The sequence below is a fragment of the Gemmatimonadota bacterium genome, assembly GCA_016719105.1.
Classification (GTDB): domain Bacteria; phylum Gemmatimonadota; class Gemmatimonadetes; order Gemmatimonadales; family Gemmatimonadaceae; genus SCN-70-22.
Map to the genome: position 1 here is coordinate 115,343 of JADKAQ010000003.1, position 115,343 is coordinate 230,685.

The 115,343-nt window shown below is 69.7% G+C and carries 106 protein-coding genes, 1 tRNA gene, 1 pseudogene and 1 riboswitch (2 of these 109 running past the window's edge); of the genes and pseudogenes, 101 read left to right on the plus strand and 7 right to left on the minus strand.

Annotation, left to right across the window (positions count from 1 at the left end):
• The 8 genes from rsxC to IPN47_07265 form a co-directional block, all read left to right on the plus strand.
• A protein-coding gene (gene rsxC / locus IPN47_07230; protein MBK9407834.1) for an electron transport complex subunit RsxC crosses the window boundary here: on the plus strand, positions 1-147 show its final stretch. 1,182 nt of this gene lie to the left of the window's left edge; 147 of the gene's 1,329 nt are visible here — the last part of the coding sequence; its start codon lies beyond the left edge, outside the window; its stop codon occupies positions 145-147.
• 64 nt (positions 148-211) lie between these two features.
• On the plus strand, positions 212-1,150 hold the full coding sequence (locus IPN47_07235) for an RnfABCDGE type electron transport complex subunit D (protein ID MBK9407835.1): 939 nt from the start codon (positions 212-214) through the stop codon (positions 1,148-1,150).
• Entirely contained in the window at positions 1,113-1,808 is a 696-nt protein-coding gene (locus IPN47_07240) for an FMN-binding protein (GenBank protein ID MBK9407836.1), read from the plus strand. The genes IPN47_07235 and IPN47_07240 overlap by 38 nt, the downstream gene beginning before the upstream one ends.
• 71 nt (positions 1,809-1,879) lie before the next feature.
• Positions 1,880-2,488 carry an electron transport complex subunit E gene (locus tag IPN47_07245; GenBank protein MBK9407837.1) on the plus strand — a complete coding sequence of 203 codons (609 nt, stop codon included), beginning with the start codon at positions 1,880-1,882 and terminating at the stop codon, positions 2,486-2,488.
• Entirely contained in the window at positions 2,488-3,069 is a 582-nt protein-coding gene (locus tag IPN47_07250; GenBank protein MBK9407838.1) for an electron transport complex subunit RsxA, read from the plus strand. Before IPN47_07245 ends, IPN47_07250 begins: the two co-directional genes overlap by 1 nt.
• On the plus strand, positions 3,066-3,218 hold the full coding sequence (locus IPN47_07255) for a hypothetical protein (GenBank protein MBK9407839.1): 153 nt from the start codon (positions 3,066-3,068) through the stop codon (positions 3,216-3,218). The genes IPN47_07250 and IPN47_07255 overlap by 4 nt, the downstream gene beginning before the upstream one ends.
• Positions 3,215-4,207 (plus strand): FAD:protein FMN transferase, encoded by a 993-nt coding sequence (locus IPN47_07260; protein ID MBK9407840.1) that lies wholly within the window; start codon positions 3,215-3,217, stop codon positions 4,205-4,207. The genes IPN47_07255 and IPN47_07260 overlap by 4 nt, the downstream gene beginning before the upstream one ends.
• Positions 4,208-4,282: 75 nt before the next feature.
• Positions 4,283-4,624, plus strand: a complete 342-nt coding sequence (locus tag IPN47_07265) for a hypothetical protein (protein ID MBK9407841.1) — start codon at positions 4,283-4,285, stop codon at positions 4,622-4,624.
• A 236-nt stretch (positions 4,625-4,860) separates the two neighbouring features.
• Here the strand turns inward: IPN47_07265 and IPN47_07270 are convergent, their stop codons facing one another.
• Positions 4,861-5,445 carry a hypothetical protein gene (locus IPN47_07270; protein MBK9407842.1) on the minus strand — a complete coding sequence of 195 codons (585 nt, stop codon included), beginning with the start codon at positions 5,443-5,445 and terminating at the stop codon, positions 4,861-4,863.
• Positions 5,446-5,535: 90 nt separating this feature from the next.
• The gene (locus tag IPN47_07275; GenBank protein MBK9407843.1) at positions 5,536-6,051 is read right to left on the minus strand and encodes a type 1 glutamine amidotransferase; all 516 of its coding nucleotides are present in this window, start codon (positions 6,049-6,051) and stop codon (positions 5,536-5,538) included.
• Between the two features lie 402 nt (positions 6,052-6,453).
• On the opposite strand from IPN47_07275, the gene IPN47_07280 reads away from it, so the two are divergent.
• Positions 6,454-6,849, plus strand: coding sequence for a hypothetical protein (locus IPN47_07280; protein ID MBK9407844.1), 396 nt, complete (start codon positions 6,454-6,456; stop codon positions 6,847-6,849).
• Positions 6,850-6,933: 84 nt separating this feature from the next.
• Here the strand turns inward: IPN47_07280 and IPN47_07285 are convergent, their stop codons facing one another.
• Together IPN47_07285 and IPN47_07290 are read right to left on the minus strand one after the other, a co-directional pair.
• Complete coding sequence (locus IPN47_07285; GenBank protein ID MBK9407845.1) at positions 6,934-9,831, minus strand: PD40 domain-containing protein; 2,898 nt, start codon at positions 9,829-9,831, stop codon at positions 6,934-6,936.
• A gap of 454 nt (positions 9,832-10,285) precedes the next feature.
• A complete protein-coding gene (locus IPN47_07290) occupies positions 10,286-10,450 on the minus strand; it encodes a hypothetical protein (GenBank protein ID MBK9407846.1) in 165 nt (54 codons plus the stop codon).
• Between the two features lie 184 nt (positions 10,451-10,634).
• Here IPN47_07290 and tilS point away from each other — a divergent pair, with 184 nt between their 5' ends.
• The 47 genes from tilS to recG all read left to right on the plus strand — a co-directional run bounded on the left by tilS (position 10,635) and on the right by recG (position 65,875).
• The gene (gene tilS / locus IPN47_07295; GenBank protein MBK9407847.1) at positions 10,635-12,008 is read left to right on the plus strand and encodes a tRNA lysidine(34) synthetase TilS; all 1,374 of its coding nucleotides are present in this window, start codon (positions 10,635-10,637) and stop codon (positions 12,006-12,008) included.
• Positions 11,905-12,540, plus strand: a complete 636-nt coding sequence (hpt, locus tag IPN47_07300) for a hypoxanthine phosphoribosyltransferase (protein ID MBK9407848.1) — start codon at positions 11,905-11,907, stop codon at positions 12,538-12,540. The genes tilS and hpt overlap by 104 nt, the downstream gene beginning before the upstream one ends.
• A gap of 15 nt (positions 12,541-12,555) precedes the next feature.
• Complete coding sequence (ftsH, locus tag IPN47_07305) at positions 12,556-14,535, plus strand: ATP-dependent zinc metalloprotease FtsH (protein MBK9407849.1); 1,980 nt, start codon at positions 12,556-12,558, stop codon at positions 14,533-14,535.
• 20 nt (positions 14,536-14,555) lie between these two features.
• The gene (locus IPN47_07310; protein ID MBK9407850.1) at positions 14,556-16,520 is read left to right on the plus strand and encodes a DUF2723 domain-containing protein; all 1,965 of its coding nucleotides are present in this window, start codon (positions 14,556-14,558) and stop codon (positions 16,518-16,520) included.
• Positions 16,521-16,531: 11 nt separating this feature from the next.
• The gene (locus IPN47_07315; GenBank protein ID MBK9407851.1) at positions 16,532-17,236 is read left to right on the plus strand and encodes a YggS family pyridoxal phosphate-dependent enzyme; all 705 of its coding nucleotides are present in this window, start codon (positions 16,532-16,534) and stop codon (positions 17,234-17,236) included.
• Positions 17,212-17,772, plus strand: a complete 561-nt coding sequence (locus IPN47_07320; protein ID MBK9407852.1) for a DivIVA domain-containing protein — start codon at positions 17,212-17,214, stop codon at positions 17,770-17,772. The genes IPN47_07315 and IPN47_07320 overlap by 25 nt, the downstream gene beginning before the upstream one ends.
• Positions 17,773-17,807: 35 nt before the next feature.
• Positions 17,808-18,629, plus strand: a complete 822-nt coding sequence (locus tag IPN47_07325) for a purine-nucleoside phosphorylase (protein ID MBK9407853.1) — start codon at positions 17,808-17,810, stop codon at positions 18,627-18,629.
• On the plus strand, positions 18,626-21,889 hold the full coding sequence (locus IPN47_07330; protein MBK9407854.1) for an isoleucine--tRNA ligase: 3,264 nt from the start codon (positions 18,626-18,628) through the stop codon (positions 21,887-21,889). The genes IPN47_07325 and IPN47_07330 overlap by 4 nt, the downstream gene beginning before the upstream one ends.
• A 2-nt stretch (positions 21,890-21,891) precedes the next feature.
• Positions 21,892-22,329, plus strand: a complete 438-nt coding sequence (locus IPN47_07335; GenBank protein ID MBK9407855.1) for a TraR/DksA C4-type zinc finger protein — start codon at positions 21,892-21,894, stop codon at positions 22,327-22,329.
• Positions 22,313-22,873 carry a signal peptidase II gene (gene lspA, locus IPN47_07340; protein MBK9407856.1) on the plus strand — a complete coding sequence of 187 codons (561 nt, stop codon included), beginning with the start codon at positions 22,313-22,315 and terminating at the stop codon, positions 22,871-22,873. The genes IPN47_07335 and lspA overlap by 17 nt, the downstream gene beginning before the upstream one ends.
• A complete protein-coding gene (locus IPN47_07345; protein ID MBK9407857.1) occupies positions 22,870-23,877 on the plus strand; it encodes an RluA family pseudouridine synthase in 1,008 nt (335 codons plus the stop codon). Before lspA ends, IPN47_07345 begins: the two co-directional genes overlap by 4 nt.
• Entirely contained in the window at positions 23,874-24,290 is a 417-nt protein-coding gene (locus IPN47_07350; GenBank protein MBK9407858.1) for a purine-binding chemotaxis protein CheW, read from the plus strand. Before IPN47_07345 ends, IPN47_07350 begins: the two co-directional genes overlap by 4 nt.
• 54 nt (positions 24,291-24,344) lie before the next feature.
• Positions 24,345-24,707 carry a response regulator gene (locus tag IPN47_07355; protein MBK9407859.1) on the plus strand — a complete coding sequence of 121 codons (363 nt, stop codon included), beginning with the start codon at positions 24,345-24,347 and terminating at the stop codon, positions 24,705-24,707.
• Positions 24,708-24,738: 31 nt separating this feature from the next.
• Positions 24,739-26,703: a chemotaxis protein CheA gene (locus IPN47_07360; protein ID MBK9407860.1), complete on the plus strand. Its 1,965-nt coding sequence runs from the start codon at positions 24,739-24,741 to the stop codon at positions 26,701-26,703.
• Between the two features lie 29 nt (positions 26,704-26,732).
• The gene (locus IPN47_07365) at positions 26,733-27,353 is read left to right on the plus strand and encodes a chemotaxis protein CheC (protein MBK9407861.1); all 621 of its coding nucleotides are present in this window, start codon (positions 26,733-26,735) and stop codon (positions 27,351-27,353) included.
• A 10-nt stretch (positions 27,354-27,363) separates the two neighbouring features.
• Positions 27,364-30,084 (plus strand): tetratricopeptide repeat protein, encoded by a 2,721-nt coding sequence (locus tag IPN47_07370; GenBank protein ID MBK9407862.1) that lies wholly within the window; start codon positions 27,364-27,366, stop codon positions 30,082-30,084.
• Positions 30,074-31,216: a DUF4388 domain-containing protein gene (locus IPN47_07375; protein MBK9407863.1), complete on the plus strand. Its 1,143-nt coding sequence runs from the start codon at positions 30,074-30,076 to the stop codon at positions 31,214-31,216. Before IPN47_07370 ends, IPN47_07375 begins: the two co-directional genes overlap by 11 nt.
• Positions 31,209-32,228, plus strand: a complete 1,020-nt coding sequence (locus tag IPN47_07380) for a roadblock/LC7 domain-containing protein (GenBank protein MBK9407864.1) — start codon at positions 31,209-31,211, stop codon at positions 32,226-32,228. The genes IPN47_07375 and IPN47_07380 overlap by 8 nt, the downstream gene beginning before the upstream one ends.
• Entirely contained in the window at positions 32,225-32,575 is a 351-nt protein-coding gene (locus IPN47_07385) for a roadblock/LC7 domain-containing protein (GenBank protein ID MBK9407865.1), read from the plus strand. The genes IPN47_07380 and IPN47_07385 overlap by 4 nt, the downstream gene beginning before the upstream one ends.
• A gap of 28 nt (positions 32,576-32,603) precedes the next feature.
• The gene (locus tag IPN47_07390; GenBank protein ID MBK9407866.1) at positions 32,604-33,233 is read left to right on the plus strand and encodes a GTPase domain-containing protein; all 630 of its coding nucleotides are present in this window, start codon (positions 32,604-32,606) and stop codon (positions 33,231-33,233) included.
• A 3-nt stretch (positions 33,234-33,236) separates the two neighbouring features.
• Positions 33,237-35,057, plus strand: a complete 1,821-nt coding sequence (locus tag IPN47_07395) for an ATP-binding protein (GenBank protein ID MBK9407867.1) — start codon at positions 33,237-33,239, stop codon at positions 35,055-35,057.
• A complete protein-coding gene (locus IPN47_07400; GenBank protein MBK9407868.1) occupies positions 35,057-36,673 on the plus strand; it encodes a tetratricopeptide repeat protein in 1,617 nt (538 codons plus the stop codon). Before IPN47_07395 ends, IPN47_07400 begins: the two co-directional genes overlap by 1 nt.
• Positions 36,674-36,676: 3 nt before the next feature.
• Positions 36,677-37,183 (plus strand): chemotaxis protein CheD, encoded by a 507-nt coding sequence (locus tag IPN47_07405; GenBank protein ID MBK9407869.1) that lies wholly within the window; start codon positions 36,677-36,679, stop codon positions 37,181-37,183.
• Entirely contained in the window at positions 37,173-38,318 is a 1,146-nt protein-coding gene (gene cheB / locus IPN47_07410) for a chemotaxis-specific protein-glutamate methyltransferase CheB (protein MBK9407870.1), read from the plus strand. Before IPN47_07405 ends, cheB begins: the two co-directional genes overlap by 11 nt.
• A gap of 33 nt (positions 38,319-38,351) precedes the next feature.
• Positions 38,352-38,894, plus strand: coding sequence for a chemotaxis protein CheW (locus tag IPN47_07415; GenBank protein ID MBK9407871.1), 543 nt, complete (start codon positions 38,352-38,354; stop codon positions 38,892-38,894).
• On the plus strand, positions 38,891-39,418 hold the full coding sequence (locus IPN47_07420; protein MBK9407872.1) for a chemotaxis protein CheW: 528 nt from the start codon (positions 38,891-38,893) through the stop codon (positions 39,416-39,418). Before IPN47_07415 ends, IPN47_07420 begins: the two co-directional genes overlap by 4 nt.
• Positions 39,411-40,328: a tetratricopeptide repeat protein gene (locus tag IPN47_07425; GenBank protein ID MBK9407873.1), complete on the plus strand. Its 918-nt coding sequence runs from the start codon at positions 39,411-39,413 to the stop codon at positions 40,326-40,328. Before IPN47_07420 ends, IPN47_07425 begins: the two co-directional genes overlap by 8 nt.
• A 23-nt stretch (positions 40,329-40,351) precedes the next feature.
• A complete protein-coding gene (locus IPN47_07430) occupies positions 40,352-41,302 on the plus strand; it encodes a hypothetical protein (GenBank protein ID MBK9407874.1) in 951 nt (316 codons plus the stop codon).
• A 249-nt stretch (positions 41,303-41,551) separates the two neighbouring features.
• Positions 41,552-41,625 (plus strand) — tRNA-Val (locus IPN47_07435).
• A 46-nt stretch (positions 41,626-41,671) separates the two neighbouring features.
• The gene (locus tag IPN47_07440; GenBank protein MBK9407875.1) at positions 41,672-43,411 is read left to right on the plus strand and encodes a hypothetical protein; all 1,740 of its coding nucleotides are present in this window, start codon (positions 41,672-41,674) and stop codon (positions 43,409-43,411) included.
• Between the two features lie 180 nt (positions 43,412-43,591).
• Positions 43,592-44,542, plus strand: a complete 951-nt coding sequence (rsmH, locus tag IPN47_07445; GenBank protein MBK9407876.1) for a 16S rRNA (cytosine(1402)-N(4))-methyltransferase RsmH — start codon at positions 43,592-43,594, stop codon at positions 44,540-44,542.
• Positions 44,524-44,832: a hypothetical protein gene (locus IPN47_07450; protein ID MBK9407877.1), complete on the plus strand. Its 309-nt coding sequence runs from the start codon at positions 44,524-44,526 to the stop codon at positions 44,830-44,832. The genes rsmH and IPN47_07450 overlap by 19 nt, the downstream gene beginning before the upstream one ends.
• A gap of 3 nt (positions 44,833-44,835) precedes the next feature.
• The gene (locus IPN47_07455; GenBank protein ID MBK9407878.1) at positions 44,836-46,884 is read left to right on the plus strand and encodes a hypothetical protein; all 2,049 of its coding nucleotides are present in this window, start codon (positions 44,836-44,838) and stop codon (positions 46,882-46,884) included.
• Positions 46,881-48,362 (plus strand): UDP-N-acetylmuramoyl-L-alanyl-D-glutamate--2,6-diaminopimelate ligase, encoded by a 1,482-nt coding sequence (locus IPN47_07460; GenBank protein MBK9407879.1) that lies wholly within the window; start codon positions 46,881-46,883, stop codon positions 48,360-48,362. Before IPN47_07455 ends, IPN47_07460 begins: the two co-directional genes overlap by 4 nt.
• Positions 48,359-49,747 carry a UDP-N-acetylmuramoyl-tripeptide--D-alanyl-D-alanine ligase gene (murF, locus tag IPN47_07465; GenBank protein MBK9407880.1) on the plus strand — a complete coding sequence of 463 codons (1,389 nt, stop codon included), beginning with the start codon at positions 48,359-48,361 and terminating at the stop codon, positions 49,745-49,747. Before IPN47_07460 ends, murF begins: the two co-directional genes overlap by 4 nt.
• A gap of 42 nt (positions 49,748-49,789) precedes the next feature.
• Positions 49,790-50,932: a phospho-N-acetylmuramoyl-pentapeptide-transferase gene (locus IPN47_07470; protein ID MBK9407881.1), complete on the plus strand. Its 1,143-nt coding sequence runs from the start codon at positions 49,790-49,792 to the stop codon at positions 50,930-50,932.
• Positions 50,929-52,308: a UDP-N-acetylmuramoyl-L-alanine--D-glutamate ligase gene (murD, locus tag IPN47_07475; protein ID MBK9407882.1), complete on the plus strand. Its 1,380-nt coding sequence runs from the start codon at positions 50,929-50,931 to the stop codon at positions 52,306-52,308. Before IPN47_07470 ends, murD begins: the two co-directional genes overlap by 4 nt.
• Positions 52,309-52,325: 17 nt before the next feature.
• A complete protein-coding gene (locus tag IPN47_07480; GenBank protein ID MBK9407883.1) occupies positions 52,326-53,465 on the plus strand; it encodes a cell division protein FtsW in 1,140 nt (379 codons plus the stop codon).
• 4 nt (positions 53,466-53,469) lie between these two features.
• Positions 53,470-54,618: a UDP-N-acetylglucosamine--N-acetylmuramyl-(pentapeptide) pyrophosphoryl-undecaprenol N-acetylglucosamine transferase gene (locus tag IPN47_07485; GenBank protein MBK9407884.1), complete on the plus strand. Its 1,149-nt coding sequence runs from the start codon at positions 53,470-53,472 to the stop codon at positions 54,616-54,618.
• Positions 54,619-54,652: 34 nt separating this feature from the next.
• A complete protein-coding gene (murC, locus tag IPN47_07490; protein ID MBK9407885.1) occupies positions 54,653-56,038 on the plus strand; it encodes a UDP-N-acetylmuramate--L-alanine ligase in 1,386 nt (461 codons plus the stop codon).
• Positions 56,035-56,769 (plus strand): FtsQ-type POTRA domain-containing protein, encoded by a 735-nt coding sequence (locus IPN47_07495; protein ID MBK9407886.1) that lies wholly within the window; start codon positions 56,035-56,037, stop codon positions 56,767-56,769. Before murC ends, IPN47_07495 begins: the two co-directional genes overlap by 4 nt.
• Positions 56,766-58,025 (plus strand): cell division protein FtsA, encoded by a 1,260-nt coding sequence (gene ftsA / locus IPN47_07500; GenBank protein ID MBK9407887.1) that lies wholly within the window; start codon positions 56,766-56,768, stop codon positions 58,023-58,025. The genes IPN47_07495 and ftsA overlap by 4 nt, the downstream gene beginning before the upstream one ends.
• Positions 58,026-58,358: 333 nt before the next feature.
• Entirely contained in the window at positions 58,359-59,636 is a 1,278-nt protein-coding gene (gene ftsZ / locus IPN47_07505; GenBank protein ID MBK9407888.1) for a cell division protein FtsZ, read from the plus strand.
• Positions 59,633-60,877, plus strand: a complete 1,245-nt coding sequence (locus IPN47_07510; GenBank protein MBK9407889.1) for a M23 family metallopeptidase — start codon at positions 59,633-59,635, stop codon at positions 60,875-60,877. Before ftsZ ends, IPN47_07510 begins: the two co-directional genes overlap by 4 nt.
• Positions 60,878-60,932: 55 nt before the next feature.
• Positions 60,933-62,732, plus strand: a complete 1,800-nt coding sequence (locus IPN47_07515; protein ID MBK9407890.1) for a hypothetical protein — start codon at positions 60,933-60,935, stop codon at positions 62,730-62,732.
• A 62-nt stretch (positions 62,733-62,794) separates the two neighbouring features.
• Positions 62,795-63,727 carry a signal recognition particle-docking protein FtsY gene (gene ftsY, locus IPN47_07520; protein ID MBK9407891.1) on the plus strand — a complete coding sequence of 311 codons (933 nt, stop codon included), beginning with the start codon at positions 62,795-62,797 and terminating at the stop codon, positions 63,725-63,727.
• 45 nt (positions 63,728-63,772) lie between these two features.
• Complete coding sequence (recG, locus tag IPN47_07525) at positions 63,773-65,875, plus strand: ATP-dependent DNA helicase RecG (protein ID MBK9407892.1); 2,103 nt, start codon at positions 63,773-63,775, stop codon at positions 65,873-65,875.
• A 98-nt stretch (positions 65,876-65,973) separates the two neighbouring features.
• Here the strand turns inward: recG and IPN47_07530 are convergent, their stop codons facing one another.
• Positions 65,974-66,567 carry a hypothetical protein gene (locus IPN47_07530; GenBank protein ID MBK9407893.1) on the minus strand — a complete coding sequence of 198 codons (594 nt, stop codon included), beginning with the start codon at positions 66,565-66,567 and terminating at the stop codon, positions 65,974-65,976.
• A gap of 20 nt (positions 66,568-66,587) precedes the next feature.
• Positions 66,588-68,081, minus strand: a complete 1,494-nt coding sequence (locus IPN47_07535) for a HAMP domain-containing histidine kinase (protein ID MBK9407894.1) — start codon at positions 68,079-68,081, stop codon at positions 66,588-66,590.
• 143 nt (positions 68,082-68,224) lie between these two features.
• On the opposite strand from IPN47_07535, the gene asnS reads away from it, so the two are divergent.
• Positions 68,225-69,520: an asparagine--tRNA ligase gene (asnS, locus tag IPN47_07540; GenBank protein ID MBK9407895.1), complete on the plus strand. Its 1,296-nt coding sequence runs from the start codon at positions 68,225-68,227 to the stop codon at positions 69,518-69,520.
• A 10-nt stretch (positions 69,521-69,530) separates the two neighbouring features.
• Positions 69,531-70,073 carry a DUF1572 family protein gene (locus IPN47_07545; protein MBK9407896.1) on the plus strand — a complete coding sequence of 181 codons (543 nt, stop codon included), beginning with the start codon at positions 69,531-69,533 and terminating at the stop codon, positions 70,071-70,073.
• Positions 70,074-70,097: 24 nt separating this feature from the next.
• On the opposite strand, the gene mazG is transcribed toward IPN47_07545, so the two are convergent.
• Positions 70,098-70,895: a nucleoside triphosphate pyrophosphohydrolase gene (gene mazG, locus IPN47_07550; GenBank protein MBK9407897.1), complete on the minus strand. Its 798-nt coding sequence runs from the start codon at positions 70,893-70,895 to the stop codon at positions 70,098-70,100.
• Positions 70,896-70,942: 47 nt separating this feature from the next.
• Here mazG and alr point away from each other — a divergent pair, with 47 nt between their 5' ends.
• The 43 genes and pseudogenes from alr to clpB all read left to right on the plus strand — a co-directional run.
• Positions 70,943-72,025 (plus strand): alanine racemase, encoded by a 1,083-nt coding sequence (gene alr / locus IPN47_07555; GenBank protein ID MBK9407898.1) that lies wholly within the window; start codon positions 70,943-70,945, stop codon positions 72,023-72,025.
• 11 nt (positions 72,026-72,036) lie between these two features.
• On the plus strand, positions 72,037-73,209 hold the full coding sequence (locus IPN47_07560) for a phosphopentomutase (GenBank protein ID MBK9407899.1): 1,173 nt from the start codon (positions 72,037-72,039) through the stop codon (positions 73,207-73,209).
• A 56-nt stretch (positions 73,210-73,265) separates the two neighbouring features.
• Positions 73,266-73,625 (plus strand): cytidine deaminase, encoded by a 360-nt coding sequence (gene cdd, locus IPN47_07565; GenBank protein ID MBK9407900.1) that lies wholly within the window; start codon positions 73,266-73,268, stop codon positions 73,623-73,625.
• Positions 73,622-73,909 carry a EutN/CcmL family microcompartment protein gene (locus tag IPN47_07570; GenBank protein ID MBK9407901.1) on the plus strand — a complete coding sequence of 96 codons (288 nt, stop codon included), beginning with the start codon at positions 73,622-73,624 and terminating at the stop codon, positions 73,907-73,909. Before cdd ends, IPN47_07570 begins: the two co-directional genes overlap by 4 nt.
• Positions 73,884-75,197: a hypothetical protein gene (locus tag IPN47_07575; protein ID MBK9407902.1), complete on the plus strand. Its 1,314-nt coding sequence runs from the start codon at positions 73,884-73,886 to the stop codon at positions 75,195-75,197. The genes IPN47_07570 and IPN47_07575 overlap by 26 nt, the downstream gene beginning before the upstream one ends.
• Positions 75,197-76,342: a hypothetical protein gene (locus IPN47_07580; protein MBK9407903.1), complete on the plus strand. Its 1,146-nt coding sequence runs from the start codon at positions 75,197-75,199 to the stop codon at positions 76,340-76,342. The genes IPN47_07575 and IPN47_07580 overlap by 1 nt, the downstream gene beginning before the upstream one ends.
• Positions 76,343-76,348: 6 nt before the next feature.
• Entirely contained in the window at positions 76,349-77,530 is a 1,182-nt protein-coding gene (locus IPN47_07585; GenBank protein ID MBK9407904.1) for a hybrid sensor histidine kinase/response regulator, read from the plus strand.
• A complete protein-coding gene (locus tag IPN47_07590; protein MBK9407905.1) occupies positions 77,527-78,768 on the plus strand; it encodes a MiaB/RimO family radical SAM methylthiotransferase in 1,242 nt (413 codons plus the stop codon). Before IPN47_07585 ends, IPN47_07590 begins: the two co-directional genes overlap by 4 nt.
• Positions 78,765-80,105: a tRNA (N6-isopentenyl adenosine(37)-C2)-methylthiotransferase MiaB gene (miaB, locus tag IPN47_07595; protein MBK9407906.1), complete on the plus strand. Its 1,341-nt coding sequence runs from the start codon at positions 78,765-78,767 to the stop codon at positions 80,103-80,105. Before IPN47_07590 ends, miaB begins: the two co-directional genes overlap by 4 nt.
• Before the next feature lie 175 nt (positions 80,106-80,280).
• Positions 80,281-80,577 carry a late competence development ComFB family protein gene (locus IPN47_07600; protein ID MBK9407907.1) on the plus strand — a complete coding sequence of 99 codons (297 nt, stop codon included), beginning with the start codon at positions 80,281-80,283 and terminating at the stop codon, positions 80,575-80,577.
• A gap of 20 nt (positions 80,578-80,597) precedes the next feature.
• Complete coding sequence (locus IPN47_07605; protein MBK9407908.1) at positions 80,598-82,817, plus strand: DNA internalization-related competence protein ComEC/Rec2; 2,220 nt, start codon at positions 80,598-80,600, stop codon at positions 82,815-82,817.
• Positions 82,818-83,263: 446 nt separating this feature from the next.
• On the plus strand, positions 83,264-84,289 hold the full coding sequence (gene fbp, locus IPN47_07610) for a class 1 fructose-bisphosphatase (GenBank protein MBK9407909.1): 1,026 nt from the start codon (positions 83,264-83,266) through the stop codon (positions 84,287-84,289).
• A 92-nt stretch (positions 84,290-84,381) separates the two neighbouring features.
• A pseudogene (locus IPN47_07615) lies at positions 84,382-86,033 on the plus strand (methylmalonyl-CoA mutase).
• Positions 86,034-86,118: 85 nt separating this feature from the next.
• Complete coding sequence (locus tag IPN47_07620) at positions 86,119-86,529, plus strand: zinc ribbon domain-containing protein (protein MBK9407910.1); 411 nt, start codon at positions 86,119-86,121, stop codon at positions 86,527-86,529.
• Positions 86,526-88,169 carry an arginine--tRNA ligase gene (locus IPN47_07625; GenBank protein MBK9407911.1) on the plus strand — a complete coding sequence of 548 codons (1,644 nt, stop codon included), beginning with the start codon at positions 86,526-86,528 and terminating at the stop codon, positions 88,167-88,169. The genes IPN47_07620 and IPN47_07625 overlap by 4 nt, the downstream gene beginning before the upstream one ends.
• 163 nt (positions 88,170-88,332) lie before the next feature.
• Positions 88,333-89,250, plus strand: a complete 918-nt coding sequence (locus IPN47_07630; GenBank protein MBK9407912.1) for a sugar kinase — start codon at positions 88,333-88,335, stop codon at positions 89,248-89,250.
• 26 nt (positions 89,251-89,276) lie between these two features.
• Positions 89,277-90,299, plus strand: coding sequence for a phosphoribosylformylglycinamidine cyclo-ligase (locus IPN47_07635; GenBank protein ID MBK9407913.1), 1,023 nt, complete (start codon positions 89,277-89,279; stop codon positions 90,297-90,299).
• Between the two features lie 97 nt (positions 90,300-90,396).
• A complete protein-coding gene (locus IPN47_07640) occupies positions 90,397-91,395 on the plus strand; it encodes a hypothetical protein (GenBank protein MBK9407914.1) in 999 nt (332 codons plus the stop codon).
• 2 nt (positions 91,396-91,397) lie between these two features.
• Complete coding sequence (ribD, locus tag IPN47_07645; protein MBK9407915.1) at positions 91,398-92,564, plus strand: bifunctional diaminohydroxyphosphoribosylaminopyrimidine deaminase/5-amino-6-(5-phosphoribosylamino)uracil reductase RibD; 1,167 nt, start codon at positions 91,398-91,400, stop codon at positions 92,562-92,564.
• The gene (locus IPN47_07650) at positions 92,564-93,172 is read left to right on the plus strand and encodes a riboflavin synthase (GenBank protein MBK9407916.1); all 609 of its coding nucleotides are present in this window, start codon (positions 92,564-92,566) and stop codon (positions 93,170-93,172) included. The genes ribD and IPN47_07650 overlap by 1 nt, the downstream gene beginning before the upstream one ends.
• Positions 93,173-93,271: 99 nt before the next feature.
• A complete protein-coding gene (locus tag IPN47_07655; GenBank protein ID MBK9407917.1) occupies positions 93,272-94,480 on the plus strand; it encodes a bifunctional 3,4-dihydroxy-2-butanone-4-phosphate synthase/GTP cyclohydrolase II in 1,209 nt (402 codons plus the stop codon).
• An 8-nt stretch (positions 94,481-94,488) separates the two neighbouring features.
• Positions 94,489-94,968, plus strand: coding sequence for a 6,7-dimethyl-8-ribityllumazine synthase (locus IPN47_07660; protein MBK9407918.1), 480 nt, complete (start codon positions 94,489-94,491; stop codon positions 94,966-94,968).
• The gene (gene nusB, locus IPN47_07665; GenBank protein ID MBK9407919.1) at positions 94,949-95,398 is read left to right on the plus strand and encodes a transcription antitermination factor NusB; all 450 of its coding nucleotides are present in this window, start codon (positions 94,949-94,951) and stop codon (positions 95,396-95,398) included. The genes IPN47_07660 and nusB overlap by 20 nt, the downstream gene beginning before the upstream one ends.
• Complete coding sequence (locus IPN47_07670) at positions 95,399-96,508, plus strand: glycosyltransferase family 4 protein (GenBank protein MBK9407920.1); 1,110 nt, start codon at positions 95,399-95,401, stop codon at positions 96,506-96,508.
• 5 nt (positions 96,509-96,513) lie between these two features.
• On the plus strand, positions 96,514-96,825 hold the full coding sequence (locus tag IPN47_07675; GenBank protein MBK9407921.1) for an HPF/RaiA family ribosome-associated protein: 312 nt from the start codon (positions 96,514-96,516) through the stop codon (positions 96,823-96,825).
• Positions 96,822-97,796, plus strand: coding sequence for an HPr(Ser) kinase/phosphatase (gene hprK, locus IPN47_07680; protein ID MBK9407922.1), 975 nt, complete (start codon positions 96,822-96,824; stop codon positions 97,794-97,796). The genes IPN47_07675 and hprK overlap by 4 nt, the downstream gene beginning before the upstream one ends.
• On the plus strand, positions 97,789-98,229 hold the full coding sequence (locus IPN47_07685; protein ID MBK9407923.1) for a hypothetical protein: 441 nt from the start codon (positions 97,789-97,791) through the stop codon (positions 98,227-98,229). The genes hprK and IPN47_07685 overlap by 8 nt, the downstream gene beginning before the upstream one ends.
• Positions 98,219-98,710 carry a PTS sugar transporter subunit IIB gene (locus IPN47_07690; GenBank protein MBK9407924.1) on the plus strand — a complete coding sequence of 164 codons (492 nt, stop codon included), beginning with the start codon at positions 98,219-98,221 and terminating at the stop codon, positions 98,708-98,710. The genes IPN47_07685 and IPN47_07690 overlap by 11 nt, the downstream gene beginning before the upstream one ends.
• Positions 98,707-99,393, plus strand: a complete 687-nt coding sequence (locus tag IPN47_07695; GenBank protein MBK9407925.1) for a PTS sugar transporter subunit IIC — start codon at positions 98,707-98,709, stop codon at positions 99,391-99,393. The genes IPN47_07690 and IPN47_07695 overlap by 4 nt, the downstream gene beginning before the upstream one ends.
• Positions 99,390-100,154, plus strand: a complete 765-nt coding sequence (locus tag IPN47_07700; protein ID MBK9407926.1) for a PTS system mannose/fructose/sorbose family transporter subunit IID — start codon at positions 99,390-99,392, stop codon at positions 100,152-100,154. Before IPN47_07695 ends, IPN47_07700 begins: the two co-directional genes overlap by 4 nt.
• Entirely contained in the window at positions 100,154-100,420 is a 267-nt protein-coding gene (locus IPN47_07705; GenBank protein MBK9407927.1) for an HPr family phosphocarrier protein, read from the plus strand. The genes IPN47_07700 and IPN47_07705 overlap by 1 nt, the downstream gene beginning before the upstream one ends.
• Positions 100,421-100,424: 4 nt before the next feature.
• The gene (ptsP, locus tag IPN47_07710; protein MBK9407928.1) at positions 100,425-102,191 is read left to right on the plus strand and encodes a phosphoenolpyruvate--protein phosphotransferase; all 1,767 of its coding nucleotides are present in this window, start codon (positions 100,425-100,427) and stop codon (positions 102,189-102,191) included.
• A gap of 178 nt (positions 102,192-102,369) precedes the next feature.
• On the plus strand, positions 102,370-103,542 hold the full coding sequence (locus IPN47_07715; GenBank protein ID MBK9407929.1) for a methionine adenosyltransferase: 1,173 nt from the start codon (positions 102,370-102,372) through the stop codon (positions 103,540-103,542).
• 22 nt (positions 103,543-103,564) lie between these two features.
• Positions 103,565-104,101, plus strand: coding sequence for a bifunctional nuclease family protein (locus tag IPN47_07720; protein MBK9407930.1), 537 nt, complete (start codon positions 103,565-103,567; stop codon positions 104,099-104,101).
• Between the two features lie 16 nt (positions 104,102-104,117).
• Positions 104,118-105,494, plus strand: coding sequence for a hypothetical protein (locus IPN47_07725; GenBank protein MBK9407931.1), 1,377 nt, complete (start codon positions 104,118-104,120; stop codon positions 105,492-105,494).
• Positions 105,479-105,667, plus strand: a riboswitch (cobalamin riboswitch). Its footprint overlaps the gene before it by 16 nt.
• Positions 105,668-105,755: 88 nt before the next feature.
• On the plus strand, positions 105,756-106,721 hold the full coding sequence (locus tag IPN47_07730) for an ABC transporter substrate-binding protein (GenBank protein MBK9407932.1): 966 nt from the start codon (positions 105,756-105,758) through the stop codon (positions 106,719-106,721).
• The gene (locus IPN47_07735) at positions 106,721-107,698 is read left to right on the plus strand and encodes an iron ABC transporter permease (GenBank protein MBK9407933.1); all 978 of its coding nucleotides are present in this window, start codon (positions 106,721-106,723) and stop codon (positions 107,696-107,698) included. Before IPN47_07730 ends, IPN47_07735 begins: the two co-directional genes overlap by 1 nt.
• Positions 107,695-108,489 carry an ABC transporter ATP-binding protein gene (locus IPN47_07740; GenBank protein ID MBK9407934.1) on the plus strand — a complete coding sequence of 265 codons (795 nt, stop codon included), beginning with the start codon at positions 107,695-107,697 and terminating at the stop codon, positions 108,487-108,489. Before IPN47_07735 ends, IPN47_07740 begins: the two co-directional genes overlap by 4 nt.
• A 15-nt stretch (positions 108,490-108,504) precedes the next feature.
• Positions 108,505-110,559, plus strand: coding sequence for a TonB-dependent receptor (locus tag IPN47_07745; protein MBK9407935.1), 2,055 nt, complete (start codon positions 108,505-108,507; stop codon positions 110,557-110,559).
• 61 nt (positions 110,560-110,620) lie between these two features.
• Complete coding sequence (gene recO / locus IPN47_07750; protein MBK9407936.1) at positions 110,621-111,394, plus strand: DNA repair protein RecO; 774 nt, start codon at positions 110,621-110,623, stop codon at positions 111,392-111,394.
• Positions 111,391-113,232 carry a selenocysteine-specific translation elongation factor gene (gene selB / locus IPN47_07755; protein MBK9407937.1) on the plus strand — a complete coding sequence of 614 codons (1,842 nt, stop codon included), beginning with the start codon at positions 111,391-111,393 and terminating at the stop codon, positions 113,230-113,232. Before recO ends, selB begins: the two co-directional genes overlap by 4 nt.
• 438 nt (positions 113,233-113,670) lie before the next feature.
• Entirely contained in the window at positions 113,671-113,814 is a 144-nt protein-coding gene (locus IPN47_07760; GenBank protein ID MBK9407938.1) for a hypothetical protein, read from the plus strand.
• A gap of 288 nt (positions 113,815-114,102) precedes the next feature.
• On the plus strand, positions 114,103-115,343 hold the start of the coding sequence (clpB, locus tag IPN47_07765; protein MBK9407939.1) for an ATP-dependent chaperone ClpB. It continues 1,348 nt past the right edge of the window; the window shows 1,241 of its 2,589 coding nt (coding positions 1-1,241); it begins with the start codon at positions 114,103-114,105; its stop codon lies beyond the right edge, outside the window.

The window sequence follows — 115,343 nt, forward strand, 5'->3', positions numbered from 1 at the left end:
CGCTACGATGAGATGGAACCGATGCACCTGGCGGATTGCATGATCTGCGGCTCCTGTTCGTACGTGTGCCCCTCCAACATCCCGCTCGCGCAGCTCTTCTCGTTCAGCAAGCTGGCGCTGCGGCGGCGCAAGGCGGCGGCCTCATGACGCGCGATCGCCTGGTTATCACCGCGTCACCGCACCTCAAGGGAAGGACAGCACCCCCCGCATCATGTGGAACGTGGTGGGGAGCCTGGTCCCGGTCGTCCTCGCCGCCGCCTGGTACTTCGGCGTCAGCGCGCTCCTCGTGATCGCGGCCGCTGTCGCCGGCTGTGTGGCGGCAGAGCGCGCCTTCGGCAAGGCCTCGACCCTGCGTGATGGATCGGCGGCCATCACCGGACTCCTGCTCGGCCTCTGCCTTCCCGCCGGCATGCCGATGTGGATGGCGGCCCTTGGAGGGTTTGTCGGGATCGCCCTGGGGAAGAGCATCTTTGGCGGGTTGGGGCAGAATGTCTTCAACCCGGCGCTCATCGGTCGCGCCTTCCTGCAGGCGGCGTTCCCGGTCCCCATCACCACGTGGCCGGCGGTGGGTGGCAGCTTCTGGACGCTGCGCGGCGATACCTTCGCCCTCCCGTTCATGCGGGCCAATGCGCCCGACGCGCTGACCGCGGCGACCCCGCTGGGCCTCTGGAAGTTCGAGGGGAAGGGGACCGCCTTCATCGACTTGCTCATCGGCAACACCGGGGGCTCGTTAGGGGAGACGGCGGCGATCGTCATCGCCCTCGGGGGCGCCTATCTCGCCTGGCGCGGCTACCTCAACTGGCGCGTGCCGGCGGCGATCCTGGTGAGCGTCGCGCTCTTCGCGACCGTCCTGCACGGCGTGAACCCGCGCTATCCGACCGCGATCTTCATGCTGTTCAGCGGTGGGCTCATGCTCGGTGCCGTGTACATGGCGACCGACATGGTGACGTCGCCCGTGACCAACCAGGGGCGCTGGATCTTCGGGGCCGGCATCGGGGTCCTCGTTGTCGTCATTCGCGTGTGGGGCGGACTGCCTGAGGGCGTGATGTACGCGATCCTCCTGATGAACGCGTTCGTCCCCTTCATCAACAAGGCGACGCAGCCACGGGTCTTTGGAACCAAGCCGCGACTCGCGGGAGGCGCCACATGACGCACTCGCATGGTGCCGCGCCCACGACCGAGCTGCCGATGCCGGGACGCCTTCGTGGCGACTCCTGGCAACGTTAGGCGGTTCGGGAGCGCTCGCGGGGCTGCTGCTCGTGCTGGCGTGGCAGTGGACGACTCCCTCCATCACCGCCCACCGGGCGCAGGTGGAGCAGGCCGCCGTCGCCGAGGTGCTCAAGGTGCCCGCGCGCATGGACACGCTCTACGTCGTCGATGGCAAGCTCACGCGAACGCCGGTGGGGGACCCGGCCAAGCTTGAGCGCCTGGTGGAAGGATTCGATGCACAGGGGAAGCGCTCGGGCGTCGCGGGCCGCGCCGGGGAGCCCGGCTTTGCCGATGTGGTCTCCGTGATGATCGGCTTCGATCCGGCCGACGGCTCGCTGTTGGGCATGAAGATCCTCGGGCAGAAGGAGACGCCGGGGCTTGGCGACAAGATCGAGAAGGACTCGGCCTTCGTTGGGCAGTTCACCGGCGCCAAGGCCCCGCTCACCGGGGTCAAGGCACGGAGCGGCGACAACAAGTCGCAGGTCGTGACCATTACCGGGGCGACGATCTCGTCGCGCACGGTGATCCGCATCATCAACAACGCCGTCGCGCGCTGGCAGCCGATGCTTGCCGCGTACGACCGGGAGGCCAAACCGTGAGCGCCGTCAGCGTGGACGTTCGGGACGAGCAGGCGCCACCGGCGCCCGCAGCGCCGGCCGAGCCGCCGCCCATGGAAGACCTCGTGCGCGGCATCTGGGAGGAGAATCCGGTCCTGGTGCAGATGCTGGGGCTCTGTCCCACGCTGGCAGTGACCAACTCGGTGGCCAACTCGCTGGCGATGGGCGTGGCGACACTGGCCGTGCTGGTGGCGTCGTCGTTCCTGGTGGCGTCGCTCAAGCGGTTCATCCCGAACGAGGTGCGCATCGCGTCATACGTCCTCATCATCGCCACGTTCGTGACGCTGGCCGACATGACGCTCGAGGCGACGGTGCCTAACGTGCACAAGGCGCTGGGGGCGTTCATTGCACTGATCGTGGTCAACTGCATCATCCTCGGGCGTGCCGAGGCGTTTGCGGCGAAGACCGGACCGCTGCGTGCGGTGCTGGACGCCATCGGGATGGGGATCGGGTTCGCGATCGTCCTCCTCGCGATGGGATCCGTCCGTGAGTTGCTCGGGAGCGGGACCCTCCTCGGCTTTCGCGTGCTGGGCGCCGGCTTCGAGCCGTGGGTCATCATGGTCCTTCCACCCGGCGGGTTCCTCACGCTCGGGATCTTCATGCTGGCGATTGCCTGGCAGAAGGAGCGTCGTGAGCGCCGCGCGGTCGCGGGGAGGGCCTGATGGCTGGCGATCTGGCGTGGATCCTCATCTCGGCGATGTTGGTGAACAACTTCACCCTCACGCTCTTCCTCGGGCTGTGCTCGTTCTTCGGCGTCACCAGCCAGATCGGGACGGCGTTGCGGCTGGGGCTGGCCAATCTCTTCGTCCTCGTGCTCACGGCGATCTCGGCGTGGTTCCTCAACCGCTTCATCCTCGACGCGGCGCCGTTCCTGCGCATCATCTCCTTCATCATCGTCATAGCCTCGACGGTGCAGGTGGTGGAGATGGCGATCAAGAAGGCGAGCCCCGTGCTGTTCCGCGCGCTGGGGATCTACCTCCCGCTGATCACGACGAACTGCGCCATCCTGGCGCTGGCCATCTTCCAGACCAACCGGGGGTACGGCTTCTGGCAAGGACTCGCCTTCGCGGTCGGCGCCGGGCTGGGACTCACGCTCGCGCTGACGCTCATGGCCTCCATCCGGGTGCGCGTCGATCGCTCCAGCGTTCCATCGGTGGCCCGCGGGTTGGGCATCGTCCTCATCATCGCCAGCAGCCTCTCGCTCGCCTTCATGGGCTTCGCGGGACTGGGGAGTTCCTCATGAGCGTGTTCGTGAGCATGGGCGCCGTCGCGGTGCTCTTCATCATCTTCGGACTGTTTGTCGCCAAGCGGGAATGCGACCACGGCGGCGGCTGCGCCGGATGTGGCGCCGCCTGCCATCGTCGTCCCGCGTCGCGGGAGGAGATCGTATGAGCGCACACGGACCATCCCGCGCCACCGGGCGACGCGAGTTCCTCGCTCTCGGCGTTGGTGCCTTCGTCGTCGCCAGCGTCCCCTTCGCGCGGCGGCGTGGCCCGGCGGTCACGCGGCGTACGCTCCCGGTGATGGGGACCATCGCCGACCTGGCGGTGGTGCATCGCGACGTGCGGCATGCCGAAGGGGCCATCGACGCCGCCTTCGCCGAGCTGCGGCACGTGGAGGCGACCATGTCGCGCTTCCTCCCGGTGTCGGAGGTGGGGACGGTCAACCGGCTCGCCGCTGGCGTTCCCGTGACCGTCAGCGCCCCCACGCGAGACGTCATCGCGGCCGCGCTGGCGTGGGCGCATGCCAGCCACGGCGCCTTCGACCCGGCCATCGGCCGCGTGGTCGAGCTGTGGGACGTGACGCATCGTCAGAGCCCCCCAGAAGGCGGACGCGTGACGCGGTTTGCAGGGCGGCAGCTCCATCGACATGTGCAGCTGGCGACGGAGAAGGGGGCGCCGGCTGTCTATCTGGCCGACCCGGACATTCACCTCGACCTCGGCGGCATCGCCAAGGGCTATGCGGTCGATCGCGCGGTCGATGCCTTGCGCGCCTGGGGGATCACCGATGCGATGGTCAACGTGGGCGGCGACCTGTACGCGTTAGGCTCGGCCCCGGGCGGTGATCCATGGCGCGTCGGGATCCAGGACCCGGCCGATGCCAGCGCGATCATCGGGATGCTCGACGTGCGCGATCGCGCGGTCGCCACGTCAGGCGACTACGAGCAGTTCTTTCGGTACCGCGGCGTGCGGTACCACCACCTGATGGATCCGGCGACCGCCGCCCCGCGGCAGTCCCCGGCGCACAGCGTCACCATCGAGGCGGCCTCCTGCATGGACGCGGATGCAGCGGCCACGGCGGTGTTCGGCATGAGCGACGCGCAGGCGAGGAGCGTGCTGCAGGCACGCGCCCGCGACGCGCGCGTCGTGCGGTGGGCGTAGACGGTCGATAGGTACCGCCAGCCCCACATCGGAGGGCAGGGCGGGATCCCCGGCGAGATAGTCGCGGAGGACGCTATGAAGCAGCAGCAGATGTTCTGTCAGGGGTGCGACCGGCACGTGCATGTGTTGGTCACCGACATCGTCGAGGATGACGCGCAGGCCAACGTGCCCGATCCCGAGGTCGTCTGCCTCGAGATCGGCGATTGGTGCACGGGCAGCATGTGCCCGTTGGGCGCTGCGGCGCCAAGCGCCATGGTCACGCGGCTGATTCACTCTGGCCTGCCGCTCGAGAACCTGCGCACGGTGCGCGGCCACTGCGACGCGTGTGGCCTGGACAACGACCTTGCACTGTACGGCAAGGACATGGCCGCCTGCCTCGTCTGCGGTACCTCCCAGCCGCGACCGGTCGGCGCCTGACGGGCGTGCGCCTCTCGAACCGGCGCTCGTGAACGCGGCGCGGGAGATACCGGTGATGTAGGCGCTGGTGCCGGCGCCGCACGCGACGCTACTGCCGATGCCGCGCCTCGAGCGTCGCACACGCGCATGGGAGCCAACGCGAGGCAACGCTCTCCAGCGGTAGTCAGGGCGACTCCCCTGCGCACGTGGACGGGACGGGCACGCGAAGGGCGCGGGGAGGCGCGACGTCGCGCGGACTAGCGGGGAAGGTACTGCGCAGGAATCTCGTTCCCGGGGCGCTCGGCGTCCCAGAAGATCGACACCACCCACCAGCGGTTGCCGTCCTTGAGCAGCTGGATCGAGTTGATCCCGCGGGCAAACGGCTTCTCGGACAGGTCGGCGGTGCGGCGCGATTCGTACGTCGAGAAGACGTGCATGATGTTGCCGTACGCCTCCGTCTTGCGGCTGATCTCGCGCTCGAAGAACCCTGAGGCCTCGAGCGACGCGCCAGCGGCGCTGCTGTAGTCGTCGGCGCTCCAGACCGCCGCCGACGCGCCGCCGTTAGGCATGGGGCGCGTCGGGATGAGCCGCGCGTTGGGGAGCATGATCGAGCGGAAGCGGTTCCAGTCCCGCTTGGCCCCCGCCGGCCCCGAGATCACGTCGTACAGCGCCTTGAGGATTGCATCGGGCGTCGCCACATCGGCCGGGTTGGCCGCGGGGCGCGGGATGGTGTCGATCGACGGGCGGCGCGGCGCGGCGACCTGCGCTCGGCCTTCGCAGGGCGACGTGAGCGTTGTCGCGAGCAACACGGCGCCAGCGACCAGGAGGCGGGAAGACGTCATCGCAGTGGGACCAGGGGTGGAAGGCGTGTCGCGCGCGCGGGAGGTACCGGCACGCCGCGGGGGCGCGTGGCCCCCGCGTGCGCCGAAAAGCTAGGCCTGCTCCAGCCACTGCACCATCGCGCGCCCGAAGGCAGGGAGGTCTCGCGGTACCCGGCTGCTGATGAGGTGGCCGTCGATCACCACGGGCTCGTCGACCCAGGTGGCCCCCGCGTTCACGACGTCGTCGCGAATCCCGACGGTGCTCGTCAGGCGACGACCGCGCACGATCCCCGCCGAGATGAGGATCCACGGACCGTGGCAGATCGTCGCCACCATTCCGCCGGCGGCATCGACGTCGCGCACCAGCTGCAACACCGCCGGGTCACGCCGCAGCTTGTCCGGGGCCCATCCCCCCGGGGCGATGATCCCCGCCACCTCCTGGGCGCGCCACTCGCGGGCCGAACCGTCGACCGAACACGGGTAGCCGTGCTTCCCTCGGTACGACGGCTCACCCATCCCCACCAGCGGGACGGTGAAGCCCGCCTCCTCGAGCCGCAGCTTGGGATACCACACCTCGAGATCCTCGTACTCCGGCCCCACCAGCATCAGGACGGTTCGGGGTCGCATGTTCGCCTCCGGAATGCGGGTGACGCCCAATGAGCTGCGTCCATGATCTGCAGACAGGTGCACCGTTCCGCAATCGGACCTCTCCCTCGCATCGTCGACGACGCGCCCACTCCCTCGATGCACCGGCGCGCCTCCTGTTGCGCGCGCTCGGCAAGCCCGTGCACACCACGCGCACACCAGCGGGCGTGCGGTCATTCTGACCGATTTTCGCTGAGAGAACGACGCGAAAGTCGTCCGCGTAAGCGAAGCTAGGATAACGAGTTACATCGGTATGCCTCTCGCAAGTCGTTCGCCGGGTCCTTCGCGCATCACACTGGATGTGTCGGCACCAATCCCGCGAACCAGCCCCGGCAAGAGGCTCGCAAGTGTGAGCCAGGTCACACTTCTTCTTGCCGTACTGCCATGCAGGGTCGCCACCTCCGCCGTCTCGCCGCGCTCGTCGTCGTCGCCTTCAGTAGCGGTGCCTGCCGCTTCGAGCCCGAAGGGGCGGCGCCACTCGAGATCCCGTCGGTCTACCGCCAATGGTGGGCGGAGATCGAGAAGTGCGCGCAGAAGAAGGCCAGCATCGACCGCGTGCGCTTCTGGGTCATCAAGGGCGAGAAGTTCCCCTGTCCCAACGGTCCCTGCGCCGGTCACTGGCGCTCCCCGCACGACGTGTACATCGCCGAGACGTGGATCTACAACGCCTCGCTCGTGAAGCACGAGATGCTGCACGACGTGCTTGGCACCGGTGATCATCCCGTCGCCGTCTTCGGCGAGGGGGCGTGCAACGTGGTGTGGGCGACGAAGGAGTCGTAGCCCCAGCATTCAGCACTCACCGCGGGCCCGCACCGGGGGGCCATCCATCGGGACCGCCGCGCGTTCCGGCACCGTCGGCACGCCTCAGGGGCGATACGTGACGCTCAGGTACGGACGGATCTTCTCCTTGTAGGGTTCGTCCATCGAGTAGCCGATCCCGGCGCGGATGTGTGTCCCCGGGAGACGCGCGAAGCCGATCCCCGGGACGTCGAACTCGCGTTCCGCCCCCAGAATCCGCTGATAGCGCGTCAGCTTGTCGCCAGCCGCAACCCAGATCGCGTACGGCTCCACGGAATAGAGTCGCGTCGAGAGGCGCCCGATGCCGAGCTTGCGCCCGGAGGCGTAGCCCACCGGGACGGATGGAATCGACACGCGCTGCGTGAGGTACGCGCGGTCAAAGAAGGGGAGCACGCCGCCGCCGACGGCAAACTGCTCGAAGGCGCGCCCGAACTCACCCGGCCCGGCGGTGGTGGTGGTGCCGACACTGGCCTCGGCGCGCAACGAACGATTGGGTCCGCCGAGCGTGAGTGCCCCCGTCGTGAAGCCACGCGACCAACTGTCGCCCCCCGTTCCCCCCTGCGCGAGCTGCGCGTACACCTGCGGCGAGACGGTCAGGCCATGCCAGGTCCACGTGAGTCTTCCGCGCAGGTCGGCGAATCCCATGACGCGCCCGGCGCCATCGAGCTGGTTCCCGTTCACCTGCCCGACACTTCCGCCGGCACGCAGCGCGTAGCCCCAGGCGCCGCCATTGCGGTTGACCCGCGCGGCGAGCCCTAACCCGGTGAAGCGGGAGTCGATGTCGAGCGAGGCGAAGCTCCCCGCCGCCTGCTCCGACGGGGCGTGTTCCGTGTACCACGCGCTCGTTTCCACTTCGATGGGTGACAGGCGCAGGGTGGTGGCCAGCGAGCCGCCGCGCCATGCGCCGCGCTGGCCGTAGCCTCCCTGCGCGACGACGCTCAGGCGCCCGACCGGGTCCATGTTGGCGAGCATCAGCGAGGCCATGTCGCCATCGGGGCCGAGGCTTATCCCGGGGAGGATGCGCCAGGCGCGTGGCCCGGTGCCGTAGTCGCTGGGGCCGCGAACGGGCTGCGGGGCGAAGGTCGCGCCACGTCCCGGTGGCGTTGGGGGAGCGGCCGGCGCGAGGCGTGGCTCGAGCGCGACCATCCGGTCGCCTAACGACGACACCGCCCGGGCGATCGACAGCCGCCGCACGTCGTATCCCTTTGCGTGCAGCGCCAGGTACCAGACCTGTCCGTCGGGCCCCACATCGGGCGCCGCCACCGCGCCGGTCACTCGGGTGAGGGGGCGGGGCGCCGCCGTTTCCGGATCGAGCAGTTCGAGGTTCGGGACCCCACCGCGCTCGCTCACCACGACGAGCTTGCCGTCTCGCGTCCACGCCGGGGCGTACCGACTGGCACCGTCGCCGGGATCGACCGGCGATGCGGCCCCCGTCGCCGGGTTCACGACGAAGGTCCACCATCGGCCATCGCGCTGGACGCTGGCGGCGATGCGCGAGCCGTCGGGCGACCAGCGCGGACGGTGCCAGACGACGAACGGCGACCCCGCGGTGATGGTGGTCAGTCGTCCGCTCGCGAGGTCGACGCGCACCAGGTCACAGACGCCGCCGCGGCAGCGGACCGCTGCCGCGCTCTTGCCGTCGGGGGCGGGATCGGCGCTGCGGATCCCCGCGCCCCGCGTGACGCGACGCACCCCGCCGCGGCGCGTGTTCCAGATGAAGAGGTCCGGGCGGAAGGCGCCGTCGCCTAACGGTTCGTCGCGGCTCACCAGGAGGCGCTCGCCATCGGAGAACCAACGCGGCTGGTCGTGGCCGCGCCCGGCCACGGCGAACAGTGTCTTGCGCGCGCGCCTCGGTGCGGGGAAGGAGTCGAAGGGTGCCACGTCCTGCGGGTCGCGCTGGAGCATGCGCTGTCGCGCCCGCACCACCGCGGAGTCGAGCGGCTCGTCCTTCGCCCCCCACACCACCACGCGCGAGGGCGTGTTCGGGCTGCGTAGCACGACCGCCACCTGCGCGCCGTCGCGCGACACCGCCGGTTCACCGGTGGCCCACGCCAGCTTCTGCACGAGGTCTCCCTCGACCACGCCCGGAGATTGCAGCTGCCGGCGAGCGTCGAGTGATTTTTCCATCACCTCCGTGTAGAACGCGCCGTACAGGTCGTCCGGCCCCGCACCATACACGCCGCGGAATGCCTCGGCAAAGCTCCGGCGCTGCCGCGCGCTCATCCGGCGCCACAGGTGGTTGAGGCTCTCCTCGCCCTTGCGCGCCACGAGCCATTCCAGGAAGGCGCTCCCCACGAGGTAGCGCATCGATCCCCCCAGGTATGGCGCGGCGTTGTTCAGCTGCCCGTACGTCGGGAGCCGCCCCTCCAGCGCCCACGCGCGCAACACCGCGGCGCGCCCCGCTGAGTTGGGGCGACCGTTGGCGGTGAGCTTGCCTTCGATGTACGTCGCGTAGCCCTCGATGACCCACGCCGGTGACTTGCGCGCGACCGGGCCGATGCGCGTCGGGAGCAACCGCCAGACGAAGCGCTCGTTAGGGTTGCGCGGTGGAAAGGTGAGGTGCGCGATGTGGCCGTACTCGTGCACCGCGAGGATCTCGCCCCACCCGCGATGCTGTCCGAACGATGGCCCGGGCGTTGGCGGCGTCGGCCAGAGGAAGATCACCGGCCCCTCGAGCAGCGGGACCGCGAAGCCGTTCGAGACGTTGGACGGATCCTCGACCATCACCGTGACCCGCGCCGTGGGGGCGTTGCCCACCATCGTGTTCACCGACGACGACACCGACTCCATGCGCTCGGCGACGGGGACCACCCACGTCCGCATCTCGGCGGGAAAGTGGAACCGGAAGTGCGCCGTCTCGATCGTCTCCCACTTGAGCGCCGGACGCGTGAGGTACTGGGCGGCAGCCGGCGTCGCCGGCGCGAGGACGAGCAGGGAAGCGAGCACCGCGACGGCGGTGCGCATCGATCGTGGGTGCATCGGTCGAGTGGCGTGCAGTGAGGCAAAGGGCGGGACCGCGACCCCCGAACATACATCCCTCGCTACCGACCTCGGCTCGGCATGGCACACACCGGAAGTGTGAGCGTTGCCCCTTCCGGTGTGCAGGGATGCGGCGGACGGCGGCTGGCGCCGAGGGCCAGCGCTAAGCGCTCGGCGCCGTCCGCGATCTCCCACGGCTTCGCCGGCGACGCACCGGCGACGCCGGTGACGCAGTCGGCCGTCACCTGCCGCTGCCGGAGGTCGTACGGCGTGGCGGTGTCACGGCCACGAAACGCCGTGGCGTCGCCGTCAGCTGCGCCTCGTCCTGCGCCGGGGCGCGGCGAAATCGCCCCCTGGAAACGAAAGATGGGACGAAAGCGGCGCGCTCTCGTCCCACACTCGACTTGTCACGGACGCCGGGCGCCCGTCGAACTGGTCCTTACCCCTGCTTGCCCTTCGCGGCGTCCTGGATCCAGGTCAACGGAATCAGGAAGAGCGGGGTCAGGAAATGCCCGAGGAGGATGTTGACCCAGGTAAGCGCGAGGTAGAAGGCGCCAAGCCCGAGGCCAGCCCACAGCGTGCCAAACGGTGATGAGTGCTCCACGGTACGTCCTCGGTCTGTAAGGTCGAAGTCGACGAAAAAAGTAGTCGGGCGTGTCGGAGCGCACCAGTCCACCTGTGCCGGCTTTCGGGGGGCGACTTCACGCATCGCTCCCCCGGACGGGCGACGGACAGCGCGCCGCGCCGGCGATACATTGACCACCGTTCACCGGACGTGTCGCTCGCCCGTGTCTCCCCGTCTCCCCCGAGGCCACACGCTGTCCGCCACTGAGCGCATTCGCTCGTCGGTCGGTTCCCTCCTGTCGGGCGACGACCGGCTGGTCCTCGCCGTTTCGGGCGGCGTCGATTCCATGGTGCTGTTGCACGCCGTGGGGGAGTGGCTCGCGGGCTCGGTGCCCGCGGCGTCGCTGCGCGAGCGCGTGACGGTGGCGACCTTCGACCACGGGACCGGAGCGCATGCCACCTCGGCCGTGGCGCACGTTAGGCGATCGGCCGAGGCGCACGGGCTGGCCGTCGTGGCTGGACGTGCCGACGCGCCGCTGCAAGGAGAAGCGGCGTGGCGCGACGCCCGCTGGCGCTTTCTGCGCCGCCTGGCGCGCGAGCGTGGGGCAACCGTCGTGACGGCCCATACACGAGACGACCACCTCGAGACGATCGTGATGCGTACCCTCAGGGGGAGTGGGGCCCGCGGCCTCAGCGCCCTCCTCGCCCCCTCACCGGTGCGGCGTCCGCTGCTCGAGTGCTCGCGAAGCGACGTGCTGGGCTTTGCTCAGGAAGTGGGGCTCACGTGGGTCGACGATCCCAGCAACGGCGAGCGCGCCTACCTCCGCAATCGCGTGCGGCTCGATCTCCTCCCCGCGATGCGGGAGGCGAACCCCGGCTTCGATGAGGCGATGCTCGCACTGGCTCGGCGGGCGGCCGCCCTGCGCACCGCCTGCGCTGCCGCCGTCGCCCCGCTCGTCGAGGAGGTGGGGCCGGGACGCGTGGTGGCCCGCGGCATCACCGACGCCTCGTGGGAGCCCGGCGCGCGCGCGCTCCTCTGGCAGTCGCTCGCCGAGATGGGGGGGATCGTCCTCGATTGGCGCGGAACGACGCGCCTCGCGCGCTTCAGCGCCGACGGGCGCACGGGAACGCGAATTCCGTTGTCCGGCGGGTATGAAGCGGTGCATCGTCACGACGTCATCGAGTTGCGACGTCGCCCGGTTCGCGCGGGGGCGAGCGCCGCGCTCGATGTCGCCGCGGAAACCGTCTTTGGCGACTGGCGCTTTCGGCCGCTCGCCATGACTAGCTTGCAGGAGCGCGACGAGCGCGGAGTGCCCGATCGGCACGATGCGTGGAGCGCGTGGCTCCCCGCCGACGGCTCATTGGAAGTGCGCGCGTGGAGAGCGGGGGATCGCATGACCTCGTCAGGCAGCCAGCCGAGGCGGGTGAAGCGATTCTTCGCCGACCGGCGGGTGGCCGCCGCCGATCGCGAGGGGTGGCCTGTTATCGTAGCAGATGGCGAGATTGTCTGGATTCCCGGAGTGCGCCGCGGCCTCGCGGCAACCGTTCGGTCCGGTCGACCGAGAGTCTGCATCATCTGTGAACGCCTCCGTAGTTGATCCGCGACTCGAAGGGCGCTCCGTCAAGCGCATTGCCTTTCCCGCCGACCTCATCGCCGCGCGTGTGGCGGAGCTCGGACGCGACATCACAGCGGCGTATCCCGATGGCGACCTTCTCGTCCTTGGGTTATTGAAAGGGAGCTTCATCTTCCTGAGCGACCTGGTGCGCTGTATTCACCGCCCGCTCAAGGTCGATTTCCTCGTCGCCTCGTCGTACGGGAACGAGACCGTTTCGAGCGGATTCGTTCGTTTGGTGTATGATCCGGAAACAGAGCTCGAGGGCAAGCACATTCTGTTAGTAGAAGACATCGTTGATTCCGGACGAACCCTGAGTCGGGTGATGGCTCTCCTGCAGGAGCGGCACCCGCGCTCGCTGGAAGTCTGCGCCTTGCTCGACAAGCACATTGCCACGCACCTGACGTATCCGCCGAAGTTCTCGGGCTTCGATGCCCCCCACGAGTTCCTCGTGGGATATGGCCTCGATCACGCCGAGAGCTTCCGGCATTTGCCGTACATTGCGAGTTTGCAGTAACCCGGGACCGCTGACATGCCGCCGATTCCTCCCAAGAAGCAGTTCAATTGGGGCCGCTTTTCGAAGGGGCTCTCGTTCTGGATCCTCGTGATCCTGATCCCCGTCGCGGTGATCCAGTTCTCAGGCCAGAAGGGTGAGCCCGCGACGCAGATCAACTACTCGGACTATCGCTCCGAGTTGGATCGCGGAAACATCGCCAAGGCCACGATTCGCGCGGGCCAGACGGTCACGGGCGAGTTCACGCAGCGCATCATGGTCCAGGGGCGCGAGGTGAAGAAGTTCACCGTCAAGCTCCCGATGACCGACAACCCCGAGGAAGTCTCGGCGCTGCGCGAAAAGAAGGTGGTCATCGATGCGCAGGAAGCGCGGCCGTCGGTGGGGACCTTCCTGCTGAATTTCCTTCCGTACTTCGTGCTCATCGGGATCTGGATCTTCCTCTTCCGGCAGATTCAGGCCGGCGGCGCGAAGGCCTTCTCGTTCGGCAAGTCGAAGGCGAAGCTCCTCACCGGCGACACGCCGAAGGTGACCTTCGCCGACGTGTCGGGGTGCGACGAAGCCAAGGTCGAGCTGCAAGAAATCATCGAGTTCCTGAAGGATCCGCAGAAGTTCACCAAGCTCGGGGGACGTCTCCCGAAGGGTGCGCTCCTCATCGGGCCGCCGGGAACCGGCAAGACGCTGCTCGCCAAGGCGGTCGCTGGCGAGGCCGGGCGTCCGTTCTTCTCCATGTCGGGCTCTGACTTCGTCGAGATGTTCGTCGGCGTTGGCGCCTCGCGCGTGCGTGACCTGTTCGAGCAGGGCAAGGCGCACGCTCCGTGCATCATCTTCATCGACGAAATCGACGCCGTGGGTCGCCATCGCGGCGCCGGGCTCGGTGGCGGGCACGACGAGCGCGAGCAGACGCTCAACCAGCTCCTCGTCGAGATGGATGGTTTCGAGTCCAACGACGGCGTGATCCTCATCGCGGCGACCAACCGCCCCGACGTCCTCGACCCGGCGCTGCTGCGTCCCGGCCGCTTCGACCGCCAGATCGTGGTCGACGCCCCGGACCTGCGCGGGCGCGAGGGGATCCTGCGCGTGCACCTGCGCAACAAGCCGATTGCCGACGACGTCGACGTCAACAAGCTGGCGCGCGGCACGCCGGGAATGGCGGGGGCCGATCTCGCCAACCTCGTGAACGAAGGCGCACTGCTCGCGGCACGTCGCGGGCACGACAAGATCTACATGACCGACCTCGAAGAGGCGAAGGACAAGGTCATGCTCGGTGCCGAGCGCAAGTCGCTCGTCATGAAGGAAGAGGAGCGGCGCCTGACGGCGTATCACGAGGCAGGACACGCCGTCTGCGCCGTGATGGTCAAGGGGAACGATCCGTTGCACAAGGTGACGATCGTTCCGCGTGGGCGTGCGTTGGGCGTGGCCTTCACGCTCCCCGAGGATGACCGCGTGTCGGTGACGCGCGAGCAGCTCGAGGCGCGCCTGGTGATGGCGTACGGCGGTCGTGCGGCCGAGGAGATCGTCTTCGGGCGTGACCGCGTCACGACGGGGGCAGCGAGCGACATTCAGCAGGCGACGGCGATCGCTCGGCGCTACGTCACCCAGTGGGGACTCTCCGACGCCATCGGCCCCATTCTCGTGGGCGATAACGAGCAGGAAGTCTTCCTCGGGCAGCAGCTCATGAGCCGCCGCGAGGTCTCCGAGAAGACCGCGCAGCTCGTCGATTCCGAGGTGAAGAAGGTCATCGACGACGCGTTCAGCCGCGCCACGCAGACGCTCACGGAGCACCGCGCGCTGCTCGACGCCGTCGCCGCCATGCTGCTCGAGCGCGAGACGCTCACGCGCGAGGACTTCGAGTTCCTTGTGCGTGGCGAGAAGCTCCCGCCGCGTGCGCCGCTGCCGCCGTCGTCGTTGCCGCCGGTCCAGGTCGCGCCGATTCCTATGGCGCAGCCCAAGCCGTCCGCTCCGCCGCTGCTGGGCGGACCTGAGGTCAGCCCGGCATAACGACGCGCCCGCGCGTTCCGATGCCGGCCCTGGGCGCCGCCGCGATCAGCGGGGGCGCCCTTCTCGTTGTCTACGTCGTCACGCTCGCCCCGTCGGTCACGCTGTGGGACAGCGGCGAATTCCTCGCCGCCATCCACGCCCTCGGGGTCCCGCACCCACCCGGCACTCCACTGTTTGTCTACGCGTCCAACGCGTGGGCGCAGGCCTTCGGGTGGCTTCCGTTCGCCGTCGCCGTCAACCTGGCGTCGGCCGTCGCCACCGCCACGTCGGCAGGCTGTTTCGCCTGGTTGTTCACGCGCTGGACGGGGCGCGCCCTCGTGGGCGTGGCCGGGGCGCTCGTGGGCGGTGGCATGGCGGCCGTGTGGCAGAGCGCGACGGAGACCGAGGTCTACGCCTTGGCCACGCTCGCGGTGGCGCTCGCCCTCGTGGCGGCCGACGTCGCCGGGACCCGATGGAGCGTGCGACATCGTGTCCTCATCGCCTTCCTCTTCGGCCTCGCGGTGCCGTTGCACATCAGCGTCCTCGTCGCCGGCCCCGCCGTGATCTTGCTGGCGTCGAGCGATCGCAGCGGCGCCATGTCTGTCCGCGCCGCCCTGGCCCCCGCGGCGGCCTGGTGCGTCGCCGTCGGGATGGGGACCGTATCGGCGCTCCCGCTGCTGGCGGGCGGCATGTTGGCCCTGGTCGCCAGCGTTGCGCCTGACGGACAGGACGGGACGCGCTCGCGGCGCGCCGCTTGGCTGTCGCTCCTAGTCACGATGCTGGGCGCCAGCTTCGTGCTGGTGATGCTCGTGCGGGCGCGCCATGACCCGGCCGTGAACGCCGGCTTTCCCACGACCTGGACGTCGCTCGTGGACATCGTGGCCCGGCGTCAGTACGACGTCCCGCCGCTCTGGCCTCGTCGCGCTCCGCTCTGGTTGCAGCTGGGGAACGTCGTGCAGTACGCCGACTGGCAGGTGGCGCTCGGGCTGAGCGACGCGCCGGGGCCCTCACCATGGCGCACCCCGATCACCCTCGTGTTCGCAGCGTTGGGCATCGCGGGCAGCGTCTGGCACTCCCGTGTCGATCGGCGGAGCTGGAAGGCGATGGGGCTGCTGTTGCTCTGCGCGACCCTGGGGGTCGTGACCGTGCTGAACCTGCGGGCCGGGCCGTCGTTCGGATGGGGGGTGCTCCCGGTGGATGCGCTTCGCGAGGCGCGCGAGCGCGACTACTTCTTCGCGTTGGCCTTTCTCGTGGCTGGGCTCTGGTGCGGCTGCGGAGTCGTGGCGCTCCGGGATCGCCTTCCTCGGGGGATGCGCGAGCTCGCGATGCTGCTGGCGGTCGCCCCGATCGCGCTCAACTGGAGGGGGGTCGACCGACGGCGCGCACCGGATGCCACGCTGGCGGGCGACTTCGCGCACGCGCTGCTCCGGCCACTCCCCGCCAGGGCGGTGCTGGTCGTGGCGGGTGACAACGACTCGTTCCCGCTGTGGTACGCGCAGGAGGTGGAGGCGCTGCGAACCGACGTGACGGTGGTGACGATTCCGTTGCTTGGGGCTGGCTGGTACCGCGCCGAACTCGCGCGCCGGCACGCGCTCCTCCCGGCCGACGTGGTGGAACCATGGCAAGGGCTCTCGGCGACCTTGGCGGCGATCGGGGCTGCGGCCCGGCGTGACGGGCGTCCGCTCATGGTCGCGGTGTCCGTCGAACCAGACGACCGGGGCGCCGTGGCGCCCGGAGAGGGGTGGCGACTCGAGGGAATGGCGTACTCCCGGCTCGGCGGAGGCGCGGCGAGTGCGGGGCCTCTCGTGGATTCGGTGTCGGTTGCTCGAGCGGCGTCGTCGCGCGCCGGCGCGCTCGCCGGCGATGGTCATCTCCCCTCCGCGCGCGACCCTGCGGGGCGCTACGTTCAGCGGCTGTTGCAGTGCCCTGCGGTGGCGCTGCGGTACGTTCGCGCAGGGGATTCGGGGGCGCGGCGTTTACTTGAATCGGCCTGTAACTTCCGATAGTTTATCGTGTTATGCCTTTTCAAGGGCTGGCGGATCGACTCCGTGAGGTTCAGGGGCGCATCGCGGCCGCGGCGGCACGTGGTGGACACGGTCAGCGGGTGGAAATCATCGCCGTGACCAAGACGCACGGTGCCGACGCGGTGGTGGCGGCGTGGGCGTGCGGGCTTCGGTCGGTTGGTGAGAACAAGGTGCAGGAAGCGCTCGGCAAGATGGATCAGGTCTCGGTCCCGGTGGATTGGCATCTCATCGGGCACTTGCAGCGCAACAAGGCGAAGCACACCACGCGCTTCGCGCTCGTGCACTCGATGGACAGTGCGCGTCTCGCCGACGCGCTGCACGACGTGGCGGTCAGGGCCGGCGCGCACCTCCGGGTGCTGGTGCAGATGAACGTGTCGGGCGAGGAGAGCAAGGGTGGCTTCGCATTCTCCGAGCTGGCGTCGGAGGCGGTGCGGCTGCGCGCGCTGGACGGATTGGAGGTCGCGGGGGTGATGACGATGGCCCCGTTCGATGCGGACGAGGCCGTATTGCGCGCCACGTTCGCAGGAGCGCGAGCCGCGCGTGATGTCCTGCGCGACGCCGGTCACCCTGCGCATGAGCTGTCGATGGGGATGTCGAACGACTTTGAGGTTGCGGTCGAAGAAGGCGCGACGATGGTCCGCCTCGGCACGATCCTGTTTGGAGAGCGCACGCCATGGCCGACGAATCATTCCACCTGACTCCGCTCGATATCCGGCGCTACGACTTCGGCAGCGCGCTGCGCGGCTACGATCGCGCGCGTGTCGACCAGTTTCGCGAGCAGGCGGCCAACGAAGTCGAGCGGCTGGTGAAGCAGTGCCAGGCCCTGGAAGGGAAGGCGCAGGGCTTTCACGAGCAGCTGCGGGCCTTTCGCGAGCGTGACAAGGCGATCAACGAGGCGCTGATCTCGGCCCAGCAGCTGCGAGCCGAAGTGCGCGAACAGGCCGAGCGCGAAGCGCAGCTCATCCTGCGCGAGGCACGCGCCGAGGCCGAACGGATCGTGGCGGGGGCGGCCAACGATGCGCGGCAGGTGCAGGGGGAACTCGAGGCGCTGGTGCGCCAGCGTCGCAGTTACCTCTCGCAGCTTCGCACGATGGTGGAGCGGCAGCTGTCGGACATCGAAGCGGCCGAGGCGAGTGCGGCGTCGATGACCCCGGTGCGCCGCGAGGCGGCGCCAGCGGCACCGGCAGCGGCGATGGAGCAGCCCGAGTGGCTCGACTCCGTGGTGAAAGAGTAACCGACGAGCAGACGAGCACACGAGTGACGACAGATATCGGGCATTCCTGGGACGCGATTGAAGCGGCGGCGGCCGCAGTGCGCGCGCGGTTCACCCGCACGCCGGACGTGGCGATCGTGTTAGGCACGGGGTTGGGGGGGCTGGCCAAGGCCATCGAGGTGGAGCAGTCCATCGAGTACGGTGACATCCCCGGCTTTCCGCTGTCGACGGTCGAGTCGCACGCCGGACGGTTGCTGTGCGGGACGCTGGCCGGCCAGTCGGTCATCGCGATGCAGGGTCGCTTTCACCGGTATGAGGGCTATTCGCTCCAGCAGGTGACGTTCCCGGTGCGCGTCCTGCGGGCGTTAGGCGCGCGCACGCTCGTCGTGTCCAACGCGTGTGGCGGGATGCACCCCCTGTGGGAGGCGGGCGACCTGATGCTCATCGCCGACCACATCAACCTGCTCGGTGACAACCCGCTGCTCGGGCGCAACGACGATCGCCTGGGGCCGCGCTTCCCCGACATGTCGCAGCCGTACGATCCGGCGCTGCGGGAGTTGGCGCGCGCCGAGGCACGGCGCCAGGGCATCACCCTGCGGGAGGGGGTGTACGTCGCCGTGACTGGTCCCAACCTCGAGACGCGCGCCGAGTACCGGATGCTGCGGGCGATGGGGGCAGACGTGGTGGGGATGTCGACGGTACCCGAGGTGATCGTCGCCGTGCACGGCGGGATGCGCGTGCTCGGCGTCTCCATCATCACCGACTTGTGCCTGCCGGACGCGTTGGAGCCTGCATCACTGGACACGATCATCGGCGTGGCGGCGCGAGCCGAGCCGCACCTGACGTCGCTCATCACCGGCGTGCTGGAGCGGATGTGAGCGACGGCCGTTACCAACTGTTGCCGGCCGACCGCCCGGCGGACGAGCTGGAGCAGGAACTCCTGGCGACGTGGCGCCACGAACGGCTGTTCGAGCGAACGCTTCTCGAGCGGGCCGGCAGTCCGGCGTTTGTCTTCTACGATGGCCCCCCGACGGCGAACGGTCGTCCGGGGATCCATCACGTCTTCGCGCGCACGGTGAAGGACCTCTTTTGCCGCCATCGCACGATGACCGGGCACCTCGTGGACCGCAAGGCCGGGTGGGACACGCACGGCCTCCCGGTCGAGATCGAGGTGGAGAAGGCGTTGGGGCTGACGGGGAAGCCGGACATCGAGGCGTACGGCGTCGAGGCCTTCAACGCCAAGTGCCGCGAGAGCGTCTGGACCTACCGCAAGGATTGGGAGCGGCTCGTCGAGCGCGTGGCGAACTGGATGGATTACGACGATCCATACGTCACGTACACGAACAACTACATCGAGAGCGAGTGGTGGGCGCTCAAGACGATGTACGAGAAGGGGCTGCTCTATCGCGGACACAAGATCCTGCCGTATTGCTCGCGGTGCGGGACGGCGCTCTCGTCGCATGAGGTGGCGCAGGGATACGAGGATGTCGAGGACCCGTCGCTGTTCATCGCGCTCGATCTCGTGGACGATGGGAAGACGGGAAGACGGGAAGACGAGGGGCGCCGCCGGCTCATCGTCTGGACGACGACGCCGTGGACGCTGGTGTCCAACGTGGCGTTGGCGGTACATCCCGATCTCGAGTACGTCGAGCTGCGCAAGAAGACCGGCGCCGACTGGACGATCATCCTGGCGGCGGCGCGGGCGATGGCGGTGCTCGGCGACGACTACACCGATCGCTGGGACGTCGTACAGCGCCTCACGGGACGCGACCTCGAGGGGAAGCGCTACCGGCGTCCGCTCGATTGGGTCCCGTACGGCGAGGGGACTGGGCGTCACGAGGTGATCGTGACCGCCGACTTCGTCTCGGCCGAGGACGGCAGCGGGATCGTGCACATGGCGCCGGCCTTCGGCGCCGACGACTACGCCATGGGGCAGAAGCACGGCCTCGTGATGCTGCAGCCGGTGAATGCGCGCGGCCGCTTTGGCGATGAGCTTCCCGTCGTTGGGGGGATGTGGGTCAAGGACGCCGACGCCCGCATCGTCGAGGTGCTCAAGGAACAGGACACGCTGTGGAAGGTGGGGAAGCTGCTCCACGCGTATCCGCATTGCTGGCGCTGCAAGACGCCGTTGCTGTACTACGCCCGCGAGTCGTGGTTCATCCGCACGACGGCGTTCAAGGACGACATGCTGGCCCGCAACGCAGCGATGGACTGGCATCCGCGCGAGGTGGGCGAAGGGCGATTTGGCGAGTGGCTCAAGAACAACATCGACTGGGCCGTCTCGCGTGATCGCTATTGGGGGACGCCGCTCCCCGTCTGGGTGAACGACGAGGATCCCGACGAGATCGAGGTGGTGGGGTCGTACGCCGAGCTCGCCGAGAAGAGCGGGACGACGCTCGGCACCGACTTCGATCCGCACAAGCCGTTCATCGACGCGTACACGTGGCCCGCCAAGTCGGGGACGGGGACGATGCGTCGCGTGCCGGCGGTGATCGACGCCTGGTTCGATTCGGGATCGATGCCGTTCGCGCAGTGGCACTACCCGTTCGAGAATCAGGAGCGCACGGCGCAGCAGTATCCGGCCGACTTCATCGCCGAGGGACTCGACCAGACGCGCGGGTGGTTCTACTCGCTGCTGGCGATCGCCACGGGGTTGGGCGACGCGCTGCCTAACAACGCGCGCACTGGGCGACCGGAGGCCGCAGGCGCAGGAAGCGCGGCGCTGGCCGCGCCGTATCGCGCGGTGGTCGTCAACGACCTCGTGCTCGACAAGAACGGCGTCAAGATGTCCAAGACGCGCGGCAACGTGGTCAATCCGTGGGAGGTGATCGCCTCGCATGGTGCCGATGCGGTGCGCCTCTTCCTCATCGCGTCGAGCCAGCTCGGCACGCCGAAGCAGTTCGATGTCGACGCCGTCCGCGACACGGCTGCGCGCTTCCTGGTCACGCTCAAGAACGTGTACAGCGGGATCTTCGCGCTGTATGCCAACTTCGGTTGGGCGCCGTCCGCGCAGGACCCGGCGGTGGCCGATCGTCCGGTGCTCGATCGCTGGATCCTCTCCCGCCTGGCGGCGGTGGAGGAGGCGGTGCAGGGGGCGATGCAGGGCTTCGATTCCACGACCGCGGCCCGCGCCCTGATGACCTTTGTCGTTGACGATCTCTCCAACTGGTACGTGCGCCAGTCGCGGAGCCGCTTCTACGACGTCGACGGCGCCGACAACCGGGCCGCCTTTGCGACGCTGCATGAGTGCCTCGTGGTCACGACGCGCTTGCTGGCGCCGATCGCGCCGTTCGTCACGGATTGGATGCATCGCGAGCTCACGGGAACTTCCGTGCACCTCGCCCGTTACGTGCGGGAGTCGGGAGCGGCGACGCGTCGCGACCTGGGGCTCGAGCGCGGGATGGTCGAGGTGCGGGAGCTGGCGACGCTGGGGCGTGCGGCGCGCGAAGAGGCGGGGGTCAACGTCCGCAAGCCGCTGTCGCGGGTCGTGTGCGTGGTGCCGCGCGAGGCGGTGGGCGACGTGGAACCGCTCCTGGCGCTCCTGCAGTCGGAGTTGAACGTGAAGGCGGTGGCCCTCGCCACCTCGGCCGACGACCTGGTGACGCTGGAGGCCAAGCCGAACTTCAGGTCGTTAGGCAAGAAGTTCGGCAAGGCGACGCCACTGGCGGCCAAGGCGGTGCAGTCGTTGGCCAGCGAGCACCTGCGGGCGTTCGAACATGGCGAGCCGCTGGCGCTCACCGTGGAAGGCGAGACCCATACGCTCGATGGCGAGGATCTCACGATCCTGCGGCGGGCGTCGGGGGCGCTGGTGGTAAAGGAGGCCCTGGGACGCTTCGCGGCGATCGATCCCGCGCTGACCCCGGCCCTGAAGCGGGAGGGGCTGTCGCGCGAGGTGGTGAGTCGCGTCCAGCGGCTACGCAAGGAGACCGGCCTGGCCGTCTCCGATCGCATCCGGCTCTGGATCTGGGGGGCCGGCGAGATCGAGGAGGCGGTTGCGGAGTACAAGGACTGGATCGCGGGCGAGGTGCTTGCCCGGGACGTCACGGTCGGACGTGACGAGGTGGTGGCCGAACAAGCGACGCACGCCGTGGAGATCGACGGACTCTCCGTGCACGTCGCCCTGACCAGGGACGAATAACGATGGCATCGACCAGTGGCGCGAGTGGTGCGGCGGCTCCCAAGAAGCCGAAGCCGATGAGCAAGAAGCACCTGCAGCACTTCGAGAAGCGCCTGCTCGACGAGCGCAAGCGTGTCCTCAAGGAGCTGGGGAAGTACGACGAGGTGTTCAACGCCACGGACCAGTCGTCCGACGGCGACCTCTCGTCCTACTCGTTCCACATGGCCGATCAGGGGACCGATGCCATGGAGCGCGAGAAGGCGTTCCTCTTCGCGAGCCAGGAAGGGCGGTTCCTCTGGCACATCGACCAGGCGCTGCGTCGCCTGTACAAGTCGCCCGAGACCTTCGGCAAGTGCCACCAGTGCGGCGACGAGATTGCTTTCGAGCGACTCGACGCCCTTCCGCACGCTCGCTACTGCATCAAGTGCAAGCAGCGGGAAGAAGATGCCAAGAAGTCTTAGGAACGCGCTGACGTACTGGCCGATCGTGGTGGTGCTGGTCGTCGCCGACCGCATCACCAAGTCGGTCGCCGAGGCGGTGCTGTGGCCGCGCGGCGTCCCGCGCGCCGTCTTCGGCGACGCCGAGTGGTTCCGCTGGACGCTGGTCTACAACCCGGGGGCCGCCTTCGGGTTGCACCTGGGGCCGTACTCGCGCTGGATCTTCCTCGCGCTCACCGTCGGCGCGCTGGGAATCCTCTATCACCTGTATCGCACCACCGAGGATGGCAACCGGTGGCGCGTGATGGCGGTGGGGCTGGTGACGGCCGGGGCAATCGGCAACCTGATCGACCGCATCATCTCGCCGAACGGGGTGGTGGACTTCATCGACGTGGGCGTGGGCGACATGCGCTGGCCCACGTTCAACGTCGCCGACATGGCGGTCTCTGTGGGGGCGATCCTGCTGGCGACCGTGTTGTGGCGGGAGGACGAGCAGACGGCACGCGTGACCGACGAGCGGGAGACGGCCGCGCGTACGGTGTCGGGCAGTTCCCGCGTGCGCACGTGAGCGCGCTCGCCCAGGGGACCCGGTTTTCCTTTGTTTGCGAGGCGAACAGCGATGTTCGCCTCGATTCGTTGGTAGCCACGCACGGCGGACTGTCGCGCACGCAGGCGGCGACGCTCATCGCCAACGGGCACGTCACGCTGGGCGGGCGTCGCGAGAAGGCGTCCTACAAGCCGGTTGCCGGCGAATCGGTCGAGGTGTTCGTCCCGCCGCCGGCCCCGCGCGAGATCCTTGGCGAGGCCATTCCGCTCGTGGTCGTGTACGAGGACGACGACCTCGTGGTGATCGACAAGCCGGCCGGGATGGTGGTCCATCCGGCCCCGGGCAACTGGACGGGAACGCTGGTGAACGCCCTCGTGGGGCGCGGCGGCGAGCTGTCGGAGGCGGGGGGCGACGAGCGCCCCGGGCTCGTGCATCGTCTGGACAAGGACACCTCCGGCCTGCTGCTCGTCGCCAAGCACGATCGCGTGCATCGCCTGCTCTCGTCGGCGATCGCCGAGCGACGGGTGGTGCGCCGCTACGCCGCGCTGATCTGGGGACACCTCGACGCCGACGAGCGCACGGTCGACAAGCCACTCGCGCGCGATCCGCGCGATCGCCAGCGCATGGCGGTCGTCGAGGGAGGGAAGGCGGCGCGCACGACCTTTCGCCGGCTGGCGCGCTTCGACGCGGGGGACCTCTTGCGCGCCCACCTGCACACGGGGCGCACGCACCAGATTCGCGTGCACCTCGCCTCGATCGGCCACCCCGTCATGGGCGACGACACGTACGGTGGCGGCGGCGGGCGAGCGCTCATCGGGCTCGCGCCCAAGCGCCACTTCCTGCATGCCGCGTGGCTGCGCTTCGTGCACCCGATGACTCGCAAGGCGATGGACCTGCGGGCGCCGCTCCCCGCCGACCTGCGAGGATCGCTGGCGACCGTGGCCGACGACCCGACGCTGCGCGACGAGCGCGATCCGCTGGAGCGCTACGACTTCTACGTCGAGCCGCCGGAGGTCGGGGCGTGAGCCAGTCGTACGTGATCGTCGAAGGGGCGGGCGCGCTCTTCGCCGTGCCGCAGGCGCAGGTGCGCGAGATCGTCCCGGCGCGCCAGATCACTCGGCTTCCCGGGGCCCCGGCGTCGGTACGAGGGCTGCTCAACGTGCGCGGCACGCTGGTGACGGTGGTCGACCTGGCGACACGATTCGGGCGTGGCAAATCGGTGGGCGACGATCCGTCGGTGGTGATCGCCGTCACCGAATCACGCACTCTTGGGCTGCTCGTCGACGACGTGCTGGACGTGCAGGCGTACTCGGCCGCGGACTTCGTGGCGGCCACCGTGGAGCCCGCTGACAAGTCGCTCGTGGGAATGGGACATTTTGGCGACCGAATCGTCCTTGCCGTGGACCTGCAGGAGCTCGCGCGGCAGACGCTCGCCTAGGGGTGGCGCGTGCCGCGCAGGCGGCTGCGAACGCCTCTCCGGGGAGACACGAGCGTGAGCCACACGGTACTGATCTGCGACGACGCGATCTTCATGCGCACCATGCTGAGCGACATCCTGCAGCAGGCGGGATTCGACGTGGTGGGCGAGGCGGAAACGGGGGCTCAGGCGGTCGATCGCTACCGCGAGTTGCGCCCCGACCTGGTCACGATGGACATCGTGATGCCCGACATGGGCGGGATCGACGCGGTGCGTGAGATCACCCGCAACGATCCGGGGGCCAAGGTCCTGATGTGCAGCGCGATGGGGCAGCAGGCGCTGGTCGTCGAGGCCATTCAGGCTGGGGCGAAGGACTTCGTGGTGAAGCCCTTCCAGCCGTCGCGCGTGCTGGAGGCGGTGCAGCGCGTCCTCGGCTGACGTCGCGCGTCAGCACCTCGGGAGCGCGCGCATGGACTCCGCCCGGTATCGCGAGCTCTTCCTCACCGAGGCGCGCGACCATCTCGTCGTCATCAATCAGGCGCTGATTGCGCTGGAGCACGCCCCCGCGGAGGCCGCGACGGGGGCGGGGCGCGACTCGGTGGACGCGATCTTCCGCGCCGTGCACACGGTGAAGGGGATGAGCGGCGTGATGGGCTACGCCGCCGTTGGCTCGCTCTCCCACGCGATGGAGACCCTGTTGTCGCGCGTGCGCGCGGGAGATCAGGCGCTGGAAGGGGAGCATGTGACGCTCCTGTTCGATGCGGCCGACGCGCTGGAACACGCCATCGAGGCCTCGGCCACGGCGCAGGAGTCGGCGCTCGACGTCACCTCGCTGGTGGAGCGGCTGCAAGGGCGCGATCGCGCCGCGGGGCCTCTGGCTCGCGCCGCGGACGCCAGCCGGACGGTCCCGCCGGGCGACGGCATCGCGGTGCACGTCACCCTCGAGCCGGGGACGATCCTCCCCGGGGCACGCGCGCAGCTCGTGGTGGCGCGCGCCCGGGCGTTAGGCGCGGTGACCACCGTGGTGCCTGACGAGGCCTCGATGCTCGGCGACGACTTCGACGGGTGCTTCGCCATGCGCCTGGTGTGCGACGCCGACGACGCGTCGGTGGTGGCGGCGCTGCGTGCCGCGGGCTTCGTGCACGAGGCGCGGGTGGTGCGCGACGCGCCCCTGCGCGAGCGGTCCTCGTCGGCGGGTGCCCCCGCCGAGCGTGCCGCTGTTCCGCGCTCGGAAGCAGAGGCACAGTTCGCGGCGACCTGGGGGAGCGAGGTGCTCAAGGCTCCGCTCCAGCGCTACGTGCGCATCGACCTGCGTCGCCTGGACCACCTGATGACGCTGGTCGGCGAGCTGATGATCGTGCGCGGGCGCCTGGCGCAGCGCGCCGCCACGCACGACGACCCCGTGCTCGATGAGGCGGTCGCCGAGGCCTCACGCCTCATCGGCGAGCTGCAGGATGGGGTGCTGGGAGGGCGCATGGTCCCGGTCTGGCAGGTCTTCGACCGCTTTCCGCGCGTGGTGCGCGATGCGGCCCGCGCGTTGGGCAAGGACGTCGAGTTCGTGATCGAGGGGCGCGAGATCGAGCTCGATCGCTCGCTGCTCGAGCAGGTCGCCGACCCGCTGGTGCACCTGCTGCGCAACGCGATCGATCACGGCATCGAGGCCCCCGACGCGCGCCTGGCCGCCGGCAAGCCCGCCGCGGGCCGCCTGACGCTCAGCGCCACGCGCGAACGCAGCGCCGTGGTGATCCGCGTGCGCGACGATGGCCGCGGCGTCAACCGGGCCAAGGTGCTGGCGAAGGCGAAGGCGATGGGGCTGGTGGACGAGGAGCGCGACGCGCTGGAAGACGAGGAGATCCTGCGCGTCATCTCGCGCGCCGGCTTCTCGACCGCCGACCGGGTGACCGAGCTGTCGGGACGTGGCGTGGGGATCGACGCCGTCCTGTCGCGTGTCCGCGCGCTTGGAGGGATGGTCGACCTCAAGTCGTTCGAAGGGGCGGGGACCGCCTTCTCCCTGCGCCTCCCGGTCACCCTGGCGGTGATCCCGGCCCTCCTGGCCCGGGTTGGGGACGAATCATACGCCCTTCCGTTGACCCACGTCACCGAGACGCTCCAGCTCTCCCGCGGGGTGGTGCGATCGGTACGCGGGCGCGAGGTGATCGTCATACGTGAGGAGGTTCTCCCGCTGCTCCACCTGCGCGACGTCGTCGGGCTCCCCGGTCAGGCCACGGGGCGCGACGCGTCGGCGTCGCACGTGGTGCTGCTCGAGCTGGCCGAGCGCCGGGCGGGGTTGGTGGTGGACCAGCTGCTGGGGCAGGAAGAAATCGTCGTGAAGCCGTTCGACGCCGTGCGCGGCGCGGCATCGTGCTTCAACGGCGCCACGATCATGGGCGACGGGTCGGCGGCGCTCATTCTCGAAGTGAGTAGCCTGCTCTAACGCAGGATAACGTCGGACGGGAGCGAGTCATGGTTGATCTGCTGAGTCTCAAGCCAATGCAGCTGGATGCCCTGCGCGAAGTCGCCAACATCGGCGCCGGGCACGCGGCCACCGCGCTGTCGCAGATGACAGGGCAGACGATCATGATCGCGGTCCCGACGATCAACATCACGCCGCTGGAGGAAGTCCCCCCGTCCATCGCCGCGCCTGACGAGCCGGTGGCCGCGGTGCTGATGAACATGCTGGGCGACCTGACCGGGCGGACGCTCCTGGTCTTCCCGAAGCCGACGGCCATCCGCCTCGGGGAACTGCTGCTGCGCCGTCCGCACGCGGGCGCGGGGGAGCTCACGGAGCTGGAGCAGTCGGCGATCAAGGAGGCGGGCAACATCCTGAGCGGGGCGTACATGAACGCGCTGAGCGAGTTCATGGGACTCCTTCTCCTTCCCTCGCCGCCGTCGCTGGCCATCGACATGTCGCGGGCCGTGCTGACGACGGCCTACCTGCAGTTCGGGTCCGATCGTGACCTCGTCTTCTGCGTGGAGACCGAGTTCTTCATGCAGGAGGCCAACGAGCACCTGCGCGGCTATTTCCTCCTGCTCCCCGACATGCCGTCGCTGCGCGCCATCCTGCGAGCGGTGCGCCTGGGCTGACCGGATGACGGTGGTGCTCTCCTCGGATCGCGATCGCGAGGTCCTGCGGTCGTTCGCGCACCGGATTGATGCCGGTGACGCGGGCGCGCACAACAACCTCGGCGTGTTGTACTTCAACAAGGGGATGACCGCCGAGGCGGTGGCCCAGTTCACGCGCGCGCTCGAACTCGACCCGCGCATGACGATCGCGCAGCGCAACCTGGAGATCGCCTACTTCAACTCGGGGTACTACGACGCCCGCGTGCAGGAGCTGCGCGAGCGGCTGCGGTCGCACCCGCGCGATCGCGCGGCCCGATGGGAACTCGGACGCACCTACGCGCTGCTCGGCGATACGCGCCAGGCCGCCGACGCGTTCGGCACGCTGCTCCGCGACGATCCCGAGGACGTGGATGCGATGTTGCACCTGGCGCTCGCCGAGAATGCCGGTGGCGACGCCGAGCACGCCGAGCGCTGGCTGCAGCACGCGGTGGAGCTGGCACCCGAGCGCGCGGTGCTCCACTTCCACCTGGGGCAGACGGCGTATCATCGCGGGCTCAACGAGGAGGCGCTCCGCCACCTGCAACGTGCGGTCGAGCTCGCACCGGACGATGCCGATGCGCTGTATCTCCTGGCCTTCGTGCTGGGCGACCTGGGGCGGCACCAGGAGGCGCGCGAGGCGAGCCAGCGTGCCTTGCAGCTGAATCCCTCGCTGGGCAAGGCGCACGCCAACCTCTCGCTCGAACGCTTCGACGCCCGCTCGTACGAGCGCGTGCGCGAGGCGCGCGAGGCACGCGGGCTCCCCGACCAGATGCGAGTGGCCGAGGATGGGCAGCTCGCGCACTTCAACCTCGGCCTCGCCTTCCGGCAGAAGGGGTACCTGGCGGAAGCGCTGCGCGAGTACCGGCTGGCGATGGACCGCGGCGAGGATCGCATCCTGGTCCTGCAGGCGATGGCCGAGGTGCACCTGCTGCGCAAGGAGTCGGCGGCCGCGGTGCAGCTCTACGATCGCCTGTTGCAAGAGCATCCGCACTCGCCCAAGCTGTGGAACGAGCGCGGCATCGCCCTGCACCAGGACGGACGGCACGCCGACGCGGCGGCCAGCTACGAGCGCGCCATTGCGGCCGACGGGCACTACGTACTCGCGCTCAACAACCTCGGCGTGGCGCACTTCCACGCCGGGCGCCCCGACCGCGCCTTCGACGCCTTCCGTCGAGCCCTGCAGGACGAGCCCGGCTTCATCAAGGGACGCCTCAACCTCGCGTTGCTGCTGTTCCGACAGAACGAGCACCAGCGATGCCTCGAGGCGTACCGACAGGTGCTGCGCCTCGTCCCCGACCATCCCGTCGCGTGGAACGGCGTGGGGCTCGTGCTGGCGCACCTGCGCAAGTTCGAGGATGCGCGCAACGCGTTCGCGCGGGCCGTCGAGGTGCGCGCCGGTTACGCCGAGGCCCACTACAACCTCAGCTTCGCCCTCTCGAACCTCGGCGACTTCGCCGGCTCGCTGCGCGAGACCAAGCGCGCCCTGGAGATCGACCCGTACTACACGCCGCAGAAGTTCGAGCTCGCCGTCGACCTCGAATTCGAGGATCCGCTGCTCGAGGTGGCGCCCGACATGGCGGGTGACCGTCGCGATGGGGCGGTGGAGGACTTCGCCTTCGAACCGCAGGCGCTGGAACAGCTCTTCGACGAGATCGCGCCGTCGGCGTCCTCACTGGGGGGGCCGCGTGGCAGCACCCCGTTCTCGGCGGGCCTCGCCCTGGCCGCCGAGGGGGATCTCGAGCGGTCGTGCACCGAGCTGCGCCGGGCCATGGCCGACGGGGCGCCACGCGACCTGGGGCTGGTGGCGTTAGGCGACGTCTTCCTGGCCCACGGCGTGGCCGGTGAGGCGCTGGAGCGTTTTCGCGAGGCGCGCGCCATGACCCCCGCGCTGGCCCCCGCCGCGGTCGGCGAGCTGCGTGCCCTGGTGATGCTGCGTCGCTACGAGGAGGCGCTCGAGGTGGCACGGTGGGTCGAGGCGGAGCGCGGCGACGACGTCGACGCGTTGCTGTGCGTGGGCGAGGTGTACGCCGAGACGGCGGACGGTGCGGCGGCCCAGGACGTGCTGGCGCGCGCGCGACGCCTCGCGCCGATGCGGCCGGACGTCCTGCAGGCCATCGGGCGCGTGGCGCACGCCATGGGCGACGACCTCCTGGCCATCGAATCGTATCGCCACGCGATCGCACTCGACGAGGACTTTGCCGCCTGCCGTGTGCAGCTGGCGGAACTGCTGCGCGTGGCCGGCCTGTTCGACGACGCCGAACGCGAGCTCGAGGCGGCGCTCGTGAGCGTCCCGACGTACGCTGACGCGGCGCTCGCGCTCGCTGCGTTGCGTCGCGAGACCGGGCGTGCCCTCGAGACCGTCGAACTGCTCGCCACCTTCCTCGAGAGCGATCCGTATCATCTCGACGCCCTGGCGTCGTTGGGCGAGTCGCTCTTCCTGGCCGGGCGTCGCGATGATGCACGGTTCGCCTTCACGCGCGTGCTGCGCTTCGACGCCGATCATGTGGCGGCGCTCTACTTCAGCGGTGTCCTCCTCGCCGAAGCGCATCGGTATGACGAGGCGATCGCGCAGTGGGAGCGCGTGGGCGACCTCGAACCGGCGAGCCCGTTCGCGCGACGCGCCCGGCGCGACACGCGGACGGCGCAGGACCTGCGCCGCATCTTCGTCGGGCGTCCGCAGCGCGACGACGCCGGGAGCCCTCATGGCCATTGAGGGACCGCTCCGCGAGTTGGGCATCCACGATGTCTTCCAGCTGCTCGACTTGAGCCGGAAGACCGGGCGGCTGCGCGTGACCTCGGCGCTGCGCGACAACGAAGGGACGGTCTACTTCAAGGATGGACGCGTGGTCTCGGCGACCGTACGCTCGAACCCGCACCCGTTAGGCGCCATCCTCGTGCGCGCGGCCAAGGTGGACGAGGCGACGCTGGAGAAGGCGCGCGCGACGCAACAGGAACCGGGCGAGACCCGGCGGCTGGGCGAGATCCTCGTCGCACAGGGTGGCCTCTCGCAGCGCGAGCTGGACCGCCAGGTGCGTCGCCAGGTCGAGGCGGTCGTCTTCGAGCTGATGTCGTGGCAAGAGGGGTTCTTCTCGTTTGCCGAGGTCGACCTCGACGGGATGTCGGTCGATGCCACGACCACCGTCACGACCGAGGCGTTGCTGATGGAGGGGGCGCGCCGTATCGACGAGTGGGCGCACATCCAGCAGCGCATCGCCCACGTCGGCGTGGTGCCGTCGCTTGCGCCGCCCGACGCCGAACATCCCTCGTCGCTCGACCTGCTCCCGCACGAGTGGGAGGTGCTCGCCGCCATCGATGGCGAGCGCGACCTGCGCGCCGTGGCCGCGAGCCTGGGGCGCAGCGACTTCGACGTGGCCAAGATCGCCTTCGGTCTCGTCGCCACCGGGGTGATCGTCGTGCGTGAGCCCGCGCCGCTGGCCACGCTTCGCAGTGAGCCCGCCGAACTCGCTACGCTGCTCAACGATGCGCGCGAAGCCCTGCGCGACCAGCGGGCCGAGGAGGCGCTCTCGTTCAGCGCGACCGCCATCGCGCTCGCGCCGCGCGATCCCGAGGCGCGTCTGCTGATGGCGCGCGCCCTCTTCCTGCTCGAGCGCGACATGGAGGGGGAGGAGGAGTTGCGGCATTCCCTGGAACTCGACGGGCGCAATGCCAACGCGCTCATGGAGGCGGCGCGTCTCGCGGCGCGGCGTGGCGAGCTGGGACAGGCCATCGCCCACTGGCAGCGCGTCGTGGTCGCGAGCCCGGGATCGCCGTTGGCCGACCAGGCGCGCGACGCCATCGCGCACGCCTCGCGCCTGAGCGCCGTGCTGGAGGCGGTCGATGCCTGACGAGATTGCACGCCTGAGCGAAGCGCTGGCGCGCGACCCTGCGGGCATGGGGTGGGTCCCCCTGGCCGACGCCTTGCGCCGCGCCCGCCGGTTGCCCGCCGCCGAGCGGACCGCGTTGCGCGGACTCGAGCGCCACCCCTATCATGCCGATGGGCACGACATCCTCGCCAGGATTGCGGCTGACGGCGGCGACGCGGGCCGCGCCCGCGACGAATGGGAGATGGCGCTGCGCCTCGATCCGCGGCACGTTGGCGCGCGACTCGGGCTCGGATGGCTGGCACTGCGCATCGGCGATCGCGACGCCGCGCTGCGTTGGTGGCGGGGGGCCCACGATATCGCCCCGACCGATCCGCGCGTGATGGCGGCGGGCCGACAGCTGCACGGCGCGGCGGCGGGCGCGACGTCGCCCGGGCGTCCCGCGCCGCCGAATGCCCCTGCGCAGGGCGGGGCGACGCCGTCGGGCGCCGTCGACCCGGCGCCCGGCGTGCGCGCGGAGCTCGCGCCGCTGGCCGCGGCCCACACGCACGCCACCGCCGACGTGGCGCCTGCCGTCGACGGGCCGCGCCTCGGGCTCGGCGCGCCACCGTCGACGGACGCAGAGCCGGCAACGCCGGTGTTGTCTGCCGAGGACGCGGCGGGCGCCACCGTTGACGATCGCCCCCCCTTCGGAGCGGTGACGCGGGGCGGGGCGCGGTTCGCGCTGCTCGTCGATGGCGACGGGCTCGTGTTGGCTGGGCATGCCGGCGTGGCGTCCGGGCTCGACCGGGCCGATGCGCTGGCCGCCGAGCTGTCGGGGCTCTCCGGGGAGGCGCGCGGGGCGCTCCGACAGCTGCAAATCGGGGCCTGGGAGCACCTCCTCGTGGAGTGTGAGGCCCTGACGCTCGCCCTCGCCCCGGGCGAGGGCGACACGGTGACGCTCGTCGCCACGCCGGCGGGGACGCCCGCCGGCTTGCCCCGTCTGCTCCTCGATCGCGCCCGGCAACGGGCCAACGCCTGGATGGACGCCCTGTGAGCGCGCGCACCCTCTCACCGTCGATCACCGCACTCGCCCGCTTGCGTGGCGTGCGGGGCGTCGTGGTGACGTCGGTGCGCGACGCACTGCCGATCGAATCGAGCGCGCACGTGGACGTCGATGTCGATGCCCTGGCCGCGTTCGCCACCGCGCTGCATCGCCGCGCGCACCAATCGGCCGAGTGCTCGGAGGCGGGGGCGGTGCGCCTGCTGTCGCTCGACGCGGCCGCGGGACGCCTGATGGCGGCCGCGCGCGGCGAGCTCCTCATCGTGGTTCTCGCGGGGCGTGAGGCAAACCCGGGGTTGCTGCGCGTCTCGTTGCAGCGCGCGCTGGAGGGGCTGGGCTGAGGGGTCTCCCCTCGCCAGCATCGCGCCCATGCCAATCGTCAACTACGCCTCCCGCGAGATCACCTGCAAGATCGTGTACTACGGTCCCGGTCGTTCGGGGAAGACGACGAACCTGCACTACATCTACGATCGCGTCCCCGATGGACGGCGCGGGGCGATGGTCTCGTTGGCGACGCAGAACGAACGCACCCTCTTCTTCGACTTCCTCCCGCTCGACCTCGGGACGATTTCGGGCTTCAAGACGCGCTTCCAGCTCTACACCGTCCCCGGGCAGATCTACTATCGCACGACGCGGAAGTTGGTGCTGACGGGGGCCGACGGCGTGGTGTTCGTGGCCGATTCGCAGCGCCGGCAGCTCGACGAGAACCTCGAGAGCCTGCGTGACATGCACGAGGTGCTGGCCGAGCAGGGCGTGGACGCCCGCGCGCTTCCCGTCGTCCTGCAATACAACAAGCAGGACCTGCCGCGCGAGTTGATCCTCACGCCGACGGAGCTCGACGACGCGCTCAACTTCCGTGCGGTCCCGAGCTTCGCCGCCGATGCGCTCGTGGGCACCGGGGTCTTCGAGACGCTGCGCAAGACGTCGGAGCTGGTGCTGCGCCGACTCGGCGCCGGCACGGGTGCCGGCAACGATGCGCGCGTCGGGGCGGGGAGGTAGCCGATGCTCGACGGACGCTATCGCTTCGACAACTTCGTCATCGGCACGGCCAATCGCCTCGCCGCCTCGGCGGCCCGCGCGGTCGCCGAGGCGCCGGGCGCTGCGTACAACCCGCTCTTCATCTACAGCGCCTCGGGGTTGGGGAAGACACACCTGCTGGGCGCCGTGGGACACCTGGCGCGCCAGCTGCACCCCGCGTTGGCCATCGAGTACCTCACGCTCGATGACTTCGTCGCGCAACTCCACCAGGCCATCGCCACGGGGCAGGCCGAGTCGTTCAAGCGTCGGTATGCCGGCGTGGGGCTGCTCCTCCTCGACGATGTGCAGTTCCTGACCGGGCGCGTGGAGACGCAGAGCGAACTGCTGCGGGTCTTCAACGTGTTGCAGGGGAGTGGGCGCCAGATTGTCATGACCTGCGATCGCACGCCCGCGGAGATCGCCGACGTCGATGAGCGGCTGGTGTCACGGTTGGCCGGTGGCCTGATCGTCGATGTGGGCGTGCCGGACTACGAGACGCGCGTTGCCATCCTGCGCGCCAAGGGGCAGGAACGCGGCGTGCGCTTCGCCGTCGGCGTCCTCGAGGAGCTGGCCAGGAGCCCGGCCCCCAACGTCCGCGAGCTGCAAGGATCGCTCAACCGACTCGTCGCACACCAGGCGCTGCTCGACGCACCCCTGGGGGTCACCGATGTCTGGCACGTGCTCGGCCACGTGCGCGCGACCGAGAGCGCCCCGCCTGACGAGTTCGAGAACTTCCTCACCGACTTGGCGGCCACCGTCGCCGAGTCGGTGGAGTCCTGGCGCATCACGCTCGGCGAGCGGATCGCGCGTTGGTCGGGGGAGGGGTTCCGCACCGAGCGCCTCGAGCAGGAGCTCCTGCGGCGCGACCCACCGGACCTCGACGCGCTCGAGGCGGCGTTTGCCGCCGATGCCGATCGCCTGCGTACGCTCGAGACCGAGGCGATCCGTCTCGACGCGCGATCGGCGGGGCTTGCCATCTTCCGCGATCCCGACCGGATCGCCGAGGCCGAGGACTTCGTGTCGCGCGCCATCGCGTCTCGGGAGCCGCTCCCCGGGCCACGCGCGGGGTATCGGTTGCACGATCTCGTGCGCACGCCGCGCAACCGGACGGCCATCCAGGCGGCCGCTGCGGTGATCGAGTCGCCGGGCACGCGCTACAATCCGCTGCTGGTCCACGGACCGTCGGGGGCAGGGAAGACGCACCTGGTCCACGCCATCGGGAATGCGTTGCGCGCGCGCGAGGAGGACGGGCTGTCGGTCGCCTGCGTCGAGGCGAGTGCCTTCGTCGAGGAGCTGATCGATGCCCTGCAGCAGGGGACCGTCGAGCGCTGGCGGGCGCGCTATCGCGCGTCGGACGTCCTCATCGTCGAGGACATCGAGGCGTTCGAGGGCAAGGAGCGGACACAGGAGGAGTTCTTCCACCTGTTCAACGTGTTGCAGCAGGCGGGGCGGCAGGTCATCCTCACGGCCGACCGGCCGCCGAGCCAGCTCACGGGATTGCAGCCGCGCCTGCGCTCGCGCTTCGAAGGGGGGCTGGTCGTGGACGTCGGGGTCGTCGACGGCGTGGATCGATGGGGACGCACCACGCCCGTGCCTGTGGGCGACGAGGCCGCGGCGCCGACGATCGATGCCGTGGTCGATGCCGTGGTCGATGCGGCGCTCGCTCCCGCACCGGAGGACGCGCTCGTCGACTTCGATTCACTCGCGCGCGCGTCGCAGTCGCTCGATTCGTTCTTCTTCGACGCCGAGAAGGTCGTGGCCGAGTGGCCGACCGTCGAGGGGCGCGTCGTGGAGGAGTGGCGCTGATGGCCTTCCGTGGCTCCCTTCGCGAAGCGTCGCTCCCCGACGTGTTGCAGCTCCTCTCGATGGGGAAGAAGAGCGGCTGTTTGAGCGTCACGCACCGCCATGCGTTCGGCAACATCTATTTTGACCGCGGGCGCATCTCGTTTGCCTCCATCGTCAACCGGCGCGACCGGCTCGGCGACCTGCTGGTCAAGAACGGGCTCATCACCCCGGGCGAACTCGACGCTGCCATCGCCGTGCAGGCGCAGGCGCCGGAGCGGCGCATCGGCGAGATCCTCATCTCGCAGCGCGTCCTCGCGCGCGAGGAACTGCACCAGTACATCAAGCACCAGATCGAGGAGGCCGTCTACTACCTCTTCACCTGGACGCAGGGGACCTTCTCGTTCGAGACGGACATTCGCCCGGACGCCCAGGACATCCTGGTCTCGATCAATCCGGAGTCGCTCCTCCTGGAGGGCGCGCGGCGCGTCGACGAGTGGAGCCTGATCGAGAAGAAGATCGCCAGCTTCGACCTGATCTTCGCGATCGACCGCGACCACATCGCCGAGAGCAAGGTTGCGCTCACGTCCGAACAGGAATCGCTCGTGCCGCTCCTCGACGGGCAGCGCGACGTGGCGGCGCTCATCGACGAGTCGGGGTTGGGGGAGTTCGAAGTCGGCAAGGCGCTCTACGGACTCATCACCGCCGGCTTCCTGCACCGGGTGGGACGCACGCGGGCCCCCGAGCCCACGAGCAACGAAGCGCGCATCACCGAGCACCGCAACCTCGGCGTCGCCTTCTACAAGACCGGGATGCTCGATGAAGCGGTGCGCGAATTCCGGCGCGTGACCGAGCTCCAGCCCGGGGACGAGCACGGGGAGTTCTATCTCGGTCTGCTGGCCCTCCGACAGGGGCGGCTCGACGAGGCCGTGCGCACGCTGCGCGCGGCGTCGGCACGTCCGAGCGCACGGGGGGCCACCTACCTCAATCTTGCCTACGCGCTCGAACGGTCGGGACGCCTCGACGAGGCTCGCCTCACGCTGGCGCGCGCCGAGCAGCTCCTCCCGAGCGAGCCGGCGGTGCGCCTCGCGACGGCGGTCCTCGCCGTGCGCCGCAACGACATCACGGCCGCCGACGAGGCGCTGCGCGACGCGGCCGTGCTCTGGGGGACGCGCACGCGGCCGGCCGCGTGGTTCCACTACGCGGGGCTCGTCGCGGCCATCCTCGGCGACCTCGATCGCGCGATCGCGATCCTCACCGAGGGGAGCACGACGCATCCGCACGCCGCAGTCCTGCTCAACAACCTCGCGACCACGCTGGAGCGGCGCGGGCGCTACGCCGAGTCGGCGAGCGCGGCGGAGCGCGGCCAGCTCGAGGATCCGACGCTGCCGCAGCTGCACAAGAATGCGGGGGACCTGCACTATCGCGCCGGACGCTACGACGACGCGCTCGAGTGCTACCAGCGCGCCGTGCGCGTGGCGCCCGATCTCGGCGGCGACGTGTGGCTCAAGCTCGGCAACATCCGCTTCCGTCGGCGGGAGCGCGAGGAGGCCATCAAGTGCTGGGAGCGTTCGCTCGCCCTGGCGCCCGACAATCCGATGGCGCGCAACAACCTCGACACCGCGCAGCGGCTCGCCTGACGTATGGGCATCATCACGACTCCCCACGTCACCCCCGACGCCCACGTCAACGTGGGGGACGCCGCCGTGATGCGCGAGCAGGGCGTGCTGGCGAGCCTGGGCCTCGGCTCGTGCGTTGCCCTCATGTTGTACGATCGGGCCACGCGTATCGGCGCCCTCGCGCACATCCTGCTGCCGCACGAGGCACTCTCGCGAACGCCGGGGAAGCCCTCCAAGTACGCGAGTACCGCCGTGGCGCACCTGCTCGAATTGATGCGCGCGATCGAACGCGTGCACGCGCCGGAGGCTCGCGTCGTGGGCGGGGCGAGCATGTTCGCGACCCTGCTCAACGGCGGCGGCATCAACATGGGAGAGCGGAACGTGGTCGCCACGCGCCGCGCGCTGGTGGCCGCCGGGATTCCGCTCATCGCCGAAGACGTGGGCGGTGACTTCGGGCGTAGCGTCTACTTCGACGTCGCCACGGGTGAGGTGCGCGTGACCTCCATTCGACATGGCGAGCGTGTCCTCTAGGCGGCGCACCGTCCTCGTCGTCGACGACTCGCCGTTCATCCGGCAGGTCGTGCGCGACCTCGTGTCCTCGTCAGGCGACTTCGAGGTCGTCGGCGAGGCCGGCGATGGGCACGCCGCCCTCGAGCAGGTGCATGCGCTGGCCCCCGACCTCGTCACGCTCGACGTGCAGATGCCGGGGCTCGACGGCCTCGCCACGTTAGGCTACCTGATGAGCGAGGCGCCGCGCCCCGTGGTCATGCTCTCGTCGCTGACAGACGGCGGCGATACCACCATGCGCGCGCTCGAACTCGGCGCCGTCGATTTCGTGCGCAAGCCGGGCCTGGGCGACACGCTCGACCTGGCCACGTTGCAGGAGCGATTGCTCGGTGCGCTGCGAACCGCCGCGGGGGCGCACTATCAGTCGGTCCCCGTGCTCGCGCGAACGCGTCCGCGCTCGCGCCCCACACCCGCGCTCCCAGGACTCGCCCCGACGCACGTGGTGGTCGTGGCGGCATCGACGGGGGGGCCACGCGCCCTGGCCGAGATTGTCCCCGCGCTCGCCACCACATCGGCAGCGGTGGTCATCGCGCAGCACATGCCTCCCGGTTTCACGGAGAGCCTCGCGCGGCGACTCGACGCACTCGCCGCCATCCCCGTGTGCGAGGCCAGCGACGGGCAGGGGCTTGAGGCGGGGCGCGTCTACGTGGCACCTGGCGGGCTGCACACCACGATCGAAGCATCGGCCGGCGCCTTGCGGCTGGCGGTGCGGGCCGGACGCCCGGTCCACGGTGTGGCCCCGGCCGCCGATCCGCTCTTCCTCACCGCGGCGCAGGCCTTCGGGGCGCGTGTCGTGGCGGTGGTCCTGACCGGGATGGGGCAGGATGGGGCGCGCGGGGCGCGCGCCGTGCGGGAGGCCGGTGGCTTCGTGGTCGTGCAGGATGAGCGAACGTCAATCGTGTTCGGCATGCCGCAGGCCGCCCTCGTCAGCGCGGGGGCCGACATCGTGGCGCCACTCGGCGACATCGCCGTCGCGATCGCCGCCGGCTTGCACGCGCGCGGCTGTGACGTCCGGGGCCCGGAACGTCTTGCGCGCCGCGACGGGTGTTGCGGTTGGCGCCGGCGCCACGCGCGAACGCGAGCGGAGGGCGGCGCGTGACGCCAACCAATGACCAACGGTCCTGTGGGTAACATGCCGTCCACCGCGCCCACCACGCCGCACGCCGAGTTGCCGACGCTGGCCGAGCCGAACGGCTCCGGCGCGATGCTGCGCTTTCGCGAGCGCGTCCGGGCCCGCACCGGGACGGCGGAGTTGCTCGCCTTTCGCCTGGGGCGCGAACGATTTGCGTTCGATGTGCGTGCGCTCGACGAGGCGCTCGAATCGCCCGCGGTTGGCCCCGTCCCAGTGGGCGGTGCGTCGATCCTCGCGGGGCTCCTGCGCCACGGCGAGCGTTCGATCCCGGTCTTCGATACCGGGCGAGTACTCGGCGTCCCCGGCGCGCCCGGGGCGCACGTGCTCGTCATGCGCAGCGGCTCGCGCCGCATCGGCCTCCTCGTCGACGAGGTCGACGACGTGATCACGCTCGACCTTGGGGCCATCAAGCTGCCGCCGTTCGACGCGGGTGACGACCTCCTGCTCGGCGTGACGTGGGGGGCGGACGATCTCACCGCGATCCTCGACGCGCGCGCCCTCATCACGCTGTGCCAGCAGCGCGCGCCGGAGACGGGCGCATGACCCCGCGCGCCCCCGCCATTCGGCTCGTGACGTTCGGCATCGGCGATGCGTGGTACGCGGCGGAGATCGCGTATGTCGAGCGCGTGCTGCGACACGAGGGGGTGCATCCCGTTCCCAACATGCCCCCCTGGATGGAAGGTGTGCTCGAGCACCAGGGGCGCATCGTCCCGGTGATCGACCTGCGCCGGCGGTTCGGACTCGTCGAGGGCGACGGGCGCGCGCCGACGAGCGGGGGGGGACGCCTGCTGTTGTTGTCGTTAGGTGCCGACGTCGTGGCGGCGGCGGTGGACCGGGTGGTGGATGTGCGGGCCGTCGCCGAGGGGGAGATCGCGTCCCCGCCGCGCCTCGTGCGCGGTGTGGCCGGCGAGTTCCTCAAGGGGATGGTGCGCCGTGACGACGTGATGGTGCTCGTCCTCGATATCCCTCGCCTGCTGTCGCCCGACGAGCACCTGGCGCTCGACGGCTGCGTGCCTCCACCCGCCGCCGCGGTCGTTGCCGCTGCCGGATCCCTCGACGATGCCTGACGCAACGATCGCCACGCTGCGCGACCAGTTCCACGAACTGCGCACCGCCCTCACCGCCCCCGACGCCCCCGCGCGTCGCGACGCGCTGAAGGGCGAGATCATCGCGCTGTACCGGGCCATCGAGCGCGAGATGGGCGACCTGGCCATGCTCAAGGACGAGGTGAAGGGGCTCGTCCAGCACTGGAAGACGCTCGAGGAGTCGCACGCCGAGGCCACCACGTCGGTCGCGCCGGCCCCCGACCCGACCCCCGCGGCAGCCGTCGCGAGCGCCCCCGAACCCCCCGCGGGCGAGGGGCCCACGCGCGCCGACCACCTCAACGCCTCCACCTACCTCGAGAAGGGGTGGAGCCTGATGTCGTTAGGCGATCATGCCGGCGCCGAAGCGGCGCTCACGCGTGCGCTCGAACTCGCCCCCAACGATCCGCACGGCGAGTCGCTGCTGGGGTGGGCACAGATGCTCCAGGACAAGTACGACGATGCGCTCCTGAACTTCCAGAAGGTGCTCATGCGCCAGCCGCAGAATTCGCTGGCGCGCATCAACGTCGGCTACATCTGCCTCAAGAAGAAGATCTTCGGCGAGGCGATCGAGCACCTGTCGAAGGCCATTCGCCTCGACAACGACCGCAAGGCCACGCTGTACGCCCACTACTACCTGGGGCTCCTCTACCTCGAGCGCGAGATGTACGAGGATGCGCAGAACTTCCTGCGCAAGGCCATCGCCCTCGGCCCCAACCTCATCGAGGCGTACTACGAACTCGGACGCGCGATCTTCTTCGCCGGTGACCGAGACGGGGCCCTGGGCGCGTGGCGCGACGGCGCGCGCGCGAACAAGTTCAGTCCATGGGGGAAGCGCTGCGCGGAACTCCAGCAGCACGTCGAGGGAGGGGGGGCGCCACCGCGCTCCTCCTAGTCGCGGCGCTGTTGGTCTGGGTGGTGGCGGCGCTGGCCGCGTTCCCCCTCGAGGGCGACGCACAGGAGGGGACGCAGCGATACCAGAGTGGGCGCTTCACGGTCGTCGCCTTTCCCCGGGACGAGGCGCTCGCCCGCTCCCTGCTCGCGCACGCCGCGGGGAGCGATTCCTTCCCCGGCCTCCCGACCCCCGGGGCGCGCCTCCTGATTCAGGTCGCCCCCGACCGCACGACCTTCCGGCAGTGGATCGGGGACGGCGCCCCCGAGTGGGGAGCCGCCTTCGCCGTCCCCGCCGAGCGTCGCATCGTCATGCAGGGGAGCGCCGCCCCCTCCAGCGCCGGCGACCCGATCCGCGTCCTTCGGCATGAGCTCGCCCACCTGGCATTGCATGAGTACCTGGGGCCGGGGACCCCGCGCTGGTTTGACGAGGGATACGCCTCCTTTGCGGCCGGCGAGTGGGACCGAGAGCAGGTGATCGCCACCAACATCGCGCTCGCCTGGCGGGGCGTCCCTTCGCTCGCGGCGCTGGATTCCGGTTTCTACGCCGGCTCGTCCCAGGCCGACGCGTCCTACGCGCTGGCGCACCGGGCGGTCGCCGAGCTGTCGGCGCTCGATCCGCAGCGCGGGCTTTCGCTCCTGATGAAGTACTGGAAGGAGGAGGGGGACTTCGAACGGGCACTTCGTCGTGCGTACGGGCTGACCCAGGGGCAGTTCGAGCAGCGATTCCGGGACCGCACACGGCGGCGATACGGCGGACTGGCGCTCGCCACCGATGCCACGATTGCGGCACTCATCATGGTCTTCGTGGTCGGCCCCTTCTATGTGATACGTCGACGGCGCGACAAGGCGCGGCTGGCGGCCATGCTGGTGGCCGACGCCGAGGCGGAGCGTCGCGAGCGCGAGAGCGCGCTCGAGCAGCTGCTGCGCGAGGTAACGCCGACCTCGTCCGAGGGACCAACATTGTCGGAGGATTAAGCGTAAGCGCCGCAGAGTTATGCGCTTGACACTAGCTGTCGGGCGCCCGTATCCTTCCGTCCTTATGGCACAACCGAGCCCGTCGCCGCGTTCGCGGCCACTTTTGTTTTGGGGGATTGCGCTGGCCACCATCCTGATCGGGTTCGCCGATCTGTGGCGTGGTGGCGAGACGATCGCCCCGATCCTCCTCGTGATCGGCTATTGTGTGCTGGTGCCGATCGCGATCCTCAAGTAGCGCACACCGTCGGCGGGCGAATAGCTCAGTTGGTTAGAGCGCCTGCCTTACACGCAGGATGTCGGGGGTTCGAATCCCTCTTCGCCCATTTCTGCAGGTATCCACGGACCCTGAATTTCGGGGTGGTGTAGGCAATGAATAACCCCTTGGAGGACATGAGAGTGACGGCTCGGCAGCGCCACGGTCGCATCGTTGCGGCTATTCTGGTTGGGTTGGCGATTCAGGGCTCCACCTCGGAGCTCGGCGCCCAACAGCAGACGTTGCAGCGCGGCCAGACGCCTGGTCCGCGCTTCATGGTCCCCGTGCTTCGCTCGAATGAGCGCAACCTCGGCGCGCAGGTCGCGGATCAGCTTCGCGAGCGCATGGGCGGCGATTTCATGATGCGGACGCTCTGGATCATTCCCAAGTCCGACATCGACAACGCGCTCGAACAGTCGGGCTACTCCAAGACCGAGCCGCTCAACGCCAACGACGCGAAGCAGCTCGCCAACCTGATTCGCGCAGAGGAGTACGTCGAGGGGACGGTCAACAAGACCGCCGCCGGCTTCGAGTTTGACGGGCAACTGCTGCTCGTGCGCGGCGAAGGCATGGTGCAGCCGCTTCCGAAGGTCGCCGGTGCCAAGCTGGGCGACATCGCCAAGGGGATCTCCAACGCCCTCGACGCCGCGCGCAAGCCGCTCGACGACATCAAGAAGTGCACGCTCAACGCCCGCCAGTCGAAGTGGGGCGAGGCGATGTCTGACGCCCAGAAGGGACTCAAGGACTATCCCAACTCGGTGATGTCGCGCGTCTGCATCCTCGAGATCGCGAACTCGCAGAAGTGGGGCGCGGACTCGATCATCAAGTACTCCGAGGACGTCATTCGCCTGCACCCGCAGAACAAGCGCGCCCTCGCGCTGGTCTCTGATGCGTACGGCGAGAAGAAGATGGATGAGCAGCAGATCAAGACGCTCACCACGCTCCTGGCGCTCGATCCGACCAACGCCCGCCTCACCGAGACGGTCGTCAACATCATCGCCGCCAGCGGCAAGCCCGAAGTCGCGCGCCCCATCATCGATGAGGCGGTGAAGCAGAACCCGGGCGACCCGTCGCTGATCCGCCTCCAGTGGCGCATCTACCTGGCGCTCAAGGAGTACAAGCAGGCGACCGCGATCGGTGAGGAGATGGCCAAGGCCGACACGGCCGTCGCCGACACCACGTTCTTCACGCGTCTCGCATCGGCGTACCTCCTCTCGGGTGACACCGCGAAGGCGGCCGAAGCGGCCGGGCGCGGCACCGCAAAGTTCGCCAACAACGCGGGGCTGTGGATGCTGCAGGGGCAGCTGTTGCGCCAGGCAGGGCAGGGACCGGCGTCGCTCACGCCGATTCGCAAGGCGCTGGCGATCGACCCCAAGCTCGCGGGGGCCAACCTCATGATCGCCCAGTCCTTCGGCGACATGAACCAGCCCGACAGCATGGTCGCCGCGCTCAAGGCCGCGGAGGCCGCGGGTGACTCGAAGGAGACGATCGGCGGCATGGCCCTCACCGCCGGCAACAAGATGTACCGCGAATGGAACGCGCAGAATCCGAAGAATCCGGATGCCGCGGCTCCGATCCTGGCCATCCTGGAGTTCTCGGACAAGACCAATCCGTCACCGACTGCCAAGTTCCTCTCGGGGGTCATCAACCTGGTCATCGGGCAAACGCTGCTGCAGAGCAACGCGCAAACCAAGAGCTGCGAGATCGCCAACAAGGCGTCCGACGCCCTGACGAATGCGAACATGCTCATCCCGCAGGGGGCACGTGCCTTCCCCGATCAGGCCGGCCAGCTGATGCAGGCGCTGCAGCAGTTCACGCCGTACGCCGACAGCCAGAAGAAGGCGCTCTGCAAGTAGGACAATCGCGCGTCGCGACTCGCCGTACCGAAGCCCGCCACCACTCGCTGGTGGCGGGCTTCTCGCTTTCCCACCTGCGCCGTCTTGTCTGCCTTCGCGACGTGACGGTGAGCAATGCACGCGATGTGCATAACTCCGTTAGGGACAAGCACTTGACGCATCGTTCGGGCGGCCGCTAGTATGACGCGTCCTTCTATCGGCCGCATGACCTGGGAGAGCGCCTACCATGCGCCGGTCCTCGCGCGCGAGGTGGCTGAGTTGTTAGGCAACGCGCAGCACGTCCTCGACGGCACGCTGGGGGGTGGCGGCCACGCGTTGGCGCTGCTCGAGCGTGGCACGCGAGTGACCGGCATCGATCGCGATCCGGAGGCGGTGCGGGAAGCGCGAGTTCGACTCGCCCCCTTCATCGCCAGCGGGAGCTTCGACCTGCATCAGGCGAACTACGCCGACCTCGACGCCATTCCCGAGCTCGCCGACGTTCGTTTCGACGGGATCCTTCTCGACCTCGGCGTCTCCTCGCACCAACTCGACGACGAGCGGCGTGGCTTCACCTTTCGCCCCGGCGCCATCCTCGACATGCGCATGGGGGAGGACGCCACGTCCACGGCCGCGGAGTTCCTCAACACGGCTCCCGAAGGGGAGCTCGCCTGGGTCTTTCGCGAGTACGGCGACGAGCGCCGCGCGCCGCGCCTGGCGCGCGAAGTGGTGCGTCGTCGCGGCACGCGCCCGTTCGAGACGAGCGACGACTTCGTGGGGGCCATTCGCGGCGCGCTCGGTCCCACGTCGGGGGCCCCGGACTTCGCGCGGCTCTTCCAGGCCGTGCGCATCGCGATCAACCACGAGCTGTCCGGGCTGGAGCGCGCGCTCCCCATGCTGCGCGACCACCTTGCGCCTGGCGGCGTCCTCGCGGTCATCGCCTATCACTCGGGCGAGGACCGGCTGGTCAAGCATGCCTTTCGCGAGTGGAGCGCCGCGTGCACCTGCCCGCCGCGCCAGCCCATGTGCACCTGCCGGGGGACGGCGTTAGGCACGCTCCTCACCCGCCGCGCCGTCACGGCGGCGGAGGACGAACTCGCCGGCAACCCGCGCGCGCGCAGCGCACGGCTTCGGGCATGGCAAAGCGCCGCGTAGCGCGCCGCGGGCGCGTGCAGGTGGCCATCGGCCTGGGCGCCTTCGTGGTGATCATGGCCGGCGTCGTGTGGCGTCGCACGCTGGGGTACGAGAAGGCGGTGGAGATGAAACAGCTGGAAGGGCAGGTGAAGGAGCTCGAGGCCGACCGGGCCAAGCTGGTCAACGACATTCGCAGCGGGATGAGCATCGGACGGCTCGGCCCCATCGTGGAGGCGCGGCTCGGCATGAAGCAGGCAAGCGACTCACAGATCATCCGGCTTCCGATGCCGACCCCCCGGCGGAGGGACTGACCCATGGCGATGCCGAACCGGCTGTCCGTCGTGCACGGCGTCCTCGCGCTCTTCTCGGTCGCGCTCGTCGTGCGCGCCGCGCAGGTGCAGCTCCTCGAGCACGACACGTGGTCGCGTCGGGCCGTCAATCAGCACACCGCCGAGGCCTCGCTCCCCGCGCCGCGCGGCGAGATCGTGGATGCGGCCGGGACCACGCTGGCGCGCAGCCGCGAGTTGGTCTCGCTGAGCTTCGCGCTCGACGTGATGAAGGACCGCAAGGGGTTGTATCGCACCCTCATCAAGCTCGGCGTCCCCGCCAACCGGGCGCGCCCGGTCCTCGATCGCAAGCGCAAGTGGTACGACCTGCGCGAACGCTTCCAACCGTCCAAGGTTGCCGCACTCCTCAAGGTCCCCGGCGTCCGATCGTCGCCCGCCGGCGAGCGCGTGTACGTCCAGTCGGAGGGGGCCCGCCAGCTGCTCGGGCGGTTCGATCCCGCGGGGCGCAACAGCGAGGGCATCGAACTCCTGCTCGACTCGCTCCTGCGCGGCGAGCCGGGGACTGCCCGCACGCTCAAGGCGGCCAACGGGCGCCGTTTCGCGACCCCCGACCTGCTGACCGAACCTCCGCGCCCCGGTCACACGGTGCAGCTCACGATCAACCAGGTGTTGCAGGACATCTGCGACCAGGCGCTGGCCGATGCCACGCGACGGCTCAACGCCGATGGCGGTGACATCGTCATCCTCGATCCGCACACCGGCGAGCTGCGCTGCCTGACGAGTCATCGGCGCGGCCAGGTGGTGGGAAGCCCGCTCACGATCGTCGAACCCTTCGAGCCCGGCTCGACGCTCAAGCCATTCCTCGTCGGTCGCCTCGTGGAGATGGGGAAGACGACGCCGACCGAGGTGATCGACACCCGGAACGGTGTGTACGAGGTCGATGGGCGTCGCATCACCGACGTGCACAAGGCCCCATCGATGACGGTGACCGACGTCATTCGCCACTCCAGCAACGTGGGGATCGCCCTGTTGAGCGAGCGCGTGAAGGACGGGGAACTCTTCACGCTCTATCGTGACCTCGGCTTCGGGACGCCGACCGGCGTCTCGTTTCCGCGGGAGTCGGGCGGGGCGCTCAGCGAGCCGAAGAAGTGGTCCAACCCCACGCACCACTCGCTCGCCATCGGGTACGAGGTGAGCGTCACGCCGCTGCAGCTGGCGCTCGCCTACGGGGCCATCGCCAACGGCGGCGAGCTCATGGCGCCGGCCCTGGTCAAGGAGATCCGCGACGCCGACGGTAACGTGGTGTACACCCACAAGCCGCGACCGGTGCGCCGCGTCTTCCCGGAGGCGACGACGCGCACCGTGATGGCGATGCTGGAAAGCGTCGTCGACAGCGGGACCGCGCAGGACGCCGGGCTCGCCACCTTCGACATGGCGGGGAAGTCCGGGACGGCGCGACGCACGGTGGGCGGACGGTACGGGCAGGGCGGCGTGCAGACCTACACCTCGTCGTTTGTCGGCCTCTTCCCGGCGCGCAATCCGCAGTACGTGGTGCTCGTGAAGCTCGACAACCCGCGCGGGACGTACTACGGCGGCAAGACGGCCGCCCCGGTCAGCAAGGCGGTCATCACCGCCGCCCTCGCCGCGCGCGATGCTTCGCTCGACTGGGGAAACCTCGCCGCACGGCGCGCGTCGTACGTGCCGCCAACCCCCGACGCCGTCGCTACGACCGTCGAGGACTCCACCGAACGGCAGGTGGCCGACGGCGCCGTGGTCGCTGATGCGGCCGCCGATGCCGCGACGATCCCCCGCGTCCCCTTGGTGGATACGACTCCCGAGCCGGAGCTGCGCCCGCCCACACGCTTCGACATCTCGCGGCCGCCCAGGGAGCAGGCGCGCGTCACGCGCGTGATCTCTGTTCCCGACGTGCGCGGCCTCCCCCTGCGTGTGGCCGTGCGCGAGTTGCACCGAGCCGGCTTCAAGGTGCAGCTCACGGCGAGTGGCGGCGGCATCACCTCGCCGCCGGCCGGCGCGCCGGCGCGCACCGGGACCCTCGTGCGGTTGGCGCGCCCGTGACCGCGACGATCGCGCTCGACGGCATCGTGCGTGCGCTGCGCGAAGGTGGGGAGCTCGCCGACATCATCGGCGAGCTGCCCGGGCAGGTGACGTCGGTGACCGACGACTCGCGCGCCGTGACGGCCGGGACGCTGTTCGTGGCCGTGCGCGGGAGCGCCCGTGACGGGCACGACTTCCTCGCCGCCGCCGAAGCCGCCGGAGCGACCGCCGCGATCGTGGAGGACGCGGGGCGGACCACGGTCCCGAGAATCGTCGTTCGCGATGCGCGCCGTGCGGCGGCGATTGCCGCGGCGGCCGCCCACGGCTTTCCCGGACAGTCGCTCTCGATCGTTGGTGTCACCGGGACCAGCGGCAAGACGACGACCGTGTCCATGCTGCGCCACCTGCTCGATACGCCGGAGGCGCCGGCGGCCTCCATCGGGACGCTCGGCGTCCTGCTGGGCAGCGCGGGCGAGCCCCTCGCCGGGGGGAGCGGGCTCACGACACCCGGGCCGATCGAGTTTCAGCGCGTGCTACGCGAGCTGGTGGACGCCGGCGTGCGGCGCGTGGCCATGGAGGTGTCGTCCCATGCGCTCGATCAACGGCGCGTGGAGGGCGTCGCCTTCGACGCCGCCGTCTTCACCAACCTGTCGCGAGACCACCTCGACTATCACGGCACGGCCGAGGCGTACTTCGACGCCAAGGCGCGCCTCGTCGCCCACATTGCGCCTGGCGGTGCCGCGGTGGTCAACGACGACGTCGACACGTGGCGCGCCTTGCCGGCGGCGCCGCGTCGCGTCCGATTCGGGATCGCCAGCGCGCGGGCCGAGGTGCGGGCAGTGGACGTGACATTCTCGCCGGATGGAAGTTCGTGGACACTGGTGACCCCGGACGGCCGCGCTCCGGTGGCGCTGCCGCTCATCGGCGACTTCAACGTCTCCAACGCGTTAGGCGCTGCGGCGGCCGCGTGGGCGCTCGCGCTGCCGGTGGCGACCATTGCGGAACGCCTCTCGACGCTGCCGCAGGTGCCGGGCCGCCTCGAGCGCGTGCTCGACGTCCCGGCCGTGCTTCGCGACTACGCGCACAAGCCGGACGCCCTCGAACGGGCGCTAGCGGCGGTGCGACCGTTCACGCCGCACCGGCTCATCGTGGTCGCCGGCTGCGGCGGTGACCGCGATCGCGGCAAGCGCCCGATCATGGGCGAGATCGCGGAGCGCCTGGCCGACCTGGTGATCCTCACCAGCGACAACCCGCGCACCGAGGATCCCGAACGCATCCTCGATGAGATCGAGGCCGGCATGACGCGACCGCACGAACGCATCGAGGACCGACGCATGGCGATCGCGCGCGCCCTCGAGGTCGCGGGGCCGGGCGATGTCGTCGTCCTCGCCGGCAAGGGACACGAGGCATACCAGATTCGCGGGACCACGTATCACCCGTTCGACGAGAAGGCGATCGTGCGCGAGCTGGCGGCACGAACCCGGGACGTGGCGCCATGAGCTTCTGGACGCTGGACCGCCTCACGCAGGCGCTCACGGATGATCTCGAGGGATCGCGTCCCGAGGGACGCGTCCCGCTGGGACGGGTGATCACTGACACGCGACAGGTCGTGGCGGGTGATGTCTTCGTCGCGCTGATCGGCGAACGATTCGACGCGCACGATTTCCTGGCCGAGGCGGTAGGACGCGGCGCGAAGGCTGTGGTCGTCTCCGACGCGCGGCGTGCCTGCGACCTGGCGGTCCCGGTCTTCGTGGTGGGGGATACCACGCGCGCCCTTGGTTCGTTAGGCCGCTACCGGCGCCGTGCGTGGGGCGGGCCGGTCGTCGCCGTCGCCGGCTCCAACGGCAAGACGAGCACCAAGGAGCTCATCGCCGCCGCCCTGTCGAGCGCCTTCGACGTCCACGCCACGCGCGGCAACCTGAATAACCACGTCGGCGTTCCGCTGACGCTGCTCGCCATTCCCGATGAGGCGGGGATTGCGGTCATCGAGGTCGGGACCAATCACCCGGGCGAGGTCGCAACGCTGCGAGCGCTGGTCGAACCGGACATCGCCGTCGTCACCTCCATTGGCGAGGAACACCTCGAGGGACTCGGCGACCTGGCCGGGGTCCTGCGCGAGGAGTGCGCCATTTTCGACGGGGTCCCGACGGCCATCGCCCCCGCGGCGCAGCCCGAGGTCGGGCGTGAGGCGCGCACGCGTGCCCATCGGGTGGTCGAGGCCGGGACCGACGCGGGGGATGTGCGAGCCGATCGCTGGGGCGTGCGGGACGACGGGCGCGGGTGGGCGACGTTAGGCGAGGTGACGGTGCAGCTCCCGGTGCTGGGGGCGCACAACGTCCGCAACGCGATGCTCGCCCTGGCGGTCGCCATGGAATGTGGCGTCGACGTGGGGGCGGCGGCGCAGGCCATCGGTGCCATGCCGCAGCTCAGCATGCGCAGCACGCTCGACACGCTTGGCGACCTGCTGCTGCTCAACGACGCGTACAACGCCAATCCGGCGTCGGCGCGTGAGGCACTCGTGACGCTCGACGCCATCGGCGGCGAGCGCCCGCGTGTCGCGGTGCTCGGCTCGATGCTCGAGCTGGGCGCGCAGGGGCCGGCGCTGCATGACGAGATCGCCGCGCGAGCGCTGGCGTCGAAGGCGATGCTGATTGCTGGCATCGGCGAGTTTGTCAGTGCCTTGGAACGGGTCGCCGCCGGCGATCCCCGCGTCCTCCTGGCCCCCGACGCCGAGGCGCTCTGGCCGCTCCTGGCCGCGCGCCTCCCGTCCAACGCCGTCATCCTGCTCAAGGGCTCCCGCGGCACACGCCTCGAGCGCCTGGTGCCACACCTGCGCCGCTTTGCCGGTCTCCCGGCGTCGGAGCCGGACGCAACGCACCACTAGCCCTCCCTCTCCTCTTCTGTCTTCCCGCCCTCTCGAACCTCAGTGCTGCACCTCCTCCTCAGTCGCTTCATCCCGGATTTTCCGCCGCTCCGGCTGATCAACTACATATCGGTGCGCGCCGCAGCTGCGGCGGTCACCGCGCTCCTCCTGTCGTTCCTCATTGGCCCGGCGATCGTGCGCCGGCTGCGCGCGATGCGCGTACGGCAGGTGATCCGGGCCGGGACGCCGGACACGCACCAGTCCAAGGGGGAGACGCCGACGATGGGAGGACTCATCATCCTCGCCTGCTCGATCATCCCCACGTTGCTCTGGACGCGGCTCGACAATCGGTATGTCCTCCTGGCGCTGCTCGTGACGGTGTGGATGGGCGGGATCGGCTTCCTCGACGATTACCTCAAGCTCAAGCAGAAGCGGGAAGGGAAGAAGAACGAGGGGCTGGTCGAGCGATACAAGCTGGCGGGACAGATCTCGATCGGGCTCATCTTCGGCTTCATCCTCTGGAAGTACCCGGTGTCGACGCTCCCCGGGGCATCGACGACGATGCCGTTCGTGAAGTACGTGCTCATCGTCCCGGCAGCGGCCGGGTTGGCGTGGCTCTACGTGCCGTTCACCACGTTCATCCTCACCGGGGTGAGCAATTCGGTGAACCTCACCGATGGGCTGGACGGGCTCGCGGCCGGGCTCTCGGCCATCGCGATCGTCACGTTCGCGCTCTTTGCCTACGTGATGGGGCGCGTCGACGCGAGTGCGTACTTGCAGCTGTTCTACCTGCGCGGCGCCGGGGAGCTCACCGTGTACTGCATGGCGCTCACCGGGGCGTGCATCGGCTTTCTCTGGTACAACGCGCACCCGGCACAGGTCTTCATGGGAGACACGGGGTCGCTCGCGCTGGGCGGTGCGATCGGGGCGATCGCCATCCTGCTCAAGAGCGAGTTCCTCCTGCTCTTCATCGGCGGCGTCTTCGCGATGGAGACGATGTCGGTGATCATCCAGCGCGTCGCATTCAAGATCCGCAAGCGTCGACACGGGCTGGAGTACGCGCAGAAACACCGCGTCTTCCTGCGTGCCCCGTTGCACCACCACTTCGAGCTGAAGGGGTGGAAGGAGACGCAGGTGGTGGTGCGATTCTGGATCCTCGGGATTCTGTGCGCCTTCGTGGCCCTCACGACCCTCAAATTGCGATGACCACTCCTTACGACTGGAGCCGCGGCGAGATCGCCGTGGTGGGGCTCGGACGCAGCGGGACGTCGGCAACGATGCTGCTGCGTCGTCTCGGTGCGAAGGTCTACGCCTCCGACGCGGGGAACGGCGCGGCCGTGTCCGCGCAGCGCGAGACACTCCAGTCGCTGGGCGCCGAGGTGGAGCTCGGCGGGCACGACCTGGCGCGTATCGCGCGTGCGTCGCTCGTCGTGGTGAGCCCGGGCGTGCCGCCCGGCGCGCCGCCGCTCGTGTCGGCCCGCGCCGCGGGAGTGGCAGTGATCAGCGAGGTCGAGCTCGCCCTCGCGGTACTCCCGGGGCTGCGCTACATCGCCGTGACCGGGACGAACGGCAAGACCACCGTGACGGCGCTCATCGCTCACCTGCTGCGCAGCGTTGGAGTGGAGGCCGAATCGGCGGGGAACATCGGGACGCCGCTGAGCGAGCTGGCGCTGCGCCGGACGCTCCCCGCCTGGGTGGCGCTCGAACTGTCCTCGTTCCAGTTGCACGACACGCCGTCGATTGCGCCGCGGGTCGGGGTGCTCACCAACCTGGCCCCCGACCACCTCGATCGCTACGAGAGCGTCGACGCGTACTATGCCGACAAGGCGCTCCTCTTCCGGCATGCCACCGACGCGTCGCAGTGGATCGTCAACGCGGATGATGCGGCGGTCATGGCGATGGTGCGCGACGTCCCCGGAACGACCTTCCGTTTCTCGGCGTCGGGTCGACTGTGCGATGCCTTTCTCGGAGGGAAGGGCAAGCGCCACCTCATCGTGCACGACGAGATGCTGATGACGCGCGAGGAACTCCCGCTGCTGGGCGCGCACAACGTGGGGAACGCGCTCGCGTCGGTGCTGGCGGTGCTGACTGCCGACCCCGCGCATGAGAGCCTCGATGACCTCGCGCGCCTGGCCGCCGGGCTTCGTTCGTTCCGCGCCCCCGCCCATCGCCTCGAGCCGGTGGTCGAGCAGCACGGCGTCCTGTGGATCGACGACTCCAAGGCGACCAACGTCGCCTCGGCCAAGGTCGCCATCGAGAGCATGACCCGTCCGACCATCCTCCTGCTGGGCGGGCGGCACAAGGGTGAGCCGTATACCGCGCTGCTCGACGGCATTGCAGCGCACTGTCGCATTGTCCTCGCGTTCGGTGAGGCCGCACCGATCATCGAGAGTGACCTGGCGGGGCGCGCCGCGGTGCAGCGCATCGAGGGGACGTTCGCCGACGTGATGCGCCGAGCGCATGAACTCGCGCGACCTGGCGACGCCGTGCTCCTCGCGCCGGCTTGCTCGAGCTACGACATGTTCGCCAACTACGAAGAGCGAGGCCGGGCCTTTGCCGCCGCGGCCAAGGGAGACGGATGATGCACGATCCGACCCAGATGCGCGAACGCTGGTCGATGGGCCCCGAGGCACGGGCGCTCGTCCTGGTCACCGCCGTCCTCACCGCGTTCGGCCTGGCGACGCTGTACAGCGCGAGCGCCTTCGTGGCGATGCAGGCCGATCACGACTCGACGTACTACTTCCTCAAGCAGCTGGCGGGGGTTGGGGTCGGACTCGTCTTCTTCGCGATCGCCGCCAAGTTCGACGCCGATCGCCTCGAGAAGCTGGCGTGGCCACTGATGTTCGTCACGATCGCCTTGATGCTCATCACCGTCCTCCCGTTCACCAAGGCGATTGCCCCGTCGGTCAATGGATCGCGCCGCTTCATCCTCGGGGCGTCGGTGCAGCCGTCGGAGCTGGGGAAGCTCGCCGTCGTCCTGTGGACCGCGATGCTGGTGCTCAAGAAGGGGGACCAGATGCGCCGCCTGACCAAGGGGCTCCTCCCGTTCCTCGTCATCGTGGGCGTGCTCGACCTGCTCGCCTTCTTCCAGCCGGACCTCTCGGTGGCGATGATGTTCACCCTGCTCATGGGGATCATCCTCTTTGCCGCCGAGGTGCGCATCGGGCACTTCATCCTCCTTGGGATCCTCGCCGCTCCGCTGCTCTGGCATGAGATCGAGAAGCGACAGTACGCCATGTCGCGACTCCTCTCGTTCATGGGGTCGGGCGACGCCCCAGAGGCGATCAACTTCCAGCTTCGACAGTCGCTCATCGCCGTCGGGTCCGGCGGTCTGCTCGGGAAGGGCTTCAGCGAAGGGCTCCAGCAGTACGGATGGGTGCCGTTCGGCTACAACGACTTCATCGCCAGCAACATCGGTGAGGAGTGGGGGTTCATCGGCATCACCTTCATCACGCTGGTCTTCGCGTTGTACACGTGGCTCGGCTTCCGGATTGCGCGCCAGGCGCGGTCGCGCTTTCTGCAGCTCGTCGCGATCGGCCTCACGTGTACCACGGCGATCACCGCGTACCTGCACATCGGCGTCGTGATCGGCCTCCTCCCGACCACGGGCCTCACGCTGCCGTTCGTCTCGTTCGGACGCTCGAACCTGGTGCTGAGCTTCGTGCTCACCGGGATCCTCGTGAACATCGGCAGCGCACGCGAGCGCCTGTACGGCGCGGCGGCCACCGATCCGGCCTAACGCGGTGCGCGTCCTCTTCACGGGCGGTGGGACCGGCGGGCACCTGTACCCGGCGCTGGCCATCGCGCGGGCGTTGGTGCGGGTGCGTCCCGATGTGCAGCCGCACTTTGTCGGGGCCACGCGCGGGATCGAGCGCGTCATCCTGCCCGACACCGAGTTTCCGCACACCTTGCTCGACCTGCACCCGCTCTACCGGTCGGCGCCGTGGAACAACTGGCGCACCGTCATGGGGATGGTGAGCGGCTGGCGGCGGCTCGCCGAGCTGTCACGTGAGGTGGCACCGCGACTCGTCGTGGCGACCGGTGGGTATGCGGCGTCCGGGGCGCTGGCCTTCGCCGCGCTTCGCCGCATTCCGTTCGTGGTGCAGGAGCAGAACTCCTTTCCGGGACAGACGGTCAAGCTGTTCGCGCGGTGGGCGCGGGAGATCTACCTCGGTTTTCCCGAGGCGGCGCGCGACCTCCCCGAGGCGGCGCGATCCCGCGCGGTCGACACCGGCAACCCGATCGAGCCCCCGCCTGCCGTCCGCCCGGATCGTGAGGTGCAACGGAGAGTGTGGGGATTCGGCCACGACGTGCGCTTCGTGGTGCTGGCCTTCGGCGGCAGTCAGGGGTCGGCGGCGCTGAACGCCCTCGTCGAGGGATGGGTGGCGCGCGGGCTCCCGCGCGGGGTCGGTGTCATCTGGGGGACGGGGCGCGACCATTTCCAGCGCCACGCGTCGCGGGCGAGCGCGCAGGTCATCGTGCGCCCGTACCTCGCCCCCATCGCCGACGCGTACGCCTGTGCCGATCTCGCGATCGCGCGCGCCGGCGCGATGACGACCGCCGAGTTGTGCGCGTGGGGGATCCCGATGTACCTCGTCCCTCTGCCGACGGCGGCAGCCGACCACCAAACCGCGAATGCGCGGGCGCTTGCCGACGCCGGTGCCGCGCGCTGGGTGTCGCAACGGGAGGCCACCGCGGAACAACTCGCGATGATCGTGTCCGAGGTGATGGGCGATGCGTCGCTTCGCGAGCGATGGGGCGCGGCAGCGAGCGCGCGTGGTCGCCCCGACGCGGCGGCGCGCATCGCGGCACGGCTCGACGCGTTGCTCGGCCCCCACGCGAGCACCCCGGCTGAGCCGGCGACGGGCGCGCGCGCCACGGCGTCGACTTGAGCCGATTTTTCCCGCCGCGCTAGATTCCGCTTCCATGTCCCTCCTCGACGCGACCGATCCCCGGCCGGTGCACTTCGTCGGCATCGCTGGCGCCGGCATGTCCGCGCTGGCGGAGCTGTTCGTTAGGCGCGGTGTGGCGGTCACCGGCTGCGACAGCAATGCCAGCGGGGCGGCCGACCTGCGACGCCTGGGCGTGGTGCTCTCCGAGGGGCACGATCCGGCGCACGTGGCAGGCGCGCGCGCCCTCGTCATCACCTCGGCGATGCGTCGCGACCATCCCGAGCTGGAGGCGGCGCGCACCGCCGGTGTGCCGATCGTTCGCCGCGCCGAGGCGTTAGGCGAGGCGGTGAGCGGCGGCACGCTCGTGGCGGTCGCCGGGACGCACGGCAAGACGACGACCACCGTGATGACCACCGAGGCGCTCGCCGCTGCCGGACTGCGCCCCACTGGCGTGGCGGGTGGGCGCGTGGGGCAGTGGGGGGGCAACCTGCGCTTCGACGGCGATCACCTCTTCGTGGTCGAGGCCGACGAGTACGATCGATCCTTCCTCGCGCTCTCGCCCACGGTCGCCGTGGTCACCAATGTCGAGGCCGACCACCTCGACATTTACCGCGACCTCGCCGACATCCGGCAGGCATTCGAGGCCTTCGTCGCGCCGGCGCAGACCATCGTGCTCTGCGACGACGATGCGGGGGCGGCGACCCTCGACGTCTCCACGGGGGCACAGGTGCTTCGATACGGAACCGAGAGCCGCAACGCGCGCGTCGTCGGGGTGCCGCGCGTCACGGCCGACGGCGCCACGATCGTCTCGGTCTCGTTCGATGGGGAGCCGCTGGGCGAGCTCGCCCTTCGTGTCCCCGGGATGCACAACGTGCGTAACGCGCTGGCCGCCGTCGCGAGCGGCCTGGCGTTAGGCGCGACGCTCGATGGCATGCGCCCCGGCCTCGAGTCGTTCGGGGGGGTGGAACGTCGCTTCCAGCGGCTGGGTGAGGTCGGGGGCGTGTGCGTGGTCGACGACTACGCCCATCACCCCACCGAAGTCGCGGCCACCATCGCGGCGGCGCGCGGCGCGTACCCCGGGCGGCGCCTCGTGGTCGCGTTTCAGCCGCACCTCTACTCGCGCACGCGCGACTTCGCGGAAGGCTTCGCCCAGGCGCTCGCCAACAGCGATGCTGTGTTCCTCACCGCACTCTATCCCTCCCGTGAACAACCGATCGTCGGCGTCTCCTCGGCGCTCATCGCCGATCCCTTGACCCGCGCCGGGCGCGCGCCGCAATGGACGGGGGCGCGTGGCGACGCAGCGACGGCGCTGGCTTCCTTTGCGCGCGCCGGCGACGTGGTGCTCACGATGGGGGCCGGCGACATCACCCAGACCGGCCCCGAATTGCTCGCCCTGCTCCGCACGCGGGGGCCCGCATGAGCAAGGCCGCGGCTCCAGTAGCGAACGAAGCGCCCCCCGTCGTCGGCGCGCCTCCACGGCGTCGACGGTGGGGGTGGTATGTCGTCGCGGCGCTCGTGATCGCGCTGGTCCTGTTCGCCACCCCGTGGTGGGGACATGATCTCGCCTTCTTTAGGGTGCAGCAGGTCGAGGTGCGGGGGACCCGCTTCGCGCGCCCCTCCGACATCGCCGCCCGACTGCAGCTCGACACGACACTCTCCATCTGGGACCAGTTCGACACGCTCAGGGCTCGCGCCGAGCGGCACCCGCAGGTGCGGAGCGCGCGCATCGAGCGGCGCCTCCCGAGCACCTTGATCCTCACGGTCGACGAGAACCTTCCGATCGCGCTCGTCCCGGCCGCCGGCGGCTTCAAGGCCTACGACGATAGCGGGCGCGTCCTTCCGCTCGACCCCGCCCGATGGGGGGTCGACCTTCCAATCGTTCCGCGCGCCGACACCGCCGTCTTCCGCCTGCTCGGCGACATGAAGGCCGAGATGCCGGAGTACTACGCGCGGGTGAGCGAGGTGCGCCGCGTCGGAAAGGACGAAGTCGTCCTGCAACTCGTGGATGTGGGCGTGCGAGCGATGCTGGATATGCGCGCCGAGCGCCTCCTGCAACTATCTTCTGTCGAGGCCGACCTCGCGAAGCGTCGACTGCACGCCGTCGAACTCGACCTGCGGTACAAAGACCTCGTCATCGCCCGCCTTCCATGAACGTCGAACGACTGGTCGCTGGACTCGACATCGGGTCCGCCAAGACCACGGCCATCATCGCCGAGGTCGTTGGCGACCTCCCACGCCACCCCGGCATCAAGATTCTCGGGGTAGGGCAGTCGCGCACCACGGGACTGCGGCGCGGCGTGGTCGCTGACATCGAAGAAACCACGCAGTCCATCCGCAAGGCGGTCAACGACGCCGAGCAGATGGCAGGCGTCAAGGTCGACGCCTGCTACCTGGGCATCGCCGGTGAGCACGTCAAGGCGATGATCTCCAAGGGGATCGTCGCCGTGAGCGGCGACGAGATCAGCAAGGGCGATATCGAGCGCGCGAACGCCGTCGCCCGCGCGCAGGCGATTCCGCCGGAGCGCGAGCTGCTGCACGCCATCCCGCAGGAGTACACGGTCGACAAGAACGAGGGGATTCGCGACCCGCTCGGAATGGTCGGGACGCGTCTCGAGACGGAGATGTATCTCGTCACCATCGGCAGCTCGCCGGCGCTCAACCTGCGCAAGGCCGTGGAGCGGGCGGGGTACAAGCCGTTGCAGCTCGTCCTCGAGCCGCTGGCCAGCGCGCTCGCCGTGCTCACCGAGGACGAGAAGGAACTCGGCGTCGCGCTCATCGAGATGGGGGCGGGGACGACCGACATCGCGGTCTTCCACGAGGCCAAGATTCGTCACCTGGGCACCGTCCCCTTCGGCGGCAACAACGTCACCAACGACATCGTGCACGGCTTGGGCGTCACCCAGGCCGATGCCGAGCGGTTGAAGGAGCGCTACGGTTGCGCGTACGAGCCGATGGTCGACCCGTCCGAGGTGATCACGCTCCCGAGCACGGTGGCGCAGGGCGACCGGCAGATTCCCCGCGAACTCCTGGCGCACATCATCCACCAGCGGACGGATGAGATCTACGATCTGGTGATGCGCGACATCGAGGCGGCGGGGTTCGCTGGGAAGCTGGCGGCGGGCGTCGTGCTCACCGGCGGCGCGGCGGCGCTCCCCGGCGTCACGGAGCTGGCCGCCGACGTCTTTGGGACGGGCGTTCGCGTGGGCGTGCCGGCCGAAAACCTGAGCGGGCTGGTGGACTCGGTCGAGGCGCCGCGATTTGCGACGGCGGTGGGGCTCGCGTTGTACGCGGCGAGCCGTCTGGCGTTAGGGAGCGATACGCCGAGCGGTCGCCGGCTGCAGCTCAATGCACCTAATGTGGATAAGCTGGCGCAGAAGGTGAAGACGTGGTTACAGGACTTCTTCTAGAGGGGCGGAAGACGGGAAGTCGAGCAGCGGGAAGACGAGAGAGGGTATCGTTAGGGTAACGCGGGCGGCGACCGGAATACGGCGTCGCCCGCTGTGTTACAAAGGTGATGTTCTCCTAGCGAATGTGGAGAAACATTGGTCGCTCTCGCGACGCGAACGCGGCGCAGAAAATTGCTTTCGCTCACACGTGGCCCGTTCGAACAAACGCGTTATATTCTGCCGCGAATCGAGGAAGCGACGGCGTGACGTTATGCACGGTGCGGCGTCGAACCTGCGATCGGAGACCCATCACGAACGACCGTCCTCGTCACGAGAGGAGCCGCGCGCGCTATGATGTTTGAATTCGAGGAGAACGCCTCCCAGAACGCCCGCATGAAGGTGGTGGGGATCGGCGGTGGCGGTGGGAACGCCGTCAATCGCATGATCGAGGAGCATCTCGAGAGCGTGGAGTTCATTTCGATCAACACCGACTCGCAGGCGCTGCTGGCGTCGAAGTCGGATGTGAAGATCCAGATCGGAAAGAAGCTCACGCGCGGCCTCGGTGCCGGCGCGCGCCCCGAGATCGGGCGACAGGCGATCGAGGAGAACCGAGACGAAGTGGGGCGCGTGCTCCAGAGTGCGGACCTCGTCTTCGTCACGTGCGGCATGGGGGGCGGCACCGGCACGGGTGCGGCGCCGGTGGTCGCCGAACTGGCGAAGGAAGCGGGGGCGCTGACGGTGGGCATCGTGACCAAGCCGTTCCTGTTCGAAGGGCGGAAGCGGATGCGACAGGCCGACATGGGCATCGCCGAGATGCGCAAGCATGTCGACACGATGATCATCGTGCCTAACGAACGGCTGCTCGCCGTGGTGGGCAAGGGAATTCCCTTCCAGGATGCCCTCAAGAAGGCGGACGAGGTGCTCCTGCATGCCACGCAGGGCATCTCCACCCTCATCTCCAAGACGGGCTTGGTGAACGTCGACTTCGCCGACGTGCGCACCATCATGGAGAATGGCGGCTCGGCGCTCATGGGGACCGGGATCGGGCGCGGCGAGAATCGGGCGATGGAAGCGGCGCAGCAGGCCATCTCCTCGCCGCTGCTCGACAACATCTCGATCAACGGCTCGAGCGGCGTCCTGCTCAACATCACCGGCGGCGGCGACCTGACCCTCGGCGAGGTGACGCAGATCTCCGAGATCGTGCACGATGCGGCTGGCGATGACGCCGAGATCATCTTCGGCGCCGTGTCCGAGCCGGCGATGCAGGGCGAGATTCGGGTGACCGTCATCGCGACCGGCTTCGACAAGGCGATGGGACAGGCGCCCGTGACGTCGGTCAACATCCCGATGACGCTCTCCAAGCCGACCCCGGTGGCCTCGCTGACGCCTGACCGTGGTGTGATGAACGGCGGCGGCGTGACGCCCGCGTCGATGACGCCGGCCTCCGCGGTGGCGCCGAACGTCATCCCGATCAACCAACGCCAGGGAGCGGGACTGCGTACCGTGCAGGGCGGGGCGCCGCTTCGCCCCGCGGCCCAGAACGATCCCAACCGTCGCTACCCGCGCTCGACGCCGCAGGAGGACATGGATCCGATGGACATCCCGACCTTCATCCGGAGACAGATGGATTGATCGGCTGGCGCGCGCGGTTGGCGGCGTATACGGCGGTGGCGCTCCTGGCATGGGGCGCCATCGCCGTCGTGCGTCCGATCCCCGAAAAGCGCGCCGGTGACGTGATCAACGGCAGCCGGACCCCGACCTGGCGCGAGCGCGTCGACTCGCTCGCCCGCGGCGAGACGCTCGGCGGGCTCCTGTCGCGCGGTGGGCTGACGCCAGAGGAAGCGACCGAGGCGTTGGGGGCGGCCACGACCATCGATCCCCGCCGGCTCCCGGCCGGCATGCGCGTGACGCTGGGGGGGCACGAAGGGAGCACGCCGACCAAGATCGTCTTCCAGCTGGCCATCGACCGGCTGTTGCACCTGACGAGAACGGACTCGGGGTGGGTCGGCCGCGAGGAACGATTGCCCTGGACGACGGATACCATCGTCGTGCGCGGGGAGATCGCCCGCACCCTGTATGACGCCTTCGACGCCGGGGCGTCGGCACTCCCCTCGGGTGCGCGATCGGAACTCGCCTGGAACGTCGCCGACATCTACGAGTATCGCCTCGACATGAGTCGCGACCTGCAGCCTGGCGACGAGTTCAAGGTCCTCTTCGAACGTGAGCAGGGGCCGCGCGGGGCGGTGCGCATCGGACGCATCCTCGCGGCGTCGTACACGTCGGGACAATCATCGCTGGCCGCGATTCGCTTTGAATCGGCGGACGGGAAGGGGCGCTACTTCGACGGCACCGGCAAGTCGCTGCAGGCCATGTTCCTGCGCGCTCCGCTCGAGTTCCGGCGCATCTCGTCGGTCTTCGGCATGCGTCGGCACCCCATCCTCGGCGTCTGGCGCGCACATCGCGGGACCGACTACTCCGCGAGTTCGGGTACGCCCGTGCGCAGCGTGGGGGACGGCGTCGTCGTGCGGGCCGGACGCATGAGCGGCTACGGCAACGTGGTGGACGTTAGGCACGGCAATGGCTTCGTGTCGCGGTACGGGCACTTGCGGGCCTTCGCCAAGGGGGTGCGCGGCGGCACGCGGGTCGGCATCGGAGAGACGATCGGCTACGTCGGAATGACTGGGCTGGCCACCGCGCCGCACCTGCATTTCGAAGTGCTCGTCGGGGGGGTGCAGACCAACCCGCGCACGGCGTTGGCCAGTACCGGTGGGGCGCCGCTCGCCGCGGCCGACGTCCCCCAGTTCGAGCGCGCGCGCGAGGCGTTTCTCGCCCTGCTGCAGCGCGCGACCACGCAGGTCGCCGATTCCAACTGACGTGCCCTGTCCGATGCACGCAGCGTCCGTCGCGATCCGGGCGTAGATTCCCGACATGATCTCCTGGTTGATTGCCCTCGCCGCTGGCGCGGCCGGGGCGCTGGCCGCATATGCGCAGGTGCGAGCGACCGGTCGCTGGGCGACCGGGGCGCTGCGCGCGATCTCGGTCACGAGCCTGGTCGCCCTGGCGCTGAACGCGGTCGTCGGCGCGCGTCGCGTGCCTGCACCGCTCGTCGCCCTCGATGTGTCGTCGTCGTGGGGACGGGGGCGTGATGCCACGACGTTCGACTCGACGGCGCGAAGCGCCCGTGAAGCGGGCGGCGACTCGCTCTTCATCCTGGGCGATTCGCTGCGGCTCGCCGGCGACACGCTGGTGGCGGGCGATCGGGCGTCGCGCGTTCGGCAGGCCGCGGAGCGCGCGATGGCCGCGGGCCGGCCGCTCGTCCTGTTCACGGACGGCGAGATCGACGATCCCGAAGCGCTGCGCGCGCTCCCCGCGGGCTCGCGTGTGGAGATCGGCGGTGGCGATTCGCGCCCCGACGCGGCGGTGCTCGACGTGCAAGCGCCGCGGGTTGCGGCGGCGGGCGACTCGGTGGAGGTGCGGGTGACGGTCGGGGCGGGGAACTCGGGGGCGCCGGCCGGTGCGTTGCGGCTGGAACTCGGCGGCCGGCAGGTGGCGGCGCAGTCGTTCGAATCGCTGCCGGCACTGGGCGAGCGCGCCGTCACCCTTCGCTTCATCGCCCCGGCGGGCGCGGCTCCGACGGAGCTGCGCGCCACGATCGACGTCCCCGGTGATGCCGAGTCGGAGAACAACGCCTCGTCCGCGGTCCTGGAGCTGACGGCAGGGGCGGCGGCGGTGCTCGTCTCGACCTCACCCGACCTGGACTCGCGGGAGCTGGCGGCGCTGCTGCGCGGGACCGTGTTGCTACCGACGCGCGCCTACTTCCGGGTGGCGCCCGGGCAGTGGCGGGAGGATGTGACGCTGCAACCCGTGGGCGAGGAGGTCGTGCGCCGCGCGGTGCGTGAGGCCCCGGTGGTCGTGCTGCACGGTGACACGGCGCTGTTCGGCGCCCCTCGCCAGGTGACGCGTGGGGCGCTGGCGCTCATCGCGCCGCCGGTGGCGACGGCGGGCGAGTGGTTCGCCACCGGGGCGCCGCTGTCGCCGGTGAGCACGCCGCTGAGCGGGACGGCCTGGGACTCACTCCCACCGCTCGACGTGAGCGCGACCGTCCCGCCTAACGCCGAGTTCGAGGTGCTGGAGACGCGGCGCTCGCGACGGCTCGATGCCCGGGTGGCGATCGTCGGTTGGGAGCGGCCACGCCGCGTCGTGGTCGCCGCGGCGTCGGGATTCTGGCGTTGGCGTTTTCGGGGTGGCGTGGGAAGCGACGCCTTCACGGCGGTCTGGGGGAGCCTGCTCGACTGGTTGGCGGGCGAACGATCCGACGTGCGCGCCGCCTTTCCCGTGAACGCGGCGGTCCGGGCAGGCGAGACGGTGCAGTGGCGGCGCGGCGCGACCGGCGACTCGCTGGTGCGGGCGGTGTTCGTTAGGCGCGGTGGGGCGTCCACTGGCGACTCGATCGTCCTGCGCTTCGGCGCGGGGAACAGCGTGACGCCGGCTCCCGCCCCTCCACCGGGGGTCTACGACGTGCGGACCGCCGGCGGCGTCTCCCTCCTGGTCGTGAACTCGTCGGCGGAGCTCCTGCCGCGCCGGCGCACGGTGCAGGCGGGGGCGATCGGGAGCGGGGTGACGATGGGCGAAGCGCCTCGTGCCCGCGACGTGTCCTGGCTCTTTGCCCTCGCGCTGGTCGCCCTGTGCGCCGAGTGGTTGATGCGGCGCCGCATCGGACTGCGGTAGTCGGAGTGGCGGAGCGACTCGGGGCCACCCCGAGTCGCTGGGCGATGCGCTAGTTTTGGCGCATGGCCAGGCTCTTCAAGCGCTCCGACGACCTTCCCAAGCGGTCGCTGTGGCAGCGCATCAAGGATATCGCGCTCACGGACGTCTCTGCGCTCGTGCGCAAGGGGTCACGTGAGGGGTCGCTCGAGCAGATCGAGGAACTCCTGCTCGAGGCGGATTTTGGCGTCGCCACCACGCTGCGGCTGGTGGAGGACGTCGACCGCCTTGCACAGCGAGGCAAGGTGAAGTCGCACGACGAGTTTCTGGAGGCGCTGCGCAACGGCGTCGAGGCGGCGCTGCGGACCGGGAACTCCGACCCGGCGCTTCGACTGGCGCCGACAGGGCCGACCGTGATTCTCGTGATCGGGGTGAACGGGGCGGGGAAGACTACCTTCATCGGCAAGTTGGCGTCGCGCTTTCGGCAGGAGGGGAAGCGGGTGATCGTCGCCGCGGGCGACACCTTCCGGGCGGGGGCGATCGACCAGTTGCGCGTCTGGGCGGAGCGCACCGGGGCGGAGTTCGTGGGGGGGAAGCCCGGGGGCGACCCGGCTGCGGTGGCGTTCGACGCGATCGATGCCGGGGTGATGCGCGGGGCCGACGTGGTCATCATCGACACGGCCGGTCGCCTGCACACGAGCGACAACCTCATGGAAGAGCTGAAGAAGGTCGCGCGCGTGATCAAGCGTCGCATGCCGGAGGCGCCGCACGAGACGTTACTGGTGCTCGACGGGACGATCGGGCAGAACGCGGTGGTGCAGGCGCGCACCTTTTCCGAGGCGGTGCCGGTGAGCGGGCTGGTGGTGACCAAGCTCGATGGGACCGCGCGAGGCGGGATCGTCGTGGCGGTGCACGAGGCGCTGGACGTCCCGGTGAAGTTCATCGGGGTGGGAGAGCAGCTGGCGGACCTCGAGCCGTTCGAGGCCGCGGCGTTCGCGAAGGAGTTGCTCGAGGAGTAAGCGTCGGCGCCGGAAGCGCCTAACCGTTCCCTGCTGGAGCGCCCTGTGGCCGTTCGCCGCGACGACCGTCTTGCCCGTCCCGCGCGCATCACCCTCGACATGCCCGTGCAGTTCCTCAAGGGCGTGGGGGAGCGGCGCGCGCAGCTGCTGCGCAAGCTGGGCATCGAGACGGCGAACGACCTGTTGCACCACACCCCGCATCGCTACGAGGACGCCAGCACCATCACCCCGATTGCCGCGGTGGCGGCGGGGATGGACGTCACGGTGATGGGGCGCGTCATCTCCAAGGGGATCATCCCCACGCGCAAGGGGCTCCGGATCTTCCAGGCGGTGGTGAAGGACGCCAGCGGGATGCTGGAGGTGTCCTGGCCCGGACAGCCGTTTCTCGACCGCACCATCGAGAAGGACGACGTCCTCCTCCTCTCCGGCCCGGTGCGCTTCTACCACGGCCGGCAGCTGCAACCCCGCGAGTTCGTCAACCTGGGCGCCGAAGACTCGGGGAGTGCGCAGGGGCGCGTCCTCTCGGTCTATCCCGCCACCGACGGGATCACCGCCAAGCAGCTGCGCGCGCTGATCGAGCTGCACCTCAACGCGCTGTTGGCGCTCGTGCAGGAGCACCTCCCGCCGTCGGTGCAGCAGGCGGCCGGCGTGGCGGGGCTCGTCGACGCCCTGCGGAAGGTGCACCGCCCGTCGTCGGTGACCGAGGCCAACGAGGGGCGCGATCGCCTGGCCTTCGACGAGTTGCTCTTCGTGCAGCTGCTGCACCGCCGCGCCAACGCCCTCGCCCGGGAGCCGCGCCGGGGCATCGTGTTCACCAACCGGCGTACCCTCACGTCGCAGCTCCGCACCACGCTCCCCTTCGCGCTCACCGGGGCGCAGGTCCGTGCGCTCAAGGAGATCGCCGCCGACATGTGCTCGCCGCGTCGCATGCATCGCCTGCTGCAGGGCGACGTGGGGAGCGGCAAGACGGTCGTGGCGTTGTTCGCGGCGCTGCTCGCCGTGGAGAACGGGTACCAGGCGGCGGTGATGGCCCCGACGGAGCTGCTGGCCGAGCAGCACGCGCGCACGCTGACGAGGCTCCTCGAGCCGTTAGGCATGCGCCCCGAGCTGCTGACGGGGAGCCTGGGGGCCGCCGAGCGCCGGCGGGTGGACGAGCGCCTCGCGTCGGAGGCGCCGCTGGTCGCGGTCGGGACGCACGCCCTGGTCACCGAGCGCACGCGCTTCGGCAAGTTGGGCTTCGTGGCCATCGACGAGCAGCATCGCTTCGGGGTCGAGCAGCGCGCGGCCCTCAGCGCCAAGGGGGAGGCGCCCGACGTGCTGCTGATGAGCGCGACGCCGATTCCGCGTTCGCTGGCGCTCACGCTCTATGGCGACCTCGACGTCTCGATCCTCGACGAACGCCCCCCGGGGCGCAAGCCGATCACGAGCGCACTTCGCCCCGAGGCCGCGCGCGAACGTGTCCTGCAGTTCGTCGACGCGCAGGTGGCCAAGGGACGCCAGGCGTACATCGTCTATCCGGTCATCGAGGAGTCGGAGAAGACCGACCTCAAGGCGGCCACCACGATGCACGCCGAGCTCTCGTCAGGCGCCTTTGCCGGTCGGCGCGTGGCGCTCCTGCATGGGCGCCTGCCCACCGACGAGCGCGACACGATCATGCGCGCCTTCCGCGACGGTGCGGTGGACATCCTCGTCGCCACCACGGTGATCGAGGTAGGAATCGACGTGGCCAATGCCACCGTGATGCTCATCGAGCACCCGGAGCGCTTCGGCCTGTCGCAGCTGCACCAACTGCGCGGACGCGTGGGGCGCGGCGCCGAGGAGTCGTTCTGCATCCTGCTGGGCGACGTGGGGCAGGAGGCGCACGAACGGCTCTCGCTCTTCACGGCCACCGAGGACGGTTTCGAGATCGCCCGGGCCGACCTGCGGCTGCGCGGGATGGGCGATCTCTTCGGCAAGGCGCAGTCCGGCGATGCTCCGTTCAAGGTGGCCGACCTGCTGCGCGACGAGGCGCTCAACGATCGCGCGCGCGACGCGGCACAGCGCCTCCTCGAGGCGGACCCCGGGCTCACCGCTGCCGAGCACCTGGGGATCCGCACCGTCCTCACCTCGCGCTACGCCCGCGCCCTCGAGCTCTTTCGCGTCGGCTAGCCGTCACGACCCGCGACCGGCGCAGCGGCCAGCTGCCTCCGCGGAGCGTCACCGATCGCGTCGAGGACTCCGAGCGGCGGCTGACGGACAGCTCTTCGCTATTGGGGCTTAGGGGAGAGCCGGCGCTTGATGCGCTCCAGCTCGGCCGTCGTCCGGTCGATCACGTCGTTGAGGCGGCGGATTTCGTCGTCGCGTGCCTTTTCCCGAGCATCGGCGGACGCGCGCACGGTGTGCAGCAGGGTGCGCGTGGAGTCGAGGGACTCCACGACCCGTCGCAGGATCAATGCTTCGGCATACCGCGAGAGCGCCGACCCGCCGCTGAGGTACGTGTCGTAGAGCGCCATCGACTCGCGCGGCGTTGCCTCGCGATTGGCGGGATCGGTCTTGAGCAGGGCACGCCAGAAGTCGCTCTCGGCGCCGTCGGATGTACCGGCGTGATCGACCGAGAACTGCGTCAGCACCTTTTCGGCTTCGTCGAACTTCCCAGACTCGGCAGAGCGCAGCGCGGCCGCCAGCGTCCCCGGCCACGGCGAGATGGGGGGCGCCGGGGCGACGACGATGGGAAGCGTCGGCTCCGGGGCCGGCGCGGGCGTGGGACGGCACCCCGCGAGACTCCCGGCGGCGACGACGCATGCGCCGATGGCGAAACGGGCGCCGGCACGCGCGCGGCGACGGCCGTCGATCGTGATCATGGTCCTGATGGTGGTCGCCCTCATACCTCGGGGGCCTCCTCGAGTTGGTGAAGCGGGGCCAGGCGCGTGGCCGCCGAGCGGATCGGGAGGTGCAACGTGAAGCTGGTCCCCACCCCCACCGTACTCTCGACACCAATGGTACCCCCGTGCGCCGTCACGATCCCCTTGGCGATGGCGAGCCCCAGCCCTGTCCCCTTGATCCCGGTCGTCTGGTTGTTGGCCTGGTAGAACTTCTCGAAGACATACGCCAGTTCGGTCGCCGGGATTCCGGCGCCGGTGTCGCGAACGCTCATGCGCACGCCGGAGTCGTCGCGCGAGACGTCGAGGTCGACGCGTCCGCCGCCGGGAGTGAACTTGAAGGCGTTGGACAGGAGATTCCCCAGCACCTCGTTGATGCGCTCGGGATCCCAGCGGACCTCGGCGGGGAGGTCCTGGCCGCGCGTGACGGTGAAGCCGACGTTCCGCTGGATGGCGAGGACGCGGAAGGTGCGTTCGAGGTCGCCGAGGAAGGCGGGCAGGGGAAAGGTGCGCGGTTCGACCTTGCCACCACCGGCCTCGAAGCGGGAGACGTCGAGCAGCTGGCGGACGAGGCGCGAGAGCGACTTGCTCTGGGCCGTAAGCGTGGTGACGATTTCGCGCTGCCGCTCATTGAGGTCGCCGTAGACGTTTTCCTGCAGGAGTTGCAGGTAGCCCATCACGACGTTGATCGGCGTCTTGAGTTCGTGCGAGGCGACGGAGATGAATTCGGCCTTGAGTCGGTCGAGTTCGCGGAGCTGCGTCGCCATCGAGTTGTACGACTTGGCGAGGCGCCCGAACTCGTCGCGGCGCTGAGGCGCGAGCTGCAACGGGTGGCCGAAGTCTCCCTCGGCGACGGCGCGCATCCCGGCGTCGAGCTCATCGATGGGGCGCGAGACCGACTGCGTGAGCCAGAGGCCGATGAGCACCGCGAGGACCGCGGCGGCGGCCAACAGCCGCAACGAGGTGTCGCGCGAACGCACCGACTCGATGGCGATGTCGTTGACGCGCTCACGTGTCCGATCCTGGTTGGCCTGCTCGGAGAGGGCGACGATGCGCTCGATGTCATCGATGGGTGGGCCGATCGCCTTGTCGATCACCGAGTCGGCTGTGGCGGTGCGTCCCGCAGCAGCCAGTTGGTGTGCGTGATCCGACTCGTCGGCGATGGCGCGCAGCGCGCCGCGCACCCGGTTGATCCCCGCGATCCCGTTGACCTGGTCGAGCGAGTCGACGAGGATGCGGACCGCGGTGAGCTTCTGGTCGAATTGGGTGAGCGTCGCTTCCTCGGGGAGGATCGAGAGGTAGTCCTTGGCCTGGTCGAGCTCCTGCACGGCCGCCCGGACCTTGCCGAGCACGACGGCGGCCTGGAACTCCTGGTCGCGAATGCGCTCGGTGTCCTTCCGCAGTTCGCGCAGGGAGAGGAGCGACAGCCCGACGGGGACGAGCATCAGGGCGACGATGCCTCCGATCCCCATGGCGAGGCGTGTACGCAGCATCATGGCTGCACGCTCCCAACGTTGCGGGGGGGGCGCACGAGACCACACAGCGGGTGACGCCCGCGGCGCTGCGCGTCCGTTGCACGCCCTCTGGAGCATCCGTAGCTTTCGCCGCTCATCATCCCCCTTTGCTCCCCGTCGTGTCCATACCGAACGCTATCATCTCCGCGCTCCCGCAGCACGTGGGCGGCCCTGTCACCGTCCGTGGCTGGGCGACGCACCTGCGCTCCTCGGGCAAGATCGCCTTCATCGTCATGCGGGACGGGACCGGTACGCTGCAGTGCGTCCTGGTCAAGAACCAGCTCCCGCCGGACGTCTGGGCGCGCTTTAGTGAGCTCAGCCAGGAGACCAGCGTCGCCGTCACTGGCGAAGTTCGTGCCGAACCGCGTGCCCCCGGTGGATACGAGATGGGGGTCACAAATGTCGAGGTGCTTGGCCCCTCGCCGCTCGACTATCCGATCCAGCCCAAGGAGCACGGGATCGATTTCCTGCTCGACAACCGGCACCTCTGGCTCCGGTCCCCGCGGCAGGTCGCGATCATGCGTATCCGCCACGAGGTGGAGCAGTCGATCCACGATTTCTTCTACGAGCGCGGCTTCATCCACGTCGACACGCCGATCCTGACGGCGGCGATCGGGGAGCGCTCGGGGCTCTTCTCGACCGAGTACTTCGACGAGGGGAACGCGTATCTGGCGCAAACGGGGCAATTGTACGGGGAGGCCGCGGCAGCCGCACTGGGGCGAATCTACACCTTTGGCCCGACCTTCCGCGCCGAGAAATCCAAAACGCGGCGCCATCTCACCGAGTTCTGGATGATCGAGCCCGAGATGGCCTTCTACGATACGCACGATAACATGCGGCTGCAGGAAGATCTTGTGACGCATATCGTGCAGCGCGTGCTCGCGCGTCGTCAGGCGGAATTGCAGGAGCTCGAGCGCGACATTTCCAAGTTGGAGAAGGTCGCTGCCCCGTTTCCGCGCATCGACTATACCGACGCGGTCGCGACGCTGCAGGCCAAGGGGAGCGCGATCACGTGGGGCGACGACCTGGGTGCCGAAGACGAGTCGCTGCTCGTGGCGGACTACGAGACACCGATCTTCGTCTGCAACTATCCCAAGGAGGCCAAGGCCTTCTACATGAAGGAGAACCCCGCCGATCCGCGCACCGTCCTGTGCGACGACTGCCTGGCCCCGGAGGGGTACGGTGAGATCATCGGCGGGTCGCAGCGTGAGGACGACTACGACAAGCTGCTGCACCGGATCCACGAAGAGCAGCTGCCGGTCGACGCGTACGGCTGGTACCTGGACCTGCGCAAGTACGGCACCTTCGTGCATTCCGGCTTCGGCATCGGGCTCGAGCGGACGATCGCCTGGATCTGCGGCACGCCGCACATCCGCGAGTGCATTCCGTTCCCCCGCATGATGCATCGCCTGCGTCCGTGAGACAGCTCGCGTGACCTTCGACGTCGGGACCCGCTTCCTCGAGCGGTCGCGGTACTACCTGGGGCTCGAGTACCCCGCCAAGATCCGGTCGGCGGTCCTGGCGTTGCCGGCCGAGCGGCTCTGGTTCCGACCCGACCCCGCCAGCAACAGCGCCGGCAACCTCGTGCTGCACCTGGCGGGGAATGTGCGCCAATGGGTGGTGAGTGGGATTGGGGGCGGCCCCGACGTGCGCCAGCGCGACGAGGAGTTCGCCGCCGCGGGGGGGATGGATGCGGCGGAGTTGCTGGAACACCTCGAGAAGGCGCTGAGCGAGGTGGATGCCGTCCTCGCGCGCCTCACGTCGCCGTCGTTAGGTGAGGTGCGGCGCATCCAGGGGCGCGAGACGACGGTGTTCTCGGCGCTCTATCACGTCGTCGAGCACTTCGGCGGACACACCGGACAGATCATCCTGCTCGCCAAGCTGTACGCGCCGGGAGAGATCCGCTTCTACGAGGACAGTGGGGGGCTGGCGCGCCCGACCTTTCTGGGCGATGGCCGGAGCGACGTGGAGTAGGCGTTGCGCCGCCGGGCGCCGACCCTAACGCGGCGCGGCGCGTTCGGCCGCCTTCACCTCGTCCCACAATCCGTCGAGCACCGCGAGCCCCGCCGTCTTGACGTCGATGCCGCGCTCGGCCGCCAGCTGTTCGATCCCCGAGAACCGGCGCGCGAACTTGGCGTTCGCCTTGTCGAGGGCGAGTGAGGCGTGGACCCCCGCCTTGCGGCAGAGGTTGACCACCGCGAACAGCAGATCGCCCAGCTCTCCCTCCACTGCCTCGTGCGCGGCGTCGTGCTGCGGGGCGCCGTGCGGCGAACGATTCACGGGCGTCGCGTCGATCTGTTCACGCACCTCGGCGAGTTCTTCGGCGACCTTGTCCGCCGGGCCCTGCACGTCGTCCCAGTCGAAGCCGACGCCGGCGGCGCGATCCTGCAGGCGGTGGGCGCGGTGCAGGGCGGGGAGCCCCATCGGGAGCCCCTCCTCGATGGAGCGCCGTTTGCGCGCCTTGAGCGCTTCCCACGCGACGCGCTCGCCGTCGCCATACAGGTGCGGATGGCGCGCGTGCATCTTGGCGATGAGCCCGGCGGCCACATCGCCGATGTCGAAGTCGCCCGCCTGCTCGGCGACGACGGAGTGGAAGAGGACCTGCAACAGGACGTCGCCCAACTCCTCGCGCATCTGCGCCACGTTTCGATCGCGGAGCGCGTCGTCGAGCTCGTGCGCTTCTTCGACGAGATAGGGGCGAAGCGACTCATGCGTTTGCGCCGCATCCCACTCGCATCGGGCGCGGAGATCGCGCATCAGCGCGAGCGTATCTTCAAGCGTGGCTTTAGCTTGCATAGTCTCCTCCGAGGGCCTATACTACCCGCCCCGCACGCCCCTGGTCAATGGACGCCGACCTCCGACGCGCCTGGGTCGACATTGACCTCGGCGCGTTACGACAGAATGCCCGTACGATGGCTGCCCGCGCGGGCAAGCCACTCCTCCCCATGGTCAAGGCGGACGCCTACGGCCTGGGTGCGGTGGCGGTGGCGCGGGCCCTCGAGCCGATGGACGTGTGGGGATTCGGGATCGCCGCCGTGCGTGAAGGAGAGGAGCTGCGCGCGGCCGGCGTTCGGCGCCCCATCCTCGTCTTCACCCCGCTGCTCCCCAGCGAATTCGCCGAGGTGCGTCGGCTCGGGCTGACCCCGACGTTGGGTGACCCCGCCGCCATCGCGGCCTGGGTCGAGAGCGGTGGGGGGCCGTGGCACCTGGCGATCGACACGGGGATGAGCCGGGCCGGAATTCCGTGGCGAGAAGTGGGAGGTATCGCCGGCGCCGTCGCGTCGAGCCCGCCGACCGGTGCCTTCACGCACTTTCACTCGGCAGAGCGAAACGACGGGTCGATGGACGTGCAGCAGGAGCGGTTCCGCGGCGCCCTCGAGGCACTCGGGACGCCGATCCCGCTCCTGCACGCCGAGAATAGCCCGGGACTCGAGCGGCAGTCGCCGTCTCCCTGGAGCTTTGCGCGTCCGGGCGTCTTCCTGTACGGCGTCGGGGGCGACGACGGCTCGGCGGTGCAGCCGCAGCCTGTGGCGAACCTGCGCGCGCGCATCGTGGAGCTACGCACCCTCGAGGACGGCGACACGGTGAGTTACGGCGCCACCTACCGGGCGCACGGCCAGCGGCGCATCGCCACCCTGGCCGTGGGCTATGCGGACGGCTATCGACGCTCGTTGAGCAATCGCGGCGAGGTCCTGGTGCATGGGCGCCGGGTCCCGGTGGCGGGGATGGTCACCATGGACATGACGATGGTCGACGTCAGCACCGTGTCGTGTCACGTGGGGGACGTGGCAACGCTCATCGGGGGTGATGGTGACGAACTGATCGACGTGAACACGGTCGCGCGACTGGCGGAGCTTTCGCCCTACGAGATCCTGGTTGGCCTCAGGCTGCGCGTCCCGCGCCGGTACACGGGGGGCGAGGGGTGAGCACGTCCACGGTGGCCTCCGGTCGTCGCGCGGCGCTGATCGTCCTCGATGGCGTGGGGATCGGGGCGGCGCACGACGCCGGGGAGTATGGCGACGAGGGGAGCAACACGCTCGCCAACACGGCGCGTGAAGTGGGAGGCTTCGATCTCCCCAACCTCGAGTCGTTAGGACTGGGGACGCTGGAGCACCTGGCGGGGATGCGTGCCGACGTCCTGGCGACGGCGGCGCGCGCGACGTTGCAGCCGGCGTCGGCCGGGAAGGACAGCACCACCGGGCACTGGGAGCTGTGCGGGGTCGTCCTCGATGCCCCGTTCCCCACGTATCCTCGCGGCTTTCCCCACGAGGTCATCGCGGAGTTCGAGCGCCTAACGGGGCGCCCGGTGGTGGGGAACGTGGTCGGGAGCGGGACCGACATCATCCTGCGCCTGGGGGACGAGCAGGTCCGCAGCGGAGGGTTGATCGTCTACACGTCGGCCGATTCGGTCTTCCAGGTGGCGGCGCACGAGGCGGTCGTGCCGCTCGAGGAACTGTACCGGGCCTGCGCCGCGGCGCGGGCGATGCTGGTGGCGCCGCACAACGTCTCGCGCGTGATTGCCCGACCGTTCGAGGGGGAGTCCGGGGCGTATCACCGGACCCCGAATCGCCGCGATTTCTCCCTGGAGCCGGTCGGCGAGACGCTGCTGGACGCGCTGGAAGCGGCCGGTGTGGCGCGCCACGGCGTGGGGAAGGTGGACGACCTGTTCGCGGCGCGTGGCATCTCCTCGCACCATACGGCCGACAACGCCGACGGGATCGCACGGATCCAGGCGTGGCTTCATGGCAAAGAGAGTGGGTTCCTCTTCGCCAACCTAGTAGATTTTGACCAGCTCTTCGGGCACAGAAACGACGTCGCGGGGTTCTACGGGGCTCTGCGGCAGTTTGATCATGCCCTCCCGTCACTGCTTTCCGCCCTACGCGAGGACGATCTCCTGTTCATCACGGCCGATCACGGCAACGACCCCACGACCCTGTCGAGCGATCATGCGCGCGAGCGCGTGCCGTTGCTCGTGGCAGGGCCGGCGGTGCGTCCGGTGATGGTCGGCGAGCGGGCGAGCTTTGCCGACGTGGGGGCGACGGTCGCCGAGTGGTTCGCACTGGACTTTCGCGGGCGCGGGACGTCGTTCCTCCGGGAGATCCTCGCGTGAGCGCGCGACAGGGCGCGCCCGACCTCGCGGGACTCGTGACGCTGGCCCGTGAGGCGATGCAGCGCGCCTATGCGCCCTACTCGGGATTCCGGGTCGGGGCCGCGCTGGTGGCCTCCGACGGGCGCGTCTTCGCCGGCTGCAACGTGGAGAACTCGTCGTACCCGGCCGGGATCTGCGCGGAGCGTGGGGCCGTGGCGAGCGCCGTGGCGAGTGGCGTGCGCGCGTTCTCGTCGATCGTGGTCGCCACCGAGGCCGACACGCCGACGCCGCCGTGCGGCATCTGCCGGCAGGTGCTGGTGGAGTTCGCCCCGGCGTTGGAGATCGTGAGCGTGACCACGGGGGGCGCCACGGCGCGTTGGGACCTGCGGGAGCTGCTGCCGGCCCCGTTCACCCCGGCGTCGCTGGCCCACGCATGAAGCTCGGCAAGGTGATCGGGAGCGTGGTTTCGACGCGGAAGGATCCGTCGTTGGAGTCGCTCAAACTGCTGATTGTCGAGAACCTGACCCCGGCGCTGGAGCGCGAGGGGGGCTACGTCGTGGCCATCGACAGTGTGGGTGCGGGCGCAGGTGAAGTGGTGTTGTACGCGACCGGAAGCTCGGCGCGCCTGACGGCGGTCACCAAGGACCGCCCGGTGGACGCCGTGATCATGGCCATTGTGGATAGCTTCGACATAGATGGACGTGTTACCCGACTGGCGTAAGCCCGCGCGCACGCGCGCGAGCTCGCGGGCGCGAGCACGCGTTCGCGCCCTGCTCCTCTTCGTCGCGTTAGGCGCGGGCGTCGTGGCGTGCGGGGAAGACCTGGAGAGCGGGGCCGCCTGCCCGGTGCTCTGTCCCGGGCAGAACCTTGCCGTCTTCGACACCACCTTCGAGGCGGTGTCGCTGGACACGACCGTGCTGGGGATCCCTGGCTTCGGCTCCGAGGGGTCGTTGTACCTCGCGCACCGTGGCGACACGCTCGACGTGCGCGCGGTCGTGCGCTTCGACTCGCTGCCGTCGACCTTCTCCAAGAACTCCGGGGATTCGACGATCACGCGGCTCGACAGCGCCTACGTCGTCTTCGCGGTCAGCGCCGAGGGGACACGCGTGAAGGGGAACGTGCGCCTCGACCTCTTCGACGTCGATACGGCCGAGGCGGACACCGTCGAGACCGTGGTGAAGTCGCTCTTCCGTCCCGATCGCCTGATTGGTGGCGTGACGCTCGACTCGGCGTCGGTCAAGGACTCGATCAAGGTCCTGATCAACAACGCGGTGATGCTGCGCAAGGTCGCCGCCAAGGCCCGCCTTCGCGTCGGTGTGCGGCTGACAGCGGCCGCCGGCGGGGAGATCGAGCTGGGGTCGCTCGATGGCGGGGCGACCCCGTTCCTTCGCTTCGACCCGGCCCCCGAGGACACGGCGATCCGGGCGCTCACCGTGGCCCCGGCGTCGGGCACGCCGACGTCCGATGCCTTTGCGGCCGCGGACTTCGCCGACTACACCCTCGTCTTCAAGACGCCGGCGGCGCCGACTGGAGCGGTCCTGAGCGTGGGGGGCATTCCCAATCGGCGCGCCTTCCTGCGCTTCAACGTCCCGTCGCGCATTCTCGACTCGTCGACGGTGCTCCGGGCGTCGTTGATCCTGACACAGCAGCCCAATCGCACCATCAATGCCAAGGACACGCTGACGATCGTGCCGGAGTTGTCGATCGCCGGCGACGATGTCAGCGATGTCACGCGCTCGGCGCTGCTGCTGGCGGGCTTTGCCTTCGACACGATGAAGGTGGCGCCGGGGGACAGTGGGACGCGTGTCCTGGAAGTGGCGACGGCTGTGCGGCAGTGGGCGACGGCCTCCGCCTCGACCATCAAGCAGCAGCAGGCCCTCGTCCTGCGCTCCACGCGTGAGGGGACGAGCCCGTTCCAGTTGTACTTCGCCTCGCGGGAGGCGGCCGCTGCGCTCCGTCCGCGACTGCGCGTGAGCTACGCGCTGCGCTCCAGCTTCGGGATTCCGTGATGCGTGCTCGTTTTGGTCGGCTCGCTGCCGTTGCCGTCGCCCTCGTGGCGGGTGTCGCGCCCGCCGGTGCCCAGGGGACGTTGAGCACGCAGGGTTTCGGATATCCGTTGGGCGGCTTGAGTACCCGTGCCTCGGCTGCGGGCGGGGCCCTCGGGGAGTTCGATCACCTGTCGGGGCGCAATCCGGCGGCGCTGAGCGGGTGGGGGCGTTCGGGGTTGTACTTCCAGTACGATCCCGAGATGCGGCGCATCAACGTGGGCGATGCGTCGGACAAGACGACGACGGCGCGCTTCGGCTCGATCGCCGCCGGCTTCCTGATCGGGACGCGCTGGGTCGTCGGAGTGTCGAATCACGCCTTCCTCGATCGCTCGTGGGCCACCAGCGTGCGGTCAGGGCAGCGGCTCGGAGACGACTCGGTCTCGTTCACCGAGACGTTCAACTCGCGCGGTGGCATTGGCGAGAACCGGTTGGCGGTCTCGTACCAGCTGCACCCGCGCCTCCTGCTCGGGGCCGGGTTGCACCTGTTCTCGGGCGAGAACCGCATCAACCTGCAGCGGCAGTTCGACGACAGCGTGCGCTACGGGTCGTTGGACCGCGACATCACGCTGTCGTACACGGGGACCGGCGCGTCGGCGGGGGTGATCCTCAACCCGGTGCGCGGCGTGTCGCTCGCGGCGTCGTATCGCCACGGGGGGACGATGCGCCTGCGCGTGGTCGACACCATCCGGACCGAGGCCAAGGTCCCTTCGCGCTTCGGCGCAGCGCTGCGGCTCGACGTCATCTCCGGCCTCACGCTGCTGGCCAGCGCGGACCGCAACGAGTGGTCGAAGCTCAACGGGCTGGGATCGACGACGGCCCGCGGACTCGATGCGTGGGAGTATGCGGCAGGGGCGCAGTTCGCCGGGCAGCGGACGCGCAACACGGCGTGGACCTACAGCGTCGGGTATCGGCAGCGCGACCTCCCGTTTGCGGCGGCCGGCTCGGTCGTCTCGGAGAAGATCTACGCCGGCGGGGTGTCCGTGCCGGTGGCGGGGCCGCGGGCGATGCTCGACCTCGCGCTGCAACGGGCGGCGCGCGACGCCGCATCGGGCACCACGACCGAACGGGCGTGGCTGCTGAGTGTGGGGTTGTCCGTCCGTCCATGAGGTCGCATGACCGGCCTGGCGCTCGATGCCCCGCTCATCCTCGTTGCCGATGATTCCGACGCCAATTGCGAACTGCTCCGGGAGCAGCTGCATTCGTTAGGCTTCCGCACCGTCGTCGCGCATGATGGTCCGGCGGTGCTGGAGGCCACGCTCTTCCAGCGCCCGCACCTGGTCATCCTCGACGTGCACATGCCGTCGGGTGACCTGAACGTCGAAGACGGCGCGACCGGCTTCGAGGTCTGCCGCCGTCTCAAGCGCGATCCGCGCACGGCCAGCACCCCCGTCATTTTCATCACCGCCCTCAACGACACCGACGATCGTCTCAAGGCCGTCGAGGCCGGGGGGGATGACTTCCTCGCCAAGCCGCACAACCGCCTGCTGCTGGGGGCGCGCGTGCGCTCGCTGCTCAAGCTCAAGGCGGCCACCGATGCACTCGAGGAGTCGTTCCGCCGCCTGCGCGAACTCGAGCGCGTGCGCGACGACCTGATGAAGATGATCGTGCACGACCTCAAGACGCCGCTCACGTCGATCCTCGCGACGCTCGAACTGCTCGGCGACGGGGATCTTGGGCCGCTCAGCGAGCGGCAGCATGGTGCCGTGACCGACACGCACGGCAAGGCGGAGGAGCTGCTGACCCTCATCGACGACCTGCTCGAGGTGCGCCGCATCGAGGAGACCTCGATCACGTTGCACCTGGAGACGATCGAGCCCGGCGAACTGCTCGAGGAGATGCTGCGCGACTGGGCGCTGCGCTTCCAGCAGGAGCAGACCGTGGCCGCCGCCGACGTGGCCCCCGACGCCCCGCGCTTTCGCGGCGACCGCGGGATGCTCAAGCGCGTCTTCGGCAACCTCATTCAGAATGCGCTCGTGCATTCGGGGGAGCCGATCGAGCTGACGCTCGTGGCCCGCCCTGATCCCAACGGCATTCGCTTCACGGTCATCGACACCGGCCCCGGCATCGCCCCCGAGTACCACGACGTGATCTTCCAGAAGTTCGAGCAGGTGCGCTCTGCCCATGCGCCGCGCGTGCGGACGTCTGGGCTGGGACTCACCTTCTGCCGGCTCGTCGTCGAGGCGCACGGGGGACGCATCTGGGTGCAGAGCAGCGAAGGGGCGGGGAGTGCCTTTCACTTCATCCTCCCGCTCGACATGTCCCTGACGAACAGCGGCGCGACCGACGGGCGATGAAGGTCTTTCTTCGCACGTACGGCTGTCGCGCGAATCAGTACGATTCCGAGACGGTCCGCGCGATGATCGCTCGGTCCGGGGGGGAGGTGGTCACGTCGCCCGCGGAGGCCGACGTTGCGATCTTCAACTCCTGCGCGGTGACGACCGAGGCTGAAGCGGAGTTGCGGAAGGGGGTGCGGCGCGCGGCGCGGCAGCGGCCGGGACTGCGCACCCTCGTGATGGGCTGCGTGACGGCGCGTGACCACGGGGCGCTGCGCGCGCTCCCCACGGTGGAGCACCTGGTGGCCGGGGCCGATTTCGCGGCGATCGCTGCCGCGCTCGACCTGCCGGCAGAAGCGTTAGGCGCGGCGGCCGCCCAGCAGGGCACGCGCGCGCTGCTCCGCATCCAGGACGGCTGCGACGAGCACTGCACCTTCTGCGCGACCACGCAGGCGCGCGGCGCCCAGCGGTCGCGCCCCGCCGACGCCCTGGTCGACGAGGCGTTGCAACTGTCGGAACGTCACCCGGAAATCGTCCTCACCGGGATTCACATCGGCAGCTACGGACGCGACCGCGGGACGTCACTCGGCGCCTTGGTCGAGCGGCTCGTGCAGGCCGTGCCGTCGGCGCGCTTTCGCCTGTCGTCGGTCGAGGCGACCGAGGTCGACGCCCGGCTCGCCGCGCTCTTTCACGAACCGGCGCACCTCGTCCCGCACCTCCATGCCCCGCTGCAGTCGGGGAGTGACCGGGTCCTCAGGCGGATGGGGCGCCACTGGTACACGGCGCGCGAGTACGGCCGTGCGGTCGAGCGCCTGGCCGCGACGCTCCCGGTCTTTGGGCTGGGCGCCGACGTGATCGCCGGCTTCCCAGGGGAGACGGACGCGGACCACGCGGAGACGCTCGCGTTGGTGGCCGCGCTGCCGTTCACCTACCTCCACGTCTTTCCCTTCTCGTTGCGACCGGGAACGGCGGCCGAGCGGCTGGTTGGCGACCTCCCCGGTGGCGTCGTGCAGCAGCGTGCGCGGGCGCTGCGGGACGTCGCGGAGGAGAAGGCGCGCGCCCATCGGGGGCGGCGTGCCGGGGCGCTGGCCGACCTCGTCGTGGTGGGGCACGACGTCCGGGAGGGGGTGACCGAGGATTATCTTTCGGTCGCCATCGCCGCCCCGTCACCCCCTCGTGGAACACGCCTCGCCGTGCGACTCGAGGGCGACGCGCACGCGCTGGTGGCTCACCCCCTCGCCCCGGTTGCAGCGGCATGACCCACGACGCACGTGCCACGGTCTTCATCGAGACCTACGGCTGCCAGATGAACGTGAGCGACTCCGAGCTGATGCTCGGCTCGCTCGTCGCGGCCGGGTATGCCCCCGTCGACACCCCGGAACTGGCCGACGTCATCCTCCTCAACACCTGCGCCATCCGCGACCATGCGGAGCAGCGGGTGATTGGTCGTTTGGGTGAGCTCAAGCGCTCCATGAAGGCGGGGAGCATCGTGGGGGTGACGGGGTGCATGGCGCAACGCCTTGGGCCGCAGCTCCTCGACAAGGCGCGACACGTGAGCCTCGTCATCGGGCCCGATGGCTATCGTGCCCTCCCCGAGCTGGTGGGAAAGGCGCGTCAGGGCGAACGCGCGGTCCAGACGTCGTTCGACCTCGAGGAGCACTACGAGGACTTCGCCCCGCGCCGCTTCGACAAGGTCAAGGCGTGGATCCCCGTGCAGCGCGGCTGCGACTACCGGTGTACCTACTGCATCGTCCCGTTTACCCGCGGCTCCGAGCGCAGCCGCCGGCTCGACGACGTGGTGCGGGAGGCAGAACAGGTCGTGAGCGAGGGGATCAGCGAGATCACGCTCCTGGGCCAGACCGTCAACTCCTACCATGATGGGGATCACGGTTTCGCCGAGCTGCTGCGCGCGGTTGGAGCGGTCCCCGGGGTCCGTCGCCTGCGCTTCACGTCGCCGCACCCGAACGACTTCAGTGACGCGGTGATCGACGCGATGGCGGAGGTCCCCGCCGTCTGTGAACACGTGCACCTGCCGATGCAATCTGGCTCGACGAGCATGCTCAAGCGGATGCTGCGGCGCTACACGCGCGAGGAGTACCTCGCCTGCGTCGACACGTTGCGCGCCCGTATCCCGGGGATCGGGATCACCACCGACATCATCGTCGGCTTCCCTGGGGAGACGGACGCGGAGTTCGAGGAGACGCTCTCTGCGGTGCAGGCCGTCGGCTTCGACGACGCGTTCACCTTCAAGTTCTCGCCGCGCGACGGCACTCCGGCGACGCGCATGCCCGAGGAGTGGACGGTCCCCGACGCGGTGTCGGCCGAGCGATTGGGACGCTTGATCGAGGCGGTCCGCGCCGGCGCCCGCGCGAGGAACTTGCGAATGCTGGGAGAGCGTCGCGAGGTGCTGGTCGAGAAGCCCGCCAAGCGCGGCGAGCTGCTGCAGGCGCGTTCGCGCGACTACAAGACGGTGCTGCTCCCCGGAGACGAGTCGTTGGTCGGGCGCTACCTGACCGTCGAACTCACGGGCACGACTGGCTCGACGTTCACGGGGACGGTGGTGCAGGAGCGCTCCCCCCTTCCGGTGGCGTCCTAGCCGGCGGTCGTGCCGAGCGGGCTCCCGCCTTGCGGTGTGGAAGTGTGCGCTGCATCACGCACGACCGCCGGCAACTCCCGCCGTGTGACCCCGACGGTCCCCCAGATCGTCTGCTGTATGGCGGCGTCCGCTTCGCTGCCCCGCACGCGCGTCTCACGGCTCACACGATGGTTCGATGCACAACGCTCTCGAAGAGGTCGTGGGGGAGGTCTTCGAGCAGTTGGCGCAGCGGCATGCGCACTTTCGTACCTGTGCGCAATGCCGTGATGACGTCATCACGCATACGCTGAATCAAGCTCGTCCCAGGTACATCAGCGGGTCGCTGATCGGCTCAGCGGTCACGCGCGTGGCGCTGTCGCACGGACAGGCGCGGGCCGAACTGGCCGTGCTCGTCCTCGATGCCATGCGCCGGGTGACCGCGCGCCCGCGCCACCCCCGTCCCACTGCGGCGGAGGAGCTCGCGCCGGGCTAACCCTGGGATGCAGGAGGGGGATGCCCCTCGTCACCTGGACGTTCGTGGCCTATGCCGCCGGTCTCGCCCTGGGATTCGGCGGCGTCGCCGTCGCGGCGGGGCTCGCGGCGATTCTCGCGGCCGTCGCCCTCGGCGTGGCCCGGCGGTGGGTCCTGGCGGTGTCGGCGTTCGCGATGGCAGGAGGGGCGGTGGTGGCCGAGCTGACGCGACGTGACGACGAGGCGTGCCGCCTGGCCGTTCGGCGGACGGGGCGGGCGATCGTCGAGCTGCGCACGGCGCTGGCCCCCGGACGTGCGGCGCGGGCGGTGGGTGCGCAGCCGGGATGCGGGGTTCGCGCGCGCGTGCGTGTGCGAGCCGGGTCGTTCGCCGCCGGGAGTCGCGTGGCGGTGCAGGGCGACTTCGCCTGGCGCGGTGGGGCGCTCGACGTCGCCGATGCGCGCGTGCAGCTGCTGCGCCCTCCGGGACGCCTCGCCCGCTGGCGTGCGCGGACCGGTGCGCGCATCGATGCGCTGTACGGCGCCGATGCGCCGCTGGCGCGCGCCCTCCTCCTGGCCGACGCCGACGACATCGACCGGGCGCTCCGGGATCGTTTTGCCGACGCCGGGATCATCCACATGCTCTCGGTCTCGGGGCTTCACGTGGGGATCATCGCCGGGGCGGTGCGCACGCTCGTCGTGGGGGCGCGTGCGCGCCTGCTGGCCGCCGATCTTCTGTCGTTAGGTGTGACGATCGCCTTCGTCGCCTTCATCGGCGCCCCGCCTCCGGCCGTGCGGTCAGGGGCCATGCTCGTCCTCGGGGTGGTCGCGCGCGTGCGGCAACGCCCGACGTCACCGTGGGGGATCTGGGCCGCGTCGTGCGCGTTCCCCCTGTGGGAGCCGCGCGTGGTCCTCGATCTGGGCTGGCAGCTGAGCGTGGCCGGGATGGCCGGCCTCCTGGCGAGTGGGACGCTGGTGCGGCGCGCGACGCGGCGACTCCAGGGGTGGCGTCGCACCGTGGTCTCCTCCATGGTCGCCACGAGTGTGGCGTCGGCCGCGACGGCGCCGCTGGTGGCGTGGGTGTTCGGGCGCGTCAGCCTCGCCGCGGTCGTGACCAACGTGGTGGCGGCTCCGCTCTTCGGCGTCGCGCAGCCACTCCTCTTTGCCTCACTCGTGGCGCTCCCGCTCTGGGGCGTCGCGCGCCTCCTCGCCGAGGCGGCGCGGAGCGCGCTCTGGCTCATCGATCGGGTGGCGTGGGGCGGGGCGGCGCTGCCGCTGGCGGCGGTGCGCGCCGAGCCCGATGCGACGACGGCGTTGCTCCTGGGCGTGGGGGCGGTGGCAGGGGGCGTGGCGCTCACCGGGCGATGGTGGCGGCGGCCGGCGCTGGTGTCGTTAGGCGCGCTGGCCGCCGCCACCTGGTGGCCGTCGCTCCGTCCCGGCCCTGGTCGGCTCGAGCTGCACGTGATCGACGTGGGGCAGGGCGATGCGCTCGCCGTGCGCTCGCCGCGCGGCCGCTGGTTGCTCGTCGACGCGGGCGGCGGATGGCAGGGGGGAGACGCGGCGGCCTCGATCGTCTGGCCGTACCTCCGGCGCCATGGCGGCGATGTGGTGTATCTCTCGATGTCGCATCCGCACCTGGACCACATCGGCGGCATGGCGACGCTGCTCGCGCGTGCCGCCGCCGACACCCTCTGGGATGGCGCGTACGTATCCGGAAACGCGGTGTATCGCGACGTGCTGCGGACGGCGCGCGGATTGGGGCGCCCCTGGCGACGGGTTGCGGCTGGCGACAGCGTCGCCTTCGATGGTGTGATGGTCACGGTGCTCGCCCCGGATTCGTCGTGGCTCGCCGGGCTGGCGCGCGCGGGGGAGGTCAACGAGGCGAGCGTCGTGCTGCAGCTGCGGTTCGGGCGTCGGCGATTCCTGCTCACGGGAGACGCCGAGGGGGGGGAGGAGGCGTGGATGGTGGCGCGTTATGGTGCGTCGCTGGCGAGCGACGTGCTCAAGGTGGGGCATCACGGGAGCGTCACGAGTACGACACCTGACTTCCTGAATCTGGTTCGTCCGCGTGTGGCCCTCGTCTCGGTCGGCAGTGGGAATCGCTATGGTCATCCCTCTCAACGAGTGTTGCAGGCGCTCGACGAGAGCGGGGCGTACCTGTTGCGCACCGACGACGACGGGACGATCGTCGTGTCCACCGACGGCAAGGACCTCGAGGTTCGGGCGAACGGGGGGCGATGGCGTGATGTGGTGCGAGGACGTTGAAGGGCGTGATGATCCTGCGGCTTTTCGTGCGGTCAACCCGGGCAGGCGATGCTGAGACGAGCGCTGAAAACGATTGCAGGGGAGGATGAGCCGCTACCGCGAGACATGGTGGAGCGGTTTCCCGAGCTCGCCGTGATGCGGGTGCGTCGCGGTGGGCTGCCGCCGCGAGTGGGAGGCTGGTGCCTCGGGCAGTCGACGGTCGCCGGCATCACCTTCGGACGCACCGTCTGGCTCGGCACAAACGTCCACGCGTCGGCGGAACTACTCTTGCACGAGCTTCGGCACGTTCACCAGTTTGCATCCGTCCGAGCGTTCCCCCTGCGTTACGTGTGGGAGAGCCTGCGGCGCGGTTACCATCACAATCGCTTCGAAGTGGAGGCCCGGCAGTTCGCGGCCGAACGCGTGCTTCCACCACACGAAGTCCCATCCAGCGAGGGCGCGTAGACGTGGTCAAGCACACCGCCACCTCCGTCGTCACGATCGAGCGGTTCATCATCGAGCAGGAGAGGATGTTTCCCGAAGCGACGGGTTCTCTCTCTGCCATCCTCTACGACATCGCGCTCGCCGCGAAGATGATCGCCAGCAAGGTGCGTCGCGCCGGACTGGTCGACATCCTCGGCGCGATGGACACGCAAAACGTCCAAGGGGAGATCCAGCAGAAGCTCGACGTCTTCGCCAATGAGACCATCATCAAGGCGATGGATCATACGGGGCGGTTGTGCGCGATGGCGTCGGAAGAGGAGCCCGACATCATCAACATTCCCGAGCAGTTCAAGTGCGGGAATTACGTCCTCCTCTTCGATCCGCTCGACGGATCGTCCAACATCGACGTCAACGTGCCGGTCGGGACGATCTTCTCGGTCATGCGGAAGATCACCCGCGGGCCGCACGGCGAGATGGAGGACATGCTGCAGCCGGGGCGCCGCCAGGTGGCGGCGGGGTACATCATCTACGGCTCCAGCACGATGCTCGTCTACACCACCGGTCAGGGGGTGCACGGCTTCACGCTCGACCCGTCGATCGGCGAGTTCCTCCTGTCGCACGTCGACATCAAGATCCCAACGCGTGGCCGCTACCTGTCGACCAACGACTCCTACGAGCAGTACTGGAGCGACAACGTGAAGGCGCTCATGCGGCGCTATCGCGGGCTCGATGGCGAACAGAAGGCAATGAGCGTGCGCTACGTGGGCTCCCTGGTGGCCGACTTCCATCGCAACCTGCTCGGCGGCGGCGTCTTCGCCTATCCGGCCAACACGCAGTCCCCCCGCGGCAAGCTGCGCCTGCTGTACGAGGCCAACCCGCTCGCCTTCATCGCCAAGGAGGCGGGGGGCGCGGCGATCGACGGCGTGCAGGACATTCTCGACGTCCAGCCCACCGAGTTGCATCAGCGCACACCGCTGTACATCGGCAGTCGCGACGACATCAACACCGCCCGCGAGCTGCTCGCGCGCGAACTCGCGGCCGTCGGCTAGTTCACCGGCCGGGCGCTCCCCCACCGAACGGGACGAACCTCCGCGGTTCGTCCCGTTCGTCGTTGCAGCACCGGTGAGTAACTTTCTCCCCCATGCCTACCCCTCCTGACGCGCGCTTTTCCCCGTCCGGCCTCCCCGTGCAGCCGGTCTATCGCCCCGCCGACGCTCCCGGCAGCTATGCGGAGTCGTTAGGCGACCCGGGGGCCTTTCCGTTCACCCGCGGCGTGCAGCCGACGATGTACCGCGGGCGGCTGTGGACCATGCGGCAGTACGCCGGCTTCGGGACCGCGGCAGAGACCAATGCGCGCTTCCGGCACTTGCTGGCAGCCGGACAGACTGGGCTATCGGTCGCCTTCGACCTCCCCACGCAGATGGGGATCGACAGCGATGCCCCGCGCGCGCTGGGCGAGGTGGGGCGCGTGGGGGTCGCGATCGATACGGTCGAGGACATGCACACGCTCCTGCACGAGCTCCCGCTCGACCAGGTGTCCACGTCGATGACGATCAACGCCACCGCGGCCACGCTGCTGGCGATGTACATCGTGGTGGCCGAGGAGCGCGGGATCGCGCGCACCCAGGTGAGCGGGACGATCCAGAACGACCTGCTCAAGGAGTACATCGCGCGCGGCACGTACATCTACCCCCCGGGCCGTCGCTGCGACTCATCGCGGACATCTTCCGCTTCTGCGCCTCCGACGTCCCCAACTGGAACCCGATCTCCATCTCGGGCTACCACATCCGCGAGGCGGGGGCGACGGCGGTGCAGGAGTTGGCCTTCACCTTCGCCAACACGGTGGAGTACGTGAAGCGCGCCATCGCCGCCGGCCTCCCGGTCGATCGCTTTGCCCCGCGCGTCTCGTTCTTCTTCGCCGCGCACAACGACCTCTTCGAGGAGGTCGCGAAGTTCCGGGCGGCCCGGCGCATGTACGCTCGCTTCATGCGAGAGCGCTTCGGGGCCAGCGATGCCAGCTGCCGCCTTCGCTTCCACACGCAGACGGGCGGCGTGACGCTCACCGCGCAGCAGCCGCTCAACAACGTGGTGCGCGTGGCGGTGCAGACGCTGGCCGCCACGTTAGGCGGCACGCAATCGCTGCACACCAACGGCTACGATGAGGCGTTGTCGCTGCCGACCGCCGAGGCGGCGACGCTCGCCCTGCGCACCCAGCAGATCGTGGCGTACGAATCGGGCATCGCCGGCACGGTCGATCCGTTGGCCGGGTCGTACTACGTCGAGGCGCTCACCGACGCCCTGGAGCGGCAGGCGACGGAGCTGCTGGTCAAGGTGGATGAGATGGGGGGGGCCGAGCGGGCGATCGCCGCCGGCTTCTTCCAGGAGGAGATCGGGCGCAGCGCCTACGCGCACCAGCTGCGGGTGGAATCGGGCGAGGCGGTCGTGGTCGGGGTCAACCGCTTCGACGACGGTGCGGAGCCGCCCATCATTCCGTCCCCCGACTTCTCACGCCTCGAAGGGGAGCAGGTGGCTCGCGTGCGCGAGGTGAGGGGCGGGCGTGACGCCGCGCGGGTGGCGGCGGCGTTGGCGGCCCTGTCGCAGGCCGCCGCCCCCTACGCGGACCATCCGTCGGACGACGACGACCACGCGGCCGGGAGCGCCCCCGCCCCCCGTGACGATGGAGCGCTCCCCCCCTTGATGCCGTTGATCGTCGAGGCGGTCCGAGCCCGGGCCTCTGTGGGCGAGATCAGCGACACCCTGCAGGGGAGATGGGGGCAGTTCCGCCCGGCGTAGCGCGCGTCGTGGGACTGGCTGGTTGAGTGCCGGCATTCGCGCGGCTAAGTTATTGAAGCTGTAACGCTTGCACTCCAACACCGACATGCCGACTTACGAGTTCCGCTGCCCCGACGGCTCGATCATCGAGCGCATCTTCAAGATCTCCGAAGTCCCGAGCGAGATTCCGGCTCCGGACGGCTCCGGGATGGCCGTGCGCATCATCTCGGGTGGGGCCGCGCTGATCTTCAAGGGCTCTGGCTTCTACATCACCGACTACGGCAAGGACGGCAAGAAGGACCAGCGCGCCGCATCCAGCCCGAGCGAGAGTGGGAGTTCGTCGGGCAAGAGCGAGAGCAAAGGTGACAGCAAGAGCGAGAGCAAGGGCGACAGCAAGTCCGAGAGCAAGTCCGAGAGCAAAGGCGAGAGCAAGCCGACCGGCGGAAGTGCCGGGAGTGGCGGCACGAGTAGCGCTCCCTCGTCGTCGGCGCCGTCCAAGCCGAGCAGCAGCGAATGACGCCCGAGACGATCCTTCGCGACGCCCTCCGCGACGCCGCGGTCGCCATGGGCGCCCCGGACGACTTCCAGCCGCAACTCGAGCGCCCCCGCGATCCGTCGTTTGGGGATTGGGCGAGCAACGCCGCGATGCTGCTCGCCCGCCATCTCAAGCGCAAGCCGCTGGAGATCGCCCAGGACTTGGTCGCGCGGCTCGATGTCGCGAAGGCGGGGGTGTCCGAGGCATATGTCGCCGGCGCGGGGTTCATCAACTTCCGCCTCGCGGCGGGTGCCGAGGCGCAAGCGCTGGTCGGACTGCTGGCGGCCGGGAGCACGTACGGCCGGAGTGATGAAGGGGGGCGTCGGGTGGTGAACGTCGAGTTCGTCTCGGCGAATCCCACGGGGCCGCTGCACGTCGGGCACGGGCGGCAGGCGGCGTTAGGCGACGCGATCTCCACGCTGCTGGAGTGGACGGGGTGGGCGGTCACGCGCGAGTTCTATTACAACGACGCCGGCGTGCAGATCGCCAACCTCGGGCGCTCGGTGCAGGCGCGGGTGCGCGAGGTGACGACGGGCGTCGGCGACATCCCCGAAGGCGGGTACCACGGCGAGTACATCCGCGAGATCGCACGCGAGTACGTCGCGCAGCACCCGCAGGATGCGCAGGGGGACGACCTCGAGGCGATCCGAGCCTTCGCGGTGGCGTACCTGCGCGGCGAGCAGGACAAGGATCTGCAGGCCTTTGGCGTCAAGTTCGACGTCTACTACCTCGAGTCGTCGCTGTACTCCGACGGCAAGGTGGACGAGACGGTGCAGATGCTGACCGCGGCCGGGCAGACGTTCGAGAAGGACGGCGCGTTGTGGCTGCGTACGACCGACTACGGCGACGACAAGGACCGCGTGATGCGGAAGTCGGACGGGTCGTATACGTACTTCCTCCCGGACGTGGCCTATCACCTGGCCAAGTGGCGCCGCGGCTTCTCGCGCGCCATCGATGTGCAGGGGGCCGATCACCACAGCACCGTGACGCGCGTGCGCGCCGGGCTGCAGGCGTTAGGCATGGGGATCCCGGCTGGATACCCGGAGTACGAGCTGCACCAGATGGTCACGGTGATGAAGGGGGGCGAGGAGGTGAAGATCTCCAAGCGCGCCGGGAGCTACGTGACCGTGCGCGACCTCATCGACGAGGTGGGACGCGACGCGGTGCGCTATTTCCTGCTCATGCGCAAGTCGGACTCCCAGCTCGTGTTCGACGTGGACGTGGCGCGGGCGCAGAGCGAGGAGAACCCGGTCTACTACATCCAGATGGCACACGCGCGCGTGTGCGGGATCTTCCGCGTGGGTGAGGTCGACGCGACGACGATCACCGGCGCAGGGGTCGACTGGAGCGCGCTGGCGGAGGACGACGAGCGCGAGCTGGTGAAGGCGCTGCTTGGCTTTCCGGCGTTGGTCACCGCGGCCGCGCGCACGCTCGCCCCGCACCTGGTGGCGTCGTACCTGCTGGAGACTGCGCGCCTCGTGCATACCTGGTATCACAAGCATCACGTGCTGGGCGAACCCGAGCCGATTCGTTCGGCCCGACTCGCCCTGGCACGCGCCGCACAAGTCACGCTGGCCAACGGACTCGCGATGCTCGGCATCACGGCGCCGGAACGCATGTAGGATCCAGAAGACGGGAAGACGGGAAGACGGGAAGACGAGTTCAGTCGCCCCCGATTCACGCGCTGCTCGCGCTTCGCCATGATGGTTGAAGGTCACAACTGATCGCTGGGAAGACGTCTCCCATCTCGTCTTCCCGTCTTCCCGTCTTCCCGTCTTCCCCAAGATGAGTGTTCTCGTCGTAGGCTCCGTCGCGCTGGACTCCGTGGAAACGCCGTTCGGCAAGGCCGACGAGGTGCTCGGCGGCTCCGGGACCTTCTTCTCGGCTTCGGCCAGCCACCTCACGCCGGTGCAGCTGGTGGGGGTGGTGGGGAGCGACTATCCGTTCGAGAAGCTGGCCCCGCTGAGCGCACGCGGCGTCGACCTCGCGGGGGTGGAGCGCGCCGACGGCGAGTCGTTCCGCTGGCGCGGGCGCTATCGCCACGACCTCAACTCGGCCGAGACGCTCGAGACGCGCCTGGGCGTCTTCTCGCACTTCCGGCCGAAGATCCCCGAGCAGTTCCGCAGTGCGCCGTACGTCTTCCTCGCCAACATCGACCCGCGCTTGCAGCTGGAGGTCTTGCGGCAGGTGGAGCGCCCCAAGCTGGTGGCGTGCGATACCATGAACTTCTGGATCGAGAGCCGGCGCCCGGACCTCATGGAGCTGCTCAAGCACGTCGATGCGATCCTCCTCAACGATGGCGAGGCGCGCCAGCTCACCGAGCACGCCAACCTGGTGAAGGCGGCGCGCTGGATCCTGAATCGTGGCCCCAAGATCGTGATCATCAAGAAGGGGGAGCACGGCGCCTTCATGTTCACGGAGCACTCGGTCTTCTTTGCCCCGGCGTATCCGCTGGAGGATGTCTTCGATCCGACCGGGGCCGGCGACTCGTTTGCCGGCGGTTTCATGGGGTATCTCGCGCGCACGGGCAAGCTCGATGAGGAGCACATGCGGCGCGCGGTGGTCTACGGCTCGGCTATGGGATCGTTCGCCGTGGAGAAGTTCTCGATCGAGCGGCTGCTCGAGATCGATCACGACATGATTCGCGAGCGGCTGAACGAGTTCCGCCGTCTGGTGGCCTTCGAGGAGGAGCTGGCGTCGTGAGCACGGAGGGACGCGATACCACGCCGCTGAGCTATCGCTCGGCGGGGGTCGACATCGAGGCTGCCGACGACGCCAAGACGCGCATCGGGAAGCTGGTCGAATCGACGCGGACGGCGGGGTGCATCGGCGCCTTCGGATCGTTTGGGGGGATGTTTCGCGCCCCGACGGCTGGGAGCCCGATCCTCGTGGCCAGCGCCGACGGTGTCGGCACGAAGATCAAGGTAGCCATCGAGGCGGGGCGCCACGACACGGTGGGGCACTGCCTCGTGAACCACTGCGTCAACGACATCCTCGCGCAGGGGGCCACGCCGCTCTTCTTCCTCGACTACGTCGCGTTCGGGGCGCTGGAGCCGGCCGTGGTGGAGGCGGTCGTGGCGGGGGTCGCCGCGGGGTGCCGCGAGAACCAGTGCGCCCTCATCGGCGGCGAGACGGCCGAGATGCCGGGGCTGTATACCCCGCCCGACTATGACCTGGCCGGCTTCATCGTCGGGACGGTGCAGGAAGGGGCGACGTTAGGCGCCGACCGCGTGCGCGCCGGCGACGTGCTCATCGGATTCGAGAGTTCGGGGCTGCACACCAACGGCTATTCGCTCGCGCGGCGCATCGTGACCGATCGCCTGCGCCTGACGGCCACCGATCCGTTTCCCGGCGAGTCCGGTGCGAGCGTCGCCGACGTGCTCCTGCGGGTGCATCGCTCTTACCTGGCCGCCGTACGCCCCGTGCTGGGGCGCGTTCGTGCGCTGGCGCACATCACCGGCGGTGGGTTACCCGGCAACCTCAATCGAGCCCTGCCGCCGTCGCTCGACGCGATCGTGGACACCACGTCGTGGGACATCCCCAACGTCTTCCGGGTATTGGAAAGCGCCGGGGGCGTGGCGCGCGACGAGATGTACCGCGCCTTCAACATGGGGGTGGGACTCGTCGTCGTTGCCGACCCTGCCGACGCGTCGTCGGTCCTGCAGTCGGCGGCCGACGCCGGCGTTCGTGCCTGGCCGCTCGGGGAGGTCGCGCCGGGGACCGGTCAGGTGCAACTCGTGGCGGCGCGGTAGGCTCGCGCCGCCGCGCCACACGCTGGAGGCGGACATGACAGCACGAGGCTCGATCGCGAGGGAGGCGCAGCGCGAGGCGCGTCGTCGATGGACGAGGATGTTGAAGGGATGCGGCGCACTCCTCGCTGCGCTCGCCCTTGCCACGCCCGACGACGTCGCCGCTCAGGGGGGCGTGGTCGATGGGCAGTGCCGCGCGGTGAGCGCGGCGGAGCGTGTCACCCAGGACGCCTGCCAGAAGGCACTCGACCTCTTCCAGTTCATGGCGCCACAACTCGGTGCCACCCTCACCGCCGGCAACGCGGTGATCGGCGAGCATTCGACGCTCCGAGGCTTCGGCCACTTTTCCATCGGACTCAGGGCCAATGCGATGGAAGCGGCCCTTCCGCGCGTGGACCAGCGCACCCCGGCGCTGACCGGCGTCACGTCGAGCGACTACGCCGTCGAGAAACAGTGGATCGCCGCCCCGGTGGTCGACGCCGCGGTGGGGCTCTTTCGTGGATTCCCGCTCGCCGGAACCTACGCGCTCGGCCTCGATGCGCTGGTCAACGTCTCGTACATCCCGTCCGTGGACGCCTCGGATCTCGCGATCGACGTCCCCGATGGTTCGCTCAAGTTCGGCTTCGGCGGGCGGCTCGGGCTGCTGCAGGAGACGTTCGTCACGCCGGGGATCTCCGTGACGTTTCTCGCCCGAGACCTGCCGACGCTCGACGTGGTGGGACGCGTGTCGGGCGACAATCTCGACGTGCGCAACGTGCAGGTGAAGAACACCGCCTGGCGTGTGGTGGCGGGGAAGAACCTCGCCGTCCTTGGCATCGCGGTCGGCGCGGGGCAGGACAGCTACGACACGCGTGCCGACGCGCAGGTGACGATCAATCGCGTCGTGCCGAGCGTCACGTCGAGCGTGGTGGCCGCGCGCCAGGAAGTGACGCGCACCAACGTCTTCGCCAACCTCGCGCTCAACCTGCCGATGGTGCGCATCGTTGCGGAGGTGGGCCGGGCGAACGGCGGGACGATCGACACCTACAACACCTTCATCGGCCAGCGTGCCGACGACGCGCGCAGCTACGCGTCGTTGGGGCTTCGGGTGACGTGGTAGCGATGGCGCGACGCAAGGGCTCGGTGGGTGCGCCTCCGCTCGATGCGGGCGACGACCTCCGCTTCATGCGGCGCGCGCTGGCGCTCGCCGAACGCGGCTGGGGACAGGTCTCGCCCAATCCGCTGGTCGGGGCCGTGGTCGTCAGGGACGGCACGGTGGTCGGCGAGGGGTACCACGCCGCCTTCGGGCGCGAGCATGCCGAAGGAATGGCGTTAGGCAGGGCAGGAGCGCAGGCGCGCGGCAGTACCGTCTACGTCACGCTGGAGCCGTGCAACCACCACGGGAAGACGCCGCCGTGCACCGAGGCACTCATCACCGCCGGTGTGGCGCGCGTGGTCATCGCGGTGCGGGACCCGCATCCGGTTGCGGCTGGCGGAGCCGATCGCCTGCGCGCCGCAGGGATCGCCGTCGACGTCGGCCTCGGCGAGCGGGCGGCGCGTGACCTCAACGCCCACTTTCTCCACGCCGTCACCTCCGAACGCCCGTGGGTCACGCTCAAGCTGGCGGTCTCCATCGATGGGGCCGTTGCCGACCACACGCGCAAGACCGGTTGGCTCACCGGTCTCGAGGCGCGCGCCGAGGTCCATCGCTGGCGCGCCCAGCACGACGCCATTGGGGTGGGGATGGGGACCGTCCTTGCTGACGACCCGGCGCTCACCGTGCGCGACGCCAAGGCACCGCGCGTCGCGCCGATGCGCGTCGTCTTCTCGCGATCGGGGCGGCTCCCCGTCACCAGCATCCTCGCGCGCACGGCACGCGACGTTCCGGTGCTCGTGATGGCCGACGACCCCGATCCGGCCTACGAGTCGACGCTCAACGAGATGGGGGTCGAGCTCATCCCAGCCGCCTCACTCGGCGAAGCGCTTCGCGCACTGCGGGCGCGCGGCGTGCAGTCGATCCTCGTTGAAGGGGGGGCGCGTCTGGCCGGTGCGCTCATGTTCGACCGACTGGTCGACCGGCTCGTCGTCTTCACGGCACCCGTGGTCCTCGGGGCCGGAGCGCTCAACGCCTTCCATCTGGCCCCGGCGCAGCGCGCCGAGCAGGCGGATCGCCTGCGCATCGTCGATCGCCAACCCTTCGGCGACGACCTCATGACCGTCTACGCGCTCGACGACGCACGCGATCGCGACACCGCGCGCGAACGTGATACCGCGGGAGAACGCCCCTGATGTTCACCGGACTCGTTGACGACGTCGGTACGATAACGGCTGTGGAGGAGAGCGCGGCCGGGCGGGAATTCCGCATCGCTTGCCGCTACGACGATCTCGCACCGGGCGAGAGCATCGCCTGCGCGGGGGCCTGCCTCACCGTTCGCGAGTTCGGGCCCGGCTGGTTCACCGTCGCTGCGGTGGTGACGACGCTGGACCGCACGACGGTCGCCTCCTGGGGGATCGGGCGCCGCCTCAACCTGGAGCGGTCGCTGCGGGCCGGCGATCGCCTCGGGGGGCACATCGTCCAGGGACACGTGGACGGTGTCGGCGAAGTCGTCGCCACCTCCCGTCGCGACGATGCGTGGCTCATCGACATCGCCGTTCCGTCCGCCATCGCCGAGCTGCTCGTCCCCCAGGGCTCCATCTGCGTCGACGGGGTGAGCCTGACCGTGAACGCGATTCCGCGCCCGGGCGTTCTGCAGGTGTCGATCATCGAGTACACCCTGCGACACACCTCCCTCGGCGACCTGTCCGTGGGAGACCGGGTGCATCTCGAGGGCGACGTGGTGGGGAAGTACGTGCGTTCGTTGATGGGACCGTACCTCCCCCCTCGCGCCACGTCCTAGCGCCCGCGCCCCTCGCCGCGTGCCCCGAACAGGGACCGGCGCGTCCAGCAGGGAGACGGATCGTTTTGTCCAAGCCCCCCAACGGGTTACGTTTCTCCCATGGCATTCGGCACCGTACAGCAGGCGATCGAGGATCTCCGTAACGGCAAGTTCGTGGTCGTCGCGGATGACGAGGATCGTGAAAACGAGGGGGACCTCATCTGCGCGGCGGAGATGGTCACGCCCGAGATGGTCAACTTCATGCTCAAGGCGAAGGGGATGATCTGCGTGGCGCTCCCGAGCGAACGCGTCGCCCACCTTGGCCTCTCGATGCAGGCCCGCGAGAACACCGAGTCGATGAAGACCGCGTTCACGGTCTCGATCGACGGGGCGCCGAAGTACGGCGTCTCAACGGGGATCTCCGCTTCCGACCGGGCCATCACGCTTCGCCTGGCCGCCGACCCGACCAAGGGGGCCGAGGACGTGCGCACCCCCGGTCACGTGCACCCGCTCAAGGCGCGCCACGGCGGCGTGCTGCAGCGCGTGGGGCACACCGAGGCGGCGGTGGACCTGTGCCGGCTGGCCGGGATGCAGCCGGCGGGGGTGATCTGCGAGATCCTCAACGAAGACGGGCGCACGATGAAGCGCGATGAGCTGGACGCCTTTGCGGCGTCGCACGGGCTCACCTTCATCACCGTCTCGGACCTCGTCGCGCACCGCCTGACCAACGAACGCCTGGTGCATCGCGCCGCTGAGGCGCGCCTCCCCAACGACCTGGGGGGCGACGGCTGGCGCATCGTCGGCTACCGCAACGACGTCGACGATCGCGAACACGTGGCGCTGGTGTACGGCGACCTTGGCGACGGCACGAACGTCCTGGTCCGCATGCACTCCAAGTGCCTCACGGGCGACGTCTTCCACTCGCGACGCTGCGATTGCGGCTGGCAGCTGCACAAGGCGATGGAGATGATCGCCGAGGAGGGGAAGGGGGTCATCGTCTACCTCGACCAGGAGGGGCGCGGGATCGGGCTCCTCAACAAGCTGCGGGCCTACGAGCTGCAGGATCAGGGACACGACACCGTCGAAGCCAACGAGAAGCTCGGCTTCAAGTCCGACCTGCGGAACTACGGCGTGGGCGCACAGATCCTCCTGGACCTGGGGATTACGTCGATCCGCATGATGACGAACAACCCCATGAAGCTGGTGGGGCTCAAGGGCTACGGCCTGGAGATCGTCGATCGGGTGCGCATCGCCGCGCCGAGCAACGAGGAGAACGCCTCGTATCTCGAGACGAAGCGCACCAAGATGGGCCACCTGCTCAACACCTGACACATCGGATGCCCGAATACACCGGCTCGGCCACGGGGACCGGGCGGCGCGTCGCCGTCATCGTCTCCCGCTTCAACGAAACCATCACGCAGAAGCTGGTGGAGGGAGCGCTGGACGCACTCACCCGTCATGGCGTTGCCTTCGACGACATCGACGTCCTCTGGGTCCCCGGGGCGTGGGAGATTCCCTTCGCCGCCCGGCGGGCGCTGGGGAGCGATCGCTACGATACGTGTGTCGCGTTAGGCGCGGTGATTCGCGGCGACACTCCGCACTTCGACTACGTCGCCGGGGAGTGCGCGCGCGGGTTGATGCAGGCGAGCGCCGACCTCGACTTCCCCATCGCCATGGGCGTGCTCACGTGCGACACGATGGAGCAGGCAGAGGCCCGGGCCGGCGGGGCACACGGGAACAAGGGATGGGACGCGGCGCTCGCCGCGCTCGAGATGGCAGACCTTTTCGGCCGACTCGATGCCGCTGACGAAGGCTGACCAGCGGCTGCGCCGACGCGCGCGCGCCCGGACGTTGCAGGCGCTCTACGCCTGGGACGTGGCGCATGAGGGTACGATCGTCGGCGTCACGCAGCGCGTCTGGGACGACATGGCGTTAGGTGCGGAGGAGCGCGCCTTCGCCACACCGCTCGTCCGGATGCTCGAGGCGCATGGGGCGTCCATCGACACGACGCTCGCCGACCTCACGACCAACTGGCGCCTCGAGCGCCTGGGGGCCATCGAGCGGGCGGCGTTGCGCCTGGGGGCGGCGGAGTTGATGTACAACGGGAGCGAGGAGCGTGAGCCGACGCCCCCCCGCGTGACCATCCAGGAGACGGTCCTCCTCACCGAGCGATTCGGGAGCGAGGAGAGCGCCCGCTTCGTCAACGGCGTCCTCGACGCGCTGGCGCGGCAGCTCGGGAGGATCTAGTTGCGGCTCCTGGTCGTGAACTGGCAGGACCGGGAGAATCCGCAGGCCGGGGGGGCCGAGATCCACCTGCACGAGATCTTTGGTCGCCTGGCGGCGCGCGGCCACGACGTCACGCTGCTGTGCGGCGGATGGCCAGGGTGCCCGAGCGAAGCGACGCTCGACGGGATGCACGTCGTCCGTGTCGGGACGCGCTACACCTTCCCCTTCCTGGCGCGACGAGCCTGGCGCCGCCGTTTTGCGGGCGCGGGCTTCGACCTCATCGTCGAGGACATCAACAAGGTCCCGCTGCATACGCCGCGCTGGGGCGCGACGCCGGTCGTCGCCGTCGTTCCGCATCTCTTCGGAGGAACGGCGTTCCAGGAGGTACCGGCTCCGCTGGCGGCGATGGTCTGGCTCGCCGAGCGCCCGATCCCGCACGTGTATCGCGGCGTCCCCTTCGAGGTCATCAGCGAGAGCACCGCCGACGACCTCGAGCAGCGCGGGGTGGCGCGGCGCGACATCGAGGTCATCTACTGCGGGATCGATTCCGTGTCGTACACACCGGCGGCCGGTACCCGCTCACCGACCCCGCTCTTCGCGTATCTGGGGCGACTCAAGCGCTATAAGCGAGTCGACCTCATCATTCAGGCATTCGCCCGACTCGGGGATCCCAGGGCGCGACTGGAGATTGCGGGAGCCGGCGACTATCGCCCCGCGCTCGAGCGACTGGCCCAATCGCTTGACCTTGGCGATCGCGTACGGTTTCTTGGGCGCATCAGCGAGACCGAGAAGGTGTCGCTCATGCGCCGGGCGTGGGCGCTCGCCTTCACGTCCCCGAAGGAGGGGTGGGGTATCACGAACCTCGAAGCGGCAGCGTGCGGGACGCCGGTGGTGGCGTCGAACTCGCCCGGAATCCGGGAGTCGGTTCGGGACGGCGAGACCGGCTATCTCGTCCCGCATGGCGATGTGGCGGCGCTGGCCGCGGCGATGGCGCGACTGGCGGCTGCCCCGTCACTGGTCGATACCCTTGGGTATGCGGCGCGTCAGTTTGCCGAACAATTCACGTGGGAGCGCTCGGCGATCGAGACCGAGACGCACCTGATGCGTGTACTGCAGAAGACCGGAGGATAGACGTCGTGGAAGTCGTATATCATGCGCATAATGCGGTCATCTCCGATCGCATGAAGGAGCGGGCCTCGCGCGGCCTCGCCAAGTTGTCACAGCGCCTCGACCGCGCGGTCGATGCGACGGTGCGCTTTCACCAGGATGGACCGACGCGCCGGGTGGAGATCCGGATCAATACGGCGGGGCAGCGGGACCTCGTCTCCGAGGGGATGGCCCGCTATTACGGCCCGGCGCTCAAGATCGCGCTGGCTCACCTGGAGTCGCAGGTGGGGCACGCGCGGCGCGGCCCGAAGGTGAAGTGGCAGCGTCACGTGAACGCGTGACCAAGTCCGTCAGCGTTGGTCGCCTGTTCGAGCGGCTGAAGGACCCGTTGGAGCTGGAACAGCTCGGCGGGTCTTTCGGTCACGAGCGCGAGGTCTCCAACTCCGACTTGTCGAGTCCGGGGCTGTCGATTGCCGGCTTCGTTGCGCGCTTCATGCACGCGCGCCCGCAGGTCTTTGGCGAGACCGAGATGACGTACCTGTCGTCGCTCTCCGTCGAGGACCGGTCCCGCCAGTTGCAACTCTTCTTCTCGTTTCCCATCCCCTGCGTCTTCGTGACCAAGGGGTTGGAGCTGGCGGAGCCGATGCTGGCGGTGGCGGTCGCCGCCGGCGTGCCGATCTTCCGGTCGCCGCTCAAGACCAACGAGTTCTACCGGCGCGTGAAGCCGCTGGTGGAGGACATGTTCGCCCCCACGGCGACGCTGCATGGCTCGCTCGCCGACGTGTACGGGGTGGGGGTGCTGTTCACCGGCGCCAGTGGGATCGGGAAGTCGGAATGCGTGCTCGACCTCGTGGAGCGTGGCCACCGCCTGGTGGCCGATGACGTGGTCATCGCGCGGCGGCGCGGGAACGACATCCTGATCGGGAGCGGGCACCACCTGCAACGGCACTACATGGAAATTCGCGGCGTCGGGCTCATCGACGTCCCGGCGATCTTCGGCATTCGCTCGGTGCGCCAGCAGAAGCGCATCGAGGTGGTCGTGCAGCTGATGGAATGGACGGAGGATGCGGTCGTGGAGCGCACGGGACTCGAGGGCGAACTCACGTCCATCCTCGGAGTCGAGCTGCCGCTCATCACGGTCTACCTCAACCCCGGGAAGAACATCACGGTGATCGCCGAGGTGATCGCCATGAACCACCTGTTGCGCTATGCCGGGATCAACCCCGCCGAGTCGTTCAACCAACGCTTGATGGGGCACATGCAGCAGAAGGCCGCCGACGTGCGGCGCTACCTGATCCAGGACGATGAGTAGCGCCGGGAGCCGGCGGGCGATCGTCGCCGGGCACGGCGACTTCGCGGCGGGGATCGTGTCGGCGGTGGTGCAGATCACCGGGCGCGACGACGTGTTCATCCCCATCACCAATCGCGGGTTGAGCGCGCAGGACGTGGAGCGCGTGATCCGTGAGCAGGTGGGGGCGCCGGCGGAGGGGGAGGGCGGGTCGGCCGTCTCGGTGGTCTTCACCGACCTGCCCGCCGGGAGCTGCACGATGGCGGCCCGTCGGCTGCAACGCGACCGGCCGGGCCTCGCGGTGGTCACGGGCGTGAACCTCGCGGCGCTGCTCGAGTTCGTCTTCACCGAATCGGACGATCCGGCGGCGGCGGCGGGCGAGGCGGTGGAGAAAGGGCGCAAGGCGCTCGCGGTCGCGGGGAGCGGGGCGATCGGCGGAGGGGCGCGTGGGGCTTGATCTCTATCGCATCGATGACCGCCTGATCCATGGCCAGGTCGTGGTCGGGTGGGGACAGCCGCTCGACCTGCGCTTCATCGTGCTGGTGGACGAGGAGGTGGCGACCAGCGATTGGGAGCAGGAGCTCTATCGCATGGGCGTCCCGCCCGAGATGGACGTCCACTTCGAGTCGTTGGAGACCGCGGCATTGCACCTGGCGAAGTACCAGGCCGATCCGCGCCCCGGGCTCCTGCTCACGGGCGATATCGCGACGATGGCGCAGCTGGTGCAAGCCACGCATGCCATCCCGTCGGTGAACCTGGGCGGCATCCACCACAAGCCGGGGCGCGTGCAGCGCCTGCGCTACGTCTTCCTGTCGCCGGCCGAGGAGGGCGCGCTGCGCGAGCTCGCCAAGGGGGGCGTCGTGGTCACGGCGCAGGACGTCCCGGCCGCGCGTCCGCTCCCGCTGGACGAAGTCCTCTCGGGCGAGGGGAACCGATGAACCCGATCGAGATCGGGGCGGTGGCCGTCGTGGGCGCGGTCCTCGGACTCGACGTGGTCAGCTTTCCGCAGGCGATGATCTCGCGTCCGTTGGTGGGCGCCACGCTCACCGGGGCCTTCCTCGGCGCGCCGGAGGCCGGGCTCCTGCTCGGCGCGACACTGGAGTGCTTTGCGCTCGAGTCGCTCCCGGTTGGGGCGTCGCGCTATCCCGAGTGGGGCTCGTCGTCGGCGGTGGGCGGGGCGCTGGTCTCGCTTCCGGCGGCGCGCGGTGCCGGTGCGTTGCTGCTGGCGGTGGTCGTGACCTTGGCCTGGGCGTGGGTGGGCGGATGGTCGATGGTGCAGCTGCGCCGCCTCAACGCGCGATGGGCGCGCGAACGACACGAGGCGGTCGCCCGCGGATCGCGTCGCACCGTGATCGGCCTCCAGCTCTACGGCATGACGGCCGACCTGGCGCGCGGCTGGCTGATGACGGCGATCGGGATCAGCCTGGGTGTCCCCCTGCTGCAGTTCGCGGTCGCCCGGTGGCAGACACCGGAGACGCTGACGCGTGGCGTGCTGATGGCGCTGGCCGGGGTGGTGGCGGCGGCGGCCACGCACAAGGTCTTTCACGTGGTCCCCGGGGCGCGGTGGTACATGCTGGGAGGGCTGGCGTTAGGCCTCCTCCTGCTGGGGGTGGCGCGATGACCACGTCGGCGACGGTGATCCTGCCGCTGCACACCCGCGCCGCGATCCTTCTGCGCATGCTGGCGATCCAGGGGGCGTGGAACTACGAGACGCTGGTGGGGAACGGGATCGGCTTCTGCGTCGAACCGGCGCTCCGACGTCTCCCCGGCGGGGTGGGAGGCGATCCGTACCGGGCCGCGCTCGCGCGGCAGAGCCAGTACTTCAACGCCCATCCGTACCTCGCGGCGGTCGCGGTGGGAGCGCTGGCCCGCGCGGAGCTCGACGGGGTCGACCCGGCCAAGATCGAGCGCTTCCGGACGGCGATGTGCGGACCCCTGGGCAGCGTGGGGGACCGCCTGGTGTGGGCGGCCTGGCTCCCGTTGTGTGCCCTCGTCGCCCTCCTGACGTTCGCCCTCGGGGCGGGGGCAGGGGGCACGATGCTCACGTTCCTGATATCGTACAACGCCGGGCACGTCGCCCTCCGCGTGTGGGGGATCAACGTCGGATGGCGGGACGGGCTGCGGGTGGCCAGCGCGCTGGGCAATCCGGTCCTGCGGCACGGGCCATTGCACCTGGCGAGGGCGGGGGCGCTGGTGGCCGGCGTCGCGCTGCCGCTGGTGGTGCAGCGCCTGGTCGGCGGCGGGCGCCTGGCCCAGGGCGAGGTCCTGGCGGCGGTCCTGGTGGGTGGGTTTCTCGTGTCGCGGCTGCACGGCCGGATCGAGGCCTGGAAATGGTCGTTAGGCTTGCTCGCGCTCTTTGCCCTCTACTCGGTGCTCCGCTGATGGTCGAACGCTTCGTCGAGATCGTCAACAAGAACGGGATCCACGCCCGCCCGGCCGCCGAGATCGTGAAGACGGCAGGGCGCTTCAAGAGCCACATCACGCTGGCGCGCGAGGACCTCGAGGTGAACGGCAAGAGCATCATGGGGGTCATGATGCTCGCCGCGGAGTGCGGCTCGCAGGTGCAACTTCGCGCCGATGGTCCCGACGCCGCCGAGGCGCTCGAGGCCATCGCCCTCCTGATCGCCAACAAGTTCGGCGAGAGCTGACGACATGGATCGCGCCATCGTCGGGATCTCCGCGTCACCGGGCATCGTCCTCGGTCCCGTCCACCTGCTGCGGTGGGAGGTGCCGGACGTTCCGCACCACATCATTCCCGACGAGGACGTCGACCGCGAGATCGCGCGCTTCCACGACGCCATCGAGAAGGCGAAGGTGCGCCTCCGTGGCGTGCGCGATCGCGCCGAGCGCCATGCCGGTCCCGAGGAGGCGGCGATCTTCGAGGTGCAGATCACGATCCTCGAGGACCAGGAGCTCGCGCAGCGGGTGGAGTCGTACATCCGCCAGAACCTCGGGGCGGAGAAAGCCTTCGACCTCGTCCTCCTGGAATGGCGGCAGCATTTCGCCAAGGCCACGTCGGCGATGATGCGCGAGCGCGTCGGTGACCTCACCGACGTGCACATCCGCGTCCTCTCGGTCCTGCTCGGCCTCCCCGATCACGACCCCGTCGATGTCCCGAAGGGGACCAACGCGATCCTGGTCACGCACGACCTCACGCCGAGCCTCACGGTGCAACTCGACCGCGAGGCGATTGCCGGGATCGCCACCGAGTCGGGGACGCGGACGTCGCACGTCGCCATCCTCGCCCGCTCGTTAGGCCTGCCGGCGGTCGTTGGCCTGCGCGATGCGGTCACGCGCCTGCGGGGCGATGAGTACGTCGTCCTCGACGGGTCGAGCGGGATCCTCATCGTGAACCCGAGCGCGGCGGAGATCGACACCTTCCGCAACCGCGCGGTGGCCGAGGCGCAGACCGAGGCCGAACTCCTCAAGGGGGCCGAGGGCGATGCCATCACGACCGATGGCGTGCGCATCACGATCCGCGCGAACGTCGACCTCCCCGACGAGGCCGAACAGGCCGCGCACAGCGGGGCCGAAGGGGTGGGGCTCATGCGCACGGAGTTCCTCGTCGTCGGGCGCGCGGCCATGCCTGACGAGGAGGAGCAGTATCGCGCCTACACGCGCGTCGTCGAGGCCTTCGGCGGGCGCGCCGTGGTGATCCGCACGTTCGACGTCGGGGGCGACAAGCTCCCCATCGGCGGCTTCCCCGCGGAAGCCAATCCGTTCCTCGGCTGGCGCGCCATCCGCATGTGCCTCGACGAGCCCGAGCTCTTCAAGGTGCAGCTGCGGGCCCTCCTGCGCGCCGCCCTGCACGGCGACGTGCGCATCATGCTCCCGCTCATCGTCTCGCTCGACGAGATCCGCGAGGCGCGCCGCCTGCTCGACGAGAGCGCCGAGGAACTCGAGCGCCGCGGCGTCCCGTTCAAGCGCGCCGTCCCCCTGGGCATCATGATCGAGACGCCCGCAGCGGTGATCGGCGCCGATGCCTTCGTCGACGACGTGGCCTTCTTCTCGATCGGGACCAACGATCTCGTGCAGTACACGTTGGCCGTCGATCGCGGCAACGCCAACCTCGCCAGTCGCTTCACCCCGCTGCACCCGTCAGTGTTGCGGCTGGTCAAGCGGACGGTGGAGGTCGGGGCGGCGCACGGGCTCGATGTCTCGGTCTGCGGGGAAATGGCGTCGCAGCCCCTCATGGCCTTTGCCCTCATCGGGCTCGGCCTGCGTACGTTGAGCGTCAACCCCCGCGCCGTTCCTCTCGTCAAGCGCATCGTGCGCGGGCTCAGCGCCTCCTTTGCGGCCGAAGCCGCAACGGCGGCGATGCAGGCCCGGACGGCGGCCGAGGCGGAGCGCCAGCTCAAGTACCGCCTGCTGGCCGCATTCGGCGATGCGGCCTTCCTGCGGGACAACGTGCTCCAGTAGTCCGCTGGCCGGCGGGCGATCGCGTCGACGCACGAGGTACCAGGTCGGGCGACGGCACGACTAGTGCGAGGGATTGTCCGTTGCTTCGCTCCAATTCGTGTCGTTAATGTTGATCGGGCGGGCCCCCTCCCGGCCCACCTGATCGGCACCTTCCCACGCCAAACCGCGCGAGACCTCCGTGGCCGAACGTCACCTCTTCACGTCCGAATCCGTTACCGAAGGGCACCCTGACAAGGTGGCCGATGCCATCTCCGACGCCGTGCTCGATGAGCTGTTGCGGAGCGACCCGCACTCGCGCGTCGCGTGCGAGACGATGGTGACGACCGGCTTGGCGACCATCTTCGGCGAGATCACCACCTCGGCGTGGGTCGACCTGCGGGAAGTCGTGCGCAACACCATCAAGCGCATCGGCTACACCGAGGCCGGCATCGGCTTCGACGCCGACTCGTGTGGCGTCCTCAACGCGATCGGGCGCCAGTCGCGCGACATCGCGCAGGGGGTCGATACCGGCGGCGCCGGCGATCAGGGGATGATGTTCGGGTACGCCTGCGACGAGACGGCGGAGCTGATGCCGCTTCCGATCACGATCGCCCATCGCCTCACCGAGGCGCTCGCCGAGCGTCGTCGCGACGGTACGCTCCCGTGGCTGCGCCCCGACGGCAAGTCGCAGGTGACCGTCCTGTACGAGGACGGCCGCCCGGTGGAGATCGAGACGGTCGTCATCTCCACGCAGCATGCCGACACGGTGTCCAACGCCAAGCTGCATGCCGGCGTGACGAAGGAGATCATCGAAGCGGTGATCCCGGTGGAATTGCGCGCCAGGCGCATGAAGAAGTACATCAACCCGACCGGCCGCTTCGTCATCGGCGGCCCGCATGGCGATGCCGGCCTCACGGGGCGCAAGATCATCGTCGACACGTACGGCGGCATGGGACGTCACGGCGGCGGCGCCTTCAGCGGGAAGGACCCGTCCAAGGTCGATCGCTCGGCGGCGTACGCGGCGCGTTGGGTCGCCAAGAACATCGTGGCGGCCAAGCTCGCGAGCCGCGTCGAGGTGCAGCTCGCCTACGCCATCGGCGTGGCCGAGCCGGTCTCCATTATGGTCGACTCGTTCGGCACGGGAACCGTCAGCGACACGAAAATCACGCAGGCGGTGCGCGAGGTGTTCAAGCTCACCCCGCGCGACATCATGCATGCGCTCGACCTTCGCAAGCCGATCTACTCGCCCACCTCGGCGTACGGGCACTTCGGTCGGACGCCGCAGAAGGTGGGGCGTGGCAAGCAGGCCGCGACGACGTTCAGCTGGGAACGCCTGGACAAGGTGGCTGACCTGAAGCGCGCCGTGCGCTAAGGCGCACAGACGAGGAGGGCGCATGAGCACGATGGTGGAGGTGGCGGTTGCCCGCCTGGGACTGGACGGGAGCACCAACACGTACGTGGTCATCCTGCGTGAGACGGGGGGCGAACGCGTGCTCCCCATCTGGATCGGCCAGGCCGAGGCCGAGTCGATCCTCCTCGAGATGAACCATGTGAAGAAGGACCGGCCGCTGACCCACGATCTGTGCAAGGCACTGATCGTGGGGCTCGGCGGTGTCGTGCGTCGCATCCAGATCACGAAGGTGCACAAGGGGACGTACTTCGCCGAGCTGCACATCGATCGCGATGCCGAGCAGTATCGCATTGACGCGCGACCGTCAGACAGCATCGCCATCGCGCTGCGCGTGCCGGCGCCGATCTACGCCGACGAGTCGTTGCTGGCGCTCCCCGGCGAGGAGGCGAAAGAGACGGAGGAGGAAGGGATCCTCCCCGAGGTGCCGCCCGTGCAGAGCACCGACGAAATGACGGCCGAGCAGTTGAAGCAGTACCTCTCGGGGCTCCGTCCCGAGGATTTCGGGAAGTTTCACCTCTGACGGGCACGTGCAACCGGTGACTCCAACCGCCCAGCGCATGTGCGCACTGGCGCCGCGCTCGGCGTGCACGATTCGTCGTACCATCTCGGGGGCTCGCGCCGTGGCGCGCGCTGTCGGCGCCGGAGTACTGGCGCTCGTCGCGACGGTGGGGGGCGCGCGGCGCGTGCATGCGCAGGCGCCACTCTCGGTGCGCGGCAGCGTGGTTCGACAGACGCTCGACGGCACGCGGGTCGTGGCACGCGAGCTGGTGACGCTGCATCGTGTGAATTCGCGGGAGGCCGGGCCCATCGATTCGATGACAACCGATGCGAAGGGGACCTTCGCGTTTCGTGTTGCATCGCCCGACTCGCTGTCGATGTACCTCGCGTCGGCGCGCTACGGAGGCATCGCCTACTTCTCGCAACCGATGCAGGCGGGGCAGGTGGCGGGCGGCCCCTCGGAAATCGTCGTGTACGACACGACGTCGGCCGACGTGCGTCTCCAGCTGCAAGGGCGCCACCTCGTCGTGTCGTCACCCAACGCCGACGGCGTGCGCTCCGTGATCGACGTGTTGGAGATCGAGAACGACACGGTGGTCACGCGCGTGGCCGGGGCCGCAAATCGCGCGACGTATTCGTTGCTGCTGCCGGATGGGGCGCGCAACGTGCGGGCGTCGCAGGGCGAGATGTCGGACGGCGCGGTCGAGGTGCGCGACGGACGGGCCGACGTCTACGCGCCGCTCTCGCCCGGGCTGCGTCAGCTCGTCCTGACGTATGAACTGCCGGCGTCCGTCTTCCCGGTGTCGGTGCCACTCGAGCGCGATGTCTCGGTGCTCGAGGTACTGCTCGAGGAGCCGGGGGCGACCGCGGAAGGGGGAGGACTCAAGAGCCAGGGCGGCGTGACCGTCGATGGCAAGACCTTCACGCGGTACCTCGGGCAAAGTGCGCCGGCGACCGCTGTGGTGACGCTCGGCGTGGCGAAGGGGATCGGTGGGACGTCGGTGCCCACGTGGGTGCTGCCACTGGTGCTGTCGCTCGTCACGTTAGGCGTGATCCTCGTCGTGGCGCGCCGCGCCCCTTCGCGCGCGCCCTCGCGCGTGCCATCGCCCGCGCACGAGGCGTCGCGCCCCACCGCGGCGGCCGTCGCGCCGAGTCGCTCGACGGAGCGGACGCCGGCGCCGGGGACGCACGGATCGACCGCGTGGGCGGTGGCAGCCGTGTCGGACGAGGGAGGGCAGGGCGAGACATTGCCGGTCGAGGTGGTGCAGTTGGCACGCCACGTCGCGGCCGTCGACGCACTGCTCGCGCGCGATCCCGACCAGCGTGCCGAGCTGCGTGCTGAACTGCAGGGCTATCGTGCGGCCCGAAAGGCCGAACTCGTGGACGCGCTTGCGCGTCGGACTCGAGTCCGGTAGGTTGGCCCTACAACTGATTTGCGGACGGCGGAGACGGAAACCGGTGTGATGCCGGTGCGGCCCCGCCACTGTAACGGGCGAACACACGTCCATTCATCACGCCACTGACACCTGTCGGGAAGGCGAATGGACGGCCCGGAGCCAGGAGACGACCGTCGTCCGTGCCACACAAATGAGCCCTCGGGGGAGGGCTCGTGGGGTACGTGACGCCAGTCATGGCGTGCGTGCGATCGCGGGCATTCCCCATCACCACAGGTGCGGATGTCCGCGTTTTTGTTGTCGGGAGAGCCCGCGATCCATCGCCGCATGCGGCGCGTGATCCGCTTCGCACTCGGAACGGTCCTCGTCTCGTGCGCCGTCGGGTGCCGCGCGGGTGACACCTCGACCGGCGATCAGGCCGATACCACCCACCGCGCCACGATCGACCTCACCCGCGATGACTACGGCGTCGCCGTCGTGCCGGGTGCCGCGCAGCGGATCGTCTCCCTCAACCCGACCACCACCGAGATCCTCTTCGCGTTAGGCGTGGGCGATCGGATCGTGGGGCGGTCGCGATGGGACCAGTGGCCGGAAGCCGCGCGGCGCGTCCCGGCACTCGGCGATGCCATTCGGCCGAGTGTGGAGCAGGTGCTCGCGGCACGCCCCGACCTGGTCCTGCTGTACGCCAGCGGTGACAACCGCGCGGCAGCGGCGGCGCTCGGCGGCGCGGGGATCACCGTCGTGGCGTTGCGTGTCGATCGGATCGCCGACTTCGAACGATGCGTGCGGGTCCTGGGGGCGCTCACCGGGCGCGACGAGGCGGCGCGCGCCGCCGTCGACAGCGTGCGTCGTTCGCTCGCCAGCGTGCGCGTGGCCATGCAGGGCGCGCCACGTCCGTCGGTCTTCCTGCACGTCTGGGACAACCCGCTCATGGCCATCGGCGGTGGGAGCTTCCTGTCCGAACTCGTCGACATCGCCGGGGGGCGAAACGTGTATGCCGACCGTCCGGAACAGTCGCCGCAGGTGTCGTTCGAGGACCTGGTGCGGCGCGACCCGGATGCGATCCTTGCGGGGCCGCTCGAGGTCACGCGACTCGCCGCCGATGCACGGTGGCAGGCGTTGCGCGCCGTGCAGCAGGGACGCGTGCTGGCGTACGACACCGCCCTCGTGGCGCGACCTTCGATGCGTCTCGGTGAAGCGGCGCGATCGCTGGCTCGCCTGCTCCACCCCGGCGCGGTGCTCCCCTGATGCGTCGCGCACGGTGGGGGGCGCTCCTCCTGCTCCTCGTGGTGACCGGTGTGCTCGCCCTCATGCTGGGGGCGACGAACATTGCACCTGCCGATATCTGGGGGGCGCTCGTCGGTGACGGGCGCGATACGGCCACGGTCGCCATCGTGCGCGCGGTTCGCCTGCCGCGCGTGCTGCTGGCGATGCTGGTGGGTGCGGCGCTGGGGATGAGTGGCAGCGTCCTGCAGGGAACGCTGCGCAACGCGCTGGCCGAACCGTATCTCCTGGGTGTGTCGGGGGGGGCCGCCGTCGGCGCCGTCGTTGCCGTGGCGGCGGGCGTTGGCGCGCCGCCGCTCATCGCGCTGGCGGCCTTCGTCGGCGCGCTCGGCGCCGTTGCGGCGGTCCTCGCCATCGCCCACGCCGCCGGAGGACTGGGCGACACGCGCCTGCTCCTGATGTCTGGGGTGGTCGTGGGCGCCTTCGCCAACGCCGCGATCATGGTGGTCATGGCCACCGCCGCCCCCGATGTCACGCGCAATGCGCTCTGGTGGATGATGGGCTCCGTCGCCGCGGCGGGATGGCGCGACGTGGTCCTGCTCGCTGCGATGCTCGCGGTGATCGGGGCATGGCTCGTACATCAGGCGCGCGGGCTCGACGTGCTGGCGCTCGGCGGCGATACCGCCGACTCGTTAGGGATCGATGCCGCGCGTGTGGGGCGGCGCTTCTTCGTCCTGGCCTCGCTCCTGGCGGCGGCGACGGTGGCCGTGGCGGGGCTGGTTGGTTTCGTGGGCTTGATGGTCCCGCACCTCGCGCGCTCCATCACTGGCGGCCGGGCCCGACCGGTCCTGCTGGCCGCGGCGCTCTGCGGGGCCATCCTCGTGGTTGGCGCCGACCTCGCCGCGCGCACGGTGCGTGCCCCCGCCGAACTCCCGTTAGGCGCAGTGACCGCTCTGGTCGGCGTTCCGTTCTTCCTCTGGCGGCTGCGAGGTGGGCGATGATCGCCTTCGACCAGGTGCGCGTGCGCTATCCCGGCAGCGACCGCGACGCGCTGGCGGGGGTGAGCTTCACGGCGTCTCCCGGGCAACTCACCGCGGTCGTCGGACCCAATGGGAGTGGCAAGAGCACGCTCGTGCGTGCGCTGCTGGGCCGCATCCCGCTGCAGCAGGGACGCGTGACCGTGGACGGGACCGCGACGGCGCTCCTGTCCCGGCGCGACCTGGCCCGTCGCGTTGCCGTCGTCTCGCAGCGCGAGGAACCGGCCTTCCCCCTGTCGGTGCGCGACTACGTGGCGCTGGGGCGATTCCCCTGGCAGCACGCCTGGTCGCCGCCATCGCCGCAGGACCTCGACGCGGCCGAGCGCGCGCTGCGCGAGGCCGACGTCGTCCCCCTCGCCGACCGCCGCACCGACGCGCTGTCGGGGGGCGAGTGGCAGCGCGTGCGCGTGGCCCGCGCCTTGGCGCAGGCGACCGACGCCATCGTCCTCGACGAACCCACGACGTTTCTCGACATCGCCCACGAGATGGCCTGCTTCGAGTTGTTGGCCGCGCTCGCGCACGCCGGTCGTTGCGTCGTCGTCATCAGTCACCAACTCAACCTTGTCGCGCGCTTCGCCGACCGGGTCGTTCTCCTCGCCCGCGGCCACCTGGTCGCCGAGGGAGCGCCCGGCGACGTGATGCGTGGTGAGACGCTCGAGCGCGTCTACGAGTGGCCACTCGTGGTCTCGCGTGACCCGGCCGTCGGTGCACCGACGCTGGTCCCTCTTCGCAAGCGACACGCACCGCTTCCCTAACGATTGCCGCTCCCCATGCCTGTCTCCGTGTCCCTCATGCGTGCGCCTGGTGTCCCGCGCGAGTCCTCGCGGCTCGCGCGTGTCGGCCGTCCCGCCGCGCGCCGACCGCTGCTTCCGTTCTTCGCTCGCGCCGTCGTGCATGTCGGCGCGACCTTGTGCGTCCCGCTCCTCGCGGTGGGGGCGCAGGCGTCGCGTGACACCACGCGCCTCCCCTCGGTCGTGGTGACGGCCGATCGGCTCGAGCGCCCGATCTCGGCGACGACATCTGCCGTCACGGTCCTCAACGGCGCCACGCTGCGGGCCGCGGGGGTGACGCACGTGGTTGATGCACTGCGCTCCGTTCCCGGGCTCTCGCTCGCGCGCGCCGGCTCCAACGGGGCGCAGTCGTCGATCTTCCTGCGTGGTGGCGAAAGCGACTACGTGCGAGTGCTCGTGGATGGCGTGCCGATGAACGATCCGGGTGGCGCGATCGACCTGGGGGCGCTCACCGTCGACAACATCGAGCGCATTGAGGTGGTGCGTGGCCCGGCGAGCGTGCTCTACGGAAGCGATGCGGTGACCGGGGTCATCCAGCTCTTCACGCGTCAGGCGCAACACCGCCTGCAGTCGTCGCTCGCGGTGCGCGCGGGGACGTATGGTGCCCGCGTGGGTGAGGCGAGCGTGGGAACGCGTGGCGAACTGGGGAGCGCGACGCTGGGGGTGGCTCATCATGCGACCAACGGGATGCTCCCCTTCAACAACGCCTATCGCAACGACGTCGCCAGTGCGCGCGGCGACGCGGTGATTGGCGGCGTGCGCGGAATGCTGACGGTGCGACACAGTGACAACGCCTTTCGATATCCGACCGACGGCGCCGGGGCGGTCGTCGATCGCAATGCGCGCCGCGGCGAGCGCCGCTTCTCGAGCGCCGCCGAGCTGTCGCGGATGTTTGGGGCGCGTGTGCAGGGGAGCCTCGCACTGTCGGCCCTCGAGGTGCACGGGCGCACCGTCGACCCGTCGGATGGTGCAGGGGACACGCTCGGCTTCTACGCATACCGTGCGCGGGGGGCGGTGCGGCGCCGCGGCGCCGAGGCGCGCCTCGTCATGCGCCCCCTCGACGGACACGCGATCTCCCTCGCGGTGGAGTATGCCGGTGAGCATCAGCGCAGCGCCGACAGCTCCAACTACGACGTGTCGCTCAACCGGTTCGCAGCATCGCGCGTCACGCGGGCGGCGGTCGCGCAGTGGGTGGGCGACGTGGGACGTGTCTCGTTCTCGGTGGGTGGCCGCTACGACGATAACGACACGTACGGCGCCTTTCGCACCGCGCGTGCCGGCGTGGCCACGCGCCTCTGGCAGGGAGGGCGCGCCCGCGCGGCGCTGGGCTCGAGCTTCAAGGCCCCGACCTTCCTCGAGACCTTCTCGACCGCTTTCTCGGTCGGGAACACGGCGCTCACCCCCGAACGGTCGCGCGCCTGGGAAGTCGGCATCGACCAGGGCCTCGCAGGCGAGCGGCTGCAGCTCGCGGTGACCTTCTTCGACCAGCGATTCCGCGACCTCATCCAGTACACGTACGTGTCGCCCACCACCCCCAACTACTTCAACGTCGCCGCCGCCTCGTCGCGGGGACTGGAGGTCGAGCTGCGTGGTGAGGCGGCGCGCGGCGTCTCCTTCTGGGGGAACGCCACGGCGCTCCGCACGCGCGTCGACGACGCCGGCTTCCAGTCCGGCGCCGGCGCGACGTTCGTGCAAGGCGGACGGCTCCTGCGTCGTCCGCCGCTCACGGTGTCCGGTGGGGTGCAGCTGCAACGCCTGCCGCACACGCGGCTGGACCTCGCGCTCACGCGGGTCGGCGTGCGCGACGACCGCGACTTCTCGGGCTTCCCGGCCACGGCCGTCGAGCTGGCGGCGTACACCCGTGCCGACATCGGCGGAGAGTACGCTCTGGCGCCCGGGGCGGGATTCTGGCGCTCGACGGCGTTGACCGTGCGACTGGAGAACGCCTTCGGCGCCGGCTACGAGGAGATCGCCAACTTCCGCGCGCCGGGGCGCGTGCTGCTCGCCGGCGTCCGGGTGGGGACGCTGCGCTGAGGCGCCAAGGGCAGGTCGGGCGGGGCGCGCCGGAGTCGTGGCGCGCCGAGTATCTTGGGGAATGCCGCTCGTCACGACCGACGCGGTGGTGCTCCACGCGTTCGACTACCTCGAGAGCTCCCGCATTCTTCGCCTCGCCACGCGCGACGCCGGCCTTCAGTCGGTGATCGCGCGCGGCGCGCGCTCGTCGAACCGGCGATTCGGGCTCGGCCTCGACCTGTTCGCCAGCGGCGTGGCGCAGATCCAGACGCGCCCTGGTCGCGAGCTGCAGCAGCTGTCGGGCTTTGATCTCGGGAGCGCGCGCGTGGCCCTCTCGCAAGACCTCGAGCGCTTCGGGGCGGCGTCGGCGCTGGCCGAACTGGCGCTGCGCTTCGCCGACGGCGACGAGCCCGGTGACTTCTATGTGGTGCTCACCGCCGCGCTGGACGCGATCGCCGCCGCCCCCCACGGCGAGGCGCGCGATGTCGGGATTGCCGGGGCGTGGCACCTGGTCGCCACGTTAGGCTTCGCTCCCGCGCTCGACAGCTGCTGCCGCTGCCATCGCACCCTCGACGACACCGGTGTCGTCGACTTCTCCCCGTCCGCGGGGGGGAGCGCCTGCCGCGAGTGCGCGGCGGTGCTTCCGCGAGGACGAGCCCTTCCTCCCGAGGCCCGGGCGGCGCTGCGGGCGTGGACCTCCGGCGTCCCGTATCCCGTGCACGAGGGCGCGATGCGTCGCGCCCACCTGCGCCTGCTGCGCGAGTTTCTCGAGCATCACCTGGGCGACGGGCGCGCGCTGCGCGCGTTCGAGAGCTGGGAACACGGCATGGGTGCGTCGGTCGGCGACGGGCGATGATCATCGGAACCGCCGGCCACATCGACCACGGCAAGACCGCGCTCGTGCGCGCCCTGACCGGCGTCGACACCGACCGCCTCCCCGAGGAGAAACGGCGCGGCATCACCATCGAGCTGGGCTTTGCCCCCTTGGCGCTCGACGGCCTCGGCACGGTCGGGCTGGTCGACGTGCCGGGACATGAGGCCTTCGTGCGGACGATGCTGGCTGGGGCGACCGGCATCGACCTCGCGCTCCTCGTCGTTGCGGCTGACGAGGGGGTCATGCCCCAGACGCGAGAGCACTTGGCCATCCTCTCGCTGCTCGGCGTGCGCGCCGGCGTCGTGGTGCTCACCAAGCGGGACACGGTGGACGACGATTGGGTGGCGCTGGTGCGCGACGACCTGCACGCGGTGCTGCAGGGGAGCGCGCTCGAGGAAGCACCGATCCTCGAGACCTCCGTCGTCACCGGCCTAGGGATCGCCGCGCTTCGCGACGAACTCCGACGACAGCTCGTCGCCCTGCCGGTCCGCTCGTCGCACGACCTCTTCCGGATGCCCGTCGACCGGGCCTTCAGCGTCAAGGGTACGGGAACCGTCGTCACCGGGACGGTCTGGAGCGGGTCCGTCTCTGCCGAGACGCCGCTTCGCCTCTTTCCGGCCGACCGCGCCGTACGCGTGCGCGGTGTGCAGCACCACGGGGCCGCCACGACCGTGCTCGCGCCGGGGATGCGTGGGGCGATCGCCCTCGCCGCCGTGGGAGTGGAGGAGGTGTCGCGAGGGGGCGTCCTGGTCGAGGAGGGGGCATGGACCGCCTCGCGACTCCTCCGGGGCGACGTGGCGCTCCTCGAGGACGCGGCGCGTCCGCTGCGTCCTCGAGAGTGGGTCCGTCTCCACCTCGGGACCAGCGAGGTTGGGGCCCGAGTCGTCGTCGCCGGTGGAGCGCTCACCCCAGGGGGGGCGCGGGGGGCACGGCTCGTCCTCGACACCCCGATCGTCGCGCGCGCTGGCGACCGTTTCGTCCTGCGCCTTCCGTCACCTCCCACCACCATTGGCGGTGGGATCATCGTCGATCCCTCGCCCACTCAGCGCCGGGCGCGTCCCTGGCCGTCTGGGCTCAGCGTCGAGGAACGGTTGCTCCGGTTGACCGATGAAGCCGGGGAGCGTGGGATCGAGCTCCGCCAGCTCCCGGTCCGCCTTGGTCTCCCTGCGGACGAGTGTCGGGCACTGCTCGCGCGCGACGAGCGCCTCCTCGAGAACGCGGGAAGACTCTACCTGCGACGTATCGTCGAGGCGCTCGCGGAACGGCTGCTCGAGGCCGTCGAGCGCTATCACGCACGCTCTCCGCTGGAGGCATGGATGCCGAGGGCAACCCTTCGCGCGGCGGTCGTGTCTGACGAGGAGATCGCGACGCTCGGTCTGGCGAGTCTGTTTGCCCGAGGGGTGCTTGAGTCAGGGGGGGGCGGCGTCCGCCGGCCGGGGTGGACTCCGGTGATGGACGACGCGGTGGTTCGAGAGCGTGACTGGTTGCTCGAGCGTCTCCGGGCGTCGGGGAGCGAGCCTCCCGCCGTGTCGGAACTTCGTAGCGAGCGCGAGGGCAACGACCCAGTCCCTCTCCTGCGTATCTTGGAACGGGAACGGCTCGTCGTTCAGGTAGAAGGCGATCGGTATTACGCGTCCGATACGCTGGACCAGTTGATCGATCGGCTTCGGCACGGCATGATCCCCGGGCAGGTGTACGGACCGGCCGAGCTCCGCGAAATGATTGGCACGTCGAGGAAGTACCTCATCCCGCTGCTCGAGTACTGTGATCGGCAACGCATCACGGAACGGCGGTCTGAGGGTAGGGTACTGGTGTCGTGAGTGCGGGGACTGCTTTCTTGACACGACCCATGCCGATTCCTATGTTCGCGCCAAGTTCCGAAACGTAAACCGCCATCAGGAGTTAGCTCCCGCACCTCTTCTTTGTCAGTTGGAGAAGCACACATGACGCTACGATGGGCAGCACGGTTGGTTGTGCTTGCTCTCTGCGCGTTGGTAACACGGTCCGCAGCGGCCCAGGTGACACAACAATCGAGTCGAGATCCGGCGTCGGGGTCGTCCCTTGGGCAGAACTTCCCAAACCCCTTCAATCCGGAGACGACGATTCCGTTTTCGATTGGTGGGGCACCAGAATGCACCGATGCTGGACGGCAGTACCGCGTCTCGCTGAAGATCTACAACGTCCTGGCACAGTTCGTCGCCACTCCGGTTCTGCAGGGTGGTTCGTCCAGTGTCGCAGGCGGGCAAGCGCTCAGCAACGTGTTACTCACGTGTGGCCAGTACACGGCGTACTGGGACGGCAAGTACCTCATGAACGGTCGCGAAGTCGCCTCGGGCGTGTACGTCTATCGCCTCGAGATCGACGGGAAACCGATCTTCCGAAAGATGATCGTGATGAAGTAGCGATCGCTCGGCAGCACCGCATCTCGCACCAAGTGCAAACGCCTTTCAGCGCCGCGGCATCCTTGAGACGCCGCGGCGCTGGCGTTTGTAGCACCTGAAGGTCCGGCATAGCGCCCCAGCCCACGGGTCGCCCCCGCCAAGTCGGCATGACGTCCGACGCGCCGGCCATTTTTCGCACCCCGCGCGAGCCATTTCGGCCACGAATCGGCGGCACCCCCGTTGCCTTAGGAGAGTGCAGCGTATGGATTTCTCCGCGCGCCGCCCTCACGCCGACCCCACGCGTCGATGATCAACCCCGATCGCCTGACGGTTAAGTCCACCGAAGCGCTCAACGAGGCTCTCGCCCTCGCTCGGCGCAACGGCAATCCGCTCGTGTACGACTTGCACCTGCTGCACGCCCTGTTGGGGCAGGACGAAGGGATCGTCGTCCCCGTCCTCCAGAAGATGGGCGTCCAGGTCGCCGGGCTCCGCGAGGCCGTGGAGCGCGAGATGGGGCGCTACCCCAAGCAGACCGGTGCGCAGCCCTCGCTTTCGCGCGAGATGAACCAGATCGTCGATCGCGCCGAAGAGGAAGCGCGAGGGCTGGGCGACGACTTCGTCTCCACCGAACATCTCCTGCTGGCCCTCACCGACGTGAAGGGGACGGAGAGCAAGGGATTGCTCTCCACCGCCGGTGCCGAGCGCGCGGAGGTGTTGGCGGCGTTGCAGGCGGTGCGCGGCTCCCATCGCGTGACCGACCAGACGCCGGAGGACAAGTACCAGGCGTTGCAGCGCTTCACGCGCGACCTCACCGAGCAGGCCCGCAAGGGGAAGCTCGATCCCGTCATCGGGCGTGACGAGGAGATCCGCCGCGTGATGCAGGTGCTGTCGCGGCGCACGAAGAACAACCCGGTCCTCATCGGCGAGCCCGGCGTCGGCAAGACGGCGATCGCCGAGGGGCTCGCGTCGCGCATCGTGAACGGTGACGTCCCGGAGGGGCTCAAGAACAAGCGCCTGATCTCGCTCGACCTGGGCGCGCTCATCGCCGGGGCCAAGTATCGAGGGGAGTTCGAGGAGCGCCTCAAGGCGGTGCTGAAGGAGATCGCCGATTCCGAGGGGTTGTTCATCGTCTTCATCGACGAGTTGCACACGCTCGTTGGGGCAGGGAAGGCCGAGGGGTCGATGGACGCCGGCAACATGCTCAAGCCGATGCTGGCGCGCGGCGAGCTGCGCGTGGTAGGCGCCACGACGCTGGACGAGTACCGCAAGTACGTGGAGAAGGACCCGGCGCTGGAGCGGCGCTTCCAGCCGGTCTTTGTCGGCGAGCCCAGCGTGGAGAGCACGATCGCCATCCTGCGCGGGCTCAAGGAGCGTTACGAGGCGCATCACGGGGTGCGCATCACCGACGGCGCGATCGTCGCGGCGGCCACGCTCTCCAACCGGTACATCGGCGACCGTTTCCTTCCCGACAAGGCGATCGACCTGGTCGACGAGTCGGCGTCGCGCCTGCGGATCGAGATCGACTCCATGCCGCAGGAGATCGACGAGGT

Bases quoted from the DNA above. Each gene is read 5' to 3' on its own strand.
- IPN47_07235 (MBK9407835.1), top strand. From the start codon at position 212: ATGTGGAACGTGGTGGGGAGCCTGGTCCCGGTCGTCCTCGCCGCCGCC.
- IPN47_07245 (MBK9407837.1), top strand. From the start codon at position 1,880: ATGGAAGACCTCGTGCGCGGCATCTGGGAGGAGAATCCGGTCCTGGTG.
- IPN47_07250 (MBK9407838.1), top strand. From the start codon at position 2,488: ATGGCTGGCGATCTGGCGTGGATCCTCATCTCGGCGATGTTGGTGAAC.
- IPN47_07255 (MBK9407839.1), top strand. From the start codon at position 3,066: ATGAGCGTGTTCGTGAGCATGGGCGCCGTCGCGGTGCTCTTCATCATC.
- IPN47_07260 (MBK9407840.1), top strand. From the start codon at position 3,215: ATGAGCGCACACGGACCATCCCGCGCCACCGGGCGACGCGAGTTCCTC.
- IPN47_07265 (MBK9407841.1), top strand. From the start codon at position 4,283: ATGAAGCAGCAGCAGATGTTCTGTCAGGGGTGCGACCGGCACGTGCAT.
- IPN47_07270 (MBK9407842.1), bottom strand. From the start codon at position 5,445: ATGACGTCTTCCCGCCTCCTGGTCGCTGGCGCCGTGTTGCTCGCGACA.
- IPN47_07275 (MBK9407843.1), bottom strand. From the start codon at position 6,051: ATGCGACCCCGAACCGTCCTGATGCTGGTGGGGCCGGAGTACGAGGAT.
- IPN47_07280 (MBK9407844.1), top strand. From the start codon at position 6,454: ATGCAGGGTCGCCACCTCCGCCGTCTCGCCGCGCTCGTCGTCGTCGCC.
- IPN47_07285 (MBK9407845.1), bottom strand. From the start codon at position 9,831: ATGCGCACCGCCGTCGCGGTGCTCGCTTCCCTGCTCGTCCTCGCGCCG.
- hpt (MBK9407848.1), top strand. From the start codon at position 11,905: ATGGCGAGATTGTCTGGATTCCCGGAGTGCGCCGCGGCCTCGCGGCAA.
- ftsH (MBK9407849.1), top strand. From the start codon at position 12,556: ATGCCGCCGATTCCTCCCAAGAAGCAGTTCAATTGGGGCCGCTTTTCG.
- IPN47_07310 (MBK9407850.1), top strand. From the start codon at position 14,556: ATGCCGGCCCTGGGCGCCGCCGCGATCAGCGGGGGCGCCCTTCTCGTT.
- IPN47_07315 (MBK9407851.1), top strand. From the start codon at position 16,532: ATGCCTTTTCAAGGGCTGGCGGATCGACTCCGTGAGGTTCAGGGGCGC.
- IPN47_07320 (MBK9407852.1), top strand. From the start codon at position 17,212: ATGGCCGACGAATCATTCCACCTGACTCCGCTCGATATCCGGCGCTAC.
- IPN47_07335 (MBK9407855.1), top strand. From the start codon at position 21,892: ATGGCATCGACCAGTGGCGCGAGTGGTGCGGCGGCTCCCAAGAAGCCG.
- lspA (MBK9407856.1), top strand. From the start codon at position 22,313: ATGCCAAGAAGTCTTAGGAACGCGCTGACGTACTGGCCGATCGTGGTG.
- IPN47_07360 (MBK9407860.1), top strand. From the start codon at position 24,739: ATGGACTCCGCCCGGTATCGCGAGCTCTTCCTCACCGAGGCGCGCGAC.
- IPN47_07365 (MBK9407861.1), top strand. From the start codon at position 26,733: ATGGTTGATCTGCTGAGTCTCAAGCCAATGCAGCTGGATGCCCTGCGC.
- IPN47_07375 (MBK9407863.1), top strand. From the start codon at position 30,074: ATGGCCATTGAGGGACCGCTCCGCGAGTTGGGCATCCACGATGTCTTC.
- IPN47_07380 (MBK9407864.1), top strand. From the start codon at position 31,209: ATGCCTGACGAGATTGCACGCCTGAGCGAAGCGCTGGCGCGCGACCCT.
- IPN47_07390 (MBK9407866.1), top strand. From the start codon at position 32,604: ATGCCAATCGTCAACTACGCCTCCCGCGAGATCACCTGCAAGATCGTG.
- IPN47_07395 (MBK9407867.1), top strand. From the start codon at position 33,237: ATGCTCGACGGACGCTATCGCTTCGACAACTTCGTCATCGGCACGGCC.
- IPN47_07400 (MBK9407868.1), top strand. From the start codon at position 35,057: ATGGCCTTCCGTGGCTCCCTTCGCGAAGCGTCGCTCCCCGACGTGTTG.
- IPN47_07405 (MBK9407869.1), top strand. From the start codon at position 36,677: ATGGGCATCATCACGACTCCCCACGTCACCCCCGACGCCCACGTCAAC.
- IPN47_07415 (MBK9407871.1), top strand. From the start codon at position 38,352: ATGCCGTCCACCGCGCCCACCACGCCGCACGCCGAGTTGCCGACGCTG.
- IPN47_07420 (MBK9407872.1), top strand. From the start codon at position 38,891: ATGACCCCGCGCGCCCCCGCCATTCGGCTCGTGACGTTCGGCATCGGC.
- IPN47_07425 (MBK9407873.1), top strand. From the start codon at position 39,411: ATGCCTGACGCAACGATCGCCACGCTGCGCGACCAGTTCCACGAACTG.
- IPN47_07440 (MBK9407875.1), top strand. From the start codon at position 41,672: ATGAATAACCCCTTGGAGGACATGAGAGTGACGGCTCGGCAGCGCCAC.
- rsmH (MBK9407876.1), top strand. From the start codon at position 43,592: ATGACGCGTCCTTCTATCGGCCGCATGACCTGGGAGAGCGCCTACCAT.
- IPN47_07450 (MBK9407877.1), top strand. From the start codon at position 44,524: ATGGCAAAGCGCCGCGTAGCGCGCCGCGGGCGCGTGCAGGTGGCCATC.
- IPN47_07455 (MBK9407878.1), top strand. From the start codon at position 44,836: ATGGCGATGCCGAACCGGCTGTCCGTCGTGCACGGCGTCCTCGCGCTC.
- murF (MBK9407880.1), top strand. From the start codon at position 48,359: ATGAGCTTCTGGACGCTGGACCGCCTCACGCAGGCGCTCACGGATGAT.
- murD (MBK9407882.1), top strand. From the start codon at position 50,929: ATGACCACTCCTTACGACTGGAGCCGCGGCGAGATCGCCGTGGTGGGG.
- IPN47_07480 (MBK9407883.1), top strand. From the start codon at position 52,326: ATGCGCGAACGCTGGTCGATGGGCCCCGAGGCACGGGCGCTCGTCCTG.
- murC (MBK9407885.1), top strand. From the start codon at position 54,653: ATGTCCCTCCTCGACGCGACCGATCCCCGGCCGGTGCACTTCGTCGGC.
- IPN47_07495 (MBK9407886.1), top strand. From the start codon at position 56,035: ATGAGCAAGGCCGCGGCTCCAGTAGCGAACGAAGCGCCCCCCGTCGTC.
- ftsA (MBK9407887.1), top strand. From the start codon at position 56,766: ATGAACGTCGAACGACTGGTCGCTGGACTCGACATCGGGTCCGCCAAG.
- ftsZ (MBK9407888.1), top strand. From the start codon at position 58,359: ATGTTTGAATTCGAGGAGAACGCCTCCCAGAACGCCCGCATGAAGGTG.
- IPN47_07515 (MBK9407890.1), top strand. From the start codon at position 60,933: ATGATCTCCTGGTTGATTGCCCTCGCCGCTGGCGCGGCCGGGGCGCTG.
- ftsY (MBK9407891.1), top strand. From the start codon at position 62,795: ATGGCCAGGCTCTTCAAGCGCTCCGACGACCTTCCCAAGCGGTCGCTG.
- IPN47_07530 (MBK9407893.1), bottom strand. From the start codon at position 66,567: ATGATCACGATCGACGGCCGTCGCCGCGCGCGTGCCGGCGCCCGTTTC.
- IPN47_07535 (MBK9407894.1), bottom strand. From the start codon at position 68,081: ATGATGCTGCGTACACGCCTCGCCATGGGGATCGGAGGCATCGTCGCC.
- mazG (MBK9407897.1), bottom strand. From the start codon at position 70,895: ATGCAAGCTAAAGCCACGCTTGAAGATACGCTCGCGCTGATGCGCGAT.
- alr (MBK9407898.1), top strand. From the start codon at position 70,943: ATGGACGCCGACCTCCGACGCGCCTGGGTCGACATTGACCTCGGCGCG.
- cdd (MBK9407900.1), top strand. From the start codon at position 73,266: ATGCAGCGCGCCTATGCGCCCTACTCGGGATTCCGGGTCGGGGCCGCG.
- IPN47_07570 (MBK9407901.1), top strand. From the start codon at position 73,622: ATGAAGCTCGGCAAGGTGATCGGGAGCGTGGTTTCGACGCGGAAGGAT.
- IPN47_07575 (MBK9407902.1), top strand. From the start codon at position 73,884: ATGGACGTGTTACCCGACTGGCGTAAGCCCGCGCGCACGCGCGCGAGC.
- IPN47_07580 (MBK9407903.1), top strand. From the start codon at position 75,197: ATGCGTGCTCGTTTTGGTCGGCTCGCTGCCGTTGCCGTCGCCCTCGTG.
- IPN47_07585 (MBK9407904.1), top strand. From the start codon at position 76,349: ATGACCGGCCTGGCGCTCGATGCCCCGCTCATCCTCGTTGCCGATGAT.
- IPN47_07590 (MBK9407905.1), top strand. From the start codon at position 77,527: ATGAAGGTCTTTCTTCGCACGTACGGCTGTCGCGCGAATCAGTACGAT.
- miaB (MBK9407906.1), top strand. From the start codon at position 78,765: ATGACCCACGACGCACGTGCCACGGTCTTCATCGAGACCTACGGCTGC.
- IPN47_07600 (MBK9407907.1), top strand. From the start codon at position 80,281: ATGCACAACGCTCTCGAAGAGGTCGTGGGGGAGGTCTTCGAGCAGTTG.
- IPN47_07605 (MBK9407908.1), top strand. From the start codon at position 80,598: ATGCCCCTCGTCACCTGGACGTTCGTGGCCTATGCCGCCGGTCTCGCC.
- IPN47_07620 (MBK9407910.1), top strand. From the start codon at position 86,119: ATGCCGACTTACGAGTTCCGCTGCCCCGACGGCTCGATCATCGAGCGC.
- IPN47_07625 (MBK9407911.1), top strand. From the start codon at position 86,526: ATGACGCCCGAGACGATCCTTCGCGACGCCCTCCGCGACGCCGCGGTC.
- IPN47_07630 (MBK9407912.1), top strand. From the start codon at position 88,333: ATGAGTGTTCTCGTCGTAGGCTCCGTCGCGCTGGACTCCGTGGAAACG.
- IPN47_07640 (MBK9407914.1), top strand. From the start codon at position 90,397: ATGTTGAAGGGATGCGGCGCACTCCTCGCTGCGCTCGCCCTTGCCACG.
- ribD (MBK9407915.1), top strand. From the start codon at position 91,398: ATGGCGCGACGCAAGGGCTCGGTGGGTGCGCCTCCGCTCGATGCGGGC.
- IPN47_07650 (MBK9407916.1), top strand. From the start codon at position 92,564: ATGTTCACCGGACTCGTTGACGACGTCGGTACGATAACGGCTGTGGAG.
- IPN47_07655 (MBK9407917.1), top strand. From the start codon at position 93,272: ATGGCATTCGGCACCGTACAGCAGGCGATCGAGGATCTCCGTAACGGC.
- IPN47_07660 (MBK9407918.1), top strand. From the start codon at position 94,489: ATGCCCGAATACACCGGCTCGGCCACGGGGACCGGGCGGCGCGTCGCC.
- nusB (MBK9407919.1), top strand. From the start codon at position 94,949: ATGCCGCTGACGAAGGCTGACCAGCGGCTGCGCCGACGCGCGCGCGCC.
- IPN47_07685 (MBK9407923.1), top strand. From the start codon at position 97,789: ATGAGTAGCGCCGGGAGCCGGCGGGCGATCGTCGCCGGGCACGGCGAC.
- IPN47_07695 (MBK9407925.1), top strand. From the start codon at position 98,707: ATGAACCCGATCGAGATCGGGGCGGTGGCCGTCGTGGGCGCGGTCCTC.
- IPN47_07700 (MBK9407926.1), top strand. From the start codon at position 99,390: ATGACCACGTCGGCGACGGTGATCCTGCCGCTGCACACCCGCGCCGCG.
- IPN47_07705 (MBK9407927.1), top strand. From the start codon at position 100,154: ATGGTCGAACGCTTCGTCGAGATCGTCAACAAGAACGGGATCCACGCC.
- ptsP (MBK9407928.1), top strand. From the start codon at position 100,425: ATGGATCGCGCCATCGTCGGGATCTCCGCGTCACCGGGCATCGTCCTC.
- IPN47_07720 (MBK9407930.1), top strand. From the start codon at position 103,565: ATGAGCACGATGGTGGAGGTGGCGGTTGCCCGCCTGGGACTGGACGGG.
- IPN47_07730 (MBK9407932.1), top strand. From the start codon at position 105,756: ATGTCCGCGTTTTTGTTGTCGGGAGAGCCCGCGATCCATCGCCGCATG.
- IPN47_07735 (MBK9407933.1), top strand. From the start codon at position 106,721: ATGCGTCGCGCACGGTGGGGGGCGCTCCTCCTGCTCCTCGTGGTGACC.
- IPN47_07740 (MBK9407934.1), top strand. From the start codon at position 107,695: ATGATCGCCTTCGACCAGGTGCGCGTGCGCTATCCCGGCAGCGACCGC.
- IPN47_07745 (MBK9407935.1), top strand. From the start codon at position 108,505: ATGCCTGTCTCCGTGTCCCTCATGCGTGCGCCTGGTGTCCCGCGCGAG.
- recO (MBK9407936.1), top strand. From the start codon at position 110,621: ATGCCGCTCGTCACGACCGACGCGGTGGTGCTCCACGCGTTCGACTAC.
- selB (MBK9407937.1), top strand. From the start codon at position 111,391: ATGATCATCGGAACCGCCGGCCACATCGACCACGGCAAGACCGCGCTC.